Annotated in this window: 91 protein-coding genes, 1 tRNA gene and 1 riboswitch (2 of these 93 cut by a window edge); of the genes, 48 read left to right on the forward strand and 44 right to left on the reverse strand. The window is 61.7% G+C overall.

What is annotated here, in order from left to right:
- Window positions 1-1,915: the 5' portion of an autotransporter family protein gene (locus O5O48_RS01585; protein WP_269687974.1), read on the reverse strand. The gene continues 110 nt to the left of window position 1, outside the view; only the first 1,915 of its 2,025 coding nucleotides appear in the window; its start codon is at window positions 1,913-1,915; its stop codon lies off the left edge, out of view.
- Between the two features lie 499 nt (window positions 1,916-2,414).
- Between O5O48_RS01585 and O5O48_RS01590 the strand changes: the two genes are divergently transcribed.
- On the forward strand, window positions 2,415-2,702 hold the full coding sequence (locus O5O48_RS01590) for a hypothetical protein (RefSeq protein WP_269687975.1): 288 nt from the start codon (window positions 2,415-2,417) through the stop codon (window positions 2,700-2,702).
- A gap of 120 nt (window positions 2,703-2,822) precedes the next feature.
- Here the strand turns inward: O5O48_RS01590 and O5O48_RS01595 are convergent, their stop codons facing one another.
- The 7 genes from O5O48_RS01595 to O5O48_RS01625 all read right to left on the reverse strand — a co-directional run bounded on the left by O5O48_RS01595 (window position 2,823) and on the right by O5O48_RS01625 (window position 14,168).
- Window positions 2,823-4,244, reverse strand: a complete 1,422-nt coding sequence (locus O5O48_RS01595; protein ID WP_269687976.1) for an efflux transporter outer membrane subunit — start codon at window positions 4,242-4,244, stop codon at window positions 2,823-2,825.
- Between the two features lie 15 nt (window positions 4,245-4,259).
- On the reverse strand, window positions 4,260-7,328 hold the full coding sequence (locus O5O48_RS01600) for an efflux RND transporter permease subunit (RefSeq protein WP_269687977.1): 3,069 nt from the start codon (window positions 7,326-7,328) through the stop codon (window positions 4,260-4,262).
- The gene (locus O5O48_RS01605) at window positions 7,325-10,396 is read right to left on the reverse strand and encodes a multidrug efflux RND transporter permease subunit (protein WP_269687978.1); all 3,072 of its coding nucleotides are present in this window, start codon (window positions 10,394-10,396) and stop codon (window positions 7,325-7,327) included. The genes O5O48_RS01600 and O5O48_RS01605 overlap by 4 nt, the downstream gene beginning before the upstream one ends.
- Before the next feature lie 9 nt (window positions 10,397-10,405).
- On the reverse strand, window positions 10,406-11,671 hold the full coding sequence (locus O5O48_RS01610; protein ID WP_269687979.1) for an efflux RND transporter periplasmic adaptor subunit: 1,266 nt from the start codon (window positions 11,669-11,671) through the stop codon (window positions 10,406-10,408).
- Between the two features lie 153 nt (window positions 11,672-11,824).
- A complete protein-coding gene (locus tag O5O48_RS01615; RefSeq protein WP_269687980.1) occupies window positions 11,825-12,142 on the reverse strand; it encodes a DUF3325 domain-containing protein in 318 nt (105 codons plus the stop codon).
- Window positions 12,139-13,824, reverse strand: a complete 1,686-nt coding sequence (locus tag O5O48_RS01620; protein WP_269687981.1) for a PepSY-associated TM helix domain-containing protein — start codon at window positions 13,822-13,824, stop codon at window positions 12,139-12,141. Before O5O48_RS01620 ends, O5O48_RS01615 begins: the two co-directional genes overlap by 4 nt.
- Entirely contained in the window at window positions 13,818-14,168 is a 351-nt protein-coding gene (locus tag O5O48_RS01625; protein ID WP_269687982.1) for a hypothetical protein, read from the reverse strand. The genes O5O48_RS01620 and O5O48_RS01625 overlap by 7 nt, the downstream gene beginning before the upstream one ends.
- Before the next feature lie 213 nt (window positions 14,169-14,381).
- Between O5O48_RS01625 and O5O48_RS01630 the strand changes: the two genes are divergently transcribed.
- From O5O48_RS01630 to O5O48_RS01660, 7 genes are all read left to right on the forward strand, one after another.
- Window positions 14,382-15,365 carry a helix-turn-helix transcriptional regulator gene (locus O5O48_RS01630; RefSeq protein WP_269687983.1) on the forward strand — a complete coding sequence of 328 codons (984 nt, stop codon included), beginning with the start codon at window positions 14,382-14,384 and terminating at the stop codon, window positions 15,363-15,365.
- Window positions 15,366-15,475: 110 nt separating this feature from the next.
- Window positions 15,476-17,137, forward strand: coding sequence for a ShlB/FhaC/HecB family hemolysin secretion/activation protein (locus O5O48_RS01635; protein ID WP_269687984.1), 1,662 nt, complete (start codon window positions 15,476-15,478; stop codon window positions 17,135-17,137).
- Window positions 17,138-17,197: 60 nt separating this feature from the next.
- Window positions 17,198-22,015, forward strand: coding sequence for a beta strand repeat-containing protein (locus O5O48_RS01640; protein ID WP_269687985.1), 4,818 nt, complete (start codon window positions 17,198-17,200; stop codon window positions 22,013-22,015).
- Between the two features lie 80 nt (window positions 22,016-22,095).
- Window positions 22,096-27,156 carry a beta strand repeat-containing protein gene (locus tag O5O48_RS01645; protein WP_269687986.1) on the forward strand — a complete coding sequence of 1,687 codons (5,061 nt, stop codon included), beginning with the start codon at window positions 22,096-22,098 and terminating at the stop codon, window positions 27,154-27,156.
- Between the two features lie 238 nt (window positions 27,157-27,394).
- Complete coding sequence (locus O5O48_RS01650) at window positions 27,395-28,675, forward strand: MgtC/SapB family protein (RefSeq protein ID WP_269687987.1); 1,281 nt, start codon at window positions 27,395-27,397, stop codon at window positions 28,673-28,675.
- Between the two features lie 298 nt (window positions 28,676-28,973).
- Window positions 28,974-29,252 (forward strand): type II toxin-antitoxin system RelE/ParE family toxin, encoded by a 279-nt coding sequence (locus tag O5O48_RS01655; RefSeq protein ID WP_088274748.1) that lies wholly within the window; start codon window positions 28,974-28,976, stop codon window positions 29,250-29,252.
- A 12-nt stretch (window positions 29,253-29,264) separates the two neighbouring features.
- Window positions 29,265-29,549, forward strand: a complete 285-nt coding sequence (locus O5O48_RS01660; protein WP_088274746.1) for a HigA family addiction module antitoxin — start codon at window positions 29,265-29,267, stop codon at window positions 29,547-29,549.
- 135 nt (window positions 29,550-29,684) lie between these two features.
- Here O5O48_RS01660 and guaA read toward each other — a convergent pair whose 3' ends face one another.
- Together guaA and guaB are read right to left on the reverse strand one after the other, a co-directional pair.
- Window positions 29,685-31,265 carry a glutamine-hydrolyzing GMP synthase gene (guaA, locus tag O5O48_RS01665; RefSeq protein ID WP_269687988.1) on the reverse strand — a complete coding sequence of 527 codons (1,581 nt, stop codon included), beginning with the start codon at window positions 31,263-31,265 and terminating at the stop codon, window positions 29,685-29,687.
- A 112-nt stretch (window positions 31,266-31,377) separates the two neighbouring features.
- Complete coding sequence (guaB, locus tag O5O48_RS01670) at window positions 31,378-32,850, reverse strand: IMP dehydrogenase (protein WP_269687989.1); 1,473 nt, start codon at window positions 32,848-32,850, stop codon at window positions 31,378-31,380.
- 178 nt (window positions 32,851-33,028) lie between these two features.
- Between guaB and xseA the strand changes: the two genes are divergently transcribed.
- The 3 genes from xseA to leuA all read left to right on the forward strand — a co-directional run bounded on the left by xseA (window position 33,029) and on the right by leuA (window position 37,136).
- Window positions 33,029-34,405: an exodeoxyribonuclease VII large subunit gene (gene xseA / locus O5O48_RS01675; protein ID WP_269687990.1), complete on the forward strand. Its 1,377-nt coding sequence runs from the start codon at window positions 33,029-33,031 to the stop codon at window positions 34,403-34,405.
- An 18-nt stretch (window positions 34,406-34,423) separates the two neighbouring features.
- Window positions 34,424-35,251 carry a peptidoglycan DD-metalloendopeptidase family protein gene (locus tag O5O48_RS01680; protein ID WP_228247728.1) on the forward strand — a complete coding sequence of 276 codons (828 nt, stop codon included), beginning with the start codon at window positions 34,424-34,426 and terminating at the stop codon, window positions 35,249-35,251.
- 214 nt (window positions 35,252-35,465) lie between these two features.
- On the forward strand, window positions 35,466-37,136 hold the full coding sequence (gene leuA / locus O5O48_RS01685; protein ID WP_269687991.1) for a 2-isopropylmalate synthase: 1,671 nt from the start codon (window positions 35,466-35,468) through the stop codon (window positions 37,134-37,136).
- 30 nt (window positions 37,137-37,166) lie between these two features.
- On the opposite strand, the gene O5O48_RS01690 is transcribed toward leuA, so the two are convergent.
- On the reverse strand, window positions 37,167-37,547 hold the full coding sequence (locus O5O48_RS01690; protein ID WP_228247724.1) for a winged helix-turn-helix transcriptional regulator: 381 nt from the start codon (window positions 37,545-37,547) through the stop codon (window positions 37,167-37,169).
- A 117-nt stretch (window positions 37,548-37,664) separates the two neighbouring features.
- Here O5O48_RS01690 and O5O48_RS01695 point away from each other — a divergent pair, with 117 nt between their 5' ends.
- Window positions 37,665-38,771: an alkene reductase gene (locus O5O48_RS01695; protein WP_269687992.1), complete on the forward strand. Its 1,107-nt coding sequence runs from the start codon at window positions 37,665-37,667 to the stop codon at window positions 38,769-38,771.
- A gap of 199 nt (window positions 38,772-38,970) precedes the next feature.
- On the opposite strand, the gene der is transcribed toward O5O48_RS01695, so the two are convergent.
- The 12 genes from der to trmJ all read right to left on the reverse strand — a co-directional run bounded on the left by der (window position 38,971) and on the right by trmJ (window position 50,963).
- Window positions 38,971-40,392, reverse strand: a complete 1,422-nt coding sequence (gene der, locus O5O48_RS01700) for a ribosome biogenesis GTPase Der (protein ID WP_228247491.1) — start codon at window positions 40,390-40,392, stop codon at window positions 38,971-38,973.
- A 91-nt stretch (window positions 40,393-40,483) separates the two neighbouring features.
- Window positions 40,484-41,620 (reverse strand): outer membrane protein assembly factor BamB, encoded by a 1,137-nt coding sequence (gene bamB / locus O5O48_RS01705; RefSeq protein ID WP_228247513.1) that lies wholly within the window; start codon window positions 41,618-41,620, stop codon window positions 40,484-40,486.
- Window positions 41,621-41,628: 8 nt separating this feature from the next.
- Window positions 41,629-42,273, reverse strand: coding sequence for a YfgM family protein (locus tag O5O48_RS01710; protein ID WP_269687993.1), 645 nt, complete (start codon window positions 42,271-42,273; stop codon window positions 41,629-41,631).
- 40 nt (window positions 42,274-42,313) lie between these two features.
- Window positions 42,314-43,564 (reverse strand): histidine--tRNA ligase, encoded by a 1,251-nt coding sequence (gene hisS, locus O5O48_RS01715; RefSeq protein WP_269688657.1) that lies wholly within the window; start codon window positions 43,562-43,564, stop codon window positions 42,314-42,316.
- 52 nt (window positions 43,565-43,616) lie between these two features.
- Entirely contained in the window at window positions 43,617-44,729 is a 1,113-nt protein-coding gene (gene ispG / locus O5O48_RS01720) for a flavodoxin-dependent (E)-4-hydroxy-3-methylbut-2-enyl-diphosphate synthase (protein ID WP_088274725.1), read from the reverse strand.
- 14 nt (window positions 44,730-44,743) lie between these two features.
- The gene (locus O5O48_RS01725) at window positions 44,744-45,655 is read right to left on the reverse strand and encodes a RodZ domain-containing protein (protein WP_269687994.1); all 912 of its coding nucleotides are present in this window, start codon (window positions 45,653-45,655) and stop codon (window positions 44,744-44,746) included.
- Between the two features lie 29 nt (window positions 45,656-45,684).
- Window positions 45,685-46,440 (reverse strand): type IV pilus biogenesis/stability protein PilW, encoded by a 756-nt coding sequence (gene pilW / locus O5O48_RS01730; RefSeq protein WP_269687995.1) that lies wholly within the window; start codon window positions 46,438-46,440, stop codon window positions 45,685-45,687.
- A 27-nt stretch (window positions 46,441-46,467) separates the two neighbouring features.
- Window positions 46,468-47,625 (reverse strand): 23S rRNA (adenine(2503)-C(2))-methyltransferase RlmN, encoded by a 1,158-nt coding sequence (gene rlmN, locus O5O48_RS01735; protein ID WP_269687996.1) that lies wholly within the window; start codon window positions 47,623-47,625, stop codon window positions 46,468-46,470.
- 39 nt (window positions 47,626-47,664) lie between these two features.
- A complete protein-coding gene (gene ndk, locus O5O48_RS01740) occupies window positions 47,665-48,090 on the reverse strand; it encodes a nucleoside-diphosphate kinase (protein ID WP_088274719.1) in 426 nt (141 codons plus the stop codon).
- Between the two features lie 112 nt (window positions 48,091-48,202).
- Window positions 48,203-49,354, reverse strand: coding sequence for an IscS subfamily cysteine desulfurase (locus O5O48_RS01745; RefSeq protein WP_269687997.1), 1,152 nt, complete (start codon window positions 49,352-49,354; stop codon window positions 48,203-48,205).
- Window positions 49,355-49,365: 11 nt separating this feature from the next.
- Entirely contained in the window at window positions 49,366-50,181 is an 816-nt protein-coding gene (cysE, locus tag O5O48_RS01750; RefSeq protein WP_228247497.1) for a serine O-acetyltransferase, read from the reverse strand.
- Window positions 50,182-50,183: 2 nt separating this feature from the next.
- A complete protein-coding gene (gene trmJ, locus O5O48_RS01755; protein WP_269687998.1) occupies window positions 50,184-50,963 on the reverse strand; it encodes a tRNA (cytosine(32)/uridine(32)-2'-O)-methyltransferase TrmJ in 780 nt (259 codons plus the stop codon).
- 135 nt (window positions 50,964-51,098) lie between these two features.
- Here trmJ and suhB point away from each other — a divergent pair, with 135 nt between their 5' ends.
- On the forward strand, window positions 51,099-51,914 hold the full coding sequence (gene suhB / locus O5O48_RS01760) for an inositol monophosphatase family protein (RefSeq protein WP_228247499.1): 816 nt from the start codon (window positions 51,099-51,101) through the stop codon (window positions 51,912-51,914).
- Between the two features lie 245 nt (window positions 51,915-52,159).
- Here suhB and secF read toward each other — a convergent pair whose 3' ends face one another.
- Genes secF through queA form a run of 5 tightly spaced genes read right to left on the reverse strand, consistent with a single transcriptional unit; the run spans window position 52,160 to window position 57,578 of the window.
- Entirely contained in the window at window positions 52,160-53,074 is a 915-nt protein-coding gene (secF, locus tag O5O48_RS01765) for a protein translocase subunit SecF (RefSeq protein ID WP_228247500.1), read from the reverse strand.
- Between the two features lie 10 nt (window positions 53,075-53,084).
- The gene (secD, locus tag O5O48_RS01770) at window positions 53,085-54,953 is read right to left on the reverse strand and encodes a protein translocase subunit SecD (protein ID WP_269687999.1); all 1,869 of its coding nucleotides are present in this window, start codon (window positions 54,951-54,953) and stop codon (window positions 53,085-53,087) included.
- Between the two features lie 60 nt (window positions 54,954-55,013).
- The gene (gene yajC / locus O5O48_RS01775; RefSeq protein ID WP_088274707.1) at window positions 55,014-55,346 is read right to left on the reverse strand and encodes a preprotein translocase subunit YajC; all 333 of its coding nucleotides are present in this window, start codon (window positions 55,344-55,346) and stop codon (window positions 55,014-55,016) included.
- Between the two features lie 58 nt (window positions 55,347-55,404).
- Window positions 55,405-56,523, reverse strand: coding sequence for a tRNA guanosine(34) transglycosylase Tgt (gene tgt / locus O5O48_RS01780; protein ID WP_228247515.1), 1,119 nt, complete (start codon window positions 56,521-56,523; stop codon window positions 55,405-55,407).
- A 5-nt stretch (window positions 56,524-56,528) separates the two neighbouring features.
- Window positions 56,529-57,578 carry a tRNA preQ1(34) S-adenosylmethionine ribosyltransferase-isomerase QueA gene (queA, locus tag O5O48_RS01785; RefSeq protein WP_269688000.1) on the reverse strand — a complete coding sequence of 350 codons (1,050 nt, stop codon included), beginning with the start codon at window positions 57,576-57,578 and terminating at the stop codon, window positions 56,529-56,531.
- 153 nt (window positions 57,579-57,731) lie between these two features.
- Between queA and O5O48_RS01790 the strand changes: the two genes are divergently transcribed.
- Window positions 57,732-57,818: transfer RNA gene (locus O5O48_RS01790), tRNA-Leu, on the forward strand.
- 40 nt (window positions 57,819-57,858) lie between these two features.
- Here O5O48_RS01790 and O5O48_RS01795 read toward each other — a convergent pair.
- The 5 genes from O5O48_RS01795 to O5O48_RS01815 all read right to left on the reverse strand — a co-directional run bounded on the left by O5O48_RS01795 (window position 57,859) and on the right by O5O48_RS01815 (window position 62,571).
- Window positions 57,859-59,736: a DUF7844 domain-containing protein gene (locus O5O48_RS01795; protein ID WP_269688658.1), complete on the reverse strand. Its 1,878-nt coding sequence runs from the start codon at window positions 59,734-59,736 to the stop codon at window positions 57,859-57,861.
- A 5-nt stretch (window positions 59,737-59,741) separates the two neighbouring features.
- The gene (locus tag O5O48_RS01800; RefSeq protein WP_233049035.1) at window positions 59,742-60,053 is read right to left on the reverse strand and encodes a DUF2388 domain-containing protein; all 312 of its coding nucleotides are present in this window, start codon (window positions 60,051-60,053) and stop codon (window positions 59,742-59,744) included.
- A gap of 73 nt (window positions 60,054-60,126) precedes the next feature.
- Window positions 60,127-60,843, reverse strand: a complete 717-nt coding sequence (locus O5O48_RS01805; protein ID WP_228247504.1) for a ZIP family metal transporter — start codon at window positions 60,841-60,843, stop codon at window positions 60,127-60,129.
- Between the two features lie 75 nt (window positions 60,844-60,918).
- Entirely contained in the window at window positions 60,919-61,866 is a 948-nt protein-coding gene (gene trxB, locus O5O48_RS01810) for a thioredoxin-disulfide reductase (protein WP_228247505.1), read from the reverse strand.
- A 105-nt stretch (window positions 61,867-61,971) separates the two neighbouring features.
- Window positions 61,972-62,571 carry a peroxiredoxin gene (locus O5O48_RS01815; protein WP_088274697.1) on the reverse strand — a complete coding sequence of 200 codons (600 nt, stop codon included), beginning with the start codon at window positions 62,569-62,571 and terminating at the stop codon, window positions 61,972-61,974.
- Between the two features lie 152 nt (window positions 62,572-62,723).
- Here O5O48_RS01815 and cysZ point away from each other — a divergent pair, with 152 nt between their 5' ends.
- Window positions 62,724-63,467 carry a sulfate transporter CysZ gene (gene cysZ / locus O5O48_RS01820; RefSeq protein ID WP_269688001.1) on the forward strand — a complete coding sequence of 248 codons (744 nt, stop codon included), beginning with the start codon at window positions 62,724-62,726 and terminating at the stop codon, window positions 63,465-63,467.
- A gap of 53 nt (window positions 63,468-63,520) precedes the next feature.
- Window positions 63,521-64,717, forward strand: coding sequence for a glycosyltransferase family 4 protein (locus O5O48_RS01825; protein WP_233049034.1), 1,197 nt, complete (start codon window positions 63,521-63,523; stop codon window positions 64,715-64,717).
- Window positions 64,718-64,739: 22 nt separating this feature from the next.
- Here O5O48_RS01825 and O5O48_RS01830 read toward each other — a convergent pair whose 3' ends face one another.
- From O5O48_RS01830 to O5O48_RS01840, 3 genes are all read right to left on the reverse strand, one after another.
- Window positions 64,740-65,849: an NADH:flavin oxidoreductase gene (locus tag O5O48_RS01830; protein ID WP_228247508.1), complete on the reverse strand. Its 1,110-nt coding sequence runs from the start codon at window positions 65,847-65,849 to the stop codon at window positions 64,740-64,742.
- Window positions 65,850-65,932: 83 nt separating this feature from the next.
- Window positions 65,933-66,520: a TetR/AcrR family transcriptional regulator gene (locus tag O5O48_RS01835; protein ID WP_088274903.1), complete on the reverse strand. Its 588-nt coding sequence runs from the start codon at window positions 66,518-66,520 to the stop codon at window positions 65,933-65,935.
- Window positions 66,521-66,674: 154 nt separating this feature from the next.
- Complete coding sequence (locus tag O5O48_RS01840) at window positions 66,675-67,160, reverse strand: FKBP-type peptidyl-prolyl cis-trans isomerase (protein ID WP_233049033.1); 486 nt, start codon at window positions 67,158-67,160, stop codon at window positions 66,675-66,677.
- A gap of 164 nt (window positions 67,161-67,324) precedes the next feature.
- Here O5O48_RS01840 and O5O48_RS01845 point away from each other — a divergent pair, with 164 nt between their 5' ends.
- Genes O5O48_RS01845 through O5O48_RS01855 form a run of 3 tightly spaced genes read left to right on the forward strand, consistent with a single transcriptional unit; the run spans window position 67,325 to window position 71,628 of the window.
- Entirely contained in the window at window positions 67,325-68,524 is a 1,200-nt protein-coding gene (locus O5O48_RS01845; protein WP_233049032.1) for an acetate/propionate family kinase, read from the forward strand.
- Between the two features lie 2 nt (window positions 68,525-68,526).
- Window positions 68,527-70,662, forward strand: coding sequence for a phosphate acetyltransferase (gene pta, locus O5O48_RS01850; RefSeq protein WP_269688659.1), 2,136 nt, complete (start codon window positions 68,527-68,529; stop codon window positions 70,660-70,662).
- Between the two features lie 45 nt (window positions 70,663-70,707).
- Window positions 70,708-71,628 carry an acyltransferase gene (locus tag O5O48_RS01855; RefSeq protein WP_233049031.1) on the forward strand — a complete coding sequence of 307 codons (921 nt, stop codon included), beginning with the start codon at window positions 70,708-70,710 and terminating at the stop codon, window positions 71,626-71,628.
- A 418-nt stretch (window positions 71,629-72,046) separates the two neighbouring features.
- Here the strand turns inward: O5O48_RS01855 and O5O48_RS01860 are convergent, their stop codons facing one another.
- The 4 genes from O5O48_RS01860 to O5O48_RS01875 all read right to left on the reverse strand — a co-directional run bounded on the left by O5O48_RS01860 (window position 72,047) and on the right by O5O48_RS01875 (window position 77,086).
- Window positions 72,047-72,700, reverse strand: coding sequence for an OmpA family protein (locus O5O48_RS01860; protein WP_088274683.1), 654 nt, complete (start codon window positions 72,698-72,700; stop codon window positions 72,047-72,049).
- 68 nt (window positions 72,701-72,768) lie between these two features.
- Window positions 72,769-73,410, reverse strand: a complete 642-nt coding sequence (locus tag O5O48_RS01865) for an MBL fold metallo-hydrolase (RefSeq protein WP_228247511.1) — start codon at window positions 73,408-73,410, stop codon at window positions 72,769-72,771.
- Window positions 73,411-73,584: 174 nt separating this feature from the next.
- On the reverse strand, window positions 73,585-74,946 hold the full coding sequence (locus tag O5O48_RS01870; RefSeq protein ID WP_269688002.1) for a DUF1329 domain-containing protein: 1,362 nt from the start codon (window positions 74,944-74,946) through the stop codon (window positions 73,585-73,587).
- A gap of 454 nt (window positions 74,947-75,400) precedes the next feature.
- Window positions 75,401-77,086 carry a fatty acid--CoA ligase gene (locus tag O5O48_RS01875; protein ID WP_233049028.1) on the reverse strand — a complete coding sequence of 562 codons (1,686 nt, stop codon included), beginning with the start codon at window positions 77,084-77,086 and terminating at the stop codon, window positions 75,401-75,403.
- A 237-nt stretch (window positions 77,087-77,323) separates the two neighbouring features.
- Here O5O48_RS01875 and O5O48_RS01880 point away from each other — a divergent pair, with 237 nt between their 5' ends.
- The 8 genes from O5O48_RS01880 (at window position 77,324) to O5O48_RS01915 (ending at window position 86,749) form a co-directional block, all read left to right on the forward strand.
- Window positions 77,324-78,505, forward strand: coding sequence for an acetyl-CoA C-acyltransferase (locus tag O5O48_RS01880; RefSeq protein WP_228247732.1), 1,182 nt, complete (start codon window positions 77,324-77,326; stop codon window positions 78,503-78,505).
- Between the two features lie 364 nt (window positions 78,506-78,869).
- Entirely contained in the window at window positions 78,870-80,168 is a 1,299-nt protein-coding gene (urtA, locus tag O5O48_RS01885) for an urea ABC transporter substrate-binding protein (protein ID WP_228247731.1), read from the forward strand.
- A gap of 102 nt (window positions 80,169-80,270) precedes the next feature.
- Window positions 80,271-81,917 carry an urea ABC transporter permease subunit UrtB gene (urtB, locus tag O5O48_RS01890; RefSeq protein ID WP_088274898.1) on the forward strand — a complete coding sequence of 549 codons (1,647 nt, stop codon included), beginning with the start codon at window positions 80,271-80,273 and terminating at the stop codon, window positions 81,915-81,917.
- A 31-nt stretch (window positions 81,918-81,948) separates the two neighbouring features.
- On the forward strand, window positions 81,949-83,061 hold the full coding sequence (gene urtC, locus O5O48_RS01895) for an urea ABC transporter permease subunit UrtC (protein WP_412779065.1): 1,113 nt from the start codon (window positions 81,949-81,951) through the stop codon (window positions 83,059-83,061).
- Window positions 83,058-83,894, forward strand: coding sequence for an urea ABC transporter ATP-binding protein UrtD (urtD, locus tag O5O48_RS01900; RefSeq protein ID WP_233049027.1), 837 nt, complete (start codon window positions 83,058-83,060; stop codon window positions 83,892-83,894). Before urtC ends, urtD begins: the two co-directional genes overlap by 4 nt.
- A 2-nt stretch (window positions 83,895-83,896) precedes the next feature.
- Window positions 83,897-84,592, forward strand: coding sequence for an urea ABC transporter ATP-binding subunit UrtE (gene urtE, locus O5O48_RS01905; RefSeq protein ID WP_088274669.1), 696 nt, complete (start codon window positions 83,897-83,899; stop codon window positions 84,590-84,592).
- A gap of 333 nt (window positions 84,593-84,925) precedes the next feature.
- Entirely contained in the window at window positions 84,926-85,831 is a 906-nt protein-coding gene (locus tag O5O48_RS01910; protein WP_088274667.1) for an SDR family oxidoreductase, read from the forward strand.
- Between the two features lie 153 nt (window positions 85,832-85,984).
- Entirely contained in the window at window positions 85,985-86,749 is a 765-nt protein-coding gene (locus O5O48_RS01915; protein WP_096003904.1) for an HNH endonuclease, read from the forward strand.
- A gap of 12 nt (window positions 86,750-86,761) precedes the next feature.
- On the opposite strand, the gene O5O48_RS01920 is transcribed toward O5O48_RS01915, so the two are convergent.
- Window positions 86,762-87,511, reverse strand: a complete 750-nt coding sequence (locus O5O48_RS01920) for a hypothetical protein (protein ID WP_269688003.1) — start codon at window positions 87,509-87,511, stop codon at window positions 86,762-86,764.
- 208 nt (window positions 87,512-87,719) lie between these two features.
- Window positions 87,720-88,883, reverse strand: a complete 1,164-nt coding sequence (locus O5O48_RS01925; protein WP_088274661.1) for a type III PLP-dependent enzyme — start codon at window positions 88,881-88,883, stop codon at window positions 87,720-87,722.
- A 488-nt stretch (window positions 88,884-89,371) separates the two neighbouring features.
- On the opposite strand from O5O48_RS01925, the gene O5O48_RS01930 reads away from it, so the two are divergent.
- The 16 genes from O5O48_RS01930 to O5O48_RS02005 all read left to right on the forward strand — a co-directional run bounded on the left by O5O48_RS01930 (window position 89,372) and on the right by O5O48_RS02005 (window position 108,413).
- Window positions 89,372-90,208, forward strand: a complete 837-nt coding sequence (locus O5O48_RS01930; protein ID WP_228245369.1) for a MotA/TolQ/ExbB proton channel family protein — start codon at window positions 89,372-89,374, stop codon at window positions 90,206-90,208.
- Window positions 90,198-90,593, forward strand: coding sequence for an ExbD/TolR family protein (locus tag O5O48_RS01935; protein ID WP_170063071.1), 396 nt, complete (start codon window positions 90,198-90,200; stop codon window positions 90,591-90,593). The genes O5O48_RS01930 and O5O48_RS01935 overlap by 11 nt, the downstream gene beginning before the upstream one ends.
- A complete protein-coding gene (locus O5O48_RS01940; RefSeq protein ID WP_269688004.1) occupies window positions 90,590-91,018 on the forward strand; it encodes an ExbD/TolR family protein in 429 nt (142 codons plus the stop codon). The genes O5O48_RS01935 and O5O48_RS01940 overlap by 4 nt, the downstream gene beginning before the upstream one ends.
- Window positions 91,015-91,764 (forward strand): energy transducer TonB, encoded by a 750-nt coding sequence (locus tag O5O48_RS01945; protein ID WP_088274655.1) that lies wholly within the window; start codon window positions 91,015-91,017, stop codon window positions 91,762-91,764. Before O5O48_RS01940 ends, O5O48_RS01945 begins: the two co-directional genes overlap by 4 nt.
- 147 nt (window positions 91,765-91,911) lie before the next feature.
- Complete coding sequence (locus O5O48_RS01950; RefSeq protein ID WP_228245382.1) at window positions 91,912-94,158, forward strand: TonB-dependent receptor; 2,247 nt, start codon at window positions 91,912-91,914, stop codon at window positions 94,156-94,158.
- A 72-nt stretch (window positions 94,159-94,230) separates the two neighbouring features.
- Window positions 94,231-94,914 (forward strand): Fe2+-dependent dioxygenase, encoded by a 684-nt coding sequence (locus O5O48_RS01955; RefSeq protein ID WP_269688005.1) that lies wholly within the window; start codon window positions 94,231-94,233, stop codon window positions 94,912-94,914.
- Window positions 94,915-94,927: 13 nt separating this feature from the next.
- Window positions 94,928-96,043 carry an alpha-hydroxy acid oxidase gene (locus O5O48_RS01960; protein ID WP_269688006.1) on the forward strand — a complete coding sequence of 372 codons (1,116 nt, stop codon included), beginning with the start codon at window positions 94,928-94,930 and terminating at the stop codon, window positions 96,041-96,043.
- A 235-nt stretch (window positions 96,044-96,278) separates the two neighbouring features.
- Window positions 96,279-96,379, forward strand: a riboswitch (guanidine-I (ykkC/yxkD leader).
- A gap of 53 nt (window positions 96,380-96,432) precedes the next feature.
- The gene (locus O5O48_RS01965; protein ID WP_269688007.1) at window positions 96,433-97,476 is read left to right on the forward strand and encodes a putative urea ABC transporter substrate-binding protein; all 1,044 of its coding nucleotides are present in this window, start codon (window positions 96,433-96,435) and stop codon (window positions 97,474-97,476) included.
- Between the two features lie 46 nt (window positions 97,477-97,522).
- A complete protein-coding gene (locus O5O48_RS01970) occupies window positions 97,523-98,341 on the forward strand; it encodes an ABC transporter permease (RefSeq protein ID WP_269688008.1) in 819 nt (272 codons plus the stop codon).
- On the forward strand, window positions 98,341-99,123 hold the full coding sequence (locus O5O48_RS01975) for an ABC transporter ATP-binding protein (protein WP_269688009.1): 783 nt from the start codon (window positions 98,341-98,343) through the stop codon (window positions 99,121-99,123). Before O5O48_RS01970 ends, O5O48_RS01975 begins: the two co-directional genes overlap by 1 nt.
- Window positions 99,124-99,149: 26 nt before the next feature.
- Window positions 99,150-99,866, forward strand: a complete 717-nt coding sequence (locus O5O48_RS01980) for an urea amidolyase associated protein UAAP1 (protein ID WP_269688010.1) — start codon at window positions 99,150-99,152, stop codon at window positions 99,864-99,866.
- A gap of 11 nt (window positions 99,867-99,877) precedes the next feature.
- Window positions 99,878-100,516 carry an urea amidolyase associated protein UAAP2 gene (locus O5O48_RS01985; protein ID WP_269688011.1) on the forward strand — a complete coding sequence of 213 codons (639 nt, stop codon included), beginning with the start codon at window positions 99,878-99,880 and terminating at the stop codon, window positions 100,514-100,516.
- A 223-nt stretch (window positions 100,517-100,739) separates the two neighbouring features.
- Window positions 100,740-104,354: an urea carboxylase gene (uca, locus tag O5O48_RS01990; RefSeq protein ID WP_269688012.1), complete on the forward strand. Its 3,615-nt coding sequence runs from the start codon at window positions 100,740-100,742 to the stop codon at window positions 104,352-104,354.
- Window positions 104,355-104,502: 148 nt separating this feature from the next.
- Window positions 104,503-105,933, forward strand: a complete 1,431-nt coding sequence (locus O5O48_RS01995; protein ID WP_269688013.1) for an alanine/glycine:cation symporter family protein — start codon at window positions 104,503-104,505, stop codon at window positions 105,931-105,933.
- Window positions 105,934-105,987: 54 nt separating this feature from the next.
- A complete protein-coding gene (locus O5O48_RS02000) occupies window positions 105,988-107,391 on the forward strand; it encodes an aspartate ammonia-lyase (protein WP_269688014.1) in 1,404 nt (467 codons plus the stop codon).
- Window positions 107,388-108,413 (forward strand): asparaginase, encoded by a 1,026-nt coding sequence (locus O5O48_RS02005; RefSeq protein ID WP_269688015.1) that lies wholly within the window; start codon window positions 107,388-107,390, stop codon window positions 108,411-108,413. The genes O5O48_RS02000 and O5O48_RS02005 overlap by 4 nt, the downstream gene beginning before the upstream one ends.
- Here the strand turns inward: O5O48_RS02005 and O5O48_RS02010 are convergent.
- Window positions 108,410-109,237 carry a helix-turn-helix transcriptional regulator gene (locus O5O48_RS02010; RefSeq protein ID WP_269688016.1) on the reverse strand — a complete coding sequence of 276 codons (828 nt, stop codon included), beginning with the start codon at window positions 109,235-109,237 and terminating at the stop codon, window positions 108,410-108,412. The genes O5O48_RS02005 and O5O48_RS02010 overlap by 4 nt on opposite strands.
- 186 nt (window positions 109,238-109,423) lie before the next feature.
- Here O5O48_RS02010 and O5O48_RS02015 point away from each other — a divergent pair, with 186 nt between their 5' ends.
- From O5O48_RS02015 to O5O48_RS02030, 4 genes are all read left to right on the forward strand, one after another.
- Window positions 109,424-111,010, forward strand: a complete 1,587-nt coding sequence (locus O5O48_RS02015) for a peptide chain release factor 3 (protein ID WP_269688017.1) — start codon at window positions 109,424-109,426, stop codon at window positions 111,008-111,010.
- A 267-nt stretch (window positions 111,011-111,277) separates the two neighbouring features.
- Window positions 111,278-112,075, forward strand: coding sequence for a TatD family hydrolase (locus O5O48_RS02020; RefSeq protein WP_269688018.1), 798 nt, complete (start codon window positions 111,278-111,280; stop codon window positions 112,073-112,075).
- Between the two features lie 34 nt (window positions 112,076-112,109).
- Entirely contained in the window at window positions 112,110-112,580 is a 471-nt protein-coding gene (locus O5O48_RS02025) for a multidrug transporter (RefSeq protein WP_269688019.1), read from the forward strand.
- Window positions 112,581-112,592: 12 nt separating this feature from the next.
- Window positions 112,593-113,411, forward strand: coding sequence for an SDR family oxidoreductase (locus O5O48_RS02030; protein WP_269688020.1), 819 nt, complete (start codon window positions 112,593-112,595; stop codon window positions 113,409-113,411).
- Here the strand turns inward: O5O48_RS02030 and O5O48_RS02035 are convergent, their stop codons facing one another.
- Window positions 113,412-114,443 (reverse strand): Leu/Phe/Val dehydrogenase, encoded by a 1,032-nt coding sequence (locus O5O48_RS02035; protein ID WP_228245400.1) that lies wholly within the window; start codon window positions 114,441-114,443, stop codon window positions 113,412-113,414.
- 111 nt (window positions 114,444-114,554) lie between these two features.
- Between O5O48_RS02035 and O5O48_RS02040 the strand changes: the two genes are divergently transcribed.
- Window positions 114,555-115,343: the 5' portion of a Tim44 domain-containing protein gene (locus O5O48_RS02040; protein ID WP_269688021.1), read on the forward strand. 69 nt of this gene lie beyond the right edge of the window; 789 of the gene's 858 nt are visible here — the first part of the coding sequence; its start codon is at window positions 114,555-114,557; the stop codon falls past the right edge of the window.

Here is a 115,343-nt window from a genome sequence, read left to right on the forward strand (position 1 = left end):
CGCCCAAGCCGGCATCATAGCGCCAGGCATCGGCATCAATGCCGCGGGTAGCGAACCGATCGCCAGTGCCCACCAGCACCGCATCAAGCTTCGCCTGCTCAGCCAATGCGTCATAGCTCACCCCGGCCTGACCAAACAACATCCAGCCATCACCGAGATCGTAAGCCAACTCAGTACCCACTTCGACATTGAGGCTCTGGTAATCGGTGCCATCGACATCCAGGTTGAGCGCGCCAGCACCGGACTCTGAATACCCGTCAACATCGGTGTAGTCGTAGCTCAGACCGACCTGAACCGCCGCATCAAACTGCTCATTTACCGCGTAGTGTTTTTTCAACTCAGCACCGGCGCTGGCAGTCCAGGTGTCGTATTCAGAACGAGCGGTCATGCCATTAAACAGATCGCGGTCTGTTTCATATTCGGCATACCCGAGCCCGGCCGTCAGCCCCAGCACGACATCATTACCCAGTTCACGGTTGAGGTAGCCGAGCAGCTGATAGCTGTTGAGCTCACTCTCGTAGCCGCCAACCGACATGTTGCTGTCGATATCGCTGCGCCCGATGCCGAAGGCGACCCCCAGCTCGGTCACGTCGTCGATACCGCCATCCATGCCGAGCAGCACGCCATAGCTGTCTACGTCGTAACCCTCAACACCGGAACGCTGCTGCTGACGCGCACGCGAGCCGAAAGGTTGAGCCCACACATTGCTCGGTTCAGCTGTCGCTGTTTCAGGGTTCAGAGCATACAGGTAGGCATCACGCCGCCCAATCAGCTCACGCATCCGGCGGTTCGCCTGGGCAGCCTCTCGGCCAGAATGCACGCTGGCCGGTGCCAGGGTTGCCACGCCGTCGGCCAGCCCGGCAGCCGTGCTGTAGTTGCCCAAAGCCAGAATCATGGAGTCGAGCTGCGAGCTGCCTGTGGAGCCGTTGGCCGCGTAGTCATCGGCGACGCTCTGAATCACGGGTGCAACCCCCTGAGCGGTGGTATTGCCAGTGACCTGCGCAGCGGTAATGACGTTACCGCTATTGGGCAGCGATGGGGTTCCAGAACCGCCAGAGCCACCGGACCCGCCAGTAGACGTGCTGGACTCCCCCTGACCGTCGGCGGTCAGGCGCAGATCCAGATCACTGGCATTGCGTATGGTGTCGAAGTCCCACAGCGCGGAGTTATCGCTGATGCTGAAATTACCGTAGGTGATGGCGCCCGTAGAGGAAATAACATCGGCGAACAGGTTGCCCGCGCTGAGCAAGCCGTTGGCCTGCACATTGACAGCCAGCGTGGTGTCGGTGAGATCCACATCACCCTCCACCGCAAGCTGCCCATAGGTCGTGTTGTTGACCACAACCACTTCCAGCTGACCGTCGGCACCAATCAGGTTGCCGCTGATGGTCGGTAGCAAAACCGTTGCAGCGGTCCCCACGGTGCGATTGGACGCGCGCGGGTCCAGAATGAGCGTCCCGCCATCCAGGTTAAAGTTACGCACCCGAAAATGCTGATCACCGAGCATCGCATAGCGACTGCCAGTGACGAACGCCAGATCACCACCATCAACGCCGGGCGTTGCGGTAGAGGTGACCAGATCCACCATGCCATTGAACAGTGCAGACTCGTTACCGCCAATGGTCAACGTTCTGAGCGAGTTGCTGGTGCCGACGCTGAAGTTGCCGATGATACTGCCGGCGTTAATGAAATTGCCCAAGTCCGCCGCGTTGGTAATCATCACCGCACGCTGCTGGCTGGAAATAGTGGCGCCTGCGTTATTACGCACAACCGTACTGCCAGCAGACGCCACCGTTGGCGCAATATAAAGCGCTTCAGCGTTACCCAGGTTCTGAATCAGGCTACCGTTGGTCAAACTGCCCACCGTCCCGGAAACGATGTGAACGGTCGGCAACACGTTGGAAGAATTGCGCATGAAGCCATCGTTAACAAAGCTGCCGACATCACTTCCCTCAGACCAAAACGCCCGGCCATTGGATGCGGTGTTTTCAATCGTCGCCGCGGTACCGTTGGCGAAACTGCTCAACGTCGACTGATATCTCACATGAATCGTTGCAGTCCCGCTGTCTGAGGAGGTTATCCCGGTATTGGAAAGCAACGAGATGTCCGCATAACCGGTCTCAATAGCCGAACTACCGATGCCCCGAACCGTACCTGAGTTAATCAGCATCAGCTGCGCCCGAGCCCCCGAGGAACCATATGCATTAATCCCGGACACCCCCGAAATCAGGCCATCGTTGATGACCGATGCGCTGTAGGGGAGACCAGAATTGTTATCGATGGCAATCGCGAACGACTGAGCGCTAGTGATGCGGCCATCGGTACGGTTAACGATATCCAGGCCCGACGGTGAGATCGCATGGACACCGTAACCACCGGAGCCAGTCCCCTCAATGGCCCCAGAGTTGGTCAGCGTGACCCCGCTGATAAGTCCCGGGCTGGACGCAGCGATTCTGACGCCAGTGCCGGTGGCACTGATTGAGCCACTGACATCGACCGTGACAGAGTCGTTATCGGAATCGATCAGACACGTCCCGGTAACAGCAGTCGTCACCGGCGATGTGGCGCAGGAGCCACTGGCGGCACCCGCCGACAGCGACCAGGAAGCAGCGAGGATAGATGAGGCCAGCATGGAGAGCCGGAAAGCCGCCGCAGGGGTAAAAAAAGATCGTGCGTTGGAAAACAGCATGACATTCCCTTGAGTTGAGCAAAGACCAGCGCGGAATATGCGGATGCCATCGCAATTGGTCTTCACCCCAAAGGGTGACTGAGATACTCAGTACAGCTGTTCAAGCTCGCAAAACAGGGTTTGCGAGCCTCCGTCACGGCTCTGGCCGCTCGCCTGCATCCCCCACATCATCGCCCACCTGCCAACCGCCGCCGATGGCCGAAGCCAGTTCGGTGGCAGCGGCGAGTTGCGCGCTGGTGACACTGATGCGGCCGCGTTTGGCGCTGAGCGTGGTGTTCTGGGCAATCGATACCTCCAGATAGGAAACCAGACCGGACTGGTAGCGATTGGTGATCACCCGTTCGTTTTCCTCTGCCAGCTCAACCAGCCGATCCTGCTGCACGGCCTTCTCGCGCAGGATGGCGGTAGTTGCCAGCGCATTTTCCACATCGGCCAGCGCGTCGAGTACGGTCTGGCGGTAGGCGGCGACCTGCTCGTCGTAGCGGGCCAGGGCAGCGTCTCGGGAAGCACTGCGCCGGCCGCCGTCAAACAGGGTTTGCGCCAGACTCGGCCCAACCGACCAGACCCGTACCGGCGTATCCCACAGATCGCTGATCGAACTGCCGCTGACACCGGCGCTGCCGCCCAGTGTCAGGGTGGGCAACCAGGCGGTGATGGCGACGCCGATATCGGCGTTGGCCGCTGCGACGCCACGCTCGGCAGAGACCACATCCGGGCGGCGGGCAATCAGCTCCGCTGGCAGTTGCGCCGGAATCGGCGGCACCGCGGGCAGCGCCTCGACTACCGCCAGTTCCAGATCGACCGGGGCACGGCCCAGCAGCGCGGCAATGGTGTTCTGTTCCAGCGCCCGCTGATTCTGCAGGTCGTACAGGTCACTGCGCAGAGACTGCAGCTGGGTTTCGGCCTGAATCACGTCGGCGCGGGAGACGATGCCGGCGTCGTACTGGTTGCGCGTCAGCTGGGCCGAACGGGCTGAGGACGCCAGCGTCTGCTCCAGCAGCCGATACTGCAGGTCCTGGGCGCGCAGATTGATGTAGCTGTTGATCACGGCCGACTGAATCGACAGCCGGGCGGCGGCCAGATCCGCCGCACTGGCTTCCAGCGCAGCGGTATCGGACTCGACCTGACGGCGCACCCGCCCCCACAGATCCAGCTCCCAACTGATACCCAGCTGCGCGCTGCTGCGAGTCTCGGTACTAACTTCACTGCCGCCGCTGCGTGCGGTATCCAGCGCCGCGCTCAGGGTCGGGCTGTATTCGCCGGTACTCAGTCTGCGCTGCGCCAATGCTGCGCGATAACGGGCTTCAGCCTGTGCCAGCGTCTGGTTGCGCTGGTTGGCCTCCTCGATCAGCGCGTTCAGCTCGGTATCGCCAAACACTTCCCACCAGCGCCCGCTGCTTGCCCAGCTCTGTGCCGGCATCGGCTGCCAGCCCTGGTCATAGCGCAGCGCTGAGGGCTCGACCGTGGTCGGCACCCGGTAATCCGGGCCGAGCGTACAGCCGCCAATCAGCGCAGTGGCCAGAACAACAGAGGTAGACAGCAGGGAGAGCTTCATCGGTAACAGCCCCGATCAGGTTGAGGGTGAGGAAGGTTCGGTTGCACCACGGCACAACACGCGCTGACGCAGGTTTTCCAGATACAGATAGACCGCCGGCGTGGTGTACAGCGTCAGCAATTGGCTTAGCGCCAAGCCACCAAAAATGGTGATCCCCAGCGGGCGGCGCATCTCGGCACCTTCGCCAAAGCCCATAATCAACGGCACCGCGCCGAGCATGCCGGCGAGGTTTGTCATCAAAATCGGTCGCAGGCGCAGCAGCGCGGCGCGGTGAATGCTCTGCTGCGGATTGAGCCCTTCGCGGCGCTGCAGCTCCAGCGCGAAGTCGATCATCATGATGGCGTTCTTCATCACGATACCGATCAGCAGGAACAGCCCCAGCATGGCGATCAGACTCAGACTCTGGCCGCCGAACTTGAGCGCCAGCAGCGCGCCCAGCCCGGCCGGCGGCAGGGTCGAGAGAATGGTCAGCGGATGCAGCGTACTCTCGTAGAGCACACCGAGCACCAGATACACCGCCAGCAGCACGGCAACAAAGATCCACGGCTCGACCGCAGCGCCAAAATCGTTGGCCGACGGAGGTGCCTCATGCACATCGCTCGGCAACATCACCTCGTTGAGAATCTGCGCGATGGCCTCCTTGGCCTGCGCTTCGGTGACGCCCGGCGCCAGCGCATACCCCACGCCCATCGAGGCAAACTGCCCTTCGTGGCGCACGCGGTCTTCGGCCATGCCGTAACCCCAGGTAGCGAAGCTGGAGAGTGGCACCCGCTGCCCCTCCGAGCCCATAACCTCGAGCTGAGCCAGCACTTCAGGGCGCTCGGTGTAGCGCGAGTCCAGCTCCATCACTACCCGATACTGGTTCAGCTCGTCGTACAGGGTGGCAACCTGACGTTGAGAGAAGGAGTTGTTCAGGGTCGAGGCGATAGTCTGCATGTCGACGCCGAGGCGCCGGGCGGCCTCGCGGTCGATATCAAGGACCACCTGACGCGTCTCGTCACCGTCCATCGAATCTACATCCACCAGCAGCGGGCTTTGCGTCATCGCCTGGGCCACCTTGCGTGACCACACCTTAAGCTGCGCCAGCGAGTCCGAGCGCAACAATACTTCATACTCGCTGCGCCGATACGGCGGGCGGAACTGCAGATCCTGATCGACCATCAGCATCATCAGCACGCCCGGCACCGGCGGTGCGTTGGCGCGCAGCCGGTCGACCACGGCTTGTGCGGAAACCTTGCGCTCGGCCAACGGCTTGAGGCGAATGGTCAATTGAGCGTTGGTCAAACCGCCACTGCCACCACTGGTGCCGGTCAGATCCGCGACCGCCGGATCGGAGAGGATGTACTGCCGATAGGCCTCGATCTTCGGCTGCATGATCTGGAACGACATGCCGTCATCGCCGCGCAAAAAGCCGCGAATCTGCCCCGAATCCTGCTGCGGCAGCGACTCCTCCGGCAGGCTGGCCGCCAGCCAGACACTGCTGCCGATAGCCGCCAGCAGCACCAGCAGCGCGATCGGTCTATGGTTGAGCGTCCAATGCAGCGAGCGGTCGTAGCCACCGCGCAGTCTGGCAAACAGGGAGTCCCTGTCATCCTGTTTGTGCCCGGCCGGCGTGGGTTTCAGCCACAGCGCGCACAGGCTGGGCGTCAGCGTCAGCGATACCAGCAGCGAGATCAGCATGGCCGCCACCAGGGTGATGGAAAACTCCTCGAACAGCTGACGGATCAGGCCGCCCAGCAACAGGATCGAGGCAAACACCACCGCCAGTGCCAGCGTCATGGCAATCAGGGTAAAGCGCAGCTCTCGGGCACTGCGCGCTGCGGCGTCCAACGGCGACAGGCCGTTGCCCATGTGCCGCTGGACGTTTTCCAGCACCACAATGGCGTCATCCACCACCAGGCCGGCACCGACGATCAGCGCCATCAGCGACAGGTTGTTGAGCGAGAAGCCGAAGAAATACATGACCACAAAGCTGCCGATCAGCGAGACCGGAATCGCCGTCGACGGAATAAGCGCCGCACGCAAATTGCCGAGGAACAGCCAAACCACGGCGACCACCAGCAGCGTCGCCAGCAGCAGGGAAATCTGCGCCTCGCGCAGGGTGGCGCGAATCACCGGTGAGCGATCCATCACCACCGACAGCTGCGCGTCTTCCGGCAACAGGTTGATCAGTTGCGGCAGCCGAGCATAGATGTTGTCGATGGTCTCGACGATATTGGCACCGCTCTGCCGGCTGATGCTCAGCACCACCGCCTGACGCTCGTTATGAAAGCCGCTGCTGTAGCGGTCCTCAACCGAGTCGGTGACCCTGGCGACATCACCGAGGCGCACCACCGCACCGTCCTGATGGCGGACCACCAGCAAGCGGTAGGCCGCCGCGGTGCGCAGCGAATCGCTGGTCTGCACCTGCCAGCGGTGCTCGCCCTGCTCGATCACCCCGAGCGGGCGCAACGCATTGCTGTTGGCGATGGCGCTGCGTACCTCGTCCAGGGCAATACCGTAATGCAGCAACGCGCCGGCATCGAGTTGCACGCGCACTGCCGGCAGAGACGCGCCATCCACACTGACCTCGCCCACGCCGGAGATCTGCGCCAGCTTCTGCGCCAGAATGGTCGAGCCGATGTCGTACAGCTCACTTGGCGACAGGTTGGGCGAGCTCAACGCCAGCCCCATGATCGGCGCCTGCGACGGGTCGATCTTGCGATACTGCGGGTTGCCGGGCATGCCTGCCGGCAAGTCGCCGCGCACCGTGTTGATGGCCGCCTGCACCTCCCGGGCGGCTTCATTCAGGTCGCGCCCCAGCTCGAAGGTCAGCGCAATCTGCGCCGAACCCTGACTGCTGTTGGAAGAGATGCCGGTTACCCCCGAGATGGCACCCAACGCCCGCTCCAGCGGCGTTGCCACTGTGGTTGCCATGCTCTCCGGACTGGCCCCGGGTAAACTGGCGGTGACCACGATCATCGGTACATCCAGCTGTGGCAGCGGCGCGACCGGCAGCAGGCGCCAGCACAGCAGGCCGGACAGCACCAGCGCCACGGCAGCCAGCGTCAGCCCGATCGGGCGATGCAGAAATCCGCCGCTCACTCCAGCGCCTCAGCCGGTTGCGCCGCCGGCTTGCCGGCCAGACGGTCGAAGAACAGATAGACCACCGGCGTGGTGAACAGAGTCAGCACCTGGCTGACCAGCAGACCGCCCACCATCACCACACCCAGCGGCTGGCGCAGTTCGGCACCCGAGCCGCTGGCCAGCATCAGCGGCAGTGCGCCAAACAAGGCCGCCAGCGTGGTCATCAAGATCGGCCTGAAACGCAACATCGCTGCCCGATGGATCGCCTCACGCGGGCTCATGCCCTGATTGCGCTGCGCCTCCAGGGCAAAGTCGACCATCATGATGCCGTTCTTCTTCACCAGACCGATCAGCAGCACGATGCCGACCACCGAGATCATGTCCAACGCACGGTCGGTCAGCAACAGCGCCAGCAGCGCGCCGACCGTAGCCGAAGGCAGGGTCGAGAGAATGGTGACCGGGTGGATAGTGCTCTCATAGAGCACACCCAGCACGATATACATGGTCAGTACCGCCGCCAGAATCAGCCACAAGGTGTTGCCGAGCGATGCCCGGAAGGCTTCGGCCGCGCCCTGAAAGCGCAGCTCGATGGTGACCGGCAACGCCAGAGCCTGCTGCACCTCTTCAATCGCCTGAACGGCTTCACCAAGCGACGCGCCATCCGCCAGATTGAACGACACTGTGGTGGCGGGGAACTGGCCCTGATGGTTGATCAGCAGCGCCGCTGTACGCTGCTGCACCCGAGCCACACTGGCCAGCGGTACTGAGCCGCCGTCTGAGGTAGTGATAAACAGCCGTTGCAGGCTCTCCGGGTCACCGGCAAATTGCGGATCGACCTCCATGATCACCCGGTACTGATTTGACTGGGTAAACAGCGTCGCGATCTGGCGCTGGCCGAAGGCGTTGTAGAGCGTATTGGCTATATCCGTCACATCGAGGCCGAACCGCGCTGCCGCGTCACGGTCAATCTCGACGTAAGCCTGCATACCGCGCTGCTGCAAATCCGCCGCCACCTCGCTCAGCTCCGGACGGGCGTTGAGTGCGGCAACCATCTGCGGCACCCACTCATGCAGCGCGTCGCTGTCGAGGCTGGTCAGGCTGAACTGGTACTGGGTGCGGCTGACCCGGTCTTCGATGGTCAGCTCCTGCACCGGCTGAAACCAGGCGCTGATACCGTCGACGCTCGCCGCCCGCTCGCGCAGCCGCGCCATCACCTCGAACAGGCTCTCGTCGCGCTGGTCGTGCGGCGGCAGGTTGATCAGAATGCGCCCGCTGTTGACCGTCACGTTGACGCCGTCCACGCCGATGAATGACGACAGACTCTCGATGCCCGGGTCCTGCAGAAGGGCCTGAGCCAACTGCTGCTGACGCTCGGCCATGGCGGTGAAGGAAATGTCCTGCGGGCCTTCGGTCACCACCTGGATGACGTTGCTGTCCTGCACCGGAAAGAAGTCCTTGTCGACCGCAAGGTACAGCAACCCGGTCAAGGCGATGGTGCCGAGCATCACCAGCAGCGCCGGGGTCTGGCGCTCCAGCACCCAGTCCAGCGCGCGGCCGTAGCGTTCAATCACACCATGCAGCAAACCGTCGGACTTCTCCTGCGGCGGCGTGCTGAGCATGCGCGCGCACATCATCGGCGTCAGCGTCAGCGACACCACCAGCGAGATGACGATGGCCACCGCCAGGGTGATGGCAAACTCGTGGAACAGCCGTCCCACCACATCCGGCATGAACAGCAGCGGAATCAGCACCGCAACCAGCGAGAAGGTCAGCGACATCAGGGTAAAACCGATCTCGCCCGCGCCCTTGAGCGCCGCCTGCATTGGCGTTTCGCCCATCTCCCGGTGCCGCGCCACGTTCTCCAGCATGACAATGGCGTCATCCACAACAAAGCCGGTGGCAATGGTCAGCGCCATCAGGGTCAGGTTGTTGACCGAGAAGTCCATCAGATACATGAAGGCAAAGGTGCCGACCAGCGACAGCGGTACCGCGATGCTAGGGATGATGGTCGCCGGAATGCTGCGCAGGAAGACGAACGTGACCAATACCACCAGCGCGACCGCAAACAGCAGTTCCTTCTGGGTGTCACGTACCGAGGCGCGAATGCTGTGGGTACGGTCGGTCAACACGGTGACATCCACCGCCGAAGGCAAGGTGCCGGCCAGTTGTGGCAGCAACTCACGCACCCGGTCAGTGACCTCGATGACGTTGGCACCCGGCTGACGCTGGACATTCAGCAGTACCGCCGGCTGGCCGTTGGCCCAGGCGGCGAGAAAGCGGTCTTCGGCACCGTCGATGATGGTTGCGACGTCACCGAGCCGCAGCGGTGCACCGTTCTGCCAGGTGAGGATCAGCTTGCGGTAATCCTCGACCGAGCGAATCTGATCGTTGGCATCGAGCATGGTGCTGCGCGTAGGGCCGTCGAAACTGCCCTTGGGCTGGTTGACGTTGGTGGCGGCAATGCTCTGGCGCACCTGATCGAGACTGAGCCCGTAGGACGCCAGCGCCATCGGGTTGACCAGCACCCGCACCGCCGGCCGCTGACCACCGGCCAGGCTGACCAGGCCAACACCGGAAATCTGCGCCAGTTTCTGTGCCATGCGGGTGTCGACCAGATCATGCACCTCCGGCAGCGGCAGGCTGTCGGAGGTAATCGCCAAGGTCAGGATTGGCGCGTCCGCCGGGTTGACCTTGCGGTAGATCGGCGGCGTTGGCAGGTCATTCGGCAGCAGGCTGTCGGCGGTATTCATTGCCGCCTGCACTTCCTGCTCGGCAACGCCCAGATCCTCGCCAAGATCAAACTGCAGGGTAATGACCGACGCCCCGCCGGAGCTGGTCGAGGACATCTGCTTCAGGCCCGGAATCTGCCCGAGGTAGCGTTCCAGCGGTGCGGTGATGGTGCGCGCCGTTACCTCCGGCCCGGCACCCGGCTGAAAGGTAAACACCTGAATGATCGGGTAATCCACCTGCGGCAACGCGGCGACCGGCAGCAGCCGCCAGGAAACCAGGCCGGCGATCAGAAACGCCAGCATCAGCAGCGACGTGGCTACCGGGCGCAGAATAAAGGGCGTCGAGAGACCTTTCATCAATCAGCCTCAGTTGGCCGGCGGCGGGCTGCGGCGCTCACCCGCTCCCGGGCGGTCCTGCCCTGCCCGAACCGCATCCGCAGCAGCAGGCGCGCGCGCCGCGCCGGCTGCTGCGCCACTGGCGTCAGGAATATTGACCTGCTTGCCGTCACGCAGCCGATCCAGCCCTTCGAGTACCACCAGCTCACCCGGCTCCAGCCCCTCGGTGACCGCTACCCGGCCGTCTGCGGCGGCGCCCAGCACCACATTGCGCACATAAGCCTTGTTGTCCTGCACAACGTAAACGTAATTGCGCTCGGTACCAAACTGCACCGCATCACCCGGAATCGTCACTACCGACTCCAGCGTCTTCAGCCGCAGGTGCACATTGACGAACTGGTTGGGGAACAGTGCTTCATCTTCGTTGGCAAACTGCGCGCGCACCCGCAGCGTGCCGGTGCTGGTATCAATCTGGTTGTCGAGGGTGGTCAGCTCGCCGGTGGCCAGCACCCGCTGCTCGCCTCGATCCAGCACCTCGACCTTCAGTGGTGCATCGCCCCGGCGCGCGTCGCGAAGGGCCGGCACGTCAACCTCCGGCACGGTAAAATTGACCGCGATCGGCTGGGTCTGGGTAATGCTGACCAGCCCCTCCGCTTCGCTACCGGTCACCAGGTTGCCCTGGTCGACCTTGCGCAGACCGAGGCGACCGGACAGCGGCGCGGTGATCCGCGTCCAGGACAGCTGCAACCTGGCGTCGTCCACCTGGGCCTGATTGGCGCGCACCGTGCCGATCAACTCCTGCACCAGCGCCCGCTGGTCACTGAGCTGCTGGCGTGCGATGGAGTCCTGCTCCCAGAGCTGCTCGTAGAGTTTCAGATCGGCCCGGGCGTTCTCCAGCTTGGCGCGATTCTGCTGCAATTGACCCTCGGCCTGCTCAAGCTGGGCAAGATAGGGCAAAGGATCAATCTCGGCCAGCAACGCGCCCTGCTCCACCCTTGCGCCCTCCTCGAACACCACCTTTTCCAGTACGCCACTGACCCGGCTCTGAACGGTAACCGTGTTGAGCGGAGTGACCGTGCCTATCGACTTGATCTGCACATCCAGTTGCCCCAGCGCCGCCGGCTCGACCCGAACCACAGCAGGCGCATCCCAGCCCATGCGCCGCAGGCCGTCCGGCTGGACGGGCGCAGTTTGACTGCCGAACTGAAACCAGGCAAAGGTGCCGGCGCCAGCAACAGCCGCAGCCAGCAGCAGCCAGTTGCGAAGGGACCGGGGAGAAGACTGAGGGAGAGACATGGCATGTAATCCGTATTCTGAACAGCAGCGGCGCAAGGCGCCGCCTCGAATGCCAGACTTTAGGAAAGATCAGCCTTCGGAAGTAGCGAATTTACATACTTTTACCAACTTCTGACCCCAGGCAAGCAAACGCACCGTCGACCTGCGGTGAGATCAAGGCAGGCGGAGCAGCGACGGGCAGAGCGGGCGCAACAAGGCCGGACGGTAACTCAACACCAAACTGGTGATCATCGCGGCTGCAGAGAACAGGGTAAACCAGACCAGCACTGCCATCGACGGATGATCTGCCGCAAAGCAGCAGACCGCCGCTGCCAGCAGCGCACTCCAGCCTGCTGCACGCAAGCGCAAGGCCGATGGCGGCGCGTCGGTACCGAATACCTGGCGCCAGTGAGGCGGCAGAGACAGGGCAAGCCAGCCGGTAGCCAGCAGCATGGCAACGGCCGCCAGCAGCAACCAGACAGAGTCAGTCATAGACCACCTCCCGACTCTGTGCAGAGTGCAGAGGCCTGAACCGTTCGCGGCTGAGCCAGCTTGCGGGCCGCAAACACCGCCACGGCCGCCGACGCCAACAGGCTGAGGTCCACCCCGGCAACCGGCCAATAGGGATCCGTAACCACGGTCTTGAACAGGTGATCACCGGTGCTTACCCAGTTCAACAGCACAGCCGTCACCGCCAGCAGCGCCAGCAGCCAGCACTGCTCAGCCCAGGCCGGATTACGCAACGCCTTGGCCACAGGTGCGCTGCGCCACAACGCGTGCAGCAACGACAGCCCCCAAGCCCACCAGAACACGGCCTTTTCCCACTCACCCTTGCCAACCACAGCCTCCGGCAGGATACGGTTGGCCACCAGCATGGCGACGGCTGCCAGCACCATCCCGGTCACGCTGGCAACCGCCAGCGCATCAACCACTCTGCAACCCTGAAGCCCGCGGCAGGCATGATCCTGTTTGCGCTTTTCCACGAAGAAGACAAAACCGGTGGCAATGCACACGCAGCCCAACAGGCCGCCCAGCACATACAGCCAGCGCAGCGCCCAGTGCTCAAAGTGCTGCAAATGCAGCCCCGTCAGAAACCGCGCGACCGCTTCCACCGGCGGGCTCGGCGGATCTTCGCGCAGCAGCTCGCCAGTGCTGGCACGGAAGTGAATACCCTCGCCAACCAGCGCAACCCGATCACTTCCCGCACGGTAGATACTGACGTAGCCGTTGGCATCGCCAAGATGTTCGATGGTCAGGAAACCGACCTCACCGGCCATATCGCGCTCAGCCCAGATGCGCCTGGCCTCGGCCACCATGGCATCGACCGACGCCAGCGGCGCAGGAATACCCGCCTCGTCATGGGGCAGCCCGGTGTGCGCGGCCTCCAGCACCTCATGCTGATCGTGCAGCGGCTTGAGCAGCGTCTGCGAAACCGGGAAGTAATAAAAGCCGGCAAAGATCAGCACCCCGGTAAAGGCAAAGAAGAAGTGAAATGGCAGTGCAACCACACCCGTCATGTTATGCAGATCCAGCGCGCTGCGCTGGATGCGCTTGTTTGGCCGGAATGTGAAGAACTCGCGAAACACCTTGCGGTGCATGATCACCCCGGTAATCAGCGCAACCAGCATCACCAGCCCCGCCAGCCCGACCACGTAGGTACCGAGATACATCCAGTTCAGATGCAGGCTGTAGTGCAGCGGGTAAAACCAGTCGCTGCCGATCTTCAGCGCGTCATCCGGCAGAAACTCGCCAGTACGCGGGTCCACCGTCGCCCGGCCATGCACGTGCAAATGGTCGTCGGCGGGATTCTTCGGCTGATTGGGAATACCGAACTCCCCGCCGATCAGCAGCACTGGATCACGATGCGTGGTGTAGGCAAACAGGGAAACCAGCGGCATAGTGTCAGCCGCCGGCAACTCGCCAATGACACGCTTCGCCGTTGCGGCCATATCGACCGGATCCGGTTTGAGGCGGGTATACACATCGGCCAGCAGGTTATCGTAGGACGGCATCGGCTGCGGCTCGAAGCGGGTCGCCGGCACCGCCCAGCGATCAATCTCGCGGTCAAACACCGACAGAGAGCCGAAGAAGAAGACCACCATCAACACAAAACCGAGCACCAGCCCGAACCAGGTGTGCACCCAGGCCATGGAGAGACGAAAGTTGTTCAGCATGCGGCCTCCTGACAAAGCAGCAAAGGCTGCAGCAACCAGGCCGCCGACAGCATCAGCACCGCACCGAGCCCGAGCACCAGCCAGATCCGCAGCAGACTTTTAACGGCGAACACCCAGATAAACAACACAACGTAGAGCAGCAGCCCAAACATCAGCATGCTTTGCTCGGCACTGTGAAAGTCGACACCGATTGCACTCAGGCTGACCACGCCCAGGGAAACAACCCCCCAGATGAACGCGTAAACAGCAAAAATCGCCGCGAAAACACGCGACATCAGTGGAAGGGCGAGCGCACTATTCATGCGCCCCCCCCGGAACAGACATCGTGTCATGCCAATCACCATTGTCAGAGCCCGGTCGGTCGATATGCCCCGGACATATTGCGAAAGCGTACACCCCGAGGCAGAACGCATAATTCGCTAATGATAGTGATTAGCATTAAGCATTGCAAACAACATGAGCCGCCGTTCAGGCGACTGAAAAGGCAGCGCATTTGACAGTAAACAGAAATTGCGGAAGGCTCACTCCTGCGCCTCAGGAAGAGCTCACAAAGCAACATGTCCTACATCACATTCTCCACATCAAGCTATCCGGAGGCAGAGCGACTGGAGGCATCGCTGGACATCTATGCGGCGATGGCCAACATCGACGTTTCGCTCCCAAGGGGTAGGGCCCCTGATATCGAAACTCGCATTCGCCTGCTGCCCGGTGTATCCATAGCGCTGATCCAGTGCTCGCCAATCATTGTGAACCGCCGCTCCAGGCAGCTTCAGGACGGCAACGATGATTTTGCGCTGCTGCTGAACCCCGCCGGCAATGCCCCTTGGCGCTCCCAACTGGCCGGCGTTGGCGAGGTGGAGTGTGGCCCGGGCGCCGGCTGCTTCAGTTTCAACGACCGCCCCGGCACCATCGAGTTTCACGGCAATCGCACCTACATGCTCAATATCTGCTTCTCTCGGGCCCTGCTTGGCCCGCTGGTCGGTGACCTCGAACGGGCGAGCAAAACACCCCATTTATCCCGGGAGACATTCGCCCATCTGGCCCGCTGTGCAATCGACCTGGTAAAAGAACCGGACACTGACAGCACCGACATCCTCGCCGACACCAACCGGCTGCTGGATCTGGCCGCACTCTCGGTTGGAGCCCCGCGCGATATTGAGATCACCGCCCGGCATCGCGGCCTCAAGCAGGCCAGACTGCGGGCAGTCAAGGCTGACCTGCGCATCAGTGCCTGGCACGGCGAGACCTCCCTGGGCTGGCTGGCCAAACGGCACGGCGTCTCGCCCGGCTACATTCGCGCCATGTTCGAACAGGAAGGCCAGAGTTTTACCGACTATGTCCTGGGGCTGCGCCTGGAGCGGGTGTTCCAGTGCCTGAGCAGCGCTGCGCACGCGCATAAAAAGGTGGCCGACATCGTCTATGAAGCCGGCTTCAATAACCCGTCCTGGTTCTATCGTGCCTTCAGGCGGCGCTTTGGTTTGACACCTGGCGAAGTGCGTGAGCTCGCCAGCACCGGACAAGCGGCCGAGGCGCCCTTTTAAGACGGCTTTCAGCGGCTGTTGTGGCGCTGAGTGGAAGCCGCTGCAATAGCCCGTTGCTACCCTCCCACCCTTTCCAATAACGCACAGCGTAACTAGGGATGGGAGACTCCGTGAAAAAACTGGCCACCGTATCCAGTCTGCAGGCCCTTGGCCTGATTTCATGCCTTGCAGCAGCACCGCTGCAAGCTGCAGAAACCGTCGGTGGCGCCCTGCGCGACCTCGAAACCAGACCGCTGGATCTGCCGCCCGAACCACCGGCCGACACACCCACCCTGACCCCGCCATCGGCCACCGAACAGACTGCCGGCGGGCAGACCGTCAACATCCTCGGCTTTCGCTTCACGGGCAACACCGCCTTCAGTGATGACCAACTGGCCGCCCTGTTGCTCGACCTGTCCGGCCAAGCCCTCACCCTTGGGCAGCTGCAACAGGCCGCTGACCGGATTACCACCTGGTATCGCCAGCACGACTGGCTACTCGCCCGCGCCATCCTGCCCCCCCAGGAAATTGATGACGGCTACCTGACCATTCAAATCGTCGAAGGCAAATACGACCAGGTTCGGCTCAACAACCAAAGCGCGCTGCCTGACCGCCTGCTGCAAAACGCCACTCGCGGCCTGAGCGCCGGCGACGGCGTGCGCGCCGGCGCACTGGAAAACGCGCTGATGAGCCTCGATGCGCTGCCCGCCAGCCAGGTCAACTCGCGGCTGTCTCGCGGTGAACAGGTCGGTACCAGCGCATTGGATATCGACGTAAACGACCTGCCAGCGCTGAGCGGGCAACTGTCGCTCGACAACTATGGCAACACCTACAACGGCGAGTACCGACTGACCGGCGGCCTTGCCATAGCCAATCCCTTCGGGCTGGGTGACAGCTTGCAACTGCAGGCGCTGGTCTCCGACGGCGACCAAAAATACCTGAGCACCCAATACGAACTGCCAGTGGGCCCGTGGAACACCCGCGTCGGGTTTGGCCTGTCCTGGCTGGAATACGAGCTGGGCAAAGACTTCGACAGCCTCAACGCCAAGGGCAAAGCCGCCACCGGCAGCCTGTTTGCCAGCCAGGACTGGTGGCAGCAACGCAGCTGGGGCGTATCCAGCCGCATCGAATGGCGCTACCGCGACCTGGAAGACGAGCAGCTCGGTGTCGCCAGCGAGAAAACCCTGCGCAGCGTCACCCTCGATCTGGTCAACGGCTACTGGCGTGACGACCTGCTGGGCGGCAGCGCCAACAGCTACCGCCTGAGCTGGACCCACGGCGAGCTGTCGCTGGACAGCCCCTACGCCGTCGCATCCGACTTTTACGGCACCGAAGGCCGCTACCACAAAGTCAACCTGGCACTGCTGCGCCAGCAGCGTCTCAGCTCGCGCTTCACCCTGAACCTGAACCTGCGCGGCCAACTGGCCGACGGCAACCTGGATTCCGTCGAGAAGATGAGTCTGGGCGGCGCCTACGGCATCCGCGCCTTCCCGCAGGGCGAAGCCTCCGGTGATGAGGGCTGGCTGGCCAGTACCGAACTGCGCTACGCCCTGAACGGCCAATGGCAACTGGGCGCCTTCCTGGAAGCCGGTGAAATCACCTACAACAAGGACCCGCTGCCCATCGGCGACCGCCATCGCAACCTCAGCGGTGGCGGGGTTGCCGCCTACTGGCGACCGCATCACCAGTGGCAGGTCAGCGCAATTGCTGCCACCTCGCTGGATGGCGAAGAAGCCGTCAGTGACGAACCGGAGGACGTTTACCTCTGGGGCCAAATCCAGTGGATGTTCTAGATCCGCAGCCTGCCAACACACGGTAAACAGCACGCACCAGCCGCCAGAAAGGAATCCACCATGACCACCACACGCCCCAACTTCGCCCCCACCGCCCTGGCCATCGCCATCAGCCTGAGCGCAGCCAACCTGCATGCTGCTGACCTGCCCACCGGCGGCAACATCGTCGGCGGTTCCGGCAGCATCAGCCAGGCTGGCAACAGCCTGAACGTGCAGCAGAACAGCGACAGGCTGATCACCAACTGGGACAGCTTCGATATTGGTGCGGGCCATACGGTCAACTTCTACCAGCCAGGCAGCAACTCGGTGGCGTTGAACCGGGTGATCGGCGAAGACGCCTCGGCGATTTACGGCAACCTCAATGCCAACGGCAAGGTCTTTCTGGTCAACCCCAACGGCGTGTTGTTTGGGCAGGGGGCGGCGGTCAATGTGGGGGCGCTGGTGGCCTCGACCCTCAGCCTCAGTGATGAAGACTTTAACGACGGCAATTACCAGTTCAGCGGCGACGGCAACAACGCTGCGGTCATCAACCGCGGCACCCTCAATGCCGACCAGGGCGTAGTCGCGCTGCTGGGCGGGCAGGTCAGCAACCACGGCATTATCCAGGCCAACCAGGGCACGGTGGCGCTAGCGGCTGGCGACAAGATCACCCTGGACTTTGCCGGCGACGGCCTGCTGAACGTGACCGTGGATAAAGGCACCATCGACGCGCTGGTAGAGAACCACCAGCTGGTTCGCGCCAACAGCGGCCAAGTCATCATGACCGCCAACGCCACCAACGCCCTGCTGCAAACCGTGGTCAACAACACCGGCATCGTCGAAGCACAAACCCTGGACAACCAGAACGGCACCATCGTGCTCAAGGGTGGCTTTAACGGCGGCACGGTGAATGTGGCCGGCACACTGGATGCCTCAGCGCCAAACAGCGGCGACGGCGGTTTTATCGACACCTCTGGTGCCCACGTCAAGATTGCCGACGGCACTCGGGTTACCACCAAAGCCAACAACGGCACCACTGGCGAATGGCTGATCGACCCGACCGATTTTTACATTACCGACAGCATTGACCTGCCAACCGAAAGCAGCATTGGTGCCATAACCCTCAGCGACAATCTGGAATACAGCAATGTCACACTGGCCACCGCTGACGACGGCACCGAGCCCGGCGATATGTACGTCAACGGGGCAGTGAGCTGGAACGCCGACCACACCCTCAGCCTAAACGCCCACAACGACATTCATATCAACCAGGCCATCACCGCGACCAACGGCGGCCTGACCCTGAATGCCGGCGGCGCGATCAGCGCAGACGGCGCGGTCAACGTCGACACCTTTAATCTGCAAAGCGGCGCCTGGAGCCAGTTGGGCAGCAATCTTGCCGATTTCTCAGCTAGGGACTTCCGCCTCAACACCGCCAATGCCAGCTTCCTGCGCGCCAACAGCGGTGACGGCAGCGACGGCAACGCCTACCAGATCTTTGATCTCTACGGCCTGCAAGGCATCGCCTCGCGCAGCCTGTTAAGCAGCCACGTTGCGCTGACCAACAATATCGACGCCAGCGGCACCGTCAACTGGAATGGCGGTGCGGGCTTTGTGCCTATTGGGGACTGGTCTAACCGCTACACCGGCAGCTTTGATGGCCAGGGCCATAGCATCAATGATCTTACCATCAACCGCCCCAATACCGATTACGTCGGCCTGTTTGGGGTGATCGCCGCTAGCCAGATCAGCAACATCGGGCTGACTAACGCCACCATTACTGGACAGCTAGGAGTAGGTGGACTAGTGGGTCAGGGGCTTAATAACAGCCGCATCAGCCACAGCTCGGCACAGGGCGATTTTAGCGCCTACCTGAACGGTGGGGGGCTGGCGGGAAACTTCGACGGCACCATTGAGCACAGCCACAGTGTCGGCACCGTAGATGCCTCTGAAATATCTGGCGGACTAGTGGGCAGGCTAGTTGGGCAGATCAGCGACAGCTACTCCACCGCCAGTGTGAAAGGCGACTTCGGGGGCGGGCTGGTCGGCATTATGAATGGAGGGCAAATCAGTCGAAGTTATGCCACCGGGCAGGTAAAAAAAGATATTTTTGGTCCGATCGGAGGACTAATAGGTAGCATAAGTATTGGCACCATCACCAACAGCTACTGGAACACCGAGACCAGCGGCCAGGCCAGCGCAGTAGGTTTAGGCAGCTCCGCCGGCTCCACCGGCCTCACCACCGCGCAGATGTTCGATGCCGCCAACTTCAGCGGCTTTGATTTTGCAGACACCTGGGCCAATGCCGACAATCAAACCACCCCCTACCTGCGCGCGCTGGCCGGCAACCGGGTGTTCAACAAAAACGACCTACCCACCGGCACAATCAACGCCACCAACCGCCCGGCGCTCTACACCGTGATCCAGAACGTCGAGCAGCTACAGGCCATGCGCGACGACGTCACGGCCAACTACCTTCTTGGCAATCATATCGACGCCACCGCTACCGTTAGCTGGAATGGCGGCGCGGGGTTTGTGCCCGTTGGGGACGAGGCTAACCGTTATGCCGGCAGCTTTGATGGACTCGGCTATAGCATCAATGGTCTTTCCATCGACCGCAGCGGTACGGAATTTGTGGGCTTGTTCGGCGCTACTGCCAGCGGCAGCGTGATCCGCGATATTGGGCTGGTAGGTGGCAGTATTTTCGGCCGTAACTATGTCGGCGGGCTGATCGGATACAACATGGGAACCATCAGCAACACCTATGCCACCGGCAGCGTTAAGGGCAGTGATTACTCCATCGGCGGGCTGGCTGGATACAATCAGGGAGCCATTAGTAAAGCCTATGCCACCGGCAGAGTTGAGGGCAAGGGAAGAGTCGGCGGGCTGGTCGGTTATAACCAATCGGGAACCATCGACAACGCCTATGCCACCGGCAGCGTTGAGGGTAGTAGGAATTCCGTCGGCGGGCTGGTCGGATCCAACGAAGGAACCATCAGTAACGCCTATGCCACCGGCAGCGTTAAGGGTAGGGACGCCGTCGGCGGGCTGGTTGGATTCAACTATATGGTAACCATCCGCAACGCCTATGCCACCGGAAGCGTTTCAGCCACTGACTCAGCCGGCGGGCTGGTTGGATACAGTTTTGACAGCAGCACCATCACCAACAGCTACTGGAACATCGAGACCAGCGGCCAGGCCAACGCGGTGGGTGGAGGCAGCATCACCGGCCTCACCAGCGCACAAATGCTGCAAGCCGACAGCTTCACAGGCTGGGATATTGATGCGCAAGGCGGCACGGGCACGATCTGGCGTATCTATGAAGGTTATACCGCCCCGCTGCTGCGTCACTTTTTGACCGCCCTTGAAGTCACCGGCGACACCACAACGACGACCTATAACGGTACCGAGCAAAGCGGCAGCTGGAGCGCCACGGGCGAGTACGATACCGACCGTATCTTTGGCCAAGTAGGCGGCGGACGCAACGCCGGCACCTATGCGCTCGACATGAACGGTCTGTACTCCGATCAACAGGGCTACGACCTGATCACCACGGGTGGCGGCACCCTGACCATCAACAAGGCCCAGGCCACCGTTACCGCCAACAGCGGCACCACTACCTACAACGGCACCGAGCAGAGCGTTGATGGCTTTACTGTCGACGGGCTGGTTAACGGCGAGGATGCCAGTGTGCTTACCGGCGTCACCACCAGCGGCGGCAAGGGCACCAACGCCGGAAGCTATGTGCTCACGGTTGGCGGCGGTAGCAGTGATAACTATGAACTGACCTTCGTCGATGGCCAACTGACCATCAACAAAGCCCAGGCCACGGTCACCGCCAACAGCGGCACCACTACCTATAACGGCACTGAGCAGAGCGTTAGCGGCTTTACCGTCGATGGGCTGGTCAACGGCGAAGATCAAAGCGTACTGACTGGCGTGACCACCGGCGGTGGCAAGGGCACCAACGCCGGTAGCTACACACTCACCGCCAGCGGCACCGACGGCAACTACGAGCTGAGCTTTGTCGACGGCGCCCTCACCATCAACAAGGCCCAGGCCACCGTCACCGCCAACAGCGGCACCACCACCTACAACGGCACCGAGCAGAGCGGCAGTGGCTTTACTGTCAACGGGCTGGTCAATGGTGAGGATGCCAGTGTGCTCAGTGGCGTGACCATCAGCGGCGGTGGACGCGACGCCGGTACCTATGTGTTGACCGCCAGTGGCAGCGACGGCAACTACGCGCTGACCTTTGTCGATGGCACGCTAACCATCAACAAGGCCCAGGCCACCGTCACAGCCAACAGCGATACCACCGCCTATAACGGCACCGAGCAGAGCGTCAGCGGCTTTACTGTCGACGGCTTGGTTAACGGCGAGAATGCCAGTGTACTGACTGGCGTCACCACCAGCGGCGGCACGGGCACCAACGCCGGCACCTACGTATTGACCGCCAGCGGCAGCGACGACAACTACGAACTGACCTTTGTCGACGGTGCCCTGACCATCGACCGCAAGACCATCACCGCCGACATCCGCGCTCTGGACAAGCTGTTCGACGGCTCGCTCGCGGCAACCCTGGAAGGCGTATTGAACGGCACTATCAGCGGTGACGATGTGGCGCTGCAGCTCAGCGGTTTGTTCGCCAGCCTCACGCCGGGCGAGAACCGTGTGCTGGTCGATGCCTCACTGACCGGTGCTGACGCGGGCAACTACCAACTGGTCACCCCGGATTCGGTAACCGCCAATATGCAGGGCTTTGTGCAGAGCGAAGACTACCAATCGGCCAATGTGAGTCAGCCGCCTGAATCACGCCAGTTGAGTGCACCGGGTGACACCGGCTATCAGCTCGACGTCGACGACGATGCCCTGCATCTGCCCATGGCCAGCCGCTAAACCTACCTGACACGTCCAAGCCTTACCGGAAAGCGCCGCTGCACAGTGCAGCGGCCGGTTAAACACCAAAGGGACTTCACATGAGCCGTTTACCCAGAACCCCCAACTTCGCCCCCACCGCCCTCGCGGTCGCCATCAGCCTGATCTCGGTCAGCCTGCACGCCGCCGACCTGCCCACCGGCGGCAATATCGTCGGTGGCTCCGGCAGCATCAGTCAGGATGGCAACAGCCTGAACGTGCAACAGAACAGCGACAAGCTGATCACCAACTGGGACAGCTTCGACATTGGCGCGGGCCATACGGTCAACTTCTACCAGCCGGGCAGCAACTCGGTGGCGCTGAACCGGGTGATTGGTGAAGACGCCTCGGCGATCTACGGCAACCTCAATGCCAACGGCAAGGTCTTTCTGGTCAACCCCAACGGCGTGTTGTTTGGGCAGGGTGCAGCGGTCAATGTGGGGGCGCTGGTGGCCTCGACCTTGAGTCTCAGTGATGAAGACTTCAATAACGGCGACTATCAGTTTCAGGGTGACGGCAACAACGCCGCGGTCATCAACCACGGCACCCTCAATGCCGACCAGGGCGCAGTCGCCCTGCTGGGCGGGCAGGTCAGCAACCACGGCATTATTCAGGCCAATCAGGGCACCGTGGCACTGGCCGCCGGCGACAAGATCACCCTGGACTTTGCCGGTGACGGTCTACTCAACGTGACCGTGGATGAAGGCACCCTGAATGCACTGGTAGAGAACCACCAACTGGTTCGCGCCAACGGCGGCCAAGTCATCATGACTGCCAACGCCACCAACGCCCTGCTGCAAACCGTGGTCAACAACACCGGGGTGATTGAAGCACAAACCCTGGACAACCAGAGCGGCACCATCGTGCTCAAGGGTGGCTTTAACGGCGGCACGGTCAATGTGGCCGGCACACTGGATGCTTCTGCACCCGAATCCGGCGACGGCGGTTTTATCGACACCTCCGGCGCCCACGTCAAAGTTGCCAACGGCACCCAGGTCACTACCAAGGCCAACAACGGCACCACCGGTGAGTGGCTGATCGACCCGACTGACTTTTACATTACCGACAGCAACGACCCGCAAACCGCCAGCGGCATTGGCGCTGCGACCCTGAGCGCCAATCTGGAAAACAACAACGTTACCCTGGCCACCGTCGACGACGGCACCGAGCCCGGCGATATGTACGTCAACGGTGAGCTCAGCTGGGATGCAGCAACCATTCTCGAGCTGAGAGCCCATCGCAATCTGCATATCAATAAAGCAATTACTGCCGTTAACGGCCATCTGCGCTTGAATGCAGCCAGTGAGGTCACCGCCGACGGCGCGATTGATACCGCCAGCTTCGCTCTCTTGCGCGGCACTTGGAAGCAGCTCGGGCCCGAACTACCTGATTTTGATACCGGCATCTTTTACATTTCAACAGCAAACTCCACCTTTATTCGCGCTATAGGTGGAAGTGGCGCGACCACCGATCCTTATCAGTTGACCGATATTTATGGTGTGCAGGGCATTGCGTCTCACAACCTACTCACCAAGAGTTTTGTCCTGGCCAATGACATTGATGCCAGCGGAACCATTAACTGGGCTGGCGGCGCAGGTTTTGTCCCGATTAGTGATAATTACAACTACTTCACCGGAAACTTTTCTGGCCAGGGTCACGTCATTCGCGACCTGTATATTTTTCGGCCAACCTGGACCAACGTGGGGTTATTCGGCAGAGCAGACCCGGGATCGAGCATCAGTAACGTTGGGCTGGAGAATGTAAACATTGTCGGTGGATCTTATGTTGGCGCTCTTGCTGGGTACAACGCCGCCAACATTTCCCAGACCTATGCGACCGGCACGGTCACGGGCCGTGGCGATAGAGTGGGAGGTCTGATTGGCAGCACAGCATATGCGCCCAACATCCTCAACTCATGGACCGACGTCACCGTCAGCGCCACTGGCAGCCAAGTAGGGGGGCTTGCAGGAAGAACGAGTGGAGGCGTAGTTGCCAACTCCTTCGCCTTGGGTGACGTGACAGGCCATGACATGGTCGGCGGTCTGGTTGGTAATGCAATCAGCAAGTACTACGGAAACTATGCCTCCGGCAAAGTTACAGGATGGAGCGAAGTAGGCGGCCTACTCGGCAGTTTCGCTGGGGGCAGTCCCGGCGATTACGACCTCGCCAACTCCTACGCCACCGGTGATGTCATTGGTTCAGGCGACTCGGTTGGCGGTCTGATCGGCTGGAACTCATTGAAAGTTAGTAACGCCTACGCAACGGGCAACGTAATTGGCAGAAATTATGTTGGCGGCCTGGTCGGTCAACACAGTGCTCGCCAAGGCAACAGTTACCTCACTATCGAGTCGGCCTACGCCACCGGCACCGTCCAGGCCAACACCAGCGACGTCGGTGCTCTGGTGGGCAAGAGTGATGCGGCCATCACCGTATCCTTTTTCAATCAAGACAAAAACCCGCTATTGGCTGCCGTCGGATTGGGCTCCAGTGACGGCACGACCAGTCTGACGACTGCCCAAATGATGGATCTCGACAGCTTCAGCACCGCCTGGGGCTCAGCGATCGACGCCGATGGCGGGACCGGCAGCGTCTGGCGCATCTACGATGGCTCCACTACCCCACTGCTGCGCAGCTTCCTGACGCCGCTTACCATTGACGGCGGCAATACCACGGTCACCTACAACGGGTTGGTGCAGACAGGACAGTGGACGGCCAGCGCCGAGTACGACGCCAATTTGCTTCTGGGCAATGAGATCGTTGGCAAGAAAAATGTCGGTAGCTATGAGCTGGATCTAGGGGGGCTTTACTCCAGCCAGCAGGGCTATGACCTGGTTGTCAGCAATGGCACTCTGACCATCAACAAGGCTAAGGCCACCGTCACCGCCAACAGCGGTACCACCACCTACAACGGCACCGAGCAGAGCCTCAGTGGCTTTACTGTTGATGGGCTGGTTAACGGTGAAGATGAAAGCGTGGTCACCGGCGTCACCACCAGCGGTGGCAAGGGCACCAACGCCGGTAGCTATGTGCTTACGGTCGGCGGCGGCAGCGCCGACAACTACGAGCTGAGCTTCGTCAACGGCACCCTGACCATCAATAAGGCTAAAGCCACCGTCACCGCCAACAGCGGTACCACCACCTACAACGGCACCGAGCAGAGCATCAGTGGCTTTACTGTTGATGGTCTGGTTGACGGTGAAGATGAAAGCGTGGTGACTGGCGTCACCACCAGCGGTGGCAAGGGCACCAACGCCGGTAGCTATGTGCTCACGGTCAGCGGCGGCAGCGCCGATAACTACGAGCTGAGCTTTGTCGACGGCGCACTGACCATCAACAAGGCCAAAGCCACCGTCACCGCCAACAGCGGCACCACCACCTATAATGGCACCGAGCAAAGCGTCAGCGGCTTTACCGTCGATGGGTTGGTTAACGGCGAAGATCAAAGCGTACTGACTGGCGTGACCACCAGCGGCGGCAAGGGCACCAACGCCGGTAGCTATGTGCTTACGGTCAGCAGCGGCAGCGCCGATAACTACGAGCTGAGCTTTGTCGACGGCGCACTGACCATCAACAAGGCGCAGGCCACCGTCACCGCCAACAGCGGCACCACCACCTATAACGGCACCGAGCAAAACGTCAGTGGCTTTACTGTTGACGGCCTGGTCAACGGTGAAGATGAAAGCGTACTGACTGGCGTGACCACCAGCGGCGGCAAGGGCACCAACGCCGGCAGCTACGTACTGACCGCCAGCGGCACCGACGGCAACTACGAGCTGACCTTTGTCGATGGTGCACTGACCATCAACAAGGCCAAAGCTACCGTCACCGCTAACAGCGGTACCACCTCCTACAACGGTACCGAGCAGAGTGTTGATGGCTTTACCGTCGATGGGCTGGTTAACGGCGAAGATCAAAGCGTACTGACTGGCGTGACCACCAGCGGCGGCAAAGGCACTAACGCCGGTAGCTACACCCTGACCGCCAGCGGCAGCGATGGCAACTACGAACTCACCTTTGTCGACGGCACCCTCACAATCAACAAAGCGCAAGCCACCGTCACCGCCAACAGCGGCACCACTACCTACAACGGCACAGAACAGAGCGTTGATGGCTTTACCGTAGAGGGGCTGGTTAACGGCGAAGATCAAAGCGTACTGACTGGCGTGACCACCAGCGGTGGCAAGGGCACCAACGCCGGTAGCTACACACTCACCGCCAGCGGCACCGACGGCAACTACGAGCTGAGCTTTGTCGACGGCGTCCTCACCATCAACAAGGCCCAGGCCACCGTCACCGCCAACAGCAGCACCACTACCTATAACGGCACCGAGCAAAACGGCACTGGCTTTACTGTCAACGGGTTGGTTAACGGCGAAGACCAAAGCGTACTGTCTGACGTCACCGTCAGCGGTGGCGGACGCAACGCCGGCAGCTACGTATTGACCGCCAGCGGCACCGACGGCAACTACGAGCTGACCTTTGTTGACGGCACCCTGACCATCAACAAGGCGCAGGCTACCGTCACCGCCAACAGCGGCACCACCACCTACAACGGCACCGAGCAGAGTGTTAGTGGCTTTACCGTCGACGGGTTGGTTAACGGTGAGGATGCCAGTGTGCTCAGCGGTGTCACCACCAACGGCGGCACGGGCACCAACGCTGGCACCTACGTATTGACCGCCAGCGGCAGCGACGGCAACTACGAGCTGACCTTTGTCGACGGTGCCCTGACCATCGATCGCAAGACCATCACCGCCGACATCCGCGCCCTGGACAAGCTGTTCGACGGCTCGCTCGCGGCAACCCTCGAAGGCGTATTGAACGGCACCATCAGCGGTGACGACGTTGCGCTGCAGCTCAGCGGCCTGTTCGCCAGCCTCAAGCCGGGCGAGAACCGTGTGCTGGTGGATGCCTCACTGACCGGTGCTGACGCGGGCAACTACCAACTGGTCGCCCCGGATTCGGTAACGGCCAGTCTGCTGGGCTTTGTGCAGACCGAAAACTACCAATCGGCCAATGTGAGTCAGCCGCCAGAATCACGCCAGTTGAGTGCACCGGGTGACGCCGGCTACGTGCTCGACATTGATGATGACGCACTGCGCCTGACAGCCTCCGGACAGTAAACGGCAAGGGTATCGGGCCACTGTGGGCCGATACCCAGAGCGCTTGCTGCAGCGCAACCACCGTGCAGCCACCGTGAATTAGCTCTTTTTAGCGCCCGTTACGATCACCGCCAGTCAACCCGGGGCCCTGCACTGCCCATAGGCAGCAGTAATCGCTTCTCGGTAGTGGCCGGCGACAGAAAGGATTAGTCTGTCGCTAGAAAGCTGGCCATGACGACAGGATGAGATGAACGGAATCGTGAACGATCTTCTGCTGAGTAATCAGCAGGCTCTGCACTTGGGGATCGCCCTGCTGCTGGGTGCCGTGATCGGCATTCAGAGGGGCTGGCAGGCGCGCAACAGAAAGGCGGGCGAGCGCATTGCCGGCATTCGCACCTTTGCCCTGGTTGGCCTGTTTGGGGGCATCAGCGCCTTGCTCGCAGAGGAAATAACCATCTGGGTGCTGCCGGCAGCAATGCTGTCACTGACAGCAATTACGCTGGTGGCTTTCAGTCATCAGGCACGTCAGCAAAACACCTTCAGTATCACCAACCTGATTTGCCTGCTGCTGACCTTCAGTTACGGCGCGGTGACGATTGCCATCTCACCCGCGCTGGCGGCCGCCGCCGCCGTCATCACCGCGATTATTCTCGATAATCGGGAGGAGATTCACGGCCTGCTCAACCGCCTGCAGGAAAAAGAGCTGGATGCCGGCCTGAAACTGCTGCTGATTACCGTGGTCATGTTGCCACTGCTGCCCAACAGGGGCTTCGGGCCTGGCGAAGCGCTGAACCCTTACAACATCTGGATTATGGTCGTGCTGATCGCCATGATCTCGTTCATCGGCTACTTTGCCGTCCGTGTTGTCGGGACCGCCAAAGGCATTCTGTTCACCAGCCTGTTTGCCGGACTCAGCTCCTCCACCGCGCTGACCTTGCACTATGCCAAGGCGTCGCGTTCGGCCGATGAGCTTAGCCCGCAACTGGCTGCGGGTATTCTCATTGCTTGTGGCACCATGTTCCCGCGGATTCTGGTGTATTGCACGCTGCTGAATCAGGCACTGCTGCCCGTGCTGCTGGGGCCTGTACTGATCACCGTACTGTTTATTTATGCCCCTGCCCTGCTGCTCTGGTATCAGCATCGAGACGCACTTGCCACAGAGCAGCCCACGCTGAACAAGAACCCGCTGGATCTCAGCTCGGCACTGATGTTTGGCGCGCTCTTGGCCGGCATCCTGCTGCTGGCTGAACTGCTCACGCAATGGCTGGGCGACGAGGGTGTGCTGATATTGTCGGTGGTATCCGGCCTTGTGGATGTGGATGCGATCACCCTGGCCATCGCCCGCCTGTCTCTGGGGTCATTGGATCAGGATACTGCGGTCATCGCCATACTGCTGGCAGCCCTCAGTAACAGCATGATCAAGGCAGCGATGGCACTGGTATTCGGCACCCGCGGTCTGGGGCTCAGGGTGGCGGTTCCCATGACCATCGCCGTTGGCGCAGGGGTACTGACCGCCTGGCTGCAGTCAGTCATGAGCTGAGGCGGCGAACTGACAGCGGTCCCGGCGGGTAAGACCCTGTCAACTTGCTGGATATGACGTTACGCCCGACCAAAAGAAAACCCCTGGCCGCCATAACAACAAGGGGTTTGCTTCATACGCTCACGTACAGGAAATTATCCAAATAAAAACAATGCCTTATATATAAAGACAACGAAAATACCACGCACAGATTTTTATAATCTTGGCATTAAAATGCAGTGTCACCCCACAGAAGCTAGAACTGGTTATGACAGCACTCAATTGTAAAGCGTAGCGTTACGAGATACACTCCAGCCCCATGATCACAGGATTCCAACATAAAGGGCTAGAAGCCTTCTACAAGACTGGAACGACCCGAGGCATTCAGGCGGCACATGCGGCCAAACTAAGTCGCATCCTGGCGTTACTGGACGTTGCCGCTGGCCCAGACGACCTCAACATTCCTTCATTCAAGTTACACCAGTTGAAAGGTGAGCTGAACGGGTACTGGTCAATTAGGGTAAACGGCAACTGGCGTGTGACCTTTCGGTTCATTGGAGTGGATGTCGAATTGGTCAATTACGTCGATTACCACTAGGGAGAATAAACCATGATGATGAACCCTCCGCACCCCGGCGAACTTCTGCGGGAAGACGTTATTGCTGAGCTGGGCCTATCCGTCAAGGAGACGGCTGAGCGACTAGGCATGTCCCGTGTAGCTCTGTCCCGGGTACTGAACGGCCGAGCAGCGATCAGCCCTGACCTTGCGCTTCGCTTAGAAATGGCAGGCGTGAGCACAGCCCGAGCCTGGCTCGCCATGCAGGTGAACTATGATCTGGCCCAAGCCAGGCAACACCCGCAACCACCGATCAAGGCACTGCAACCAGTTGGTTGATGCCTTAAACCAGCGTAAAAAGACATCACAACACCGTACCGGAAAGGTCAGGTGCTGCACTCAGATTTTGCGACGGCCTGATGAAATTAAAAAGGCACCTAAGCGCCTTTTTAATTTACTTACCAGGTAAACCGATCACTCCCACTCGATGGTCGCCGGCGGCTTGCTCGAGACGTCGTAGGTGACGCGGGAGATGCCTTCGATTTCGTTGATGATGCGGTTGGAGACCTTCTCCAACAGCTCGTACGGCAGGTGCGCCCAGCGAGCTGTCATGAAGTCGATGGTTTCTACCGCACGTAGGGCAACCACCCAGGCGTAACGGCGGCCATCGCCGACCACGCCAACCGACTTGACCGGCTGGAACACGACGAACGCCTGGCTGGTCTTGTGGTACCAGTCGAAGTTGTGCAGTTCCTGGATGAAGATGTGATCCGCCAGACGCAGCAGGTCGGCGTACTCCTTCTTCACTTCACCGAGGATACGCACGCCCAAACCCGGACCCGGGAACGGGTGACGGTAGACCATGTCGTAGGGCAGGCCGAGTTCCAGACCAATCTTGCGCACCTCGTCCTTGAACAGTTCGCGCAGCGGCTCGACCAGTTCAAAGGCCATGTCGTCCGGCAAGCCGCCAACGTTGTGGTGCGACTTGATCACGTGGGCCTTGCCAGTCTTGGCGCCAGCCGACTCGATCACGTCAGGATAGATGGTGCCTTGGGCGAGGAACTTCACGTCCTGCAGCTTGGTCGCTTCGGTATCGAACACTTCGATGAAGGTGCGGCCGATGATCTTGCGCTTCTCTTCCGGATCGGCAACCCCAGCCAGACGGCCGAGGAACAGGTCTTCGGCATCAACGCGGATGACCTTCACGCCCATGTTCTCGGCGAACATGGCCATGACCTGATCCCCTTCCTGATGACGCAGCAGACCGTTGTCGACAAAGACGCAGGTCAGCTGATCGCCAATGGCCTTGTGCAGCAGGGCAGCGACGACGGAGGAATCGACACCACCAGACAGACCCAGCAGCACCTTGGAGTCGCCTACCTGTGCACGCACGGTGGCAATGGCGTCTTCAACGATGTTGGCCGGCGTCCACAGCGCTTCACAGCCGCAGATGTCGAGTACGAAGCGCGACAGGATACGACCGCCCTGCTTGGTGTGCGTCACTTCCGGGTGGAACTGCACGCCGTAGTAGCCGCGCTCGTCGTCAGCCATCGCCGCGATCGGGCAGCTTGGCGTGCTGGCCAGCACGTGGAAGCCTTCCGGAATCGAGGTGACCTTGTCGCCGTGACTCATCCACACATCCAGACCAAGCACGCCGTCGGCGTCCACGTGATCTTCGATACCGTCCAGCAGGCGCCCCTTGCCGACCACATCGACACGGGCATAGCCAAACTCGCGAACGTCGGAACCTTCGACCTTGCCACCCAGCTGCTCGGACATGGTCTGCATGCCGTAGCAGATGCCGAATAGCGGTACGTTCAGATCAAATACCGCCTGCGGGGCGCGCGGGCTGTCGGCGGCGTGCACCGACTCCGGGCCACCGGCCAGGATGATGCCGCGTGGTGCAAAGGCGTTGATGTCCTCGGCACTCATGTCCCAGGGATGGATCTCGCAGTAAACGCCGATCTCGCGCACCCGACGGGCAATGAGCTGGGTGTACTGGGAACCGAAGTCCAGAATCAGGATGCGGTGAGCGTGAATATCATGCAGGGACATGGAATTTCCTCAGAAAAAGTAAGCTACAAGCGCCAAGCCGCAAGCTACAAGTACACGCCGTACTGCTTGCAGCTTGAGGCTTTCAGCTTGCCGCTGGCGGGTTGAGCTGCGCTCAACCTACCCGATAGTTCGGCGCTTCCTTGGTGATCTGCACGTCGTGTACGTGCGACTCACTCATGCCTGCGCCGGTGATGCGAACAAACTCGGGCTGGGTGCGCATCTGTTCGATGGAGCTGGAGCCGGTATATCCCATGGAAGCACGCAGGCCGCCCATCAGTTGATGGATGATGGCAGCCAGTGCGCCCTTGTAGGGTACGCGGCCTTCAATGCCCTCAGGCACCAGCTTCTCGGCGCCGGCGGCGGAATCCTGGAAGTAACGGTCTGCGGAGCCACCGCCAGCGTTGGCCATCGCACCCAGCGAGCCCATGCCGCGGTAGGCCTTGTAGGAACGGCCCTGGAACAGCTCGACTTCGCCCGGCGCTTCTTCGGTACCGGCGAACATGGAACCCATCATCACAACGGACGCGCCAGCAGCGATAGCCTTGGCCAGATCACCGGAGAAACGAATACCGCCGTCCGCGATCAGCGGCACGCCGGTGCCTTCCAGTGCGGCAGCCACGTCAGCAATGGCAGAAATTTGCGGTACGCCAACGCCGGCAACGATACGGGTAGTACAGATGGAGCCCGGGCCAATGCCCACCTTGACGGCATCCGCGCCGGCGTCAGCCAGTGCCTTGGCGGCAGCGCCAGTGGCGATGTTGCCGCCGATCACCTGAATATCCGGGAAGTTCTGTTTGACCCAGCTGACGCGGTCGATCACGCCCTTGGAGTGGCCGTGTGCGGTATCAACGATGATCACATCAACACCGGCAGCCGCCAGCGCTTCAACGCGAGCCGGCGTTTCCGGGCCGGTGCCGACAGCGGCGCCAACCAGCAGGCGACCCTGATCGTCCTTGGCAGCGTTCGGGTAGGCACGGGCCTTTTCGATGTCCTTGACGGTCATCATGCCCTGCAGGCGGAAGGCGTCGTCAACGATCAGCACTTTCTCGATGCGATGAATGTGCAGCAGCTGACGCACTTCGGAAGCGGCGACACCTTCCTTGACGGTGACCAGTTTGTCCTTGGGTGTCATTACGTCGCTGACCAGCGCATTCATGCGGGTTTCAAAGCGAATGTCGCGAGCAGTGACGATACCGACCAGATCACCGTTGGACAGCACCGGCACACCGGAGATGTTGTTCTGGTGAGTCAGTTCGATCAATTCGGCAACGGTAGCGCTGGCGTCGATGGTGATCGGGTCACGGACCACACCGGATTCGAATTTCTTGACCTTGCGGACTTCGGCGGCCTGCTGCTCGACGGTCATGTTCTTGTGGATGATGCCCATGCCACCTTCCTGCGCCATGGCAATTGCCAGACGGGCTTCGGTGACGGTATCCATCGCAGCAGACAGCAGCGGGATGTTCAGTTCGATACGACGGGTCAGACGGGTCTTGAGACTCACGTCCTTGGGCAGGACCTCGGAGTATCCGGGCACCAGGAGAACGTCATCAAAGGTAAGTGCTTCTTGGCGAATACGCAGCATAGCAGGCTCCCGAGCGGGAAAAATGGAAGCGCGCCATTATACCTATCACCCCGGTCACACTCAATTGGATTCGGCATGCTAAATCACCACAGATACCGGCTGCGGGACGCTGCCCGGGCTGCCGTCAACGCGGCATTGAATGCACCTGAATTTATCGCCAGCCTGCTAGAATGCGCCCATGAACGACGACGCCCTGTTTCAGAAGCTGACCGCCGAGCCGGATGTGCTCAGCGTCAGCCAACTCAACGCCCGCGCCAGACAGCTGCTGGAAGACGTCTTCCCGCGTATCTGGGTCGAGGGCGAGCTGTCCAACCTGTCGCGCCCCAGCTCCGGACACATGTACTTCACCCTGAAGGATGACCGCGCGCAGATTCGCTGTGCCCTGTTCCGCCAGAATGCCGCCCGGGTGCGACTCGCGATGCGCGACGGGCAGCAGATCCGTGCCCGCGGCCGGGTCAGCCTGTATGAAGGTCGCGGTGACTATCAGTTGATCGTCGACAGTGTCGAGGCGGCCGGTGACGGCGCGCTGCGCCAGGCTTTCGACGCACTCAAGGCCAAGCTGCAGGCCGAGGGCCTGTTCGTCAGTGAGCGCAAGCGGCCATTGCCCGCACATCCGACCCGGATCGGCGTCATCACCTCTCCGAGCGGCGCCGCCGTGAGGGATATCATCAGTGTCTTCGGCCGCCGTGCACCTTTTATCGAGCTGGTGATCGTGCCCGCTGCGGTGCAGGGCCGCGAGGCGGCGCCGCAGCTGGTCAAGGCGCTGGAGCGGGCTGACCGTGCCGGCTTCGACGCCATTATCCTCAGCCGCGGCGGCGGCTCGCTGGAGGATCTCTGGCCGTTCAACGAGGAAAGTGTCGCGCGCGCCCTCGCCGCCTGCCAAACGCCGACCATCAGCGCGGTCGGCCACGAAACCGATTTCTCCATCAGCGACTTTGTGGCCGATGTGCGCGCCCCGACTCCGTCGGCCGCGGCCGAGTTGCTCAGCCCGGATCGGCTGGCTCTGCTGCGTCAGGTCGAGCAACTGCAGCGCCGCCTGCAGCAGCGCCTGAGCGAGCGCCTGAGCCGCGCACGCCTGCAACTCGATGGCCTGCGCCGGCGCCTGCGCCATCCCGGCGAACGCCTGGCCCAGCAGGCTCAGCGACTGGACGAACTGGAAATGCGCCTGCGCCGTGCGCTCGACAATCGACTGCGCCAGCGCAGCGATCGCCTGCAGCACCTGCAGACACGGCTGAATACCCAGCATCCGGGCCGTCGCCTGCAGCGCCTGCATGAACAGTGGCAACAGCTCGACCAGCGCCTGCCGCGCGCCATGCAACAGCAATTGAAGCAACAGCAGACCCGCCTGCAGCAACAGGTGCAGGCGCTGCATCTGGTCAGCCCGCTGGCCACCCTGGGGCGCGGCTATAGCATCCTGCTGGATCAGCAGGGCAAGGCGGTGCGCAGTGCTGGCGACACCCGCCCGGGCCAGCGCCTGACTGCCCGCCTGCACGACGGTACACTCGCGGTGGAAGTCGTAAAAGACGAACCCCATACTCTCTCGCTGCTGGACTGATCCATGCTCGGTAATCGATTGCGCCGCCCGCTGGCGGTACTGCTTCTCACCGCCTTCAGCCTGCCCGCGCTGGCCGATGGTTTTATTACCCGGCTGCTCAACAAACCGGTGCCCGGCGGCGTTGCTGTAGTGGTGCTGCCCGAGCAAGCCGAGGCGCCGCGGGCGACCTTTCAGGGCAAACCGCTGCTGACCATCCGCGAAGATGGCCAGCGCTGGATCGCCATCGTCGGACTGGGCCTGGATGTACCGGCCGGCCAGCAGCAAATCGATCTGGCGGACGGTCGCCAGCTGGCATTCAATGTCGGCTCACGCGAGTACACCCAGCAACACATCACCCTGAAGAACCGCAGTCAGGTCAATCCGGATCCGGCGCAACTGGCACGTATTGAGCGTGAGTTGAAGGAGCAGACCGATGCCTACGCGCATTTCAGCCCGCGCCAGCCCAGCAACCTGCTGTTCGACCGTCCGGTGCCTGGCCGCCAGTCCAGCCCCTTCGGTGTACGCAGGTTCTTCAATGGCGAGGAACGCAATCCGCACTCCGGCCTCGACTTCGCCGCCGGCACCGGCACGCCGATAAAGGCGCCCGCTGCCGGCCAGGTCATTCTGGTGGGTGACTACTTCTTCAACGGCAAAACCGTCTTCGTTGACCACGGCCAGGGGCTGATCAGCATGTTCTGCCACCTGTCAGCCATTGACGTGGCCGTGGGTCAGGAAATCCCCCGCGGCGGCGTTCTCGGCAAGGTGGGTTCTACCGGCCGCGCTACCGGCCCGCACCTGCACTGGAATGTCAGCCTGAATGGCAACCGGGTTGATCCGACGATTTTCATTGGCACCTACCAGCCTTGAGCCCGCCCGGAAACGGGCGCGCAAAGATCCGGCAAAATTCGCGCCACAGCGACAATAAAAACCAACATTTATTCACCAAAAGGTGATTCCTGCCAATTTTTTTCAACTTGTTGCAACTCAAAACCTCAGACATTACCTTCTACTGCAACGAACTCTTATCTGCCATTGCCTCAGGCCTTCACAAGAGGCCGGCCAGCCCAGGGAAACCCAGACCATGAGCATGCTCAAAGACCCGTCCAGCAAGTACCGCGCGTTCCAGCCGATCAACCTGCCCGACCGCCAGTGGCCCAGCCGCACCATTACCGAAGTACCGGTCTGGTGCAGCTCCGACCTGCGTGATGGTAACCAGTCACTGATCGAGCCGATGGATCCGGCGCGCAAGCTGCGGTTCTTCAAGACGCTGGTCGCTGTAGGGCTGAAGCAGATCGAAGTTGCCTTCCCATCTGCCTCGCAGACCGATTTCGACTTCGTGCGCACGCTGATTGAGGATGGCCATATCCCGGAAGACGTCACCATTCAGGTGCTGACCCAGGCCCGCGCCGATTTGATCGAACGCACCTTTGAGTCCGTTCGCGGTGCCAAGAAGGTCATCATTCATGTCTACAATGCGACCGCACCGAGCTTCCGCCGCATCGTATTCAAGCAGGACAAGCAGGGCGTGACCGATATTGCCGTCAACGCCGCCAAGCTGATCAAACAGCTGGCCGCCGAGCAACCAGACACCCAGTGGACCTTCCAGTACTCACCGGAAATCTTCACCTCAACCGAACTGGACTTCGCCGTCCAGGTCTGTGATGCCGTGCTCGACGTCTGGCAGCCGACGCCCGAGAACAAGGTGATCCTCAACCTGCCGGCTACCGTCGAGGTCTCCACTCCGAACATTTACGCCGACCAGATCGAATGGTTCTGCCGCCACATCAGCCGCCGCGACAGCGTGCTGGTCAGCCTGCACACCCACAACGATCGCGGCACCGGTGTAGCCGCGACCGAGCTGGGCCTGATGGCCGGGGCTGACCGCGTCGAAGGCTGCCTGTTCGGCAACGGCGAGCGCACCGGTAACGTCGACCTGGTCAACGTGGCGCTGAACATGTACACCCAGGGTCTGCATCCGGGGCTCGACTTTTCCGATATCGACGCCGTGCGCAAGGTGGTCGAGGAGTGCAACCAGTTACCGGTTCATCCGCGCCACCCGTATGTCGGCGATCTGGTCCACACCGCCTTCTCCGGTTCGCACCAGGATGCGATTCGCAAGGGCTTTGCCCAGCAGGACCCGAACGGCATTTGGGAAGTCCCCTACCTGCCGATCGATCCGGCTGATATCGGCCGCAGCTACGAGGCGGTCATCCGCGTCAACAGCCAGTCCGGCAAGGGTGGTATCACCTATCTGCTGGAACAGGAGTACGGCATCAGCCTGCCGCGCCGCATGCAGATCGAGTTCAGCCAGGTGGTTCAGGGTGAAACCGATCGCCTTGGCCTGGAGCTGACTGCAGCGCAGATTCACGGTTTGCTGGAGAAGGAATATCTGCAGGCAACCAGCCCGTATGCGCTGATCCGTCACCGCCTGCAGGAAGAAAACGGCACCAGCGCGGTCGACGTCGAAGTGCTCAATCAGGGTAATACCCTGCATTGGCGCGGTCTGGGCAAGGGCCCGCTGGAGGCATTGGTCGCCGGTCTACCGGTTGCCGTGGAGATCATGGATTACCACGAGCACGCCATCGGCTCGGGCACCAACGCCAAAGCCGCGGCCTACGTTGAAGTCCGCCTAGACGGCGGTCGCCCGGTACACGGTCTCGGTATCGACGAGAACCTGACGACCGCCAGCTTCCGTGCTCTGTTCAGCGCACTCAACCGGGCACTGCGTCAGGCCGAGGCACAAGCCGCCTGACCCTGAATCCGCAGGGCATCGTCCTGCGGATCAGCCTTCTGCACCGGCAGCGCTCTGCTGCCAGTGCTCTCTCCCCCAGCTGCACATCGCCGCCAGTACCGGCTGCAAACTCGCACCGTGCTCGGTAATCCGATACTCCACCCGTGGCGGCACCTCGGCAAACACCGTGCGACTCACCACGCCGTCGCGCTCCAGCTCACGCAACTGCTGGGTCAACATCTTCTCGGTAATACCCGGCACCAAACGCTTCAACTCCGAGAAGCGCTGCGGGCCCTGAATGATGTGGTAGGCCAATACAGCCTTCCACTTGCCGCCGATCACATCCAGCGTGACTTCGATAGGCGTCGAGTAGGTCTTGTCGCCACGCACCAATCGCTTGCTCTCGGCGATACGCAACTGCTCTTCGGTCATCTTATGATTACCTTTTGGTAAGTGACTGCCAAAATCGTACGTACTTGCCAAAAGGAATGCCACCCCCATAATGGCCGGCATTGGTAATTCACCGATGACTGAATCCGGGAGACACCCATGTCCAGCAATACCCTGTTTCAACCCGCTCGCCTCGGCAGCCTTCAGCTGCCCAACCGCGTGGTAATGGCCCCGCTGACCCGCCAACGCGCCGCCCAGCCCGGCAATCTGCCCCACGCTCTGAACGTCGAGTACTATACCCAACGCGCCAACGCAGGCCTGATCATCAGCGAAGGTGTGCAGATCAGCCCCGAAGCACAGGGCTACGCCTGGACGCCGGGCATTCACAGCCCCGAGCAGATTGAAGGCTGGAAGGCCGTGACCGAGTCGGTACACGCCGCTGGTGGTCGTATCTTCCTGCAGCTGTGGCACGTTGGCCGCATCTCGCACACCCTGATTCAGCCCAACGGTCAGACACCGGTTGCCCCGTCGGCTATTGCCGCCAAGGCGGAGGTCTACGTTCAGGAGCCGGACGGCAGTCATCATAAGGCCGTGGCATCAACCCCGCGCGCCCTGGAAACTGCAGAGCTGCCTCAGGTGGTGGAAAGCTACGCCCAAGCGACCCGCAACGCACTGCAGGCCGGCTTTGACGGCGTAGAGATTCACGCTGCCAACGGCTACCTGCTTGACCAGTTCCTCTGCTCCAACAGCAACCAGCGCACCGATGCGTATGGCGGCAGCGTCGAAAACCGGGCCCGTTTGGTACTCGAAGTCGTCGATGCAGTGGTCGCCGCCGCCGGCGACGCCGGCATCGTTGGCATCCGCATTTCTCCGCTCGGCACCTTCAACGGTGTTGAGGACGCCAACCCGCTGGAAACCTTTACCTATCTGCTGGAGCAGCTGAACAGCCGAGGCCTGGCCTACGTCCACGTCAACAAGCCGGACTGGGCGGGTGGCAGTTACGAGGGTTTCGACGAGTTGCTGGCCGCGCTGCGCAAGGTCTACAAGGGCGACTTTATCCTCGCTGGCGGCCTGGATGGCGAAAGCGCCTCCGCCGCAATCGACAGCGGTCTGGCGCAGTTTGCGGCGTTCGGGCGCCCCTACATTGCCAACCCGGACCTTGTCGCACGGCTGCAGGCCGGCGCGCCGCTCAATCAGGTCAACCCGCGCACGCTGTACGGCGGCGGCGCAGAAGGCTACACCGACTATCCGGTGATAGATGCCTGAATAGTGCAATTGCAGGGGGATGAGCACGCGGTACCACCCGCCTGACGGACGCGACATGTCGCGTCCCTACGAATGCAACGACCTCCTCCACCCGCAGGGCCACGGCATGCCGCGGCTGTGCGGCTGCCGGGAGCAATGGATGCCTGAATAGCAGGCACAAAAAAGCCGGCGTCAAGCCGGCTTTTTCATTTGAGCAGGATCAGCGCTTGTCCTTGCTCTTCTTCTTCATCTTCTTGTTGTGACTCATCAGGCGGCGCTTCTTGTTCACCTGACGCTCGGTCAGCGTGTTCTTGCGATCGGCGTAAGGGTTGTCACTGCCCTTGTACTCGACACGGATCGGCGTACCGGTCAGCTTGAGCACCTTGCGGAAGGTGTTCTCCAGGTAGCGGGTATAGGAGCGCGGCACCGCGTCGACCTGATTGCCGTGCACCACGATAATCGGCGGGTTGGAGCCACCGAGGTGGGCATAGCGCAGCTTGATGCGGCGGCCATTGACCATTGGCGGCTGGTGCTCGCTGACGGCATCTTCCAGAATCTCGGTCATGCGGCGTGTCGGAATCTTGGTCATCGCAGCCTGATAGGCCTGATCCACTGACTTGTAGAGCAGACCGACACCACTGCCGTGCAATGCAGAAATAAAGTGGATGTCAGCAAACTGGGCGAAAATCAGCCGGCGCTCCAGTTCGGTTTTGACGTATTCCTTCTCTTCCTGCTTCATGCCGTCCCACTTGTTGACGGCAATCACCAGAGCACGCCCCGCTTCGAGTACAAAGCCCAGCAGGTGCAGATCCTGCTCGACAATCCCTTCCCGGGCATCGACCACAAAGATCACCACGTTGGCGTCCTGGATCGCCTGCAGGGTCTTGATTACCGAGAACTTCTCGATGGCCTCGAACACCTTGCCGCGACGGCGCACCCCCGCGGTATCGATCAGCGTGTAGGGCTTTTCAAAGCGCTCATAGGGGATATAGATACTGTCACGGGTAGTTCCCGCCTGATCGAACACCACAACCCGGTCTTCGCCGAGCATGCGGTTGACCAGCGTGGACTTACCTACGTTGGGTCGGCCGATAATCGCAATCTTGGTGCCGATCGGCTCAACCACGCGCCCTTCTTCACCCGTAACCTGCAGGCTCTCGTCGTTGAGTACCGCGTCCAGCATCGGGTTGATATTGCGGCCGTGCGCGGCGGCAATACCCAGCGGCTGGCCCAGGCCAAGGTTGGCGAACTCGCCCAGGATGGCATCCGGATCCGCGCCATCAATCTTGTTGGCGATCAGATAGGTGTGCTTGTTGCGCTTGCGCAGGTGCTCGGCAATCTGCTCATCGCCTGCGGTACGACCAGCGCGCGCATCGACCAGAAACAGCACGGCGTCGGCTTCTTCGATAGCCTGCAGAGATTGACCTGCCATCATCAGATCGAGGCCTTGCTCGTCCCCGGTGATACCACCGGTATCGACCACGATATAGGGTTTGCCCTGCCAGACTGCCTCGCCGTATTGACGGTCGCGGGTCAGGCCGGCGACGTCGGCAACAATAGCGTCACGACTCTTGGTCAGACGGTTGAACAGGGTGGATTTGCCGACGTTCGGCCGCCCCACGAGAGCGATGACAGGAACCATGATTACTCCGCGCACAGATGCTGTGCAAAAAAACAAAACGGCCGTTACACCTGACTGTGTAACGGCCGGGAAAGTATAACCGCTTTTCGGCCTACTTCAGCTTGTAGGCTGCCAGATCGCCGCTATTGCCGTAGACGAACAGCAGATCACCGATCACCAGCGGGCTGGCACGCAGACCGTCGCCATCGACCTTGACGCGACCGGCCATGCGACCGTCAGTCTGGGCCAACAGGTGCAGATAGCCTTCGAAGTCACCTACCGCAACATAGTTGCTGAAGGCAACCGGTGCCGTCAGCTGGCGGCGAGCAAGCGATTCGTTGCTCCACAGCTCGCGAGCACTACCGGCGTCAAGCGCCTGCACGGTGCCGCTGGTTTCACTGACATACACACTGCCGAAGCCCGCGCCGGGACCAACATAGCTGGAGGCCGGATGCTCCCACAGCGGCTGCCCGGTCTGGGCATCCAGTGCGGCCACGCTGCCCTGATAGGACACAACATAAAGGCGCTGATCAACCAGCAGCAGTTGGCCGTCGATGTCGACCATACGCTCCAGCTCGGAACGCCCCTTGGGCTGCGCGACGCGCTGCTCCCAGAGGGGAATGCCGGTATCGGCTGCCAGCGCAACGACCTTGCCGCTGGCCATGCCGGCGAAGACCTGACGCACGCCAACGATCGGCGTGCTGTGGCCGCGCACGGTCAGCACCGGCAGCGAGGATTCATAGATCCAGCGACGCTCGCCGCTGCTGATATCCAGGGCAACCAGTTTGTCATCCTGCGTCTGCACGACGACCACGTCTCCGTTGGTCTGCGGCGGCGCCAGCACTTCGCTGGAAGCCTGCGCGCGCCACTTCTCGCTGCCGTCGTTCTCGTCCAGGGCGATCACCTGACCATCGAGGGTACCGACAATGACCAGACCACCGCCGGCACCAACAGCACCAGACAGGGGCGCCTTGAGTTTGACTTCCCACTTCTCGTCGCCATCTTCGCGATTCAATGCGACAACCCGCCCTTCGGCGTCGGCAGCGTACAGGGTCAAACCATCAAGGGCCGGGGTCAGGTTGTTGTACAGATCGCCCTGACCTACGCCGATGTTGCGCTTCCAGACACGGTCCAACTGAACCTCGGCATCAAACTTTTCCAGATCGGCCGGAGGCAATTCCTTCTTGCCGGAGCTGCTGCAACCGACCATCAATGCAGCGGCCAGACCCAGCACCAGATAACGGGACATCACTTTCACTAGGCTTCCTCCGCCAGATCATCCAGCTTCAATTGCAGTTGCGGACGCGCGGATGCATCCTCGAGCGCCTCAATGGCCGCCTGGTAGGCCGCCCGGGCTTCCGACTTGCGACCCAGGGCAAGCAGCAGGTCGCCCCGCACCTCTTCGCGGCCCGCCTTCAATTCGGAACCTTCGACCGGTGAGGCGAACAGCGCCAGGCCTTCTTCGGCACGCTCCTGTTGAGCCAGAACCCGCGCCAGACGCTGACGCGCCACTTCCTGCAGCGCCGCATCCTTGCTGGTGTCTACCAGCTCACGCAAGTGCTTCTCGGCAACAGGATAGTCACTCGCCTCAACCGCCAGGCGCGCCTGCATCAAAGCAGCATAGTCGGCATAACGGGTGCTGGAATAGTCTTTACGCAGTTGGGTAGCCAGTTCCGCTGCGCGCGCACGCGACGCCTCGCTGTCACTGCTCAGTACGGATTCGAGCATGGTCTGGTAAAGGGTTGAAGCGCCCTGCGCCTGGCCCTGCTGATAGTTCTGCCAGGCATTCCAGCCAAACACCCCCGCAAGGGCTATAGCCACACCGGTGAGCAACGGCACACCATGGCGCTGCCAGAGTTCCTTCAGCTTCTCTACCTGTTCTTCTTCTGTCTCGTAAGCCACCCTAAAACTCCTTAGCCAAACCAGAAACGGCAAGCGCCGCTCAAATACTCTCTGCCAGTCGAGCCGGCACATCCTGCCAGCTCAAGGTTTCCTGCTCCTCACCACTGCGCAGCGGTTTGAAACCGATCTGCTGCGCAGCCACTTCGTCTTCGCCCAGCACCAGCGCGTACAGCGCACCGGACTTATCGGCCTTCTTGAACTGACTCTTGAAGCTGCCACCGCCAGCGTGCACGACCAGTCGCAATGACGGCAGCGCATCGCGCAGCTGCTCGGCCAGACGCAGTCCCGCCCTGGCAGCCACATCGCCCAGGGTGACGAGATAGACATCCACCTGACGGGCCAGTTCGGCGGGCACGCAACCAAGCGTCTCGATCAGCAGCAACAGCCGCTCGATACCCATGGCAAACCCCACAGCCGGGGCCGGCTTGCCGCCCAGCTGGGTTACCAGGCCGTCGTAACGGCCACCGGCGCAGACGGTACCCTGGGCACCAAGCTGGTCAGTCACCCATTCGAACACCGTCAGGCCGTAGTAGTCCAGCCCGCGCACCAGTTTGGGATTGATTACGTAAGGGATGCCAACTTCGTCCAGCAGTGCACGCAGGCCGTCGAAGTGAGCGCGTGCCTCGTCGTTGAGGTAGTCGGCCAGCTTCGGCGCGTCTGTCAGCAGGGCCTGGGTCTCCGGCACCTTGCTGTCGAGGATGCGCAGCGGGTTGCTGGCAAGTCGGCGCTGGCTATCCTCATCCAACTGATCAAATCGCGCCTGCAGATAGGCAACCAGATCATCGCGGTAGCGGGCACGGTCTTCCGCACTGCCCAGGCTGTTCAGCTCCAGCTTGACCGCATTACTGATACCCAGACGCTGCCACAGCCGCCAGGACAGCACGATCAGCTCGGCATCGATGTCCGGACCGGTCAGGTTGAAGGTTTCCACGCCGATCTGGTGAAACTGGCGATAGCGGCCCTTTTGCGGACGCTCGTGACGGAACATCGGGCCGTTGTACCAGACCTTCTGGGCAACACCGCCCCCGAGCAGACCGTGCTGCAGCATGGCGCGCACGCAGCCTGCGGTGCCTTCCGGGCGCAGGGTCAGCGAGTCACCATTACGGTCCTCGAAGGTGTACATTTCTTTCTCGACGATGTCGGTCACTTCGCCGATGGAGCGTTTGAACAGCTCGGTCGGCTCGACAATCGGCATACGTACCTGCTGGTAACCGTAGGTGGTCAACAGGTCAGCAACAGTGCGCTCAAAGTACTGCCACAGGGCGCTGTCTTCGGGCAGCACATCGTTCATGCCGCGAACGGCTTGCAGGGTCTTCAAAGTCTGTTTCCTATTACCTGACCGCTCAACCGCGGGCGATGGTGTTGGCATCCAGCGCCTGTTTGGCAGCCACTTTATCTCGAATCATTTTTTCCAGCCGGTCGACCAGCTCGGCGTTATCCACCTTCTGGTCTGGCTTGCCGTCCTGATAGATCAGGTTGTTCGGCGAGCCACCGGTCAGGCCGATGTCGGCCTCCTTGGCTTCGCCCGGACCGTTGACGACACAGCCGATAACCGCAACATCCAGCGGTGTCAGCACGTCGTCGAGGCGCGCTTCCAGCTCGTTCATGGTCTTGACCACATCGAAGTTCTGGCGTGAGCAGCTCGGGCAGGCAATGAAATTGATACCGCGCGAACGCAGGCGCAGCGACTTCAGAATGTCGAAGCCGACGCGAATCTCCTCCACCGGGTCGGCCGCCAGCGAGATGCGGATAGTGTCGCCAATGCCTTCGGCCAGCAACATACCCAGACCGACCGCCGACTTCACCGTGCCCGAGCGCAGGCCACCCGCCTCGGTAATCCCCAGATGCAGCGGCTGCTCGATCTGCCTGGCCAGCAGGCGGTAGGCATCAACCGCCATGAAGACGTCGGACGCCTTGACGCTGACCTTGAAATCCTGGAAATCCAGGCGATCAAGGTGCTCGACGTGGCGCAGCGCCGATTCCACCAGCGCCGCCGGAGTCGGTTCGCCGTATTTCTTCTGCAGATCCTTTTCCAGCGAGCCAGCATTAACCCCGATACGAATCGGAATGCCATTGTGGCGCGCGGCGTCGACCACGGCCTTGACCCGGTCTTCCCGGCCGATGTTGCCCGGGTTGATGCGCAGACAATCAACACCCAGATCAGCGACCCGCAGGGCAATCTTGTAGTCAAAGTGAATATCGGCGACCAGCGCGATACCGACCTGCTTGCGGATTTCACCAAAGGCCTCGGCAGCCTCCATGCTCGGCACCGAGACCCGCACGATATCGGCACCAACCGCTTCCAGCCGCCGAATCTGTTCGACGGTAGCGGCCACATCACAGGTTTCGGTGTTGGTCATGCTCTGTACCGAAATCGGCGCATCACCACCTACCAGTACCGAACCCACCTTGATCTGCCGGGAGACACGACGTTTGACCGGCGACTCATGCTGCATAACTGACTGACCTCTTACTCGCCCAGACGCAGCCGGACGACACCGGACTGGCTCTGCGGCGGCAACGTTACGGGGTTACCCTGAAAGCGAATGGTGGTGACCGCACTGCGGTCGCCGATCACCAGGTTCAACGGACCTGCGTGATCAATGTCCAGCGCCTGGCCATCGCGCAACAGGCCACTGTGCAGGACCTGGCCGTCGACGGCACTGACCTGCACCCAGCAATCGGCGGCCACACTCAACTGCAGGCCACGCCCCTCGACGGCTGCAGGCTCCTCGACGGGAGCGACCACCTCAGTCTGTGCATCCGCAACCAGGGTCGCTTCCTGAGGCGCCTCCGCCGCATCCGCAACCGCCTCGGTCGCGAGCGGGTCGGCAGCCGGCGCTTCAGGCTCAGGGGCCAGCAAGTCGGCGGGCAGCGCCTCTGTCTGCTCGGCAATTGCCTCGGGCAACGTCATGGCATCGACCTCGACATCGTCCAGCAGCAACTCGGACTCCAGTTCTTCCATCGGCGGCAACGGCTCGGAGACAGGGCGGCCGGCTTCGTACCACCACCATGCCGAGGCCATCAGCACCAGCACAATCAGCAGGGTGCTCCAGCGCATGATGGACCGCCCAGACCCATTCGGCATCTGGACCCGGGCGATAGAACTGACCGGACGCTCGCGTACCTCGATACCACGATGCCGATCGAATTCAACGGCGAGCCGGTTGGGGTCCAGCCCCATCAGCCGCGCATAACTGCGTATGTAGCCGCGGGTAAAGGTATCACCGGGCAAGCGGTCGAACCGGCCTGCTTCGATGTGCTCTACCGCCTGACGCGAGATTTTCAGCTCCAGGGCAACCTCGGCGATGCTCAGGCCGCGAGCTTCACGGGCCTCGCGCAGGGTTTCACCAGGGTTACGCAGGGTGTTTGGTTCTGCCATGTCTGCTGCTGCATCATGACGCTCGGAACTCATGACTTTTCGGACTCCACAAGCGCGCGGGCTTCAGGACTGTTGGGATAGAGACGTTTGAGCTGCAGCGCATAGCTGGCAGCCTTGCTGTGATCCTCGAATCGACGCGCCAGGCGCACACCCAGCCAGAGGCTGGCGGCATTCTGCTCGGACAACTGGTCGAAGCGACGATAGTGATTCCACGCGGGCACAAAGTTGCCTTCAGCAAACTCGATCTGCGCCAGCTCAAGCAACGCACGCGGCTGGCGGATGTTCAGCCGCAGGGAGCGCTCGAGATTCTCGCGGGCGGCATCGATATTACCCATGCGCAGATAGGCGATACCCAGGTTCTCGAATACGCGCGAGCGTTCGCTGTAAAGCGTATCGGCTGCGGCCTTGTTGAAATACTCGAGAGCTTCCTGGTAGCGCTCGCGGTCAAGCAGAAACGCACCGTAATTATTCAGCAGCCGGGCGTTCTCCGGCTCACTGGCAAGCGCAGTCCGAAAGTGCTTTTCGGCAGCGTCGTACTCGCCTTCCTGCTGGAATACCAGCGCCAGCACCATATTCGCCGATGCCGAGCGGGGGTCCAGCTTCAGCGCTTCACTCAGCGGCTGCTTGGCACGTTCGGTTTCCCCTTTCTGCAGATAACCGATACCGAGCTGAACGTAAGCATCGCGGGCGGCGGCCGGATCGACCTTGCGGCTGTTTTGCCCCGTGCTGACACAGCCCGCCAGCAGCAGACAGAAGATCAAGATCGCGGCGCTTGGCTTGCTCATGTCAACATCCTTTTCCGGCCTGAGTGATTAACCTGCAGTGTGCCGCGTCTCGGACGGCGCGGTCTCGGTTGCGTCTGTTGCCAACTGGCGTACCGCAATGTAGCGCTCGCTTCGGCGGGTGCGATCCATAACCTGCCCGACCAGTTGCCCGCAGGCCGCATCGATATCTTCCCCACGCGTGGTGCGCACCGTGACGTTGTAACCGGCCTGGTGCAACATGTCCTGAAACCGGCGAATGGCGTTGTTGCTCGGCCGCTCGTAGCCGGAATGCGGGAAGGGATTGAACGGGATCAAATTGATCTTGCACGGAATATCGCGCAGCAGCTCGATCATTTCGGCCGCATGCTCGGGCTGGTCGTTGACCCCTTTGAGCAGGGTGTACTCGACCGTCAGCGAGCGCTTCTCGCCAAGCCCGGCGATGTAACTTTTGCAGGCCGGCAGCAAGACTTCCAGCGGATACTTCTTGTTCAGCGGCACCAACTGGTTGCGCAAGGCGTTATTCGGCGCGTGCAGCGACAGCGCCAGGGCAACGTCCACCTTCTCGGCGAGCTTCTCGATCATCGGTACTACCCCGGAGGTAGACAGCGTCACCTTGCGCTTGGAGATACCGTAACCGAGATCGTCCATCATCAACGTCATGGCGTCCACAACGTTGTCAAAATTCAGTAGCGGTTCGCCCATGCCCATCATCACCACGTTGGTGACCGCACGATCGGCGGTAGCAGGAACGGAACCGAAGGACTTGCTGGCAATCCACACCTGGCCAATGATTTCGGCCACGGTCAGATCGCTGTTGAAGCCCTGTTTGCCGGTCGAGCAGAAGCTGCAATCTAGCGCACAGCCCGCCTGAGACGACACACACAGGGTGCCGCGCCCGTTTTGCGGAATGTACACCGTCTCGACGCAACTGCCCGAGGCAACCCGGACGACCCACTTGCGTGTGCCGTCGCGGGAAATATCTTCGCTGACAACCTCGGGACCGCGAATTTCGGCGGTGGCCTTGAGCTTCTCGCGCAGGGCCTTGCCGATATTGGTCATGTCATCGAAGTTGTCCACGCCATAGTGATGCATCCATTTCATGACCTGGCCGGCACGAAAACGCTTTTCTCCCAATCCTTCGAAGAAAGCTTCCAGTTTCTGCTGTGTCAGACCCAGCAGATTGGTCTTGCTGGTGGTATCGGTCATGGCGATCACATCACTCGGCTGAGATAACCCGACCCGGCCTTAGCGCGGGCAGAGTTCGGTTTCGGCGAAGAAGTAGGCCACTTCGCGCGCAGCGGAAGTGGTGGAGTCGGAGCCGTGAACCGCGTTGGCATCGATGGACTCGGCGAAGTCGGCGCGGATGGTACCGGCAGCGGCTTCTTTCGGGTTGGTAGCGCCCATCAGTTCACGGTTTTTCAGAACGGCGCCTTCGCCTTCCAGAACCTGAACAACAACCGGACCAGAAGTCATGAAGCCAACCAGATCCTTGAAGAAAGGACGCTCTTTGTGCTCGGCGTAGAAGCCTTCGGCATCGGCCTGGGACAGCTGAACCATCTTGGCAGCAACAACGCGCAGACCAGCCTGCTCGAAACGGGTCAGGATCTGACCAATGACGTTTTTGGCAACGGCATCGGGCTTGATGATGGACAGGGTACGTTCAACGGCCATAAAACTCTCCAGAGAGGTAGTTACAGAATAGAATTACAAAAGATGGTTAACCTGCGGATTATACGCAGGTTAAAGACAAATAGATAACAGCAGCGTAGCTGACGGCAAACCGTCAGCCGGCACGCAGGCGCGTTACCACCTGACAAATGATTTCGGCAGCCCGCTGCACGTCCTGCTCAGAGGTGAAGCGCCCGAGCGACAGACGAATGGAACTGTGCGCCAGCTCGTCGCTCAGACCAATCCCGCGCAGCACATAAGAGGGCTCGACCGCGGCAGAGGTACAGGCGGAGCCGGTCGACAACGCCAAATCCTTGAGTGCGAGCAACAGCAACTCACCGTCAACGCCAGCGAAGGCCAGATTGAGGTTGTGCGGCACCCGCTGTTCCGCGCTGCCGTTGAGGCTGACGCCGTCCAGCCCGGCCAGGCCCTTGAGCAGCGCGTCATGCAGAGCGGCAATTCGCGCCCCCTCGTCTTTCATCAGCTTGCCGGCCAGCTCGAAGGCTTCGCCCATACCCACGATCTGATGGGTCGCCAGGGTACCGGAGCGCAGCCCGCGCTCGTGACCACCACCATGCATCTGCGCCTGCGGCTTGGGCGTCAGGCCTCGGCGTGCAAACAGCGCACCGATGCCTTTTGGCCCATAGGTCTTGTGGGCGCTGAAGGACATCAGATCAACCGGCAGAGTCTGCAGGTCGATTGCCAGCTTGCCGGTCGACTGCGCCGCATCGACATGAAACACCGCCCCGGCGGCATGGGCAACCTCACCCAGGGCCTGAATATCGTTGATCGTACCGATCTCGTTATTAACGTGCATCAGCGATACCAGCACGGTGTCTTCGCGCAGCGCCGCACGCAATTGCTCGGGCGTAATGACACCCGCCGCCCCCGGCTCAAGCCAGGTGACCTCAAAGCCTTCCTGCTCAAGCACCTTGAAGCAGTCAATCACCGCCTTGTGTTCGATCTTCGAGGTAATCAGATGGCGCCCTCTGGCCTGCAAGGCATGCGCCATACCCTTGATGGCCAGGTTGTCCGACTCGGTAGCGCCGGAGGTCCAGACAATCTCGCGCGGGTCGGCACCCACCAGGTCCGCGACCTGACGACGCGCGTTCTCAACCGCCTCTTCCGCTTTCCAGCCATAGACATGGGAGCGCGAAGCCGGATTGGCAAAATTGCCATCCATGGTCAGGCACGCCACCATCTTCTCGGCGACCCGCGGGTCAACCGGCGTTGTAGCAGCGTAATCCAGGTAAATCGGCTGATTCATCAGCAACTCCGTCAAGGCTTCTCAGTAGTGGCATCGGTTGCCGCCACATCCGTCTCGTCATCCTTGAGCAGATCAAAATCCTCACCACCAAGCGCCGGCAGCTCCTTGGCGCAATAATCACTGCCCAGCTCACTCAATGCCTTGCACATGCCCTCGAGACGGCTGTCTACCGCGTGCATATGATCCAGCATCTGCCCGATAGCACGTGCCACCGGATCCGGCATATCGCGACTGACGCCATAGGCATCGAAGCCGAGCTTTTCCGCCATGGCCTGACGATTGGCCTGCTGCTCGCACTCGGCGGAAGGCTCCGGGTCCTTCGGAATAATGCGCCCGGGAATGCCGACCGCGGTCGCACCAGCCGGCACTGCCTTGGTTACAACAGCATTGGAGCCAATCTTGGCTCCGGCACCAACGGTAAACGGCCCCAGCACCTTGGCACCGGCGCCGACAACGACGCCGTCCTCCAGCGTCGGGTGACGCTTGCCCTGATCCCAGCTGGTACCACCCAGCGTTACACCCTGATACAGCGTAACGTCATTGCCTATCTCGGTGGTTTCACCAATCACCACACCAAAGCCGTGATCAATAAAGAAGCGACGACCTATCTTGGCTCCGGGATGAATCTCGATGCCGGTCAGCCAGCGGGCGAAGTGCGACAGCATGCGCGCCAAAAGGTAGGCACGGCGCACCCAAAGAGCGTGCGACACCCGATGCAACCAGACCGCATGCAAGCCGGGATAACAGGTCAGCACTTCCAGCGTGTTGCGCGCGGCAGGGTCACGGTGGAATACACTGGCGATATCTTCTTTCATGCGATCAAACATGGTCAGGTTCTCCGCTCGCCGGCTGCTTTGACGCCGACGGCCTTCTGGGTTTCGGTCAGGATGCCGCGCAGGATGTTCATCTCCATTCGATTCAAATGGACCCGCCCGTACAGGCGGCGCAAGCGCGGCATCAGCTGCCGTGGTTTCTGAGGGTCGTGGAAGCCGATTTCAACCAGCACCTGCTCCAGATGCTGATAAAACTGCTCCAGCTCGCCTGCGGTCGCCGGAATCTCGTTGAAAACAGCGGTGGTTTCGACCTTGTGCATCTTGGTCGGCGCGCCTTCGCGCTGCAGACTTTGCATACGCAGCTCGTAGGCCAGCACCTGCACGGCTGCCGCCAGATTCAGCGAGCTGAAGTCCGGCATCGAGGGAATATGCACATGATACTGGCAACGCTGCAGCTCATCGGTGGTCAGACCGGAGTCCTCACGACCAAATACCAGCGCGATCTGCGCGTCCGCAACCTGCTCCAGCTGATCCAGCACCTTGTCAGCGGATTCACGCGGATCCAGCACCGGCCAGGGAATGCGGCGATCGCGAGCACTGGTGCCGAGCACCAGCGAGCAATCGGCGATGGCTTCTTCCAGCGTTGCGACAATTCTTGCATTGGCCAGCACATCGTCCGCACCTGAGGCGCGAGAAACCGCATCAGGATCGGGGAAGCGCTCGGGATCAACCAGCACCAGCTCGGACAATCCCATATTCTTCATGGCCCGAGCGGCGCCGCCGATGTTGCCAGGATGACTGGTGTTGACCAACACCACACGCACGTTCTTCAGCACAGCGACACCTTCAAGCCAAAAATGGGACCCTGCATCTTACAAAAGCTGCGACCTGATAGCCATGACGCATTTCTGTTCATTTTCAACTCTGCTACAATGTCCGGCTTTTCATCTTCCGACAGAGACATACCCCATATGCAGCCTATGCTGAACATCGCCCTGCGTGCCGCGCGCAGCGCAGGAGAGCTCATTTACCGTTCCATGGAACGCCTCGATGTGCTCGCCGTGGACGAAAAGGACGCGCGCGATTATGTTTCGGAAGTCGACCGCGCCGCCGAGCAGGCGATCATCAGCCAGTTGCGCAAAGCCTATCCGGATCACAGCATCCAGGCAGAAGAGAGCGGCTTCCAGCCCGGCCACGGCGACGGCGCCGACACCGTCTGGATCATCGACCCGCTGGACGGCACCACCAACTTCATTCGCGGCGTACCGCATTTCGCCGTCAGCATCGCCTGCCGGGTCAAGGGCCGCATTGAGCATGCCGTCATTCTGGACCCCATTCGTCAGGAAGAATTCACCGCCAGCCGTGGCCGTGGCGCAGCACTGAACGGTCGCCGCCTGCGCGTCAGCAACCGCAAGTCACTGGAAGGCGCCCTGCTCGGCACCGGCTTCCCGTTCCGGGCCAATCAGGTCGACTCGCTGGATAACTACCTCGGCATGTTCCGCAGCCTGGTCGGCCAGACGGCCGGCATTCGCCGCGCAGGCGCTGCCAGCCTGGACCTGGCCTATGTTGCCGCCGGCCGCTTCGATGCCTTCTGGGAATTTGGCCTGGCCGAGTGGGACATGGCAGCCGGCGCCCTGCTGATCCAGGAAGCCGGCGGCCTGGTCAGCGACTTCAGCGGCGGCCACCAGTTCCTCGACAAGGGCCACATCGTCGCGGGCAACCCCAAGTGCTTCAAGGCCGTGCTGACCGCCATCCAGCCGCACCTGACGCCCGGGATGAAAATGTAACACCCAGTCGCAAGCTGCAAGCCTCAAGCGGCAAGCTGGCCGTACGGGGCAGAACAAAAAGGCCCACATCCTGACCGGTGTGGGCCTTTTTTTGAGCTGCAAGCTACAAGCCGTAAGCTTCAAGCCAACCCAAAACAAAAAAACCCGCGCCGGATTCAGTTCCGACGCGGGTTTTCTTGCCGCTTGTAGCTTGCGGCTTGAAGCTTACCTCTTGAGGCTTGCCGCTGCGCCGGCGAAGCCGGCGCTCAGGGCCTATCGTCGACCGCTTCTTCCACCTGCGGCGGGATGAGATCATCCCGGGTGAGTTTCATGGTCACCAGCAGGCCACCGGCGATATAGATGGAGGAATAGGTACCCACACCCACACCGATCAGCAGCGCCGTGGCAAAGCCGTGGATATTTTCACCACCGAACCAGAACAGCGCCAGCAGCACCAAAATGGTCGAGAACGAGGTAGCCATGGTTCGACCGAGCGTCTGGGTGGTCGAGATGTTGATGATGTCAGTGAGCTCGGTCTGACGCATCAGACGCATGTTCTCACGCACCCGGTCGAACACCACGATGGTGTCGTTCAACGAGTAGCCGATCACTGCCAGAATCGCCGCGAGCACCGTCAAGTCGAACGAAATCCCGAAAAACGAGAACACCCCGAGGGTAAAGATCACGTCGTGGACCAGCGCCAGAATCGCCGCCACCGCGAACTTCATCTGGAAGCGCAGAGAGACATACAGCAGGATACCGGCGATCGCCACCAGCATACCCAGACCGCCCTGATCACGCAGCTCTTCACCCACCTGCGGACCGATAAACTCGACCCGCTTGACCGATACATCACTGCCATCGGTGGTCTTGATCATCTGGGCCACCTGGTTACCCAGATTCGGGTCATCGCTGGGCAGACGGATCAGCACGTCGGTAGAGGCACCGAAGTTTTGCACCACGGCATCGCCCCAGCCATTCTCGCGCAGCGTGGCGCGAATGGCTTCAAGATCCGCCGCCTCGCTGTAGTTCAGCTCCACCAGCGCACCGCCGGTGAAGTCCAGACCCAGGTTCAACTGCTTGACCGCCAGGCTGCCGACCGACGCCAGCATCAGCGCAACGGCAACCACATAGAAGAACTTGCGCAGGCGGAGGAAATTAATGGTTTTACGAATGTTCATCGGTGTTTCCTCACAGCCAGAGCTTTTTGATGTCGCGACCGCCAACGGTCAGATTGACCAAAGCGCGAGTCACCATGATGGCACTGAACATGGAGGTCACAATCCCCAGCGACAGGGTTACGGCGAAGCCCTTGATCGGACCGGAGCCCATGGCAAACAGAATGACCCCGACCAACAGGGTAGTCAGGTTACCGTCCACGATGGCTGAAAATGCCTTGTCAAAGCCTTCATGCACCGCACGCTGTGGCGACATGCCGTTGGCGACCTCTTCCTTGATACGGGAGAAGATCAGCACGTTGGCATCCACCGCCATACCCAGCGTCAGCACGATACCGGCAATGCCCGGCAGGGTCAGAGTGGCACCGAGCATCGACATCAGCGCCAGGAGCAGCACCAGGTTAAAGCTCAATGCGATACCGGCAAACACACCAAAGGCGCGATAGACCAGCACCATGAACACCAGCACCAGGGCAAAGCCGACCTGAGTGGCAGTCACACCCTTGGCGATATTCTCTGCCCCCAGGCTCGGGCCGATCGTACGCTCTTCAACGAAGTGCATCGGCGCCGCCAGACCACCAGCGCGCAGCAGCAGCGCCAGTTCGGAGGCCTCAGCCGGCGAGTCCAGACCGGTGATGCGGAACTGATTGCCCAGCGCGCTCTGGATGGTGGCCAGGCTGATAATCGATTTTTCCTCGACGAACGCCGGAATCTCGACCTCCTGCATCACACCATCAACTTCCTGCATAACCTTGCGGTTGACCTGCCGCTGTTCAATGAACAGCACCGCCATGCCCCGACCGATATTGCTGCGGGTGGCACGGTTCATCAACTCGCCGCCGTGGCTGTCGAGGTTGATATTGACCTGCGGGCGACCGTTCTCGTCGTAGTTGGAACGGGCGTCGGTGACCTGGTCACCGGTAATGATGATGCTGCGCTCAACGTCGGCCGTACGCCCCTCTGCGCTGCGGAAGGCAAAGGACTCGGTGGTTGCGCGCGGCGCATCAGGCTCGGCCGCCAGACGAAACTCCAGGTTGGCGGTCTTGCCCAGAACCCGCTTGGCCTCAGCGGTATCCTGCACGCCCGGCAACTCCACTACGATACGGTTGGCGCCCTGACGCTGCACCAGCGGCTCGGCCACCCCCAGCTCATTGACCCGGTTACGCACGGTAGTCAGGTTCTGCTGCACCGCGTAATCGCGAATCGCGGCCACTTCGGCCTCGGACAGGGTCAGCTGCAATACAGCCTGATCCTTGAGTTCGGCATTGGCAGTCACAAATTGATTGTACTTGCCGGCAATCAGGCGACGGGCTTCACTGCGCTGGTCTTCGTCGGCAAAGCCGAACTGCAGGGTGTTGCCCTGGGTCGGCAGACTGCGATAGCGAATCCCCTCAGTGCGCATCAGGCCCCGCAGCTCACTCTGGTAGACATTGACCCGAGACTCGATGGCCTTGTCCATGTCGACCTGCAGCAGAAAGTGCACACCACCGGACAGGTCCAGACCCAGTGTCATGGGGCCAGCCCCAATTGCAGACAGCCAGTCCGGCGTGGTCTGCGCCAGGTTTTGCGCCACAACATAGCGCGCGCCGAGCGCGTCACGGACAACATCCTGCGCCTTCAACTGATCACTGCGATTAACCAGACGCACCAGGCCGGAGCGGCCGTTGGCACCCAGTTCGGTGCCCTTGGTCGGCAGATTGGCTGCAGCCAGCGCCTGCTCGATGCGGTCAAGATCAGCCTGATCGATGACCTGAGTGGAGCTGGCGCCGGAGATCTGAATGGCAGGGTCGTCGGGATAAAGGTTCGGCAACGCATAGATCACGCCCAGTGCAAGCACGGTCACGATCAGCAGGTATTTCCAGAGGGGATAACGGTTGAGCATATCAGGGCCTGATAGCAGTCCGGGCGCCTGATGGCGCCCGGAACGGGGTCTGCGAGGTAATTAGATGGCTTTCAGCGTGCCCTTGGGCAGGACAGCAACAATGGAGCCTTTCTGGAATTTCAGTTCCTGGCTATCACCCACTTCCAGCACGACGAACTCGTCGGTCACTTTCTTGACCTTGCCCAGAATGCCGCCACCGGTTACTACTTCATCACCGGTCGACAGGCCCGCCAGCAGGTTCTTGTGCTCTTTGGCACGCTTGGCCTGGGGGCGCCAGATCATCAGATAGAAGATGACCACGAAGCCGATCAGAAAAATCCACTCAAAACCGGTACCCGCCGGTGCGGCGCCACCTGCAGACTGTGCCATGGCGGCGGGGATGAAAAAGCTCATGTGACGCTCCTGTTATTGAACTGCGAAAAATCGGTTATGGGGGCGCTCCGGCCGCCATTCAAGGCTCAAGCGGCGGTACCGGCCGGCCCAGTTTGGCGTAGAAGTTTTCCACAAAGGCGGTCAATGTACCCTGTTGAATGGCACCGCGCAAACCTGCCATAAGCCGCTGATAATGCCGCAGGTTATGGATGGTATTGAGCATGCTGCCGAGCATTTCGCCGCACTTGTCCAGGTGATGCAGATAGGCGCGGGAGAAGTGCTGGCAGGTGTAGCAATCACAGGCCGGATCCAGCGGCGACTCATCGTGGCGATGTACCGCGTTGCGGATCTTGATCACGCCCGCCTCGGTGAACAGGTGCCCGTTGCGCGCATTGCGGCTGGGCATCACGCAGTCGAACATGTCCACGCCGCGGCGCACACCTTCTACCAGATCCTCGGGTTTGCCTACTCCCATCAGGTAACGGGGTTTTTCCGGCGGCATGTGGCCCGGCAGAAAATCCAGCACGCGGATCATTTCTTCCTTCGGCTCGCCGACCGACAGACCACCAATCGCCAGCCCATCAAACCCGATCTCGCTCAACCCTTCCAGCGAGCGCAGCCGCAACTCTTCGTGCATACCGCCCTGAATGATGCCGAACAGCGCTGACGGATTATCGCCGTGGGCCTGCTTGGAGCGCTTGGCCCAGCGCAGCGACAGTTCCATCGAGCGACGAGCAGTATCCAGATCCGCCGGATAGGGCGTGCACTCATCAAAGATCATGACGATGTCCGAACCCAGCGCGCGCTGCACCTGCATGGATTCTTCCGGCCCCATGAACACCTTGGCACCATCAACCGGCGAGGAGAAGTACACCCCCTCCTCCTTGATCTTGCGCATGGCACCCAGACTGAATACCTGAAAGCCGCCGGAGTCGGTCAGAATCGGCCCCTGCCATTGCATGAAATCGTGCAGGTCACCGTGCCTGCGGATCACCTCGGTCCCCGGGCGCAGCCACAGATGGAAGGTATTGCCGAGAATGATCTGCGCACCGATCGCCTCGATATCGCGCGGCAGCATGCCCTTCACCGTACCGTAGGTACCCACCGGCATAAAGGCCGGCGTCTCGACCACCCCGCGGGGGAAGGTCAGCCGACCACGGCGCGCCCTGCCATCGGTGGCAAGCAGTTCAAAGGACATGTGACTCATGACGATACCTCAGGCCCGGTCGGGGCCGGATTGCGGGTGATGAACATCGCATCACCGTAACTGAAAAAACGGTACTTTTCGGCCACCGCTGCACGATAGGCAGCCATGGCCTCGGGATAACCGGCAAACGCCGACACCAGCATCAGCAGGGTCGACTCGGGCAAGTGGAAGTTGGTGACCAGCGCGTCCACCACATGAAACGGCTTGCCCGGATACAGAAAGATGTCCGTGTCGCCACTGAACGGTTTGAGCACGCCATCGCGAGCAGCCGACTCGAGCGAGCGCACACTGGTGGTACCCACCGCGATCACCCGCCCGCCGCGCGCCTTGCAGGCCTCGACCGCAGCCACGACCTCGGGCGCAACCTCCAGCCACTCCTGATGCATGACGTGCTCTTCGATCTTGTCGACCCGCACAGGCTGGAACGTACCCGCGCCGACATGCAGGGTGACCTCCGCCGTCTCCACGCCCAACTCGGCGATGGCATCGAGCAGCGGTCGGTCGAAATGCAGCCCGGCGGTCGGCGCCGCTACGGCACCTTCGCGCTTTGCATACACCGTCTGATAGCGCTCGCGGTCCGCCTCGTCATCAGGGCGATCGATGTAGGGCGGCAGCGGCATGTGACCGACCCGCTGCAGCAACGGCAATACCGGCTCGGCAAAACGCAGCTCGAACAGCGCATCATGGCGTGCCACCATCTCGGCCTCGGCGCCACCATCGATCAGGATACGGCTGCCCGGCTTGGGGGATTTGCTGGAACGAATGTGCGCCAGCACCCGAAACTCGTCGACTACTCGTTCAACCAGCACTTCCAGCGCACCGCCGGTCTCCTTGCGACCAAACAGGCGGGCCGGAATTACCCGGGTATTGTTGAACACCATCAAATCGCCGGGGCGCAGATACTCGAGCAGATCGACAAATTGACGGTGAGCCAGCTGGCCGGTCGGCCCGTCGAGGCACAACAACCGACTGGCGCGCCGCTCGGCCAGCGGATGCCGTGCGATCAGCTCATCGGGCAGGTCGAAATGAAAGTCACTGAGACGCATGCGCTAAGGAAGTCCGGAGTTACCTGGGAAAGGGCGCTATGGTAGCCGAAAACCGCTGCCACGGCGATCAGCCAGCGCGCACAGGATTGACCGAGACCGTTCGGGCTCCGTATACTCCGCGCCAGCCAGCGTACGCTCGTACGCACCTGCATTGCCCCGATGGCGGAATTGGTAGACGCGGCGGATTCAAAATCCGTTTCTGGTGACAGAGTGGGAGTTCGATTCTCCCTCGGGGCACCATTCGTTCCCAACGAATGGATTTCAACACATTCTCTCCCGGTTATTTCTCAACGCTTTTCAGTCGTCGGACCTGCGCATGCAACCGTTCAAGATTGCGCTGCCCGGCCGCCAGGCGTTGCTGCTGCTCAGCCGACAGCAGCGCGGGCAATACCGATTCCAGCCGGCCTTCCAACCCCTGCAATACGTTCTTGCGCTGATCGCCAAGCTGACTCAACGCCTGCCATTCTTCCGGCTGCGGCAGACCATAACCCTCAGCCAGCAAATCCGCAGGACGGCTGAGAAATCCACGTTCGCGAAGCAGTGCTGCAACCAGCTCTCCAGCGGCACGCACACTCTCCTCACTATCGGCACCGCGCAGATAACGCACCTTCAGGGCATGCTGCGCGTCAAGAAGCTGCCGTCGCAGTGCTGCCTGCTCAAGCAGTAATAACGCCGCCGTCGAACGCAAATCGGCGTGGTCAAACCACCGCGCACGTGCCTCGGGAGGCAGCGCCAGCCACTGCTCAAACCCCGTGACCTGAACCCCCAGCCGCTCGCGCAACAGCGCGAATATCGACCGATAGCGTTCAGCATAGGAATCGAATCGATAGCCCAGGCGCAGGGCCTCGGTCGCATCAGTCAGCACACTGGCGTTTGCCATCCCGCGCGCTTCGAGCAACTGCAGCAGGCCGATCGGTGTCTGGCTTTCGAGATCAATCAGGCGTTCGCTACGACTGCCGGTACGCAACAGCTTGAGCGTCTCGACGGCGCAGTTGTTACCGACGAAAAAGTAACGGCCGTCATATGCCCAATGCAGCTGGGCAGCCTGCTGCACAACGCCCTCAATCTCGCCACGACTCAGTTGCAGCGGCACCGAACGCAGGGAGCGCAACTCCAGCTTGGTGTACTCATCAACCACCTGCGCCAACGGCAGCATGAACAGCCGCGACGGGTACTGCCCCACCAGCCCATCCCAATGCGACAGCTGCACATCGTCAACGTAGGCCCGGAACGACAACACCAGATCCTGCTCAAGGTCGAGCAGGCAGTCCGGCCCACGAGGGCGCCCGGGCGCGCAGACCACCAAACGCAGCATACTGTGCCCCCAGCGGCTGGCCAGCGTCTGATCCGGCTCTGCCAGCAGGTAATGCACCGCGTACACCCGCTCGGGATCGAGCCATCCGAGCAGCGACTGGTGATTGTCGGCCCCCGCGTTCAGGTAAGGATAGACATCAGGGCAGCGAGTATCGAAGGGCGCCCAGTCAAAGTGTTCAACAAAAAACCGATAGAGAGCTGGCCGCCGACACCCATAACTCGGGTCCAGCAGGAAGTACTCGGCATTAACCGCGACGAATTCGGCAGGACTGCCTAACTCATAGGCATCAGGTGAGCGCAGCAACTGGCGATTTTCGCGCTCACGCCGACCACGGCCACCGACCCACTCGGGCCAGCCGGCCAGATCCAGTAATCGCGGATCATCGCGCAACCGAAAGCGCCGTTCGGTCTGCCCGCGGCAATGGGGCGGCAAGCCTACCGGGCCCTGAGCGTGCTGCCGCGCAGCGCAGCGCCAGTCGAGACCGGCCGGTCCCAACCGGTCATAGAGGTGCGCCAGCTCGTGCACCAGAGTGCGCTGTGCCAACAACTCGTCCTGATCAACCAGCAGGCGCGCGCTCAGCAGAATTTCATGATTAAAGGTCGCGCGACCCACCACGCGCGGCTTGAGGTCGCCTGCCCAGCGCACACTGACGATCTGATCAAGCTGCTCCTTCAGGCGCGGCGGCAGACGTTCGTCGACCTGTTCGAGCAGGTCGTATGTAAAGCGTTGCTGCTGCGAAGTCAGCCCTGCCAGCTCGGGCTCCAGTCGCAAGGCGGCGCTGATCTGCACACTCCAGATCAGCGCCAGCAGCAAGGCAAACCGACACGGCAAGCCGGTCAACACCTTGCTCAACGGGCCAGAATATCCTCGGCCAGCTGCATATCGGTGGCCAGCGACGCTGGTTGCCGAGCGCGCAAATGCGCCAGTGCAGCCTCCAGATGCACGCCGCGGATCGCACCATCGCTGGCGACAAAGCTGGCCGCATCGTCCCGTGCCTGCAGCACTACCTTGTCGTTCCCACCGGTAGTGACATTGCTGCTCGACTCGGCACTGTTGGCCAGCGAGGAGCCGATGGCATCAGTAGTACCAATAAAGCTGCTAGCCGAAGCTGTAGCGGCAAGCGAGAACGATGCTGCCACCATCAGATAACGTGATTTCATGTAGTTCGTCCTTTTCATAAGACTCGAAGCCGAGCCCAACTGACCGACAACCGCTCGGCGATCTGCGCCGCGCTCACCCCATCGTCAACTGGTGCCCGACCATGCCCAATACAAACCCGAGCACCGCGCCCATTGGCGGGGCCCACTTGCGTTCCAGCTTCGCCTGCGGGGCGATGTCCTGGAACACTGAATAACAGATGCCGCCGGCGGCAAACAGCATGACCGCCGCCACCGCCTCAGGATAGGCCGCCAGCCAGCCAAACCCAAGCAATCCGAACAACGGGCCCAGCAGCGCCATCAGGGTAAAGCCCTTGGCAATGCGGCGTATTGGGTAATGGGTGCTGGCCCGCAGTTCTCGGCAGGCGTTGAAGCCCTCGGGCAGATTCTGCAGCGCCATCAGACACGCCAGCAGCAGGCCACTGTGACCACCCGCAGCAAAGGCCGCGCCGAGGGCAATCGACTCGGGCACAAAGTCGGACAGCATTGCGGCCATCTGGCTGGCCGGCGTCTTGTTGCGGTACAGAGCGATATCCAGCCACATGAACGCCAGCCCACCAACGATAAAACAGCTGGCCGAAGCCAGTGCATCAACCTTGGCAATACCCTCGGGCACCAGCACCAGCGCGACCGCAGACAGCAATGCACCACCGCCAAAGGCGATGATGCCGTGGCGCAGCTCCTGGTCCAGCCACTTGGGCCGCACCCGCTCCACCCCGGCCAGCAGGGCCCCGGCGGGCATTGCCATGCCGGCCATCAGGGTCAGTCCGATTACCACTAGCCAATCTGTCAAATGCGCCTCCCTGCAGGGTACCTGTCGCTCAATAAAAAACCCCGCTGACGCGGGGCTTTCATTGTGAACCAGCGGTTACATCGCGTCGAGGAAGCGCTCTGCATCCAGCGCCGCCATACAGCCGGCGCCGGCCGAGGTGATGGCCTGGCGGTAGATGTGGTCAGCCACGTCACCGGCGGCGAAGACGCCCGGGATGTTGGTCTGGGTGGCGTTGCCTTCGGTACCGCTCTTGATCTTCAGGTAGCCGTCTTTCATCTCCAACTGACCTTCGAACAGACCGGTGTTGGGGGTATGGCCGATGGCGACAAACACGCCAGCCAGGGCGATATCTTCGGTGCCGCCGGCGTTAAGCGCGATGCGCATGCCGGTCACACCGCTGTCGTCACCCAGCACTTCGTCCAGCGTGGCGTTGAGCTTGAGCTCGATCTTGCCTTCAGCAACACGGGCCATCAGCTTGTCGATCAGAATCTTCTCGGCGCGGAAGGTATCACGGCGATGTACCAGGGTGACCTTTTTGGCGATATTGGCCAGATACAGCGCCTCTTCCACGGCGGTGTTACCACCACCGATCACGGCGACATCCTGATTGCGGTAAAAGAAGCCGTCACAGGTAGCGCAGGCAGAAACGCCCTTGCCCATGAAAGCCTCTTCCGACGGCAGGCCGATGTAACGGGCCGACGCGCCGGTGGCGATGATCAGCGCATCACACTTGTACTCACCGCTGTCACCCCACAGGGTGAACGGACGCTGGGTCAGGTCCACCTTGTTGATGTGATCGAACACGATCTCGGTCTCGAAGCGTTCGGCATGCTGACGCATGCGCTCCATCAGCTCCGGCCCCTGCACACCGGCAACGTCGCCCGGCCAGTTATCCACTTCTGTCGTGGTGGTCAGTTGCCCGCCCATCTGCATGCCGGTGATCAGCACCGGATTGAGGTTGGCGCGCGCAGCGTAAACGGCAGCGCTGTAGCCCGCCGGGCCGGAGCCCAGGATGATCAGGCGAGTGTGACGCACTTCAGACATGTAAACCTCCAGTTTCGCCAGCACGCTGGCGGCAAGAATAAAACGGGCAGCCGAGGGTAAGGGGAACCCTGAACAGCAGCGACTGCCCCAAAACCAGTCAGTTGATCAAAGCTCGGCAGCGTGCTCGGCCAGATAGCGGGCAACGCCTTCGGCGCTCTCCTGCATACCTTTCTGGCCCTTGCGCCAGCCGGCCGGGCACACTTCACCGTGCTCTTCGGTAAATTGCAGCGCCTCGATCAGGCGAATCATTTCATCCACTTCACGGCCCAGCGCCAGATTGTTCACCACCTGATGCTGGACGATGCCGTCGCGGTCGATCAGAAACGACGCCCGCAGGGCAACGCCATCTTCATGCTCCACCCCGTAGGCACGGGTAATCTCGTGCTTGACGTCGGCGACCATGGTGAACTCGACCGGGCCAATGCCGCCCTTCTCCACCGGGGTATTACGCCAGGCGTAATGGGTGAACTGAGAGTCCACGGAAACACCGACAACCTCTGCGCCCAGCGCACGGAATTTGTCCATACGGTTGTTATGGGCAATGATTTCCGAGGGGCAGACGAAGGTGAAATCCAGCGGCCAGAAGAACATCACCACGTACTTGCCGCGCAGCGTCGAGAAATCAAAGTGCTCGACAATGCTGCCATCAGCCAATACCGCCGGAGCAACGAAATCCGGCGCGGAACGATTGACCAGAACGCTCATCCAACCCTCCAGAGCAATACAGGCCGCAGCTTATAGCGACCTGAAACAAGTGGAAATTGCAAAGACTGTATCAGCCAAATAGTTTACCCCTATAGTACCCGGCGAAGCACTGCACATTTCTGCAAGACACGTTTCCATCAGGACCCGCACCAATGAAGCAAGTAACGGATGTACTACGTGGCCCCGATTACCTCAAGGAAGGCTGGCAGGTCATCAGGCAACCCGGGCTGCGGCGCTTTGTGATCATCCCGCTGATAGCCAACCTGCTGCTGTTTGCCGCGCTCATCGGCTGGGGAATCCAGCAGTTCAACCTGCTGATGGCCAGACTCATGCCACAGCTCCCGGACTGGGCCGCCTTTGTCGAATGGCTGCTGTGGCCGATGTTTGCACTGGTGGTCCTGCTACTGCTGTTTTTCGGCTTCAGCGTGCTGGCCAATATCATTGCGTCCCCCTTTTATGGCTTTCTCGCCGAAAAAATTGCCGAGCAGGAGCGCAATGAGGTAAGCCCGCAGACAGGCTGGAAAGACGTCATCGCCGTGATTCCGCACAGCGTCGGTCGCGAACTGCGCAAACTGGCCTATTACCTGCCACGCATGGCCGCTCTTTTGCTGCTGTCACTGATACCGGTGGTCAACCTGATTGCATCGCCGCTGTTGCTGGCCTTCGGGGTCTGGATGATGGCCGTGCAATACGTCGACTACCAGGCCGATAACGACAAGGTCGGCTTCCCCGACATGCTGCGCTGGATGCAGACCCGCCGCAGCCTGTCACTCGGCTTCGGCCTGCCGGTCTACCTTGGCATGCTGATTCCGCTGGTGAACCTGCTGGTAATGCCCGCAGCCGTCGCTGGCTCCACGCTGCTGTGGGTACGTGAGCGCCAGCAACGCGATTCATAAAATGGTCACACCGATGTAACACGGCGATCATGCCCGCTCACCATACTCGGAGCATGACAACATTCCTCGCCCCTGCCCGGCGCTTCGCGCTGGTCACAGAAACCTACCCACCCCAGATCAATGGCGTGGCCAACACCCTTGGCCAGCTATGCAGCGGCCTGCTCGGACGCCAGCACCAGTTGCAGCTGATCCGTCCGGCACAGCGCGGCGAGCAACCGGGCAGCTCCGCACAGGGCAGTCTGGAGGAACACCGGGTCCGCGGCTTGCCGATTCCCGGCTATCCGTCCCTGCAATGGGGGCTGCCTGCCGGGCGCCTGCTCACCCGACTCTGGCGCCAGGCCCGACCGGACGCCGTCTACATTGCAACCGAAGGCCCACTGGGCTGGTCTGCCCTGCGCACCGCCCGACGGCTCGGCATTGCGGTAGTCAGCGGTTTTCATACCAATTTCCAGCAATACAGTGACCACTTTCACCTCGGCCTGCTGCACGAGCCCGCCATGCGCTATCTGCGCTGGTTTCACAACCAGAGCCAGACCACCCTGGTTGCCAGCTCAACCCAGCAGCGCGAGCTGAGCCGGTTGGGCCTGAATCACCTGGGACTGCTGGGTCGCGGCGTCGACTGCGAGCGCTTTCATCCGGCCCGCCGAGACGCCACTCTGCGCGCCAACTGGGGGGTTGGCCCGGATGATCTGGTATTGCTGCATGTCGGCCGCCTGTCACCGGAAAAGAACCCCGAGCTGCTCGTAAGCGCATGGAAAGAAGCCGGGAAGAGCACCCGAGACAGCCACCTGAAGCTGGTCGTCGTTGGCGATGGTCCCTCCCTTGCCGATCTGCAGAAACAGCTGCCGGAGGCGATCTTTACCGGTGCAAAAACGGGTGACGAGTTGGCCCGAATCTATGCCAGCGCCGATATTTTTGTCTTTCCCAGCCTGACCGAAACCTTCGGCAATGTTGTCACCGAGGCCATGGCGTCGGGGCTGGCGGTCTGCGCCTTTGATACCGCCGCAGCCCATCAGCACATTCAGGACCGCTACAGCGGCAGCCTGGCACCGCCCGCACACGACCGGGTATTCATCGACAATCTGCGCTGGCTGACGGCGGATCAGGAAGGACGTCGCAGCATCCGCCTGCATGCCCGTCATAAGGCCTGCCAGCTGGACTGGAGTGCGGTGGTAACGCGTTTCGAGCGCTATCTTGTGCAGGCCGCCGAACGGCAGCCTGCGCTGACACAGGCACTCCCGAGCAAATAGCCCGGGTGCCTGCCATTGCGAATCAGACCAGAGTCTTGAGCGCGTCGCGGCTGAAGGGCGCGATGTCTTCGAAGCGACCTTCGCGCACCTTGTCGGCCCACTGCGGATCAACCAGCAGCGCGCGGCCAACCGCAACCAGATCAAACTCGTCCGCATCCAGACGTTCCAGCAGACCGTCGATATTGGCGGTCTGGGCAACCTTGTCGGTGTTGACCATGAACTGCAGGAACTCACCGTCCAGACCAACGCTGCCGACGGTAATGCACGGCTTGCCGGTGATCTTGCGGGTCCAGCCAGCCAGGTTCAGCTCGGAGCTTTCGAACTCCGGCTCCCAGAAGCGGCGCTGCGAGCAGTGGAAGATATCCACGCCTGCGTCAGACAGCGGCGCCAGGAACTGCTCCAGCAGCTCGGGGGTCGGGGCCAGGCGCGCGGTGTAGTCCTGCTGTTTCCACTGGGAGAAACGGAAGATGATCGGATAGTCAGGGCCGACAGCGGCGCGCACTGCCTTGATGATCTCGACGGCGAAGCGACCACGGTTCTCCATGCTGCCGCCGTACTGGTCATCACGCTGGTTGGTACCTTCCCAGAAGAACTGGTCGATCAGGTAACCATGTGCGCCGTGCAGCTCGATGGCGTCAAAGCCAACATCCTTGGCGTCCCTGGCTGCCTTGGCAAACGCCGCAACCACGTCGTCGATGTCCTGCTGGGTCATACCCTTGACCAGCACCTTGCCATCCTTCTGCTTTTCCATCGGACCGTAACCCGGCACATCCCCATCCGGCTCGGTACCGAGGCGACGGACGTTGCCGACGTGCCACAACTGCGGCGCAATCTTGCCGCCGGCGGCGTGCACGGCATCAACAACCTGCTTCCAGCCGGCCAGCGCCTCGTCACCATAGAAGTGGGGCACATTCGGGTAGCCGTTGGCCGCGACGTGATCAACCACGGTGCCTTCGGTGATGATCAGACCGACACCGGATTCGGCGCGGCGACGGTAGTAGTCGACCACCGCCTGATTCGGCACGCCCTTGGGCGAGAAGTTACGGGTCATCGGCGCCATCACGATGCGGTTGGACAGCTCCAGATTGCCCAGAGTGAAGGGCTTGAACAGCGGGGTTACGGCTGTGGACATACATAATCTCCTGAACGGGGGACAGACCAGAGCGCCTGCCAGCACGCGAGCTGACCAGTCGTCTTGTCTTGGTGAAATAGCTTTCAGGGCTGAAGCAGACGCTCCAGCTGCTGAATGAACACGCGCAACGGACCGATCTGACGATCCGCCTTCATGCGCAACAGGGCACCCTCCCAGGCGGCGCTGATAAACCCGGCCAGTTCCGCCGGATTCTGATCAGCCGCAATCTCGCCTGCAGACTGCGCCTGGGCCAGACAGTCAGCCAGCACCTGATTGGAACGCTGCAGGATGGCACTGGCGGCATAGCCTATAGGCTGGCTTTCCTCCGCCATTTCATGACACAGGCTGCCAATGAAACACTGATGACTGGGCTGCTCCTGGTTGGCGAAATACCCAACCAGATCACGATAGCAACGCAGAACGCGTTCGCGCGGCGACAGCTCGGGCACACTCAGGGCATCGGCAAAACGCTCGATGCGCGGCGTGTAGTAGTAGTGCAGCGCCTGAATGGCGAAGTCTTCCTTGCTCTCGAAGTAATGATAGAAAGACCCCTTGGGCACACCGGCGCCCTGGGTAATCTCCTGCACGCCAGTGCCGTTATAGCCCTTGCGCAGCATGACGCTGGTACCCGAGGCGAGAATGCGCGCGCGTTTATCTTGGATCGTGTTCATGCCGAGCACTATACGACCGGTCAACTTCACCTGATAGAGCGAAATAATCAATATAAATACCATTGATAATACTCAATCAGCAGAAAACAGCAGCGCGCTCCTGCAGACATAAAAAAACCGGGCCAGGGCCCGGTTCTCATGCTGCCATTACCACTTAGTGGTGATGACCGCCTTCGCCGTGGATATGACCGTGGGCGATTTCTTCTTCGTTGGCGTCACGCACCGCGACAACCTTCACTTCAAAGGTCAGACGCTCGCCAGCCAGCGGGTGGTTGCCGTCGACGGTGACTTCATCACCTTCCAGCGCCTTGATGGTAACGATCTGCATGCTGCCGTCCGGACCGGAGGCGTGGAACTGCATGCCGACTTCCAGCTCGTCGACACCTTCAAACATGTTGCGACCCAGCACGGCGATCAGCTCGGCGTTGAACTCGCCATAGGCCTCTTCCGGCTCGACGGTTACTTTGACGTCGTCACCGGCCACCTTGCCTTCCAGCGCCTTTTCCAGGCCCGGAATGATATTGCCGGCACCGTGCAGGTAAACCAGCGGCGCACCACCGACGGACGAATCCAGCACTTCGCCATCGTCATTGGTCAGGGTGTAGTCGATGGACACGGCCTTGTTGGCGGCAATCTGCATAATCTCTTTCCTGTGATTGAGGGTATAAGAGTCCCGAGTGTACGCGTTATGGCACCGAAACGCACGGCTTGACCCGACCAGTGGGTCACCGGAAGATAGCCGAACGCAATCGATATCCGGCGGTCCATAGATGACATCCGGCTGAAAGGAACTCGCACAATCCCATGACAAACAGACTGGTCCTGGTCATCAACGGAGGCAGCTCCTCCATCAAGATGGCGCTGCGCCGCGAAGACACACCGGGCGCCCTGTTCGACGCCATCGCCGAGCGACTGAACACCTCGCAGGCCTGCTACACCACCTCTGACGGTGAGCGCGGCGAGCTCGCCAACGCGACCCATCTGGATGCACTGAACGCCCTGTTACCAATGGTTGAGCGCCATCTTGATCAACCGCTGAGTGCGGTCGGCCACCGGGTGGTCCATGGCGGAGAGCGCTTTACCAGCGCGCAACTGCTCAACGACGACATCATCGCCGGCATCGAAGCCAACGTCCCGCTGGCACCATTGCATAATCCGGCCAACCTGACCGGTATCCGCGCCGCCATGCAGCTGCTGCCGCAGACGCCACAGGTTGCGGTGTTCGATACGGCATTTCACCAAACCATGCCGCCGCACGCCTTCCGCTACGCGCTGCCCGACGAGCTGTACGCCGTGCACGGCGTACGCCGTTACGGCTTTCACGGCACCAGCCACAAATACGTCAGCGATCAGGCCGGTCTGCTGACCGGTCTCGGCAAGGGCAACGGTGCCTGGCTGACCGCCCATCTCGGCAATGGCTGCTCCAGCTGCGCCGTGCTGGACGGACGCAGCATGGACACCAGCATGGGGCTGACGCCCCTTGAGGGCCTGGTCATGGGCACCCGCAGCGGCGACGTTGACCCCAACCTGCACGCCCATCTGGCCCGCACCCTGGGCTGGGACCTGAACCGTATCGAGCAGTTGCTCAACCGCGAGAGCGGACTGCTCGGCCTGTCCGGGCTGTCCAACGACATGCGTGAGCTGGAGCAGGCCCGCGCCGACGGCCATAGCGGCGCGCAGCTGGCGATCGAAGTATTCTGCTACCGCCTGGCTCGCTCGCTGGCCGGTCTGTCGGTTGCCCTGCCGCGTATCGACGGCCTGATCTTTACCGGCGGCATCGGCGAGAACTCAGCGCTGACCCGCGCACTGACCCTCAAGCACCTGGCAGTGCTGGGCCTGCGCATCGACCCGGACAACAACAGCGCACTGCCGCGCGGCCAGGCAGGTCGCATCGAGGCAAAAGGGTCACCGGCCATTCTGGTAATTCCCACCGATGAGGAGCGCCAGATAGCCGAGGAAAGCCTGGATCTGCTCGATACCCAGCCAAGGAGCCAAACGGCATGAGCCTGCACACGTTTTTCGTCGCGCCGACCGGCTTCGGTGTCGGCCTGACCTCCACCAGCCTCGGCCTGATCCGGGCGCTGGAACGGACCGGCCTCAAGGTGCACTTTCTCAAGCCCATCGCCCAGCCGCACCCCGGGGACGACGGCCCGGAGCGCTCCAGCGAACTGATCAGCCGCACCCTGGGGTTGTCGCCGCCGCCGGCCATGCCGCTGGCGCAGGTTGAACACCAGTTGGCCATGGGCGAGCTGGACGAGGTACTGGAGGAGATTGTCAGCCGCTACCAGCAGGCAGCCGACGGTGCCGATGTGGTGGTGGTTGAAGGAATGGTCCCTACCCGCCAGAGCAACTACGCCGCGCAGATCAATCAGCAACTGGCCAAGAGCCTGGACGCCGACGTGATTCTGGTGACCGCCCCTGACGGCGACGACTTCACCACCCTGGCAGACCGAATCGAGATCAATGCCCAAACCTTCGGCGGCCCCAAACACCCCAAGGTGCTTGGCGTCATCATCAACAAGGTACGGGCACTGGCGACCGATACCGCGACCGACATTCCCGACCGGCCGACACTCAAAAGCACACTCAAGGACTTCGCCCAGAGTCTGCGCGACGCCTCCAGCCGACTGGATACCGACGACTTCCGCCTGATCGGTTGCGTGCCCTGGCAGGACGAGCTGAACGCGCCGCGCACCGCCGATATTGCCGAGCTGCTCAAGGCGACCACCTTCCACGCCGGCGAGATGCAGCAACGGCGGGTGATGGAAATGGCACTGTGCTCGCGCACCGTTCCCAACATCATTCATCTGCTGCGCCCGGGTGCATTGATCGTCACCCCCGGTGATCGCGACGACATCATCATTGCCAGCTCGCTGGCGGCACTGTCCGGCACACCGCTGGCCGGCCTGCTGCTGACCGGCGGCTTTGAACCCAACCCGCGCGTCATCCAACTGTGCCAGCCGGCGCTGGATCAGGGCCTGCCGATTCTCGGCGTGCCGACCGACACCTTTGCCACCGCGACCCAGCTCGACCGCATGAACCGCGAGATTCCGATTGATGATCGCGAGCGCGCCAATAAGGTGACCGATTTTGTTGCCAGCCATATCGACCACGTCTGGCTGGCCAAGCGCTGCGATACGCCACGTGAAAAGCGCATGTCACCACCGGCGTTCCGCTATGAGCTGGTGCGCCAGGCCCAGCATGCAGCCAAGACCATCGTGCTGCCCGAGGGCGACGAGCCGCGTACCGTACAGGCCGCTGCCATCTGCCAGCGCCGCGGCATCGCCAACTGCATTCTGCTGGCCAAGCGCGAGTCGGTTGAAGCCGTTGCCCGCGCCCAGCACATCAGCCTGCCGGAGGGCCTGCAGATCGTCGACCCCGACCAGGTGCGCGAGCGCTACGTGGCGCCCATGGTCAAGCTGCGCGAAGGCAAGGGCCTGAACGAGCCAATGGCGCTGCAACAGCTGGAAGACAACGTGGTGCTGGGCACCATGATGCTGGCACTGGACGAGGTCGACGGACTGGTGTCCGGCGCCATCCACACCACCGCCAACACCATTCGCCCGGCCTTTCAGTTGATCAAGACCGCCCCCGGTTACAACCTGGTGTCGTCGATCTTTTTCATGCTGCTGCCCGAGCAGGTGCTGGTCTACGGCGACTGCGCGGTCAACCCCGAGCCCAATGCCGAGGAACTGGCCGAAATCGCCATTCAGAGTGCCCGGTCGGCAGAAGCCTTTGGCATCCCCGCACGGGTCGCCATGATCAGCTACTCGACCGGCAGCTCCGGCAGTGGCAGCGAGGTAGAAAAGGTCCGCGAGGCGACCCGCCTGGCCCGCGAGCGGGAGCCCGGACTGTTGCTGGACGGCCCACTCCAGTATGATGCCGCCGCCATCGCCAGCGTCGGCCGCCAGAAGGCGCCGGACAGCCCGGTGGCCGGACAGGCAACGGTATTCGTGTTCCCTGACCTGAACACCGGCAACACCACCTACAAGGCAGTGCAGCGCAGCGCCAACGTGGTAAGCGTCGGCCCCATGCTGCAGGGCCTGCGCAAGCCGGTGAACGACCTGTCACGCGGCGCGCTGGTCGACGATATCGTCTACACCATTGCATTAACCGCGATCCAGGCCTACACCAACGAGTAACCCATAACACGGCCGCCCGCCAGCGGCCCCTGGACGAGCCAACCCATGCTGTCGTTTCTGCCTGCCCCCGTGCGTGGCATTATTGCTGCCCTGCTGCTGGTGCTGAACACCCTGTTTCATGCACCGATTCTCTTCGTATTCGCGCTGATCAAACTGGTGCCCATACCGCCCCTGCGCACCTGGTGTACCCGGGTAATGATCCGCATCGCCGAGTTCTGGATCAGCTGCAACAGCGGCTGGATGGCGCTCAGCGGGCGCACCCGCTGGGATATCGAAGGGCTGGAGCGGCTCGACTACAACGGCTGGTATCTGGTCACCAGCAACCACCAGAGCTGGGTGGATATTCTGGCTCTGCAGCATGTACTCAACCGCCACATGCCCATGCTCAAGTTCTTCCTCAAACAGGAATTGATCTGGGTCCCCATCATCGGCCTGTGCTGGTGGGCGCTCGATTTCCCGTTCATGAAACGCTACACCAAGGCCTACCTGGCCAAGCACCCGGAAAAGGCCGGCCAGGACCTGGCAACGACCCGCAAGGCCTGCGAAAAATTCAAGACCACCCCGGTTGCGGTGTTCAACTTCCTCGAAGGCACCCGCCTGACACCGGCCAAGCACCAGCAACAACAGTCCCCTTTCACCTACCTGCTCAAACCCAAGTCCGGCGGTGTCGCCTTTGTACTGGATGCCATGGGTGAGCAATTGCGCTCGCTGCTGGATATCACCATCCACTACCCCGACGGCAACCCGAGCTTCTGGGACCTGCTGTGCGGCAAGGTCAGGCACGTGGTCATGCACCTTGAACTCAAGCCGATTCCGGCAGCATTTCTCGGCCGCAACTACCAGGAAGACGAAGCCTTCCGTGCCGAGTTTCAAGCCTGGGTCAACCAGCTGTGGACCGACAAGGACGCCCACCTGGCGCGCCTGCACCAGCAGTACCCGACGCCGATGGATCGCTCGACCCATTGAGTTCTCACGGCAATAAGATGGTTCATCGCGCGCGTCCGGGTGTGATGGGATCCGCTTTTCCAGCGCGATAAACCGAATGCTCTGATGGTGGAGTGCGCACCGGGGTTCGTCCCGTTTACGCGGGCGAGTAGCGCAGGGCTGGCGGGAAAAAGAGTCGCAGCATGTTTGAGGGGCGCAGCCCCGAGTTCTGCGACTCCCCGTCGGCCCGAGCAACGCAGCGAACCCGAAGGGCCGCGTAGCCGGGTGCCCGGGGGGATCGCCAAGGGGGGCCGGGCAAGCGGCCCCCTTTGGCTCGCCGTAAAGGCGAAAGGCTGAATCAGCCCCAGCTCAATAAGGAAGTAATTCCCCCATTAACCCGCGACGAATCCAAAAAAGGCCAACCGGTTTCCCGGTTGGCCTTTTGGCTTGCATGCCGTGATCAGAGCTGACGCAGGGTGATCTCGACGCGACGGTTCTGCGCGCGACCGGCCTCGGTATCGTTGCTGGCGATCGGCTGGCTCGGACCAACACCGGCGCTGCTGATACGCGCACCGCTGACGCCCTGGCCGGCGATATAGGATGCAACACTGGCGGCACGCTCACGCGACAGACGCATGTTCAGCTCCATGGAGCCGGTGCTGTCGGTGTGGCCAACGATGTTGATGCCGTTCTTGTCGAACTCCTGGAACACCTTGACCAGCGAATTCAGCGTCGGATAGAAGCTGCTGGAGATGTCGGAGGAGCCGGAGGCGAAGGTAATGTTGCCCGGCATGACCAGCTGCAGGGTGTCGCCGTTACGGATGACCTGCACGCCGGTGCCGGTCAGCTCCTGACGCAGGCGCTGTTCCTGCTTGTCGACGTAGTAGCCATAGCCACCGCCAGCAGCGCCACCCACGGCCGCGCCGATCAGAGCGCCCTTGGCACGATCATCGCTGCTGGAGGTCGCCGCGCCGATGGCTGCACCGGTCAGCGCGCCAATCCCGCCGTAAACAGCCGACTTACCTGCCTGCTGCTCACCGGTGTAGGGGTTGTTGGTGCACCCGGCAATCATCAGTGCGCAGGCACCCGCAATAATCAAACCTTGGCTTTTCATGGTAATTCCCTTGTTCTGGTTGGTTCTGTGTCCAGCCCGCACAGACTGGAACGGAAAACGCGCGGACATCAGCCGCGAATAAACGGATTCTCGCGAATCTCGTCACCAATGCGGGTGTCGGGCCCGTGCCCGGTCACCACAACCGCATCTTCATCAAGCGTATAGAGTCTTTCGCGAATCGATCGTTCAATCTGACGATAGTCTCCGCCCCACAGATCGGTACGACCGATGCCGCGGCGAAACAGCGTATCACCGGCAATAAGCAACTTGCCCTCCGGGAACCAGAAACTCATCGAGCCCGGGGTATGCCCGGGCGTATGCAGGGCAACACCGCAGCCACAGGCCAGCTCCTCGTCATCCTGCAGCCACTGGTCCGGCGCCGGCGCCGGTTTGTAGGGAATGCCGAACATCTTGCACTGCATTTCCAGACTATCCCAGAGAAACTGGTCTTCCTTGTGCAGATGCAGGGTCGCGCCGGTCAGCTTTTTCAGCTCACCGGAGGCGAGAAAGTGGTCGAGGTGGGCATGGGTGTGAATGATGCTGACCAGCTTGAGCCCCAGCTCGTTCAGACGCTTGACGATAAATTCATGGTCTCCGCCCGGATCAACCACAATCGCCTTCTTGCTGATCGGATCACCAATCAGGGTGCAGTTGCACTGCAGCGGGCCAACGGGAAAGGTTTCACGAATCAGGGCAGGTACTGGGGTCATCTTGCGTCCGGAAAATGGCAATGGGCATACGCCGCGCAACTGGCACGACGGAGACTATCCTGTTCCGGAGTATAGGGAGCCTGACGCCCGGCGGCCAGCCGCCGATGGCCAATGCCGCCAGTAGAATGCACAACGCCCGACAGAGCCGGGCGTTGTGTTTACTGCAACGAACGCTTAGCGCACGCCGGACTGACGCAGGGCAGTCGGAGTGAACTCGACACTGGAGGTCTTGTAACCGTAGTTGTAGTTGGCACGCTCTTCGTTGTTTGCGCCCATCACCAAGTAACGGCCGGCGACCAGGTCGTACAGGGTTTCCATGGTGTAGCCCAGCACCTTGTCGGCATAACGCTGAACCGAGTGCGCCTCGGCTACACGCCACAGCTCGCCGCGACCATCGTAATGATCGATGTGGGCAGCCTGCCAGGAGTCCTCATCAAGGAACAGATGACGCTTGGCATAGATATGACGCTCACTCGGCTTGACGTTGGCAACCACTTCCCAGACGCGGTGCAGCTCATAACGCGTCAGGTCCTGGTTGATATGGCCGGCCTGGAAGATCTGGTCATATTTGAGTTGCGGCGAGCCCAGCTCGAAGTTGTTGTAGGAGATGAACATTTCGCGCTTGCCAACCAGCTCCCAGTCGTAGCGATCGGGGGCGCCGTTGTACATGTCCAGGTTGTCGGAGGTACGCATGCCGTCGGCCGCAGTACCCGGACCATCGTAGGACACCTGGGGAGCGCGGCGCACGCGACGCTGGCCTGCGTTGTACAACCACGCCATACGCGGCGTCGCTACCTGGTTGATGGTCTCGTGAACCAGCAGAACGTTACCCGCCAGACGCGCCGGATCGGTTACCTGCTGCTTGAAGTAATAGAGCATGTCGGTCGGCGCGCTGGCGTCGTAATCCTCCAGACCGGCCGGTACGGCGTACTCCTCGACAAAACGCACCACGTTGAAGTTGCCATTGGTCTGCGGGGTAGCCTGCACTACGGTGCGCTGAAACGCGTTGCCGCGGTAGCGGGTAATGTGGTTCCAGACGACTTCCAGCCCATCGGCCGGAATCGGGAAGGCATAGGCCAGGCGATAGTCGGTCAGACCATTACCGCCCTGAACCAGCTTGGTGCTGGTCGCGTTGGCAGCCGCAGCGTCGTATACCGCCTGCGGGAAGGCAGCAGAGCGATGGCTGGCAAATACGCGCATCTTGAAGGTGTCGGGGTAGCGCTTGAACATGGCAATCTGGCCCGGCGCCAGGTTCTCGGCATACTGTTCATAGTTGGCTGCGGTGATGACAAACAGCGGCTGCTCACCGGCGTAGGGATTGGCCAGGAAGCCGTTGGCATCGACCGGCGCGGCATCGGCTGCCAGGCCGCCGGTCCACTCGGGAATGGTGCCGGCTGCGTTGCCGGCAACCTCTGCGCCAACCGGGGTCAGGCTGCTGCCCAGCTTGGCGGCGTCCTGCGCGCTGACCGCAGCAAACGCCGTCGGCGCAGCAAGCGCAGTGACCAGAGTCAAAGAAGGAATAGTGATGGGTTTCATGGGTTCGCCCTGTTTTGCTTGGAGTTGTTTGGGGTAACCGGCCATCAGCATGCGCATTGCCACAACCATGACCGGTGTTTATCCCTCAAGGAGCACACACGGTGCCTGCCGTCAGACTTTCAGACGCGCAACATCGCCCGCATTACCCGAAATGATAGACACAGGGGCAACGCAGCAACGGGTTTTATTAGGATTCTTATACGACTTGAGAGGCCAGAGACTCTACTGATTGACTACGGGCTAAGCAAGCCCGTTCGTCCCATCGGGCAAATATAAAAACCCCGCACAAAACCCATAAAACCCACCTAGAACGGGCCATACAGAAACAGACCGAACGGTCACACCGCTACAATAGCGAGACAAAACACCCGTTATGATTCACCCTGCCATGGGTAGCGAACAGGCAAAAAAAACCGCATCGTAAAAACGATGCGGTCATTCACCGGCAGACGAATCAGGCGAGCGAGGAAATGCACTCCGCACCGGCGTCCAGCCAGCCGGCGATTTCAGTGCGAATGCGCTTCTTGTCGAGCTTGCCGACGCTGGTCTTGGGGATTTCCGTCACTACCGCAATCTGACGCGGAATCGCCCACTTGTTGATATGCCCCTCTTCAACAAAGGGCATCAGGTGCTCGGCCATCGCGTCTGCGGTGACTGTCTGACCGGCGGCGGGGACAATCAATGCGAACGGACGCTCGTCCCAGCGCGGGTCAGGCACGCCCACCACCGCTACTTCAGCAACCAGCGGACTGCGGCTGATCAGGTCCTCAAGCTCGAGGGACGACAGCCACTCACCGCCGGTCTTGATCACATCCTTGATGCGGTCGCGAATCTCGATAAAGCCCATCGGGCTGATGGTTGCCACGTCACCGGTGTGCATCCAGCCGCCGGCCCACAGTTCCTGACTCTTCTCCGGCTCGCGGAAATAGCCCTGGGTCAGCCAGGGTGCGCGCAGCACCAGCTCGCCCTGGGTCTCACCGTCCTGCGGCAGCAGAGTGCCATCCGGTGCCATGATCTGCGCCTCGACCAGCGGACCGGGCACACCAGCCTTGATGCGATGAGCGATCTGCTCGTCTTCCGATGCCTGCTCAAGCTCCAGGTTAAGGTAGCCGGCAGAGATCATCGGGCAGGTTTCCGACATACCGTATGCGGCGCCCAGCTGCATGCCCTTGGCCTTGGCCGCCAGATACAGCGAACGATTCAGTGCGCTGCCACCGATGATCACGCGCATGCCGCCAAAGTCGAAGTCCTTCGCACCTTCGGCGTTCAGAACCATCTGCAGAATGGTCGGAACACAGTGCGAGAACGTCACCTTGTGATCCTTGATCATCTGCACCAGACGTTCGGGCTCGTAACGGCCCGGATAGACCTGCTTGATCCCCAGCATGGTGGCGGTATACGGGATGCCCCAGGCATGAACGTGGAACATCGGCGTGATCGGCATGTACACATCACGGTTGCCGAGCTGGCGAATGCTGTCGAGCGCAGACAGTGAAGCCGCCTGCCCCAACGTGTGCAGAACCAGCTGACGATGGGTGAAGTACACACCCTTGGGGTTACCGGTGGTGCCCGTTGTATAGAAGGTCGTAGCAACCGAGTTCTCATCGAAATCGGCGAACTCGTAGGTTGGCTCAGCCGCGGCCAGCAGTTGCTCATACTCTCCTGCAAAACCTGGGAGGTCGGCGGTTTTATCGTCTTCGTCGGTCAGCAGAATGGTCGTGGTGACCGTGGTCAGGTCATTTTCAATGGCCTTGTAGATCGGCACGAACTCACTGTTGATCAGCACCACCACGTCTTCAGCGTGGTTCATGGTGTAGAGAATCTGATCCGGTGACAAACGGACGTTGATGGTATGCATGACAGCCCCCAACATCGGCACTGCGAACATGCACTCCAGATAGCGATGGCTATCCCAGTCCATCATCGCAACGGTATCCCCGGCCTTGACGCCGGCCTTGGTCAGGGCGTTGGCCAGACGACAGATGCGCTCGTTGAAGGTGCGGTAGTCGTAGCGAACCAGATCGCGATAGATGATTTCCTGCGTGCGCTCATAACGCTGCCCGGTCAGCAGCAGGTTTTTGATCAGCAGCGGAGTGGAGCGTGCCTCGTCGGCCGGCTTGAGGATACGAGTATTGAGCATTGAATGACCTACTATTTTTAGGATTGTCAGGGCATGGCATAAGTTGAAAAACGTCAGCGTGGCCTTGCGAGAGTAGCTGCATTGGCCAAGCCGTAGAAAGCGAAAATCATCATACGGATTTTCTTTAAACCCATCATGCGTATAATTGTAAACAAAGTCGTTTTGTGACTGAACCTGGATTCATAGTTTCAGTTCACCTTCTTGTCGTTGTCTCATCCATTTATTCAGGAGCCGGTAATGTCGGACCAAAGCATCGTAATCGTCAGTGGCGTTCGCACCCCCATGGGTGGTTTTCAGGGTAGCCTGTCCAGCATCAGCGCAGTCGACCTGGGCGCCATCAGCATTCGCGAAGCCGTCAGCCGTGCCGGCATTCCTGCCGAAGCGGTCGAAGAAGTGATCATGGGCTGCGTTCTGCCCGCCGGCCTCAAGCAGGGCCCGGCCCGCCAGGCCAGTCTGAACGCCGGCCTGCCCGCGGCTACCGGCTGCACCACCATCAACAAACTGTGCGGCTCCGGCATGAAGGCCGTGATGCAGGCGCACGACGCCCTCAAGGCCGGCAGCGCCAGCATCATGGTTGCCGGTGGCATGGAAAGCATGTCCAACGCGCCCTATATCATCGAAAAAGCCCGCAGCGGCCTGCGCATGGGTCATGGCGAAATCAAGGACCACATGTTCTTTGACGGTCTGGAAGACGCCCGTACCGGCCGCCTGATGGGCTCCTTCGCCCAGGACACCGCCGACCAGAACGGTCTGACCCGTGAGGACATGGACGCCTACGCCATTGAGTCGCTCAAGCGCGCCCAGGCCGCCATCGAAAGCGGCGTGCTGGCCAACGAAATCATCCCGGTCACCGTCAAGACCCGCAAGGGCGAGGTCGTGGTCAAAGACGACGAGCAACCGCTAAACGCCAATCTGGACAAGATTCCGACGCTCAAGCCCGCGTTCAAGAAAGACGGCACCGTCACCGCTGCCAACGCCAGCTCCATCTCCGACGGCGCCAGCGCGCTGGTGCTGATGACCGCCGCTGAAGCCGAGCGCCGCGGCCTGAAGCCGCTGGCCCGTATCGTCGGCCATGCTACCCAGAGCCAGGATCCGAGCGAGTTCACCCTGGCTCCGATTGGCGCCATGACCAACCTGTTCAACAAGACCGGCTGGACTGCGGCGGATGTTGATCTGTTCGAAATCAACGAAGCCTTTGCTATGGTCACCATGCTGGCGATGCGCGAGCACGGCCTCGACCACGCCAAGGTCAACATCTACGGCGGCGCCTGCGCCCAGGGTCACCCGGTAGGCTCTACCGGTTCACGCCTGATCGTCACTCTGATCAACGCCCTGCAGCAGACCGGCGGCAAGCGTGGTGTCGCCTCGCTGTGCATTGGTGGTGGTGAAGCTACCGCAGTCGCCATCGAGCTGATCTGAAGCAACAGACCCGGGCCGCGCAAGGCGGCCCGGGTTATCGGCACTCCCTGAGCCCTTCCCGCACAAAATCCTGACCACGCACCACCCTTTCGCACCAAATTCGTGCACTGCACCACTGCACGGCACGGCAGACCACCACCGCGCAAACCGTTCCCATTCTCGACCGAGCTGTCCACAGCCCCCATTCCAGCGCCCTTTGTCCTGAACAATGTCAGCCAATGGCAAAGCTGGCACGTTCTCTGCTCTGTCCTGTTCACAGGCTGCCTCGCCAACGACGGCCTGCATGGTCAAGCGTCCCACGGCCAGACCAGCAGCATCACGCAACAGCCAGAATTTCAGACAACAACAGAGAAAGGAAAGGAACATGACTCTGAAGAAGATCGTCAAACAGGTCGGCGCACTCGGCGTCGCCTGCAGCATGGCCCTTGGCGCACTCAGCGCACAGGCCGAGGAAACCATCAAGGTCGGCGTGCTGCATTCGCTGTCCGGCACCATGGCTATCTCGGAAACCACCCTGAAAGACACCATGCTGATGCTGATCGAAGAGCAGAACAAGAAAGGCGGCCTGCTCGGTAAACAGCTCGAACCCGTTGTCGTTGACCCGGCCTCCAACTGGCCGCTGTTCGCCGAACGTACCCGTGAACTGCTGGAACAGCACGGCGTGGACGCCATCTTCGGCTGCTGGACTTCCGTTTCGCGTAAATCGGTTCTGCCCGTCGTTGAAGAACTGAACGGCATCCTGTTCTACCCGGTTCAGTACGAAGGCGAAGAGTCTTCCCGCAACGTGTTCTACACCGGCGCTGCGCCGAACCAGCAAGCCATTCCGGCGGTTGACTACCTCAAGGATGAAGTCGGCGTTGAGCGCTGGGTTCTGGCCGGTACCGACTACGTCTACCCGCGCACCACCAACCGCATTCTGGAAGCCTATCTGAAGGCCAACGGTGTGGCTGAAGAAGACATCATGATCAACTACACCCCGTTCGGCCATGCTGACTGGCAGAACATCGTTGCTGAAATCAAACGCTTCGGCAGCGCTGGCAAGAAGACTGCCGTGGTCTCCACCATCAACGGCGACGCCAACGTGCCCTTCTACCGCGAACTGGGTAACCAGGGCGTGTCCGCCGAAGACATCCCGGTTGTAGCCTTCTCCGTTGGTGAAGAAGAGCTGTCCGGTATCGACACCGCTCCGCTGGTCGGCCACATGGCTGCCTGGAACTACTTCATGAGCGAAGAGACCCCGGAAAACGAAGCCTTCATCAAGGCCTGGCACGACTATATCGGCGACACCAAGCGCGTCACCAATGACCCGATGGAAGCCCACTACATCGGCTTCAACATGTGGGTCAAAGCGGTTGAAGCAGCCGGCACCACCGATACCGACAAGGTCATCGATGCCATGGTTGGCGTTGAAGTTCCGAACCTGACTGGCGGCACCAGCAAAATGCTGCCGAACCACCACATCACCAAGCCGGTCCTGATCGGTGAAATCCAGGACGACGGCCAGTTCCTGACCGTTTCCCGCACCGAAGAGCTGGTCCCGGGCGACGCCTGGTCCGACTACCTGGAAGGCAGCAAGGACCTGATCTCCGACTGGACCGCGCCGATCAGCTGCGGCAACTACAACACCCAGACCAAGAGCTGCGTCGGCGCCACCGCCGAGTAATCAGCCGCCATCTGACGGCGGGCCCAGCGCCCGCCCCTGTAACCGGGGCGCCCATCACGCCCCGGTTGCATGTTCAGCGTGAACCTCAATCAGGACGATGCCATGAACTCCATCTGCCGTCTGACACCCCGGCATGCCGTGCAGCAATGGCTTACCCGTTTGCTGCTGCTGTGTGTGTGCAGTCTGCCCCTGCACGCCAGCGCCCAGGAGGCTGAACCAGCCCCTGCCCAACCCACCTTCGACGAACTGGTCAGCCAACTGGCGACCGGCAACCTGCGACAGCGCGCAGCCACCGTCGAGCAACTGGCCACCCATCAAGACGAACGTCTGGCCGATATTCTCAACGCCCTTGTTGCCGGCGACCTGCTGGCCAGCAAGGACAAGCCACCGGTCATCGCCATTCGCAGCGGTGACCAACTGACCAACGCCCTGGATGGCTCAGACCTGACCGGCGCTGCCGGCCTGCGCCGCATCCCGGTGAACAACAGCCTGCGCACCCAGCTGCGCGGCATGGTTGCTCAGCTCAACCTGACCCATCCCAACAGCGACAAGCGCTATGACGCCGTACAGCGCTTTATCCGTGACGGTGTAGACGGCGAGACCGCCGCCCTGCTACGCGAGCGCCAGCCGACCGAAGGGTCCGGCCGCGTCAGCGACGCGATCGACGCCGCGCTGGCCCTGTTCGACCTGCAAACCGGCGACCGCGATCAACGCATGGCCGCCATTGACACCCTCAGCGGTTCTCTTGAGCAGGAAGCCCGCAACGCCCTGCGCAGCGTCGCCGAGAACGACGAAGACGCCGAGTTGCGCAGCGCTGCCGCCAAGGCGATTGAATCCATTCAGGGCCGCATCGAGTTCTACCGTTTCATCGAGAACGTATTCTTTGGCCTCAGCCTGGGCTCGATCCTGCTGCTGGCGGCCATCGGCCTGGCCATCACCTTCGGCGTGATGGGCGTGATCAACATGGCCCACGGCGAGCTGATCATGATCGGCGCCTACACCACCTGGGGTATTCAGGTGCTGTTCCCCGATCTGATCGAATGGAGCCTGCTGATTGCCATTCCGGCAGCGTTTCTGATCACCGCGCTGGTCGGCATCGCCATCGAACGCGGCGTGATCCGCTTCCTCTACGGCCGCCCGCTGGAAACCCTGCTGGCGACCTTTGGCCTCAGCCTGGTGCTGCAGCAGGCGGTACGCACCCTGTTCAGCCCGCTCAACCGTTCGGTCACCTCACCCGAGTGGATCAGCGGTACCCTGAGCATCAACCCGGTGCTGTCGATCACCTATACCCGTCTGTACATCCTGCTGTTCGGGCTGGCGGTGTTCTTCGCCCTGCTGCTGGTGATGAAACGCACCACCCTCGGTCTCAAGGTCCGCGCCGTCTCGCAGAACCGCGCCATGGCCCGCGCAGTGGGTGTGCGTTCCAACTGGATCGACGCCCTGACCTTCGGGCTGGGTTCCGGTATCGCCGGGGTCGCCGGAGTCGCGCTGTCGCAGATCACCAACGTCGGCCCCAACCTCGGCCAGGCCTACATCATCGACTCGTTCATGGTGGTGGTATTCGGCGGCGTGGGTAACCTCTGGGGCACGCTGGTCAGCGCCATGAGCCTCGGCCTGATCAACAACTTCCTCGAGCCCTGGGCCGGCGCCATGCTCGCCAAGGTGCTGGTGCTGATCATGCTGATCCTGTTTATCCAGAAGAAACCCAAGGGACTCTTCCCGCAGAAAGGGCGCGCCGCGGCTGACTGATCGCCGCCGCCGTTTCCTTTTTACAACCGAATTGAACGAGGGAAGTATGCTTACCCAACGACTGTTGCTCAGTGATCGGGGCGGAATGCTGGTGCTGGGCCTGGTGCTGCTCACCACCATCATCGTGCCGATTCTCAATCTGGCGGTGCCGACCGACTCACCGCTGTATGTTTCCAACTTTACCGTCGGCCTGCTCGGCAAGTTCCTGTGCTTTGCCCTGCTGGCTCTGTCGGTCGATCTGATCTGGGGCTACGCCGGCATCCTGTCGCTCGGCCACGGCGCCTTCTTCAGCCTGGGCGGTTACGCCATGGGCATGTACCTGATGCGTCAGATCGGCGACCGCGGCGTCTACGGCCACCCGGAGCTGATGGACTTCATGGTGGTGCTCAACTGGGAATCGCTGCCTTGGTACTGGCAGGGCTTCGACATGTTCTGGTTCGCCATGCTGATGGTGCTGCTGGTGCCGGGCCTGCTGGCTCTGGTATTCGGCTGGCTGGCGTTCCGCTCACGGGTGACCGGCGTCTACTTCGCCATCATCACCCAGGCGCTGACCTACGCGCTGATGCTCGCCTTCTTCCGTAACGAGATGGGCTTTGGCGGCAACAACGGCCTGAACGACTTCAAAGAAATCCTCGGCTTTGATCTGGCGGCCAAGACCACCCGCGTCGGGCTGTTCGTCGCCTCCTCGATTGCCCTGATCCTCGGCTACATGGCCTGCCGCTACATCGTTACCTCACGCATGGGCCGGGTCATCATCGCCATCCGTGATGCCGAAAGCCGCACCCGCTTCAGCGGCTATCAGGTCGAAAGCTACAAACTCTGGCTGTTTGTCTTCTCCGCCATGCTGGCGGCGGTGGCCGGCGCGCTCTATGTGCCGCAGGTCGGCATCATCAACCCGGGCGAATTCTCCCCGCTCAACTCCATCGAAATGGTGGTCTGGGTCGCAACCGGCGGCCGTGGAACCCTGTTCGGCGCCATCGTCGGCGCGTTCAGCGTCAACTACGCCAAGACCTTCTTCACCACCTTTTCACCGGAAACCTGGCTGTTCATCCTCGGCGGTCTGTTCGTACTGGTAACCCTGCTGCTGCCCAAGGGCATCGTGGGCCTGTTCGACCGCTTCAGCCGCAAGGGAGACAAACAATGAACCCGCTTGAACAACTGCGCGAAACCTGGCGCCGCGATCAAGTCTTTGACTTCGTCCAGCCCGCGCCGGACTTCTCCGCCAAGGTCGACACCACCCACGGCCCGATCCTCTACGTGGAGGACGTCAGCGTCAGCTTTGACGGCTTCAAGGCGCTGAACAACCTGAACCTGTACATCGATGACGGCGAGCTGCGCTGCATCATCGGCCCCAACGGCGCCGGCAAGACCACCATGATGGACGTCATCACCGGCAAGACCCGCCCCGACACCGGCAGCGTCTGGTTCGGCCAGCGCATGAACCTGCTGAAACTGTCCGAGCACGAGATCGCCCGCGGCGGCATCGGCCGCAAGTTCCAGAAGCCGACCATCTTCGAGGCGCTCTCGGTGTTCGAGAACCTGGAGCTGGCCACCGCCTCCAACAAGCACGTCTGGTACACGCTGAATAAAAGCCTGACCGGCGAACAGCTCGACCGCATCGACGAGGTGCTCAAGCTGATCGGCCTGAAGGAACAGTTCCGCATGGAAGCCGGCGCCCTCTCCCACGGCCAGAAACAGTGGCTGGAGATCGGCATGTTGCTGATGCAGAACCCTCGCGTGCTGCTGGTCGACGAACCGGTCGCCGGCATGACCGGCGAAGAGGTCGAGCACACCGCCGAACTGCTGACCTCGCTGGCCGGCCGTCACTCGGTCATCGTGGTCGAACACGACATGGCGTTCGTGCGCTCCATCGCCCGCAAGGTCACCGTGCTGCACCAGGGCTCGGTGCTGGCCGAAGGCAGCATGGATCAGGTGCAGAATGACCCGCGTGTGGTCGAAGTCTATTTGGGGGAATGACCATGCTCAGCATTCAAGGCATCAACCAGTTCTACAACCAGAGCCACATCCTCTGGGATCTCGACCTGGAGCTGAAAGAAGGCAGCTGCAGCTGCCTGCTCGGCCGCAACGGCGTGGGCAAGACCACCCTGCTCAAATGCATCACCGGCCTGCTGCCGGTGAAAAGCGGGCAGATCAGCCTGATGGGCCGCGACATCACCAAGCTCTCGACTGAAAACCGCGCCCGCTCCGGGATCGGCTACGTGCCGCAGGGACGCGAAATCTTTCCGCTGCTGACGGTGGAAGAGAACCTGAAAATCTCTCTCGGCGCCCGCCCCGACCGCGCCCGGCAGATTCCCGCGCACATCTACGAGCTGTTCCCGGTGCTCAAGGAAATGAAACACCGTCGCGGCGGCGACCTGTCCGGTGGTCAGCAGCAGCAACTGGCGATTGGCCGCGCGCTGGTGCTCGACCCCAAGCTGCTGATTCTCGATGAGCCGACCGAGGGCATTCAGCCCAACATCGTGCGCGACATCAGCGACGTGATCCGCAAGCTCAACACCGAGCTGGGGCTGACCGTGCTGCTGGTCGAGCAGAAGCTGCCGTTCGCCCGCCGGGCGGCGGAAAGTTTCTTCATCATGGAACGCGGGCGCATGGTCGCCAACGGCCCGATGACTGAGCTGAACGACGATCTGATCCAGCGCTATCTGACCGTCTGACTCCACCACCGTGCGCAATCCGGCCACGGCATGCCGTGGCCCTGTGCAGGCGGGGGCAGGTGGCCCACCCAACCAGCTAACGCAGCCCTCTAAATAGGTTCCTGGCATACCGTATACGGTGATACGTCACCTGGCCCGCGCCCACGACAAACATCACCACCTTCCACCGTAGGGCCACGACATGTCGTGGCCGCTGCCCCTGCAATACACCCAACACCGCCGCCAGCCCCATTTATAAGCCACTATTCACCACTGCCCCACCCCTTGCCATGTTCAAACAACTGTTCGACACTGGCTGCCTTTTTCAACCCGCACAAACCAAGGGGACAACCCATGAGCGATATCCGTTTTGACGACAAAGTCGTCATCGTAACCGGTGCTGGCGGCGGTATTGGCCGCGCCCACGCCCTGCTGTTCGCGAAACACGGCGCCAAAGTCGTCGTCAACGACCTCGGTGGCAGCACCAACGGCGAAGGCGCCAACAGCGAAGCCGCGCTCAAGGTTGTCGAAGAAATCAAAGCCGCTGGCGGTACCGCCATCGCCAACCCGGACAACGTCATCAACGGTGATCGCATCGTCGAGTGCGCGATGGACAACTTCGGTCGCATCGACATCGTCGTCAACAACGCCGGCATCCTGCGCGACAAGAGCTTCGCCAAGATGACCGATGCCGACTGGGACCTGATCTACAAAGTCCACGTCGAAGGCGCCTACAAGACTACCAAGGCCGCCTGGGACCACATGAAGAACAACAACTTCGGTCGCATCATCTTCACCTCGTCCACCTCCGGCATCTACGGCAACTTCGGTCAGGCCAACTACGGCATGGCCAAGCTGGGCCTGTACGGCTTCACCCGTACCCTGGCTATCGAAGGCCGCAAGAACAACATCTTCGTCAACGCCATTGCCCCGACTGGCGGCACTCGCATGACCGAAGGTCTGTTCCCGGAAGGCGCATTCGAAAAGCTGAAGCCTGAACTGGTCAGCCCGCTGGTTGCCTACCTGTGCTCCGAAGAGTGCAAGGAAACCGGCAGCCTGTTCGAAGTCGGCGGCGGCTGGATGGGCAAGGTACGCTGGGAGCGCTCCCTGGGTATCGGCTTCGACCCCGACAAGGGCTTCACCCCGGAAGACGTCGCCGCCAACTTCGAGCAGCTGTGCAGCTTCGAAGGCGCCGTTCACCCGAAAGACAACATCGAAGCCCTGCGTGAGCTGATGGCCAACATCCAGAAGTTTGCCTAACGGCTACTTCTGGAGCGGCAAGCTTTAAGCCTCAAGCTGCAAGCTAGAAGCAACAGCGCTGCCCGATGTTAAAAAGCCCGCCCCTGGGTTCAGGGGCGGGCTTTTTGTTTGTATTGCGGTAGGATGCTCACTACCCACACACAAGGAGGTTGTATGGCAAAGCGCTGGACTCAGGACGAGTTGCTCGTCGCGCTCGGCTTGTATTGCCAACTGCCATTTGGCCAGTTTCACCGTCGCCAGCCGCTGATTATTCAGGCCGCCAAGTCGTTGCAACGCACGCCGGACTCGCTGGCAATGAAGCTGAGCAATCTTGCTAGTCTCGACCCCCAAATAACCGGCACTGGCCGAAAGGGCCTACCTGGAGCGTCAGAGCTTGATCGTCAGATGTGGCAAACCTTTACCAGTGACACATCCACGCTAATGCCACTAGCAGAACAAGCCCTGGCTTCTGCGCTTGGTACAGAGACAACCAAAGAGCCTGAAGAACCAGCCTCTTATCAAGAGTCTGATCATTTCGCTAGAACCAAAGTCCGCAAGGGCCAACAGCTATTTCGTGCAGCAGTTCTATCGGCCTACAACAATAGCTGCTGTATCACAGGACTGAGTGATGACCGATTCCTGATCGCCAGTCATATTCGCCCATGGCGCATCGACATCCAAAACCGGCTAAACCCAAGTAACGGGCTGTGCTTAAGCCTGATGTTTGACAAGGCTTTCGACAGCGGTCTTATCACGTTCTCCGACGACTACCGACTACTGCTATCGAATGAACTGCGTGACCAACAACGCAATGCGTATATGGCCGCTACCTTTTTCGCCCACCAAGGGGCGGTCTTGCAGCTTCCAAGTAAGTTCTCACCCGACGCGACCCTCCTAGCGTGGCATCGCGAACATTGCTTCGTAGGTGAACCACTTTGAAAACAGCCATCATTAGCCACGCGCTACAGCCCGCTTAGCACCTCGCCGCTTCAACGCTGCCACAATCGCCCTCCCCGGCCACACCGAGCGCCACGTCATCACAAAGGCCCCGTACAAGGTGAGTGACCGCTTGCCGTCGGCATCGATTTCGGGTTTGACCAGGCCCTTATCCAACAGCGCATCAGACTCTTCGCGCAGGAAGGCGGTGATTTCGGCGAAGCCTTGCTCCGCCTGGTAGTCGACTGGCTGCAGGCCACCCTTGAGGCGCTGCCGCAGCTGCGCGTGCAACGACAGCAATTGCTCAACGACCTGCACCTCCGGGAACTGACAACTCTGCTTGATCGGTAGCGCCGGATAGGCTTCCGGGCGGTTGCTGTTGGAGACGTTCAGCCAGCGGCCGTCGGAGAATTTCTGCGAGAACTCGCAGTAGGTGAGATCCGGCTGATTGGTTGCGCTGATGCCGACCACAGTCCCGGCCAGCTTTAATTGCGCGTGCCAGTAGACGCGAAACCAGGTATCGGTGTGGCTATCGTGCAGCGACGAGTTACCTACCACAACGAATCCGGCATCTATCATCTGCTCGTCAAAATAGGGGACGCCCTCGGTGCAACGCTCGAAAAACTCGTCGTCGCTGACCAATTCAAACTGGACGATGGTGGGTATTCTCTGGGTGCGCCAGACGATGAAAGGTCCGACGATGTTCATAAAAAACGGCCCAATCAGCACCAGTCCGACCAGCCCCCAAAACGCGATCTCAAGCATACGGCTCCCTATATGCGGTTTGTGTGTCCTGCCCGGACTGTAACAAACCAGAGAGCAACCAGTGACCTGCTGCCCACCATTCCAGCTGATGGCATATTGAAACTGCGACCTGTACCCCATAAACAAAAACCCCGCGCCGTTGCCGACGTGGGGTTTTCACTTGCAGCTTGAAGCTTACAGCTTGCCGCTGTCTGAAGCGCTGCGCGCTTCAGACATAGATCGCTTCCAGCGGCGGGAAGCCGTTGAATTCGATGGCGCTGTAGCTGGTGGTGTAGGCGCCGGTAGACAGCCAGTACAGGCGGTCGCCAATGGCCAGGTTCAGCGGCAGGCCGTATTTGTAGTGCTCGTACATGATGTCGGCACTGTCGCAGGTCGGGCCGGCGATCACGGCTTCTTCCAGCTCGCCCTGCTTTTCGGTCCACAGCGGGAACTTGATGGATTCGTCCATGGTTTCGATCAGGCCGGAGAACTTGCCCACGTCGGTGTACACCCAGCGCTCCAGCGCGGTGTGCGACTTGCGTGACACCAGCACCACTTCGCTGACCAGAATACCGGCGTTGGCGATCAGCGAACGGCCCGGTTCGAGGATGATTTCCGGCAGCTCGTCACCAAAGTCTTCCTGCAGGAAGCGGGTGATTTCTTCCGCGTAGGTCTGCAGGGTGTTGGTCTTGGTGATGTAGTTGGCCGGGAAGCCACCACCCATGTTGATCATCTTCAGGACAATGTTGTCCTCTTCCTTCAGACGCTCGAAGATCACCTTGACCTTGGCGATGGCGGCATCCCAGGCGCCGATGTCGCGCTGCTGGGAACCCACGTGGAAGGAGATGCCATAGGGCTCCAGGCCCAGCTCCTTGGCCAGTACCAGCAGGTCCATCGCCATGTCGGTCTGGCAACCGAACTTGCGCGACAGCGGCCAGTCGGCGGTGGTGGAGCCTTCGGTCAGGATGCGTACATAAATTTTCGAGCCCGGCGCGGCCTTGGCGATGTTGCGCAGGTCGGCTTCGGAGTCGGTGGCGTACAGGCGCACGCCCTTTTCGTAGAAGGCGCGGATGTGACGCGCTTTCTTGATGGTGTTGCCGAAGCTGATCTGCTCCGGCTTGACGCCCAGCGCCAGTACCTTCTCCAGCTCATAGATGGAGGCGATGTCGAAGTTCGAGCCCTTGTCGCGCAGCAGCGAGAGCACTTCGTTGGCGGGGTTGGCTTTTACGGCGTAGTAGACCTTGGCGAACGGAAAGCCGTCGACCAGCTCGTCGTAGGCACGGTCAATGGTTTTCAGATCAACGACCAGGAAGGGGGTTTCACGCTGGTCAGCGGCGGCCTTCAGACGGCTGAAGGTGTCACGATCGAAGTAGTCGTCAAGTTTGATGGACATGGCGTCGGCTCCAAAGCATTAAGTTCGGGTGACGGACCGCGTGGGGACGAAAAGAGGATCAGATATGCAGGGCAGAGGTGCACACGCACGCCCCGCTCGATGAGCAGGAGCCTGAGGTACGCCTTCCGACGGAAGCGACTCTGAACGCTTTCAGCCAACACACAACCCGGGGGTGCGAACGTCTGATCAGTATCCCCACTTTGGTTCGCCTACTTCCCAAGGCGTGCGCCGAAAGCAATAAGCCCGCTCTGTTCTGCGGTCTTGCTGTCTCGTCGTCAGTACTTGAGCCGTATGGATCGTGCCAGCCTCAACGTTCGGAGCGAACCTTAAAACCAAGCGACCCGGCGGTCAATAGCAGGCGACCATTTATCTGGGACAACGCTATTGCCCGGATGCTCCCGGGCACATTCTGCTCGCGTTGAATTTGTTGCAAGAAGTAATGAGAACACCTATCATTTGCGCCTCAATTTTCTCTCCGGAGACCTCCAGTGACAGTAGAAGCCACCACGCCAACCGCAATCGAACCCGCCGCCGCCCCTCTTGGCACCGCCGTTCCCGATGCTGCCATCGACGCATCAGCGGCTACCGTCGCTGCTGATCCCGCTCTGACCTCCGCCCCGCTGGATGCCAGTCTGAACGCGGCTGTTGACAATGTTGAGACAGCTACGACCCTGCTGGACACCCTGCGCGATTGGTTGATCGTCGGTGGCCCTGTGGTCTGGATTCTGCTGGGCATGTCGGTTGCTGCCCTGAGCATCCTGCTGATCAAACTGTGGCAGTTCTATATGCCAGCGCCAGAGGGTACCCGCGCCGTGCGTCGCAGCCTGGCGCTCTGGCACCAGGGCAAGGCCGACGATGCCATTGCCCAGCTCAATACCCGTCAGGCCGTGCCGGCGGTTCTGCTGCTGGCCATGCGCGGCAAGCGCAGCGGCACCGACCAGCAGCTGCTGCGCGAGGAACTGGAACGTGTCGCCAGCTTCCGCCTTAACCAGCTCAAGCTGCTGCTGCGCCCGCTTGAGGTGATCGCCAACCTGGCGCCGCTGCTGGGTCTGCTGGGTACGGTTCTGGGCATGATTGTCGCGTTCCAGAACATGGAAGCCGCTGGCAGCCGGGTTGACCCGTCAGTGCTGTCCGGTGGTATCTGGCAGGCGCTGCTGACCACTGCGGTGGGTCTGGCGGTTGCCATCCCGGTGGTCGCGGTGCACAGCTGGATGGAGCGCCGCGTCGAGCGCATCGCCGCCAGTCTGAACGACGCCGTTACCCAGGTGTTCACCCACCAGCCCAAGCCCCCGGTCGCCAGCGGAAAGGTCGCCAATGCAGCTTGAAGCCTTTCCGGGCAAGAAGCGTCGCGGCATCAGCCTGACACCGCTGATTGATGTGGTGTTCATTCTGCTGCTGTTCTTCATGCTCTCGTCCAACTTCATGCACTGGCGGCAGATCACCCTGTCGTCGGCGGAGCAGTCCGAGCAGACGCCGGACAAGATTGAAGTGGTGCGCGTGGAGTCCGACGCGGGCCGTGTTACCCATGCCGGCAAAAGCTATCAGCTGCAGGACCTGACAGCGCTGAGCGCCCTGGTGGCAGCAAACCCCGAGGCGGTCTTCGCTGTTGAAGCCGCGCCCGAGGTCAAGACCCAGACGCTGGTGTCGCTGCTCGATCAACTGCACCGCGCCGGTGCCAAGAAAGTCTCCATGACCGGAGTACTGCCATGAAGCTGGTTGCCGAAAACAGCACCCGCAAGGACAACGGTGATGATCAGCTGATCCCGCTGATCAACATCGTGTTCCTGATGCTGATCTTCTTCATGGTCGCCGGTCAGATCAGCCAGTCGGACGCCACCTTTGTGTCGCCGCCCGAATCCATTGCCGAAGCGCCGATTGACGACGACGCACTGCAGATTCTGATCGACGCCGAGCTGACCATCTGGCTCAACGACCAGCAGATCACGCTGGAGGAGCTGGAAGCGCCGCTGATTACCACTTTTGAGCAAGTGGAAGACCCGGAAAGCTTCACCCTGGCCGTCAAGGCCGATGGCGAGGTCCCGGTCGAGAACCTGCAGGCGCTGCTGCAGCGTATCAAGGCTGCCGGTTTCCGCCGCGTCACCCTGCTGACCCAACCCGGCGAGGCGTTGCCATGATCCGTGCACATCACTGGATTGGCGCCGTTCTGCTCGCTGCTCTCGCGCACATTGCCGTATTCGCCCTGCTGGCCTTCAACCCGCCCAAGGGCACCGCCGCCGCGCAGGGTGAAATGGGTATCGAGATTGATCTGGGCATGCTGGGTGATCTGGGTGAAGCCCAGGAAACCGAGCAGCCGAAGGAAGTCGCGCCCCCCAAGCCGACACCTCCGCCGCCGCCACCGGAACCAGCGCCGGAACCGCCGCGCCAGCAGGCACAGGCGCGCGTGCAGGCCAAACCCAAGCCGCGCCCGGAACCGCCGCGCGAGCAGGTCGAAGCGCCCCAGCCCACCCCTGAGCCTGCACCGGCTGCGCCTGCCGTCGAGACCGGTCAGAGCGACGCCAATCAAGCGCAGCTCAAGCAGTCTACGGGAGTGGGTAATGCAGCCACGGCCGGCGGCATGGGCGGCGCGTCAACCGACTATAAGGCCAAGGTGGCAGCGAGTCTGGCCCGCAACAAGCGTTACCCCCATGCGTCGCGCCGTCGCCGCGAGGAAGGCGTCGCGATTCTGAGCTTCACCATTCATCGCGATGGTTCTGTGACAGGGGCCCAGATCCGCGAAAGCTCCGGCTTTGCGCGGCTGGATCAGGCGGTACTGAAGATGCTGGAAGACGCCTCACCGTTCCCGCCATTCAGCGAGGACATGACCGAAGAGCAGATGACCCTGCGTATTCCGGTCGACTTCAAGGTGGTGAACAGCCGCTGAAGCGCGCACCAAAGAGCAACAGCAGTGCCTGAAAGGAAAAACCGCAACGCGGCGTTAAACCCGGTGTTTTCAGTCAACGGACGTATTCCAGAGAAGAACGCGACGTCGCCAACGTGAAAACACCATTGGAACCAGGAAAAAGAGAGCATGAGCAACAAAACCACCAACGCTGCTGCCCTGCCGGGTAGCGACCTCAGCATGCGCAAGATTGCTTCCCCCCACAGTCTGGTCGCCACCTCGCTGGCACTGGCCATCTCCGGTGGCATCGCCAACCCGCTGTACGCTGAAGAAATCAGCCTCGACACGCTGCACGTTGAAGACACCGGCATTCAGGCCGACGCCAACCCCTACGCTGAAGAGGCTGCACCGTACAAGGCCCGCACCCTGTCTGACAGCCGTCGCACCCGCGACATCGCAGACACGCCGCAGACCATGACCGTGATCACCCGCAGCGCCATCGAAGACTCGGGCAAGACCGAACTCAAAGACATTCTCAGCGCCCAGCCCGGCATTACCCTGGGCACCGGTGAAGGCGGCAACTCCTTCGGCGACCGCTACATCATCCGCGGCTACGAGGCCCGCAGCGACATCTACACCGACGGTCTGCGTGACCCGGGCCTGATTACCCGCGAGACCTTCGCGCTGGAGCAGGTCGAAATCGCCAAGGGCCCGAGCTCGACCTTCGCTGGTCGCGGCTCCACCGGCGGCGCGGTCAACAGCGTAACCAAGAAAGCCAACCTGTGGGACGACTTCACCACCGTTGAAGGTGGCCTGGGTACCGACGACTTCGAGCGTTATACCCTGGATACCAACCGCGTCCTGACCGACGACCTGGCCATCCGCTTCAACGGCCTGTACACCGAAGCCGAAGTGCCTGACCGCGGCCCAGCTGAAAAGCGTCGCACCGGCGCGCTGATCTCCGGTATCTATCAGCCCCTCGACGAGTTCAAGGTCCTGGCTGACTACTACTACGCGCGCAGCGATGACCGTACCGATCCGGGCACCTTCATGACCAATGGCAAGCCGGACGATGATGGCAAGTATGTCGGCCAGAGCGGTCTGGACTTCCAGCGCACAGGTGCGGACATTTTCACTCTGGGCTTCGAATGGGAGCTGGGTGACGGCCTCAAGCTGGAGAACAAGAGCCGTATCGGTTCGACCGAGAACAGCTACATCATTTCCGCCTACAGCTCGCGCAGCGGCGGCACCCGCGCCTTTACCGGCTGGCAGGAAAACGACTACATCGGCAACCAGACCAACCTCACCATCGACAAGATGTGGGGCGAGGTGCGTCATACGCTGGTTACCGGCATGGAGTTTGCCAACGAGCAGACCGATGCAGGCGGCTACAGTGTCACCCCGAGCAGCGTACCGGTTAACCCCTACAACCCGGATAACAGCGCCTGGAGCGGCACCACCAGCCGCGGAGATGCGGTCACCAAGCTGGAACTGGAAACCGTCTCGGCCTATGTGATGGATACCATCACGCTGAACGAGGATTGGGAGATCTTCGGTGGCGTGCGCTATGACCGCTTCGACTACTTCATGGACAAGGCCGAGAGCACCGGCCGCGGCGGCGTGATCATTCCTGCTGCTACCTACAAGTACAACGACGCATTCTGGAACGGCCACATGGGCGTGGTGTACTCGCCCTGGGAGCACGGTAACGTCTACCTGAGCTGGAGCACCTCCTCCAACATCAACGGCGGTGAGGCCGATGCCGGCACCAACTGCGGTTACGGCGGCATCTGCACCGACGACGCCGGCAACTACGCCAATGCCGAGCCGGAGCAGTCCACCAACTGGGAACTGGGCACCAAGTGGAACCTGCTGGATCACCGTCTGTTGCTGACTGCAGCAGTATTCCAGACCACCAAGGAAGACGTCATCGAAGGCGGCAACGACTCCTATCAGAGCGGCGGCAGCCTGAATACCGGCGAAAACCGTGTGCACGGTATCGAGCTGGGTCTGGCCGGCAACATCACCGACCGCCTGAGCGGCCAGATCGGTGCAGCCGTGATGAACTCCGAGACCCTGGAGTCATTTGACCCGGCCAACGAAGGTCTGCCCAAGGCCAACTTCGCCGAGAAGAGTGCCAACGCCCAGCTGCGCTATCAGCTGACGCCGGCCTTCGCCTTCGGCGGCACCATGACCTACTCCAGCGAAATCTTTGGTGGCCAGCCGGACACCGGCGCCAACGGCAACATGGTGCTGGACGGCTATACCGTCTACGACCTGTTTGCCAGCTACAAGGTCAACGAAAATCTGGACCTGCGCGCCAACCTGCAGAACCTGTTCAACGAAGACTATTACACTGCGGTGTACCGTGGTGGCAGCATCGTGTACAAGGGTGACGCACGCAACGCTCAGCTGACTGCCCGCTACAAGTTCTGATGCGGCAACGTTGAGCACGACGACAGCGGCGGGGTTACCCCCGCCGCTGTTCCGTTTCCGAGGGAGACTTTTATGATCATCGTCATTCCCGGTGTTTTCAGCCCGACCGAAGTGGAGCGCATACGCGGCTATCTGGACGCCGCCGACTGGCAGGATGGCAACGCCACAGCCGGTGCTCAGGCGCAACAGGTCAAGCAAAACCAGCAGTTGCCACTCGACAGCCAGCTGACCCGCCAACTGGGCGAGATCATCCTGTCCACGCTCGGCAAACACCCGACCTTTATATCTGCGGCATTGCCGCTGAAGATTTTCCCGCCGATGTTCAATCGTTACCGCACCGGCGAAACCTACGGCCTGCATGTGGACAACGCGATTCGCTACGCACCCGGCAGCCCGACTCCGATCCGCACTGACCTGTCCGCCACCCTGTTCCTCTGCAGCCCGCAGGAGTACGCAGGCGGCGAACTGGTCATCGAGGACAACTTCGGCAGCCAGCGCATCAAGCTGGAGGCCGGCGATCTGGTGCTGTACCCGTCCACCAGCCTGCATACAGTGACTCCGGTAAGCTCCGGGGCGCGCACTTGCGCGGTGTTCTGGCTGCAGAGCATGGTGCGCAGCAATCAGCAGCGCGAAACCCTGTTCGAACTGGACCAAAGCGTTCAGGCGCTGACCGCCGAGCTGGGCCCCAGCCACGCCGAGGTCGTGCGCCTGTCCGGCGTCTATCACAACCTGATTCGCCAGTGGGCGGACACCTGAGCGAGATGCCCTGATGAGCCTGCCAGACCACACCCCGCTGCGCGCACCCCTTGCAGCAATTCCGCGTGACCTGGTCAGCGTCGCCGACTACGCCCGCTACGCGCCCGGGTTCATCGCTCCGCCCGTGCTTGAGTACATCGCCGGCGGTGGCGCGGATGAAGTCACGCTCAAACGTAACCGTCAGAAGCTGGATGAGCTGATGATCCTGCCGCGGCCGCTGGTCGACTGCACCCGCGGCGGCACGCACACCACAGTGCTGGGTGAACACCTGCGTCACCCGCTGCTGCTGGCACCGGTTGCCTTCCAGCAACTGGTGCACCCGGATGGCGAACTGGCTACCGCCACCGCTGCCAGCGTGCTGGAAACCGGCATGGTCGTCAGTACGCTCGCCAGCCAGCCGCTGGAAGGCATCGCCGCGCGCCTTGAAAGCCCGCGCTGGTTTCAGCTGTACATGCAGCAGAGCCGCGACTTCACCCTGAGTCTGGTCCGCCGCGCCGAAGCCGCCGGTTACAGCCAGCTGATGGTTACCGTCGACGCACCGCTGCACGGCATCCGCAACCGCGCCCAGCGCGCCGGCTACCAACTGCCGGCAGACATCGAAGCGGTCAACCTGGCAGGCCGCCCGCCGCTGCCAAGCGCCAGCTTCGATCCCAGCCAGAGCATTGTCTTCCAGGGCATGATGAGTGAGGTGCCAACCTGGGACGACATTGCCTGGCTGCAGCAGCAAACGCGTCTGCCGATCACCCTCAAGGGCCTGCTGCACCCGGCTGATGTGAGGCGCGCGCAGGACATGGGACTGGCCGGTGCGGTGATCTCCAACCACGGCGGCCGCACGCTGGACTGCGTGCCCAGCGCTATCGAGATGCTGCCGCGCATCCGTGAGGCGGTCGGTCCGGACTTCTGCCTGCTGCTGGACGGCGCCATCGAACGCGGCACCGATATATTCAAGGCCATAGCGCTGGGCGCCAACGCCGTGCTGATCGGTCGTCCGCAACTCTACGCGCTGGCCGTCGCCGGCCCGCTTGGCGTAGCGCACATGCTGCGGGTGCTGCGTGAGGAGCTGGAAGTGACCATGGCATTGGCAGGCACACCGACTATTGCCGATATTACCCCTGACGCCCTGATCTAGGACGCCAGCCAGAGCAGGGCATGCCCCATTGCTGTGCCCTCTCCTGCCGACCAGCATTACGCACTGCTGTTGCGCACCAAAACAGAGCGGCGCACCACGAGTGCGCACCCTTCTTCATGCACCGTCCTGGTGCCCAGCCCCAAGTGCCCGTATTCCGGGGCTTTGCCCATTCTGGTCTGCATATTGCTTTGAACTGAGCGTTCGCACTCCGCACGACCGCGCGACACACAATTTGCAAATAGAGCGCTAGGGTTCCGGCCGCTGTAGCGGTGACTGGTCCGAGAGCACTCGACCTTTCAGACAAAGGTTACACGGCGGGATAAAAGCCCGGGAGACGATTGGCACCACTGCCAGGAGTGCTCTACGTGACATTGACTGAGAGGTTTCCGATGAAAAGATTCTCCGCCCTGCTGCTCAGTTCCCTGCTGCTGTCGACCACAGCCCAGGCCCAGGACAGCTTCAAGGTCTGCTGGTCGATCTACGCCGGCTGGATGCCCTGGGCCTACGGCGCCGAAAGCGGCATCGTCAAGAAATGGGCCGACAAGTACGACATCAACATTGATGTGGTGCAGATCAACGATTACATCGAGTCCATCAACCAGTACACCGTGGGCGAGTTCGACGCCTGCTCCATGACCAACATGGATGCACTGACCATTCCGGCCGCCGGCGGCGTCGACAGCACTGCACTGATCGTCGGCGACTTCTCCAACGGCAACGACGGCATCATCCTCAAGGGCGAAAGCGAACTGGCCGCCATCAAGGGCCAGAACGTCAATCTGGTCGAGCTGAGCGTGTCCCACTACCTGCTGGCCCGCGCACTGGACTCGGTAGGTCTCAGCGAAGCCGATGTGCAGGTGGTCAACACCTCGGACGCCGACATGGTCGCGATCTACGGCACCGACGATGTCACCTCGGTCGCGACCTGGAACCCGCTGCTGAGCGAAATCAGCGAGCAACCCAGCAGCACCGTGGTGTTCAACTCGGCGCAGATTCCGGGCGAAATCATCGACCTGCTGGTAATCAATACCGAGACATTGAATGCCCATCCGGAACTGGGCAAGGCCCTGACCGGTGCCTGGTACGAAATCATGGCGACCATGAGCAGCGACAGCGAACAGGGTGTTGCCGCCCGCAGCTACATGGCTGAAGCCTCCGGCACCGATCTGGCCGGTTACGAAGCCCAGCTCGCCGCGACCAAGATGTTCTACACCCCGGCCGCCGCACTGGAGCTGACCAACAGTGCGCAGCTCAAACAAACCATGCAGTACGTCGCCGAGTTCTCCTTCGACCACGGCCTGCTGGGTGAAGGCGCACCGGATGCCGGTTTCATCGGCGTGCAGATGCCCGCCGGCGACTACGGCGACAACAGCAACCTGAAGCTGCGCTTTGACCCGACCTACATGCAGATGGCTGCCGATGGCGCGCTCTGAGCCCTGAAACACACCGGGCGCGGCTGCGCGCCCCAGCGGGATGCATATGAAGCGACTGATCAATCTCACACCACCACCGGCCAGCCGGCTGTTCCTTGGCCTGCTGCCGTTCGCGCTGCTGTTGCTGCTGTATGTGATTGCATCGGACGCACGGCTGGCCGAGAACGCCAACGACAAGCTGCTGCCGGCGTTCAGCCAGATGGGGGAAGCCATTGACCGCATGGCGCTGGAGCCGAGCAAGCGCACCGGTGAATACCTGTTCTGGCAGGACACCGCCAGCAGCCTCAAGCGCCTCGCGCTGGGCGTGCTGATCGCCGCCGCCATCGGCCTGGCGCTGGGGCTGTTTACCGGCGCCCTGCCACTGGTACACGCCGGGGTCAGCCCGCTGCTGACGGTGGTGTCGCTGATACCGCCGCTGGCGATTCTGCCGGTGCTGTTCATTCTGTTCGGCCTCGGTGAAGCCTCCAAGGTGATCCTGATCGCCATCGGTATCACCCCGTTCATCGCCCGCGACCTTCAGCGCCGCACCCAGGAAATCCCCAGCGAGCAACTGGTCAAGGCGCAGACTCTGGGCGCCAACACCAGCCAGATCATGGTCCGTGTGCTGCTGCCGCAACTGATGCCGAAACTGATCGACGCCGTGCGCCTGTCGCTGGGCGCGGGCTGGCTGTTCCTGATCGCCGCAGAGGCCATCGCCGCCACCGACGGTCTGGGCTACCGCATCTTCCTGGTGCGTCGCTACATGTCGATGGACGTGATCCTGCCGTATGTCGCCTGGATCACCCTGCTGGCCTTCCTGTTCGACTGGCTGCTGGCGACCCTGTCGCGCCGCCTGTTCCCGTGGAACGCCCAAGGAGCCCACTGATGATTGAAGTCAAGAACGTCGGCAAGAGCTACGACGGCAACCCGGTACTCGAACGCCTGAACGTCACCGTTCAAGAGGGCGAGTTCGTCACCCTGGTCGGCGCCTCCGGCTGCGGCAAGAGCACCTTTCTGAAAATGCTGCTGGGCACCGAATCACCGACCAGCGGTGAACTGCTGCTCGACGGCAAGCCGATTGCCTCCGAACCCGGCCCGGATCGCGGCATCGTCTTTCAGCAGTATTCGGTGTTCCCGCACATGACCGTGCTGGAGAACGTCATAGCGGCGGTCGGCTTTGCCCAACGCGGGCTGACCGGTTACCTGTTCGGCAGCAAGCGCAAGCAGGCCCGGCAGGACGCCGAAGCGATTCTCACCGAAGTCGGCCTTGGCCACGCGCTGAAGAAGTACCCGCACGAACTGTCCGGCGGCATGAAACAGCGCCTGGCGATTGCCCAGGCACTGCTCGGCAAGCCGCGCATTCTGCTGCTGGACGAACCCTTCGGTGCACTTGACCCAGGCATCCGCGCCGACATGCACGAACTGGTGCTGCGCCTCTGGCAGGAACACAAGCTGACCATCTTTATGGTCACCCACGACATCAAGGAAGGCTTTCACCTCGGCACCCGCCTGTGGGTGTTCGACAAGGTGCGGCACGACCCGCACGCACCGCAAGCCTACGGCGCCACCATTACCTACGACCTGCCGATCGACCACCGCGCCCGGCAGCCGGCGCCGCAAACCACCGAACAAACCATTGCCCCGCTGCTGGCCGAAGCCGCCAGCTGAGCCACCGAACCACGGAGACAAGGCAGATGACGCTGAATACCTATACCACCGACATTCCCGGCGCCAGCCACTGGTCCCTGCGCGTGCGCAAGGGCACCCTGATGCGCCTGACCGACCTGGTCGGCGACGCCAATGTCGGCATGCTGTTCTACAACCCGGAAAACCTGCTGGAGCGTTACAACGCGCCAGACACCCTCAAGTGCCAGCACACTTTCAAACTGACCCGCGGCAATTGCCTGTATTCCGACATGGGCCGCATCTTCGCCTCCATCGTTGAAGACGATCTGGGCTGGCACGAAAGCGTCTGTGGCAACAGCAACGCCGCTCAAGTGGCCGAGCGCTGGGGCGCACGCGACTACCAGAACGCCCGCAATGAATGGCACCAGAACGGCTACGACGCCTTCCTGGTCGAGCTGGCCAAATACGGTCTGGGCCGCGCCGACATGGCCGCCAACCTGAACCTGTTCAGCAAGGTCGCCACTGACGATGAAGGCCGCATGCAGCTGATCGGCGGCCACAGCAAGGCCGGCAGTCAGGTCGCCCTGCGCTTTGAGATGGACACCTTGGTCGTACTGCACACCTGCCCGCACCCGCTCAGCAGCGCCGACAGCTACCCCTACACGCCGGTGCGCATCGAGCTGAGCCAGGCTGCGCCGGTCAGTGATGACGACTTCTGCCGCAACTTCCGCCCGGAAAACCAGCGCGGCTTCCAGAACAACGCCCTGTACCACCTGGGCAAGTAAGCGAGGACACCATGATCAAGCACAGCTCCCTGCTCCCCGAGAACGCCACCTCGCGCACCACCATCGGCGCCGGCGATTACTACATCGGCATCGTCAAGGCCGGCCAGACCCTGCGCCTGCTGGACCTGGAAGGCAATCAGGCCGCCGACACCCTGTTCTTCAGCGCCGCCAATCCGGTCGAGCGCTACAGCGCCACCGACACCATCCGCGAACAGGGCAACGTCTACCTGACCGCCGGTTCGGTAATCCGCTCGAATGAAAACAACCCGATGCTGGAAATCGTCGCCGATACCTGCGGCCGTCACGACACCCTCGGCGGCGCCTGCGCCAGCGAAAGCAACACCGTGCGCTACGACCTGGAAAAGCGCTGCATGCACTCGTGCCGTGACAGCTGGATGCTGGCCGTAGCGGAGAACCCGCAGTACGGCATCAGCAAGCGCGACATCACCCACAACATCAACTTCTTTATGAACGTGCCGGTCACCGCCGAGGGCGGCCTGACCTTTGAAGACGGCATCTCCGGCGCCGGCAAATACGTCGAACTGACCGCGCTGATGGACGTGGTGATCCTGATCTCCAACTGTCCGCAGCTGAACAACCCGTGCAACGGTTACAACCCGACGCCGGTAGAACTCCTCGTCTGGAACTGAGGGAACCACGGAGAAGCTGCCTGCGTTGCTGCTGCAGCGTTGAAACAGGCTCAAAAATGCTCATTTACCCACTTGTAAACTGCGCTTTTTTCGCCTGTTTCGCCTCGCATCAGCTGCCTCGCCAACGCTTCTCTGCGGTCCCTGTGAAACGTGACACAACATCTTCAGTGGACGACCACTGTCGTAAGAAGCAGCCTGGGACGGCCCGGCAAAGGCTAGCGACATGTTCAACAAGGTTCTGATCGCCAACCGTGGCGCCATCGCCACCCGCATCATCCGCACCCTGCGCAACCTGGGTATCGGCTCAGTCGCCGTCTACGCCGAATGCGACGCCGACAGCCTGCACGTGCGGCTCGCTGACGAGGCCTACAGCCTCGGCGAAGGCGCCGCCGCCGACACCTACCTGCAGGTCGACAAACTGCTGGCCATCGCCGCCGACACCGGCGCCCAGGCCATCCACCCCGGTTACGGCTTCCTCAGCGAGAACGCCAACTTCGTGCGCCGCTGCGAGGCCGCCGGTGTCGCCTTCATCGGCCCGACGCCCGAACAGATGCTGGCCTTTGGTCTCAAGCACCGCGCCCGCGAGCTGGCCGAGCAGGCCAATGTGCCGCTGCTGCCGGGCACCGATCTGCTGACCGATCTGACTGCTGCCAAAACCGAAGCGGCGCGCATCGGCTACCCGGTCATGCTCAAGAGCACGGCGGGCGGCGGCGGTATCGGCATGCAGCTGTGCCACAGCGAAGACGAACTGATCGGCGCCTTCGACAGCGTCAAGCGCCTCGGCGCCAGCAACTTTGCCGACGACGGCGTGTTCCTGGAAAAATTCATCGCCCGCGCCCGACATATCGAGGTGCAGGTGTTTGCCGACGGCAAAGGCAACGCGCTGGCACTGGGTGAGCGCGACTGCTCCAGCCAGCGCCGTAATCAGAAGGTGGTTGAAGAGTGCCCGGCGCCGAACCTGAGCGACGCGGTACGCAGCGAGCTGCACGCCACCGCTGAAAAGCTGCTGTCCAGCGTCAGCTACCGCAACGCTGGCACCGTCGAATTCATTTACGACGCCGACAGTCATCAGTTCTACTTCCTGGAAGTAAACACCCGCCTGCAAGTTGAGCATGGCGTCACCGAGGAGGTGTTCGGCGTTGATTTGGTCGAGTGGATGGTACGTCTGGCCGCAGGCGAAGAGCTGGAGCTGAACGCTCGCCGCGCCAACCTTGCACCCAAGGGCCATTCCATTCAGGTGCGTCTGTACGCCGAAGACCCGTTCCGCGACTTCCAGCCCTGCGCCGGCCTGCTCAGCGAAGTGGCCTTCCCGTACGGTGACGGCATCCGCATCGACCACTGGATCGAGTCCGGGCTGGAGGTACCGCCCTACTTCGACCCGATGCTGGCCAAGGTCATCGTCCACGCTGAGGACCGCGCTGCGGCGCTGACCAAACTGCAGAACACGCTGGACGCGACCCGCCTGTACGGCAGCGAAACCAACCTCGACTACCTGCGCGCGCTGACCCGCGACCCGGCGCTGCTGGCAGGCGAGGTCACCACCCGCTACCTCAACAGCTTCCGCTTCCAGCCGGCGCGCATCGACGTGCTGGCCGGCGGCACCCAGACCACCATTCAGGACTTTCCGGGCCGCACCGGCAGCTGGGATGTCGGCGTGCCGCCGTCCGGCCCGTTCGACAGCTACGCCTTCCGCCTCGGCAACCGCCTGCTGAACAACCCGGCCGACGCAGCGGGACTGGAAATCACCCTGCAAGGCCCAACCCTGCGTTTTGCCAGCGCCAGCCAGATCGTGCTGAGCGGCGCTGCGATTGACGCCAAGCTGGATGACCAGCCAATTGCCGCCTGGCAGGTCATTGATATTGCCGCAGGGCAAACCCTGACCCTCGGCCGCATCAAGGACGCCGGTGCCCGTGCCTATCTGGCGGTGCTCGGCGGCCTGCAGTGCCCGGATTATCTGGGTTCCAAATCCACCTTCACCCTCGGTCAGTTCGGCGGCCACAACGGCCGCGCGCTGCGCACCGGTGACGTGCTGCACCTGAGCGCAGGTGTCAGCCCGGTTGCGCCTGCCGAAGTACCCGGCGAGCTGCGCCCGGCGATCAGCAATCAGTGGGAGCTGCGGGTGATCTACGGCCCGCACGGCGCGCCGGATTTCTTTACCGGCAAGGACATCGACAGCTTCTTCGCCACCGACTGGGAGATTCACTACAACTCCAGCCGCACCGGCGTGCGTCTGATCGGGCCGAAACCGGAATGGGCGCGCAAGGACGGCGGCGAAGCCGGTCTGCACCCCTCCAACATTCACGACAACGCCTACGCCTTCGGCACCGTCGATTTCACCGGCGACATGCCGGTGATCCTCGGCCCGGACGGCCCGTCACTGGGCGGCTTCGTCTGCCCGGCGACCGTGATCACCGCCGACCTGTGGAAACTCGGCCAGCTGCGCGCCGGCGACAAAGTGCGCTTTGTACCGGTCAGCATCGAGCAGGCGGTTGCGCTGGAAGCGGCGCAGATCGAGCAGATCGACGCACTGGCCGCCACGCCAGTTGAATGGCAGCCGGTGCCAGTCGACAGCCCGATCCTCAAGCGCCTGCCCGCCGAGCAGTTCGGTGACGAAATCGTCTACCGCGCCGCCGGCGACCACTTCCTGCTGGTCGAGTACGGCGAGCAGATGCTCGATATCCGCCTGCGCTTCCGCGCTCACGCGCTGATGCAGTGGCTGCAGCAGAACCCGGTGGCCGGCCTGCGTGAGCTGACCCCGGGTATCCGCTCACTGCAGGTGCATTTCGACAGCCAGCAATTGAGCCATGACGCGCTGCTCGAGCATCTGTTCAAGGCAGAACAGGCACTGTCGGAGCGCCTCAACGAGCTGGCCGTACCCTCGCGCATCGTGCACATCCCGCTGTCGTGGGATGACCAGGCCTGCCAGCTGGCGATCGAAAAATACACCCAGTCGGTGCGCAAGAATGCGCCCTGGTGCCCGAGCAATCTGGAGTTCATCCGCCGCATCAACGGGCTGGACAGCATCGACGACGTCAAGAAGGTGCTGTTCGAGGCGTCGTATCTGGTCATGGGCCTCGGCGACGTCTACCTCGGCGCGCCGGTGGCCACACCGACCGATCCGCGCCACCGTCTGGTCACCACCAAGTACAACCCGGCGCGCACCTGGACCGCCGAAAACTCGGTCGGCATCGGCGGCTCCTACCTCTGCGTCTACGGCATGGAAGGCCCCGGCGGTTATCAGTTCGTTGGCCGTACCCTGCAAATGTGGAACCGCTACCGCCAGACCCGCGAGTTCAGCAAGCCGTGGCTGCTGCGCTTCTTTGACCAGATCCGCTTTTATGAGGTCAGCCACGAGGAGCTGCAGCAGATTCGCCGCGACTTTCCGCAGGGCCGCTATCCGCTGCGCATCGAGGAAAGCCAGTTCAGCCTCGCCGAGCACGAAGCCTTCATCAACGACAACGCCGACGACATCGACGCCTTCAAGCAGCAGCGCAACGCGGCCTTCGCCGAAGAGCTGCGCCAGTGGCACGCCAACGGCCAGTTCAACTTCGAAAGCGAGGAGCTGGAAAGCAGCGACGAGGACGTCAGCTGGCCGGAAGACAGCGTCGGTGTCGACAGCCCGGTGTCCGGCAGTCTGTGGCAGGCCGAGGTCAAGGTCGGTGATACCGTCAAGGCCGGGCAAACCCTGCTGATTCTCGAATCGATGAAGATGGAGATTCCGCTGCAGGCGCCGTGCGACGGCGTGGTCACCCATGTACTGCAGCAGCCCGGTGGGCGGGTGCAGGCCGGTCAGCCGCTGGTGGTGCTGCGCGACGAGGCATTGGAACAGATCGCCTGACGCAGAAAAACAGACGCTGCCTGATGCCCTAAACGCATCAGATAGCGTCTTTTCGTATCAGTTTACAAACTCCCCAAGCGCGTACTCGCGCGTTTCAATGAGCCTCCCCAACCGACAATAAAATTCGGCTCACCGAAAGGAGTAGATCATGCTATCCGCCCTCAGCGACCTGCTGTGGAGCAAGATTCTGATTGCCATGCTGGTCGGCATCGGAGTCTGGTTCACCATCGCCACCCGCTTCGTTCAGTTTCGTTACTTCGGCAAGATGTTCGGCATCCTCACCGCTAAGCATCACGAGGCGGACGGACGCCACCTCAGTTCCTTTCAAGCGCTGATCCTGTCGGTTGCCGGCCGGGTCGGCGGCGGCAATATCGCCGGCGTGGCGGTCGCCATCACCCTCGGCGGCCCCGGCGCGATCTTCTGGATGTGGGTTGTCGGCCTGATGGGCATGGCGACCAGCTTCATCGAATGTACCCTCGCCCAGCTGTACAAGACCGCCGAGCCGGACGGCGCCTACCGTGGCGGCCCGGCGCACTATATCGAGCGCGGCCTGGGCCGCAACTGGAAGTGGCTGGCGATGGTGTACTCGGTGCTGCTGCTGGTGACCTTCGGTATCGGCTTTATCGCCCTGCAGTCCTATGCGGTCGCCACCTCCCTGCAGGATGCGTTCAGCATTCCGCTGTACTACAGCGGCATCGGCCTGGCACTGGTGGTCGGCCTGATCATCTTCGGCGGCGTCAAACGTATCGCCCAGGTCGCCGAAGTGCTGGTGCCGATCATGGCTGGCGGCTACCTGCTGATCGCGGTGGTGGTACTGGGCCTGAACTTCAGCGAGATTCCCGCGACTCTCAAGCTGATCGTGGAGAGTGCCTTCGGCATTGGCCCGGTGGTCGGCGGCGGTATCGGCGCGGCAATCCTGATGGGCGTCAAGCGTGGCCTGTTCTCCAACGAAGCGGGCCTCGGCAGCGCGCCCAACGTGGCAGCGGTGGCCTTCGTCCCGCACCCGGCCAATCAGGGCGTGGTGCAGTCGTTCTCGGTGTTTATCGACACCATCGTGCTGTGCACCTGCACCGCGCTGATCATTCTGATGGGCACCGCGTATGACCCGACGCTGGCCGACGCCAGTCAGGGCGTCGCCCTGACCCAGGCCTCGCTGGCAACCCATATCGGCGAATGGGGCCGGGTGTTCGTCAGCATCGCGATGCTGCTGTTCGGCTTCAGCACCGTGCTCTACAACTATTATCTGGGCGAGAACAGCGTCAGCTACCTGACCTCCGGCCGCAGCAACGAGTTCGTCATGAACGGCTTCCGGGTGGTGGTGATCTGCCTGTGCTGTCTGGGCGCGATCATGGATCTGGGCACCGTATTCGGCTTCGCCGACCTGACCATGGGCCTGCTGGCACTGGTCAACCTGATTGCCTTGACCCTGCTGTTTAAAACCGGCAAGCGCGTGCTCGCGGACTACGACCGCCAGCTCAAGAGCGGCAACAAGACGCCGACCTTCCACGCAGAAGAGTACGCCGACCTGGATCTGGACCACGAGTCCTGGCCGGCCAGCCAGCGCAACGACAACCACTGACCCCTGCCCCGAGCGCCGGGCCCCCGGCGCTCCGTTTCCTCTGGAAGCACACCCATGAATACCCGTTCAGAACACGATCTGCTTGGTGATCTCGATGTACCCGAAGATGCCTGGTACGGCATCCAGACCCTGCGTGCGGCGGCCAACTTCGCCATTACCGGGGTGCCGATTTCCCACTTCCCGGAGCTGATTCAGGCACTGGCGCAGGTGAAACAGGCCTCGGCGCTGACCAACCGCGACTTCGGCCTGCTCAGTCAGGAAAAGACCGACGCCATCGTCTCCGCCTGCGAAGACATCGCCAGCGGTCTGTATCACGACCAGTTCATCGTCGACGTCATTCAGGGCGGCGCCGGCACCTCGACCAACATGAACGCCAACGAGGTGATCGCCAACGTCGCACTGGCCAAGCTCGGGCACGGTCGTGGCGAGTACCGCTATCTGCATCCGAATGACGACGTCAACCGCTCGCAGTCGACCAACGACGCCTACCCGACCGCCGCGTGCCTCGGCATTCAGTTTGCCGCCGACAATTTCGTCCCCGCGCTGGCCTCGCTGAAGGCCGCACTGGAAGACAAGGGCCGCGAGTTCGCGCATATCCTGAAGATGGGCCGTACCCAACTGCAGGACGCCGTTCCGATGACGCTGGGCCAAGAGTTCGACGCCTTTGCCGTCAACCTCGGCGAAGACATCGACCGCATCCGCGAAGCCTGCGCGCTGCTGTGTGAGGTGAATCTCGGCGGCACCGCCATCGGTACCGGCATCAACACCCCGGATGGCTACTCGGCCAAGGTGGTCGCACGGCTGGCCGAGGTGTCAGGCAAACCGCTGGTCCCGGCCTGCAACCTGGTCGAGGCGACGTCCGACATGGGCGCCTTCGTGTTCTTCTCCGGTATCCTCAAGCGCCTGGCGATCAAGCTGAGCAAGATGAGCAACGACCTGCGCCTGCTCTCCAGCGGCCCGCGCACAGGGCTCGGTGAAATCCAGCTGCCGCCGATGCAGCCCGGCTCCTCGATCATGCCGGGCAAGGTCAACCCGGTGATTCCCGAGGCGATGAACCAGACTGCGTATCAGGTCATCGCTGCCGATCTGGCGGTGACCTTGGCCGCGGAGGCCGGGCAGCTGCAGCTCAACGCGATGGAGCCGATGATCATCTACAACCTGCTGAACTCGCTGAAGATGCTCAAGGAAGCCTGCCAGATGCTCGAACATCGCTGCATTCGTGGCATCATCGCCAACGAACAGGCCTGCGCCGCCCACGTCGACAACAGTATCGGTATCATCACCGCGCTGGTGCCGCACATCGGCTACAGCAATGCCTCGCGCATCGCCCATACGGCGCTGATGACCGGCAGCACGATCAAGGCGCTGATCATCGAGGAGAATCTGATGAGCGAATCGGAACTCAACCGCCTGCTGAGCCCGCAGTCCATGCTGGCACCGCAAAAGGCCGCCTCATGACCGCCGAGGTGCTGATCCTGCACACCGGCGGCACCATCGGCATGGTGCCCGGCCCGCATGGGCTGGCACCGGCCCCCGGTCTGCGCCAGCGTATCGAGCAGCAGTTGGGCAGCAGCCTGCAACAGTTGCCCGGCTTCGACCTGCTGGAGATCGACCCGCTGATCGACAGCGCCAACATCACACCGGCGCACTGGCAGCAGCTCGCCGCGCTGCTGGCCGAACACTGGGAGCGCTACCGCGGCTTCATCATTCTGCACGGCACCGACACCATGGCCTACAGCGCTGCGGCCCTAGCGTTCATGCTCGGCGCCAGCGAACGCAACGTGCTGTTCACCGGCTCGCAGGTGCCGCTCGGGCTGCCGCGCAGCGACGCGGTGGCGCACCTGCAGGCGGCGCTACAATTGGCAGCCGGGCCGCGCCTGCGCAATGTCAGCCTGGTGTTCAACAACCGACTGCTCAACGGCAGCCGCCTGCGCAAAGTCAGCAGCCAGCAGTTTCACGCCTTCGACACCCCCAACGCGGCGCCGCTGGCCGAACTCAATATCCGCCCGCAGCTGTATACCGAGCGATTGCTTGGCGAAGCCATCGCCAGCCGTCATCCGCGCGAAGCCGCCGCCCTCGACTTCCAGCCGGGTGCGGTTGCCATGCTCTGCCTGCATCCATCGATGCCGCCAGCCCTGTACGACGCGATTCTGGCCGACAGTAACTGCAAGGCGGTGGTGTTGCAGAGTTTCGGCGCGGGCAACGTGCCCAGCCGCGATCCGGCGTTCGATGCCTTCATCAAGCGCGCCGGAGCAAGTGACAGGGTCATGGTCAACGTGACCCAGTGCCTGCAAGGCGGCATCAGCCCCGGCGCCTATGCCGCGAGCGCGGGCCTGCAGGATCAGGGTGTGCTGAGTGGCGGTGACATGACACCGGAAGCGGCGTTCTGCAAACTGCACTGGCTGCTGGCAGGCGGGCGCGATACAGCAGCCGTAATCCGCGACTGGTCACTCAACCTGAGCGACGAACGGACGATCTAAAACCGTGCCCGGAAGTGCCACTCTCCCGGGCCAATGTCGTTGCGGATCGCCGCGCGGATATCCGCGTCCAGCGCCGGATCATCACAGGCGTACAGCCCGCACAGCGCCAGCACCCGCTGCCGATCCACCTCACGCCCGAGGTACTCGTACAGCACCCGTGTACAGCACGGCACCCGCTCGCCACTGCCGGATACGCCGATGCGCAGACCGGTCAGGCGATCCACCCGGTTGCGGAACGAGGGATAGAGTACCGTCTGGGTCATCTCGAAGTTGGTCAGGGTTTCGTAGTCGGAGAGAAAGATACGGTCCGACAGGAACTGCACCATGCCCCGGTAAACACCGTGAAACGGTTTGCTGCCCGTCCGCTCGCGAATGCGCTCGGTACGCTGGTAGTAGGTCTTGCCGTCGTGCTCTTCCAGACACACCAGCGTGCGCAGGATGCTGCCGGGATAGGCCATCGACAGGTAGTACTCGAAGTAATAGCCGAGGTATTTGTCGAGCCCGTTCTGGCCGGCACGGTTCAGCCGCTGCAGGTATTGCTGCTCCAGCGAGTCGGGCTGTAACGGCAGCAACGCCGTTCGCTCGCCCTGCTGCGGGCGCACCTGAATCAACCGCTGGAACTGGCCGTGGGGCAACAGCATCTCGTGAACTTCAACACCGAAAAAGTCGCACAGTCGGCGCATGGTGCTGTCGGACGGTCGATTGATGCCGTTCAAATAGCGATTGAACTGAGGGCGGTTGATACCCAGCCGTCGACACACCTCGGCGGTGGACTTGTAGTAGCTGCACAGCAGCCGCAGGTTGTCGCCAAAATCATCGTGCATGGTCGCCCTCACTCGTGACCGCAATGGTAGTTCAAACTGCCGGCAGGCGACACCGGGCGCTGTACACGTTTTAGCCTTTGTCATCCCCCGCCCGATCAGCGACAATACGCAGCTATTTTTCAAGCCTCGTCCGGACCCGGCCTGCACCATGCAGCGACCGCGTCCCGCCACTACTCAGTAGCCGACATGTCCAACGCCATCGAAAAAGAAGTCGCCAAACGGCGCACCTTCGCCATCATCTCTCACCCGGATGCGGGTAAGACCACCATCACCGAACGTCTGCTGCTCATGGGCCAGGCGATTAGCGTGGCCGGCACGGTCAAATCGCGTAAATCCGACCGCCACGCCACCTCCGACTGGATGGCGATGGAAAAGGAGCGGGGCATTTCGGTGACCACGTCGGTGATGCAGTTCCCCTATCGCGACGCGATGGTCAACCTGCTCGACACCCCCGGCCACGAAGACTTCTCGGAAGATACCTACCGTACCCTGACCGCGGTGGATTCGGCGCTGATGGTGCTCGACGGCGGCAAGGGTGTCGAGCCGCGCACGATCGCGCTGATGGACGTCTGTCGTCTGCGCGACACGCCCATCGTCAGCTTCGTCAACAAGCTCGACCGCGACATCCGCGACCCGATCGAGTTGCTCGACGAAATCGAAGCGGTCCTGAGCATCAAGGCCGCCCCGATCACCTGGCCGATTGGCTGCTACCGCGACTTCAAGGGCGTCTACCACCTGGCCGACGACAAGATCATTGTCTACGTCCCGGGCCACGGCCACGAGCGCACCGAGCAGCAGGTCATCGATGGCCTGGACTCCGATGCCGCCCGAGCCCATCTGGGCGATCTGTACGACGACTTCGTCGAGCAACTCGAACTGGTACAGGGTGCCTGCCACGAGTTCGATCAGGACGCCTTCCTCAAGGGCGAACTGACCCCGGTATTCTTCGGTACGGCGCTGGGCAACTTCGGTGTTGATCAGGTGCTGGACGCCATCGTCGACTGGGCCCCGCGCCCGCAACCACGCGCCAGCCACGAACGTGAGGTGCAGCCGACCGAAGCGCCGTTCACCGGTTTCGTGTTCAAGATCCAGGCGAACATGGACCCCAAACACCGCGACCGCATCGCCTTCGTGCGTATCTGCTCCGGCCGTTACGAAAAGGGCATGAAGCTGTTCCACGTGCGCACCGGCAAGGAAGTGCGCATCGCCGATGCGCTGACATTCTTCGCCGCCGAGCGTGAGCATCTGGAAGAAGCCTGGGCCGGCGACATCATCGGTCTGCACAACCACGGCACCATCCAGATCGGCGACACCTTCACCGAAGGCGAGAAGATCGGTTTTACCGGCATCCCGCACTTTGCCCCGGAGCTGTTCCGCCGTGTGCGCCTGAAAGACCCGCTGAAATCCAAGCAGCTGCGCCAGGGCCTGCAAGAGCTGGCCGAGGAAGGCGCCACCCAGGTGTTCTTCCCCGAGCGCAACAACGACATCATCCTCGGCGCAGTCGGTGTACTGCAGTTCGACGTGGTCGCCGAGCGCCTGAAGCAGGAATACAAGGTCGAGTGCATGTACGAACCGGTCAACGTCTGGTCCGCCCGCTGGGTCGAATCCGGTGATCGCAAGAAACTCGACGAATTCAGCAAGAAGGCCACCGAGAACCTCGCAGTCGATGGCGGCGGTCACCTGACCTACCTGGCGCCGACCCGAGTCAACCTCAGCCTGACCGAAGAACGCTGGCCGGAAATTGAATTCCGCGCGACGCGAGAGCATCACTGAGCCGCTACGCGGCTCAGCTGCAAGCCTCAAGCTCCAAGTAACACCCGTGCGGTCACCAGCTGCGCGGGTAGTTTGAGGGCACTGCAACTGCAAACGACCACGATAACTTCCACCGCACTCCCGCAAGGCCCACAGTCTGTCCTCGCTTTTCGCTTTTCGCTTTTCGCTTTTCGCTTTTCGCTTGTAGCTTGTAGCTTGAGGCTTGCAGCTGAGCCGCGCAGCGGCTTCCGGCTTGCAGCTCGCTACGCGTAAGCGTAGCGTTCCCCCATGCCCTACATCGACACCCACACCCATCTCGACTTCGCTGCCTTCGACCCTGATCGCGATCAGGTGTTGAGCGACTGCGCGCGCCTGGGTGTCGAGCGGCTGGTGCTGCTGGGTGTCACGCAGGGCAACTGGGATCGAATCTGGCAGCTGTGCCGGCAGCACGACAATCTGTTCGCCGCCTTTGGATTACACCCGATGTTTATGGACGAGCACCGTGACGGGCACATTGGCGCTTTGCAGCAAATACTGGCAGAGCGGCTGGACGATCCGCGCTGCTGCGCCGTTGGCGAATACGGGTTGGACTACTGGGGCAAGAACGCAGACCGCAACGCCCAGCAGCAGTTGTTCGAGGCGCAGTTGCAGCTGGCGGTCGATTGCCGTCTGCCCAGTTTGCTGCACGTGCGCCGCGCCCACGCCGATGTGATCGCCACACTCAAGCGCTACCGCCCGGCGCGCGGCGGCATTATCCATGCCTTCAGCGGCAGCCCGGAAGAGGCCCGCGAGTACCACAAGCTGGGCTTCAAGCTGGGCCTGGGCGGCGCCGCCACCTGGCCGCAGGCAACCCGGCTGCGTCAGACCATCGCGCTGCTGCCCGGTGAGCAACTGGTGCTGGAAACCGACTCGCCCGACATGGCGCCGGCCTTCCACGCCCACCAGCGCAACAGCCCCGCACTGCTGCCACAGATAGCCAAAGAGCTGGCCGCCCTGCGTGGCGAATCACTCGACGAGTTCAGCGCCCGGTGCTGGCAGAACAGTTGCGAGCTGTTTCAGTGGTCGCCGCCAGCCCTCCCGGCTTGATAGAGTTATAGCCTGTTCCAAGGAGGACCAACCCATGCCCTACGGCATAGCCCTGTTTCTGATCTGGCTGGTACTGCTGTTGCGCTTCCCGCGGGTGATGCTGCCGGTCAGTGCTGTGGTTGCCGGCCTTGCCTTGCTGCTCGGTGCGGTCGTCGGCGTGTTGCAGTGGCAACAGAGCCAGCGCATCGACCGCCTTGCCTTCGACCTCAGCTATCAGCCCGACAGCTGCCCGTTCGGCCAGCCGCTGGCGGTGCGAATTCACAACGGCGGCGATCTGACCGCGCGCAATATCAGCTGGCAGCTGTGGGTCAACCAGCCCGGTTACAACTCCAACCTGGTGGACGTGGCCAGCAGCGACCAGCGCTTTACCCTGGGCCCCGATCTGCTACCCGGCGCCGACACGCTGATCTGTTACAGTCTGCCGCGGCTGCGCCGCGGTTACCGCGAATCCGAGCTGCAATACCGCGCCGATGCGGTGCGCGCCGACTTTATCGAAGAACAATAAGGAGCCTCACCCATGACCCAACCCGTCGCCCTGATCACCGGCTGTTCCTCCGGCATTGGTCAGGCTCTGGCGCTCGTCTGCCTGGACGCCGGCTATCAGGTATTCGCCGCCGCGCGCCGTGTCGACACCCTGGCGCCGCTGACTGACAAGGGCGCCATCGCCATCGAACTCGATGTGAATGACGCCGCCCAGCGCAGACAGTGTGTCGAGCAGATTCGCGAGCAGGCCGGTCGCCTGGACCTTTTGGTCAACAACGCCGGGTACGGTGCCATGGGGCCAATCATGGATGCCGATCGCGAGACCCTGCTGCGCCAGTTCGACACCAACGTCTTTGCCCCGCTGCAACTGGTTCGCGACAGCGCCGAGCTGCTGCGCACCGCCAAGGGCCTGATCGTCAATATCGGCAGTGTGTCCGGCGTCACCACCACGCCGTTCTCCGGCGTGTACTGTGCCTCCAAGGCGGCGCTGCATGCGATTTCCGACGCGCTGCGCATGGAGCTGCATCCGTTCGGCATCCAGGTCATGACGGTCATGCCGGGGGCCATCGCCTCGGACTTCGGCAATAACGCCACCGCGGCGATAACCATGGCCGACAGTTCCTGGTTCAAGCCCTGGGAAAAAGCGGTACAGGCCCGCGCCAAGGCCTCGCAAAACGCCCGCTCAACCAGCGCGAAGGACTTTGCCCGCGAGCTGCTCGGCTACATCGGCAACCCGGTGCGGCCGGAGAACGTGCTGATCGGCTCCGGCGCGCGCAGCATGGTGCGCCTCAAGCGCTGGCTGCCGACATCGATCCTCGACAAGCGGATGCGCCAGCGCTTCAAGCTGGAGTAATCAGAGCGCGTCCTCGTCATAGAGCAACTGCTCCGCCTGCCGGTCGGCCACTTCGGCAGGCGAGCGCCCCTGCGCAAGGCTCTGTTCAAAGATCGAATCGAGCCGGCTGCCGATATTCCTGATCCGCCCCGCAATGTCGCCGGCCGCAACGCCCCGGTGCGTCAGCGCGACATGCAACAGACCACCCGCGTTGATGACGTAGTCGGGCGCATACAGAATCTCGCGCATCCGCAACTGTTCGCCCAACGCTGGCTCGACCAGCTGGTTATTGGCGGCGCCGGCCACCACCGCGCAGCGCAGCCGGGTGATGCTGCGCTGATTGATGACGCCGCCCAGGCCGCAGGGTGCAAACACATCACAGGGCGCCTCGTAGACGGCATCCGGAGCCAGTGGCTGGGCGCCGAGTTCCTCTTCAGCCAGCCGCACCCTGCCCTGATCCAGATCGGCCACCAGCAGCTCGGCGCCCTCGGCCTGCAGCAGCTGCGCCAGCGCATATCCCACATTGCCCAGCCCCTGCAGGGTGACGCGCACCCCGTCGAGCGATTCCTGACCGAGCCGCGCCCGCACCGCCGAACGTATCCCGGCCAATACGCCGAGCGCCGTGTGCGGCGAGGGGTCACCGGCATGCGTAGTGCTGGTCACGTGGGCGGTTTGCTGGGCAATGCAGTCCATATCGGCACTGCTGGTGCCGCTGTCCATCGCCGTGATGTAACCCCCACGCAGCGATTCAATACAGCGGCCAAAGGCCTCGAACAGCGCGGCCCGATCGGCAATGTGCGGCTGACGCAGAATCACCGCCTTGCCGCCGCCCTGGTCCAGCCCCGCCAGCGCTGCCTTATAGCTCATACCGCGGGCCAGACGCATGGCGTCAGCCATAGCGTCGTCGACACTGTTGTAGGCGAGATACCGGCACCCGCCAAGCGCCGGGCCCAGACGCGTATTGTGGATCGCAACAATGGCTTCGAGTCCGGTCGCCTGGTCGGAAAAGAAGTGCAACCCTTCCATACGTTCGGCACGCATCGCTGTAAACATGTACGCTCTCCCGCTTTCTTCGGTTGTCTGAAACAACCATACACACTAAACCCGTTCCTTGCCTGCGCCTCTTTGGCAAACTTGGCATCCCCTGTATTCGGAGGTTATTACATGCGTTGGTTGTTGCCGTTTTTTACCGTGATGCTGATGGTTGTTGTCAGCACACCTGATGCCGAAGCCCGCCGCATGGGCGGTGGCAAGAGTTTCGGCAGCGCGCCGACCCACCAGAGCGCACCCGTTCAGCGTCAGGCTGCACCGCGCGATCAGCAAGCGGCTCCCAACCGTCAGCAAACCGCTGCGGGAGCAGCCACCTCTGGCGCCAGCCGCTGGCTGGGCCCGCTGGCCGGTATCGCCGCAGGTGGTCTGCTGGCGTCCATGCTGTTCGGTGACGGCTTCGAGGGCATTCAGCTGTTCGACATTCTGCTGTTCGGCCTGATCGCCTTTGTTCTGTTCAAGCTGTTCAGCCGCCGCCCGCAGGCCGCGCAGCAGCGCCAGCCGCAATGGCAGCCGGCCGGCGGAGCGCCTATGCAGCGCGAGCCGGTGCAGAACTGGGAGCCAGCGCATACCGCACAGCCCGCTGCCGCTGCGCCGATTGACGCCCCGGCCTGGTTCGACGCCGAGGTATTCCTGCGTGGTGCCAAGGAGCATTTCTATACCTTGCAACGCCACTGGCGTGACGGCGACAGCGCCGGCATGGCCGAGTACCTGAGCCCCGAGCTGCTGCAGCAACTGCTGGCCGCACGCGAGGAATCGCCGCCAACCGCCAATGGCTTCGTCGACGAGCTGACCGCGCGTCTGGACGGTGTCACCCAGGCCAACGGCCGCACACTGGTAACCGTCAGCTTCAATGGCCTGGACCGAGACAGCGCCGAAGACGCAGGCCAGTGGTTCGATGAAAGC

Source organism: Halopseudomonas sp. MFKK-1, assembly GCF_027474385.1.
GTDB lineage: Bacteria > Pseudomonadota > Gammaproteobacteria > Pseudomonadales > Pseudomonadaceae > Halopseudomonas > Halopseudomonas aestusnigri.

Excerpts from the sequence above, each read along its gene's own strand:
- O5O48_RS01690 (WP_228247724.1), bottom strand. The coding sequence starts at position 37,547 with ATGACCGAAGAGCAGTTGCGTATCGCCGAGAGCAAGCGATTGGTGCGT.
- guaA (WP_269687988.1), bottom strand. The coding sequence starts at position 31,265 with ATGTCCCTGCATGATATTCACGCTCACCGCATCCTGATTCTGGACTTC.
- yajC (WP_088274707.1), bottom strand. The coding sequence starts at position 55,346 with ATGAGCTTTTTCATCCCCGCCGCCATGGCACAGTCTGCAGGTGGCGCC.
- O5O48_RS01695 (WP_269687992.1), top strand. The coding sequence starts at position 37,665 with ATGTCCAGCAATACCCTGTTTCAACCCGCTCGCCTCGGCAGCCTTCAG.
- secF (WP_228247500.1), bottom strand. The coding sequence starts at position 53,074 with ATGAACATTCGTAAAACCATTAATTTCCTCCGCCTGCGCAAGTTCTTC.
- O5O48_RS01620 (WP_269687981.1), bottom strand. The coding sequence starts at position 13,824 with ATGCTGAACAACTTTCGTCTCTCCATGGCCTGGGTGCACACCTGGTTC.
- O5O48_RS02020 (WP_269688018.1), top strand. The coding sequence starts at position 111,278 with ATGCCCTACATCGACACCCACACCCATCTCGACTTCGCTGCCTTCGAC.
- der (WP_228247491.1), bottom strand. The coding sequence starts at position 40,392 with ATGGTTCCTGTCATCGCTCTCGTGGGGCGGCCGAACGTCGGCAAATCC.
- secD (WP_269687999.1), bottom strand. The coding sequence starts at position 54,953 with ATGCTCAACCGTTATCCCCTCTGGAAATACCTGCTGATCGTGACCGTG.
- O5O48_RS01815 (WP_088274697.1), bottom strand. The coding sequence starts at position 62,571 with ATGAGCGTTCTGGTCAATCGTTCCGCGCCGGATTTCGTTGCTCCGGCG.
- ndk (WP_088274719.1), bottom strand. The coding sequence starts at position 48,090 with ATGGCCGTTGAACGTACCCTGTCCATCATCAAGCCCGATGCCGTTGCC.
- O5O48_RS01950 (WP_228245382.1), top strand. The coding sequence starts at position 91,912 with ATGAGCAACAAAACCACCAACGCTGCTGCCCTGCCGGGTAGCGACCTC.
- leuA (WP_269687991.1), top strand. The coding sequence starts at position 35,466 with ATGAGCATGCTCAAAGACCCGTCCAGCAAGTACCGCGCGTTCCAGCCG.
- O5O48_RS01745 (WP_269687997.1), bottom strand. The coding sequence starts at position 49,354 with ATGAATCAGCCGATTTACCTGGATTACGCTGCTACAACGCCGGTTGAC.
- O5O48_RS01940 (WP_269688004.1), top strand. The coding sequence starts at position 90,590 with ATGAAGCTGGTTGCCGAAAACAGCACCCGCAAGGACAACGGTGATGAT.
- O5O48_RS01880 (WP_228247732.1), top strand. The coding sequence starts at position 77,324 with ATGTCGGACCAAAGCATCGTAATCGTCAGTGGCGTTCGCACCCCCATG.
- O5O48_RS01925 (WP_088274661.1), bottom strand. The coding sequence starts at position 88,883 with ATGTCCATCAAACTTGACGACTACTTCGATCGTGACACCTTCAGCCGT.
- O5O48_RS02025 (WP_269688019.1), top strand. The coding sequence starts at position 112,110 with ATGCCCTACGGCATAGCCCTGTTTCTGATCTGGCTGGTACTGCTGTTG.
- O5O48_RS01610 (WP_269687979.1), bottom strand. The coding sequence starts at position 11,671 with ATGTCTCTCCCTCAGTCTTCTCCCCGGTCCCTTCGCAACTGGCTGCTG.
- xseA (WP_269687990.1), top strand. The coding sequence starts at position 33,029 with ATGAACGACGACGCCCTGTTTCAGAAGCTGACCGCCGAGCCGGATGTG.
- O5O48_RS01870 (WP_269688002.1), bottom strand. The coding sequence starts at position 74,946 with ATGAAACCCATCACTATTCCTTCTTTGACTCTGGTCACTGCGCTTGCT.
- O5O48_RS02035 (WP_228245400.1), bottom strand. The coding sequence starts at position 114,443 with ATGTTTACAGCGATGCGTGCCGAACGTATGGAAGGGTTGCACTTCTTT.
- O5O48_RS01630 (WP_269687983.1), top strand. The coding sequence starts at position 14,382 with ATGTCCTACATCACATTCTCCACATCAAGCTATCCGGAGGCAGAGCGA.
- bamB (WP_228247513.1), bottom strand. The coding sequence starts at position 41,620 with ATGTCCCGTTATCTGGTGCTGGGTCTGGCCGCTGCATTGATGGTCGGT.
- O5O48_RS02005 (WP_269688015.1), top strand. The coding sequence starts at position 107,388 with ATGACCGCCGAGGTGCTGATCCTGCACACCGGCGGCACCATCGGCATG.
- guaB (WP_269687989.1), bottom strand. The coding sequence starts at position 32,850 with ATGCTGCGTATTCGCCAAGAAGCACTTACCTTTGATGACGTTCTCCTG.
- queA (WP_269688000.1), bottom strand. The coding sequence starts at position 57,578 with ATGCGTCTCAGTGACTTTCATTTCGACCTGCCCGATGAGCTGATCGCA.
- O5O48_RS01615 (WP_269687980.1), bottom strand. The coding sequence starts at position 12,142 with ATGACTGACTCTGTCTGGTTGCTGCTGGCGGCCGTTGCCATGCTGCTG.
- urtA (WP_228247731.1), top strand. The coding sequence starts at position 78,870 with ATGACTCTGAAGAAGATCGTCAAACAGGTCGGCGCACTCGGCGTCGCC.
- O5O48_RS01725 (WP_269687994.1), bottom strand. The coding sequence starts at position 45,655 with ATGGCAGAACCAAACACCCTGCGTAACCCTGGTGAAACCCTGCGCGAG.
- O5O48_RS01955 (WP_269688005.1), top strand. The coding sequence starts at position 94,231 with ATGATCATCGTCATTCCCGGTGTTTTCAGCCCGACCGAAGTGGAGCGC.
- O5O48_RS01945 (WP_088274655.1), top strand. The coding sequence starts at position 91,015 with ATGATCCGTGCACATCACTGGATTGGCGCCGTTCTGCTCGCTGCTCTC.
- O5O48_RS01935 (WP_170063071.1), top strand. The coding sequence starts at position 90,198 with ATGCAGCTTGAAGCCTTTCCGGGCAAGAAGCGTCGCGGCATCAGCCTG.
- O5O48_RS01625 (WP_269687982.1), bottom strand. The coding sequence starts at position 14,168 with ATGGTGATTGGCATGACACGATGTCTGTTCCGGGGGGGGCGCATGAAT.
- O5O48_RS01970 (WP_269688008.1), top strand. The coding sequence starts at position 97,523 with ATGAAGCGACTGATCAATCTCACACCACCACCGGCCAGCCGGCTGTTC.
- urtE (WP_088274669.1), top strand. The coding sequence starts at position 83,897 with ATGCTCAGCATTCAAGGCATCAACCAGTTCTACAACCAGAGCCACATC.
- O5O48_RS01860 (WP_088274683.1), bottom strand. The coding sequence starts at position 72,700 with ATGAAAAGCCAAGGTTTGATTATTGCGGGTGCCTGCGCACTGATGATT.
- O5O48_RS01800 (WP_233049035.1), bottom strand. The coding sequence starts at position 60,053 with ATGAAATCACGTTATCTGATGGTGGCAGCATCGTTCTCGCTTGCCGCT.
- rlmN (WP_269687996.1), bottom strand. The coding sequence starts at position 47,625 with ATGACCGATACCACCAGCAAGACCAATCTGCTGGGTCTGACACAGCAG.
- O5O48_RS01830 (WP_228247508.1), bottom strand. The coding sequence starts at position 65,849 with ATGTCCACAGCCGTAACCCCGCTGTTCAAGCCCTTCACTCTGGGCAAT.
- O5O48_RS01645 (WP_269687986.1), top strand. The coding sequence starts at position 22,096 with ATGAGCCGTTTACCCAGAACCCCCAACTTCGCCCCCACCGCCCTCGCG.
- O5O48_RS01965 (WP_269688007.1), top strand. The coding sequence starts at position 96,433 with ATGAAAAGATTCTCCGCCCTGCTGCTCAGTTCCCTGCTGCTGTCGACC.
- O5O48_RS01960 (WP_269688006.1), top strand. The coding sequence starts at position 94,928 with ATGAGCCTGCCAGACCACACCCCGCTGCGCGCACCCCTTGCAGCAATT.
- O5O48_RS01920 (WP_269688003.1), bottom strand. The coding sequence starts at position 87,511 with ATGCTTGAGATCGCGTTTTGGGGGCTGGTCGGACTGGTGCTGATTGGG.
- suhB (WP_228247499.1), top strand. The coding sequence starts at position 51,099 with ATGCAGCCTATGCTGAACATCGCCCTGCGTGCCGCGCGCAGCGCAGGA.
- O5O48_RS01605 (WP_269687978.1), bottom strand. The coding sequence starts at position 10,396 with ATGAAAGGTCTCTCGACGCCCTTTATTCTGCGCCCGGTAGCCACGTCG.
- urtB (WP_088274898.1), top strand. The coding sequence starts at position 80,271 with ATGAACTCCATCTGCCGTCTGACACCCCGGCATGCCGTGCAGCAATGG.
- O5O48_RS01865 (WP_228247511.1), bottom strand. The coding sequence starts at position 73,410 with ATGACCCCAGTACCTGCCCTGATTCGTGAAACCTTTCCCGTTGGCCCG.
- O5O48_RS01855 (WP_233049031.1), top strand. The coding sequence starts at position 70,708 with ATGCTGTCGTTTCTGCCTGCCCCCGTGCGTGGCATTATTGCTGCCCTG.
- O5O48_RS01640 (WP_269687985.1), top strand. The coding sequence starts at position 17,198 with ATGACCACCACACGCCCCAACTTCGCCCCCACCGCCCTGGCCATCGCC.
- O5O48_RS01825 (WP_233049034.1), top strand. The coding sequence starts at position 63,521 with ATGACAACATTCCTCGCCCCTGCCCGGCGCTTCGCGCTGGTCACAGAA.
- O5O48_RS01915 (WP_096003904.1), top strand. The coding sequence starts at position 85,985 with ATGGCAAAGCGCTGGACTCAGGACGAGTTGCTCGTCGCGCTCGGCTTG.
- hisS (WP_269688657.1), bottom strand. The coding sequence starts at position 43,564 with ATGAACGATGTGCTGCCCGAAGACAGCGCCCTGTGGCAGTACTTTGAG.
- O5O48_RS01910 (WP_088274667.1), top strand. The coding sequence starts at position 84,926 with ATGAGCGATATCCGTTTTGACGACAAAGTCGTCATCGTAACCGGTGCT.
- O5O48_RS01995 (WP_269688013.1), top strand. The coding sequence starts at position 104,503 with ATGCTATCCGCCCTCAGCGACCTGCTGTGGAGCAAGATTCTGATTGCC.
- O5O48_RS02030 (WP_269688020.1), top strand. The coding sequence starts at position 112,593 with ATGACCCAACCCGTCGCCCTGATCACCGGCTGTTCCTCCGGCATTGGT.
- O5O48_RS02010 (WP_269688016.1), bottom strand. The coding sequence starts at position 109,237 with ATGCACGATGATTTTGGCGACAACCTGCGGCTGCTGTGCAGCTACTAC.
- O5O48_RS01655 (WP_088274748.1), top strand. The coding sequence starts at position 28,974 with ATGATCACAGGATTCCAACATAAAGGGCTAGAAGCCTTCTACAAGACT.
- O5O48_RS01660 (WP_088274746.1), top strand. The coding sequence starts at position 29,265 with ATGATGATGAACCCTCCGCACCCCGGCGAACTTCTGCGGGAAGACGTT.
- O5O48_RS01845 (WP_233049032.1), top strand. The coding sequence starts at position 67,325 with ATGACAAACAGACTGGTCCTGGTCATCAACGGAGGCAGCTCCTCCATC.
- trxB (WP_228247505.1), bottom strand. The coding sequence starts at position 61,866 with ATGTCTGAAGTGCGTCACACTCGCCTGATCATCCTGGGCTCCGGCCCG.
- O5O48_RS01980 (WP_269688010.1), top strand. The coding sequence starts at position 99,150 with ATGACGCTGAATACCTATACCACCGACATTCCCGGCGCCAGCCACTGG.
- cysE (WP_228247497.1), bottom strand. The coding sequence starts at position 50,181 with ATGTTTGATCGCATGAAAGAAGATATCGCCAGTGTATTCCACCGTGAC.
- O5O48_RS01595 (WP_269687976.1), bottom strand. The coding sequence starts at position 4,244 with ATGAAGCTCTCCCTGCTGTCTACCTCTGTTGTTCTGGCCACTGCGCTG.
- cysZ (WP_269688001.1), top strand. The coding sequence starts at position 62,724 with ATGAAGCAAGTAACGGATGTACTACGTGGCCCCGATTACCTCAAGGAA.
- O5O48_RS01975 (WP_269688009.1), top strand. The coding sequence starts at position 98,341 with ATGATTGAAGTCAAGAACGTCGGCAAGAGCTACGACGGCAACCCGGTA.
- uca (WP_269688012.1), top strand. The coding sequence starts at position 100,740 with ATGTTCAACAAGGTTCTGATCGCCAACCGTGGCGCCATCGCCACCCGC.
- O5O48_RS02015 (WP_269688017.1), top strand. The coding sequence starts at position 109,424 with ATGTCCAACGCCATCGAAAAAGAAGTCGCCAAACGGCGCACCTTCGCC.
- O5O48_RS01875 (WP_233049028.1), bottom strand. The coding sequence starts at position 77,086 with ATGCTCAATACTCGTATCCTCAAGCCGGCCGACGAGGCACGCTCCACT.
- O5O48_RS01985 (WP_269688011.1), top strand. The coding sequence starts at position 99,878 with ATGATCAAGCACAGCTCCCTGCTCCCCGAGAACGCCACCTCGCGCACC.
- pilW (WP_269687995.1), bottom strand. The coding sequence starts at position 46,440 with ATGAGCAAGCCAAGCGCCGCGATCTTGATCTTCTGTCTGCTGCTGGCG.
- tgt (WP_228247515.1), bottom strand. The coding sequence starts at position 56,523 with ATGTCCTTTGAACTGCTTGCCACCGATGGCAGGGCGCGCCGTGGTCGG.
- urtD (WP_233049027.1), top strand. The coding sequence starts at position 83,058 with ATGAACCCGCTTGAACAACTGCGCGAAACCTGGCGCCGCGATCAAGTC.
- O5O48_RS02000 (WP_269688014.1), top strand. The coding sequence starts at position 105,988 with ATGAATACCCGTTCAGAACACGATCTGCTTGGTGATCTCGATGTACCC.
- O5O48_RS01835 (WP_088274903.1), bottom strand. The coding sequence starts at position 66,520 with ATGAACACGATCCAAGATAAACGCGCGCGCATTCTCGCCTCGGGTACC.
- O5O48_RS01840 (WP_233049033.1), bottom strand. The coding sequence starts at position 67,160 with ATGCAGATTGCCGCCAACAAGGCCGTGTCCATCGACTACACCCTGACC.
- ispG (WP_088274725.1), bottom strand. The coding sequence starts at position 44,729 with ATGCAGCATGAGTCGCCGGTCAAACGTCGTGTCTCCCGGCAGATCAAG.